Here is a 112,881-nt window from a genome sequence, read left to right as displayed (position 1 = left end):
TCGAGGCCCGCGTCGTCCGCTCGTTCACGACACCGGCACCGAGCAGTTGACCGCGGCGAACCGGCCGTTCGACACCTGCGCGTCACGGGGCTTGCCGTCGATGAGAATCCGGCACGAGACCTGGTCGGCGTCCGATTGCGCGACGACGCCGGTCGGCAGGGTCAGCCGCGGCGTGCGCAGCGAGGTCCGCCACGGCAGGGCGGCCGAGACGTCCTTGACGTTGCCCTGCGCGTCCAGATACGACAGCCGCACCGACGTCCCGTTCGGCCCGTCGATCTCGTAGTCGACGACCTTCTCCGTCGGGCGGCCGAGCATCGGGGATGGGCTCGAATGCCCGATCGCCAGGTCCGGTATTTCGCTCAGTCGCAACCGCCCGATGAATATCGCGGTCACACCCAGAACCAGGAATACGACGCCGTATATCCAGGCACTCTTCATGACTTCTCCGCTATCTGTTTCGTCGCCAGCGGTATATTGCCGTGACGCACGGTAACAGACACAATTGCGGTTAGGCAATATGGCATAACGCATAACGGTGGCAGAGCTTTGACCAGGCCGTTCGGCCTGAATCCGGGGAATCAGCGCTGCAAACTCAACCCACCGGGCAGGTGACCCTCGACACCAGCGGGCAGCGCGTCGACGGGTTGCTCGCCGGGTGCCGCGGCCTCCCGCCCGCCCGCGATGATGTCCGCGGGCAGGTGCAATCGCGCGACGATCCCGCTGACCGGCGACGCGTTCAACTCGACCTGGATGCCGAGGCGCCGCGCCAACCGCCCGACCACGTAGTGCCCGAGATAGCGGGTCGGGGCGACGACGAAGTCCTGCTCCCCGCGCAGCCGGGCGTTGGCCTCGGCCAGCCGGTCCGCGGACATGCCGATGCCGTGGTCGACGACCGCGAGCAGGTATCCGGTCGGCAGCATCCGGCCGTAGATCTCCACCTCGAGATCCGGCGGGGAGAAGGCGAGTCCGTTCTCGATCAGTTCGGCGAGCATGTGCGCGAGCGCGGTGACCACACCGCCGACGATCGCGACCTCATCGATTCGGTGCACGACCACGGGGTGATAGTCGTCCACCTCGGACAGGCCGGCCCGGATCACGTCGGAGAGCGGGATCGGCTCGGCCCAGCGCCGCGGGCTGGACTCGCCGACGAGCACCAGCAGGTTCTCCGCGTTGCGGCGCATGCGGGTGGCGAGGTGGTCGAGTTCGAACAGGTTGGCCAGGCCCTGCGGATCGAGTTCCGCGCGCTCGAACTCGCTGATCAGGCTGAGCTGGCGGCGAACCAGGTTCTGGTTGCGGCGCGCGAGGTTGCCCAGCGACTCGACGGTGTTGCGCCGGACCTGCGCCTGCTCCGAGGCCAACGTGAACGCGGTGCGCTGCACGCCGTCCAAAGCCGCTGCCAGAGCGGAGATCTCGGTACTCGCGCCGGCCGCGGCCCGAACCGGCTCGGGTGCGGGCGGCTGCGATTCGTCGGAGGCGTGCCAGGCCGCGATGATGCCGGGCAGTCGGCGATCCGCGACGTCGTCGGCGTCGTCGGCCAGCACGACGAGCGGACGCACGATCGCCCGCACGCTGACGAAAACCATTGTCACCTCGGCGATTACGGCGATCAGCGCCGCGAGCAGGACGCCGCCGAGGATGAACGCGGCATGCTTGCGCAACACCTCCGCACGCTGCCGCACGTCATCGCCGATCGCCTGCTGCACCCGGCGCTGCTCATCGATGACCGCCGTCATCTGCGCCCACCAGGTCACCGGATCCACCGAACGCACCAGCGGCCCGGCGTAGGACGCGATCGCGATCTGTTCCGATTCCGTTGCCTTGGTGGCATTTTCGCTGCGCAGCGCGGCATCGAGCAGGCGCTGCTGCCGGGCGGTGGCCTCGCGCGCGAACGCCGCGAGGGCGGCCGTCTTGGCGGCGCGGATCTCCTGGAACTGCCCGTACTCGTCGGCCCGGAACTCGTCGGCGGCGAAGACGCCGTTGAGGAAGCCGCGCTCCTTGGCGGTCTGCTCCTTCGTGTCCCCCAGCGCGTAGAGCGCGCGCAGGCCGTGCCGCACCTGCGCGTCCCGCGCCGAATCGAGGCCGAGCGTCAGCCGATTCAGCACGGTGATGCCGTCGGTATAGAACTTGAAGGCCACCTGCCTGCTGATCTGGCGGCCGTCGATCTGCCAGCGGATGGTCGTCAGGGTCGCGAATCTGTCCAGCGCCGTGTGCAATTCGGCCGCACCGGGCGTATCGCCGATACCCGTTTCGAGCGCGTTCAACGCCCGATCGGTATGCACCCGCTGATCGGCGACCGGGCGCTCCAGCCGGGCATCACCGCCGAGCAGACCGTTGCTCAGCCCGCGCTCGCGCTGCACCTCCTGCACCAGGTCCTGTACGGCCAGCGCCAGCGAAACCCCGTCCACGGTCTCACCGCTCTGCCGATACGACCCGACTTCGCGGACCACGATCACCCCGAGCAGCACGGATACCAGGACCAGGGAGAGAATCAGAATCCGGCTCAGCTGTCCCCGAATAGTGCGCGGCCGCACCATCCCGCCGCCCGCCCGCGCGGGTCCGACACCAAGCCCGGTAACGACTTCCGCCCTACCACCGAGAATTTCCGAACGCTGAGGCAAACGCACAACCTGCTCCTCTGATCGACACCGCGATCGCCCCACACCGAGCACACGGAAAGTCAGCAGCAGCCTCCGCCCACCCCCACTCCCTGTCAACGCAAAAACAGGACAAACAGGGCATCGGTTACATTTCTAAACACGCTGGTAATCAACCCTTTTCGAGATGTCGACAACCTCACAGCAGCGGATCGATGACTGTGAGGCCGCCTGCTCGACTGTGGCCGCCCACGCCGTCCGCGATGTGCCGATCCCCATTGAGCACCGGTTGCAGTCCGCCCACCGAGGAGCGATGCACGTGTATGTCGCCGACGACATATACACTGCTGAGGTGAATCCGCTGTACTCGATCGAGATCGAGCCAGAAGTGCGGGACTGGTTGGAGTTGCTGCCTGCGAAGCACTTCCTCAAAGTTGACGAATACGTAGGTCTGCTCGCCGAGCGTGCGACAACGCTGGGCGAACCATTCGCACGTCACCTAGGCGAAGGTGTCCGTGAGCTACGACCAACCCTCGATGGGGCCGCCACCAGGATCACCTACTGGTTTCGGTCCGATCGCACCATCGTGTTGCTCACGACATTCCGCAAGACCAAAGACCGGGAGGACGCTGAAGTGAAGCGGGCCATCCAAGCACGAATGGTGTGCGAGGCAGAGCATGGCCCCGCTCACGATGCATTCGTTCGCGTGATCGATAAGGGAGAGCTGTGATGACACACAGTCGATGGACTAGGCGAAATGATCGTGAACAGGTCGAATCCGAGGTCGTCACCGAGGTTCGGCAAGGTATCCGACTGGCGATGGCGTTGGCCGAAGCCGTCTACCTCCGCCGTACCGAGCTCGGGTTGACCCAGACCGAACTCGCGGACCGCGCGGGACTGACGCAGGCGAAGATCTCCCGGATCGAGGGGTCCGACGCAGTCCCCACTCTCCCGCTGCTCGCGAAACTCGCACGCGCGCTGGACGCTTCGCTGAACATCGCGATCGACGAGGATGACGCGCAGGTCAGTTTCACACCGCATACCAACGCGGCGTAGCCGCCTCGGACTAGGCGCAGCGTTGGCGTTCGAGGATGTAGTCGCAGGCTCGGGTCATGGTGTGGTGGCCGGCTTCGTCCAGGAGTTGCCAGGCGGCGGGGGAGGCGAGGTGGAGTTCGTCGCGGAGGTCGAGTTCGTAGAGGCGGGCCCAGATGTTGTGGACGACTTCGTGTTTGGATTCGGTTTCGGTGCGGATGCGCTGGGTGAGGGCCAGGGCTCGGTCGGTGTCGCCGAGCATGCGCTGGTAGGCGACGAGGCGCAGCTGCCAGCCGGTGGGGCCGAAGTGTTCGGGGAGGCCGGCGGCGGCCTGCTGGTAGTAGGCGTCGCCGGCGTGGTCGTCGCCCTGGTGGTGGCGGCACAGGGCCAGGGCGGAGGCGATGCGCGGATACAGGCGGCTGGTGGTGCCGCTGGAGGCGTCGAGGCTGCCGGTGAGGTAGCGATCGGCGAGCACGTAGTTGCGGTGGTGCAGGTAGAACGTGCCGGCCGCGAGCAGCAGCTGCGCTCGCGATTGCCCGGCGCCGGGATAGCGTTTGCCGCACACCTCGTCGAGGAGGCCGGAGTCGGCGTTCATGCCCGCGTAGTCGTTCAGTTCGCCGCGGTTCCAGAACTTCCAGGCCGTGCACACGAGTCGCAGATCGAGGCCGACGAAGAACTCGGCGGCGCGACGCTGCTCGGCGCCGGCCCGCTCGACCCGGCGCAGGCGCCGCATGGATTCGGCGAAACGGCCGAGCGTGTTCGCGTAGAAACCGCTGAAGACATCGTCCAGTGCGGCCCAGGTGCCGACCGTGGATCCACTGGTCAGCAGGTCTTCGGACCGCTCGAATCGGCCGGTCAACCAGCGGTTGTGCCGCAGCAGCAGCCGGGCCAGGTCGGCGAGGTCGCGATCGCCGACCACGCGCGCCCGCCGCGCGACCTGTTCGAGCAACCGATCCAGCGCCGCGTACTCGCGCCGCCGCAGCAGTTCGAACCGCACGTTCCGCAGGACGGTGGCGAATTCGACCGCGTTCGGATCCCGATCACCCGGCGCGACCAACGGCAGCGGAAACAACACGCCCGGTCGGTCGATCCGCCCGGTGAGTTCATCGAAGGCGTGACCCGTGTCCCCCATGCCGCTCCCCTCTCGCCCCGGTGCGATGCCGCTGCAGATGCGAAACGTGTTGGAACAATCAGCATCCCAGCAACCCCAGGCGCCGCGCGGCGCAATCCCCACATCGGCGTGCGTCGATCCGGCATAGGGTTCAGATATGACGAGCAACCCGTTCTTCGAGCGCAGCCCGCTGCCCTACCAGTTGCCCCCGTTCGCCGAGATCGACGAACAGCACTACGAGCCCGCGTTCGAACGCGGCATGGCCGAGCAACTGGCCGAGGTCGCCGCGATCACCGCCCTCGACGGCGAGCCGACGTTCGCCGACACCGTCGTCGCGCTGGAACGATCGGGCGCGTTGCTCACCCGGGTGTCGAATGTCTTCTTCAACATCGCGTCCTCGGATTCCAGCCCGGGCACCGACGCCATCGAGGCGCGGATGTCGCCGAAGCTGGCCGCGCACCGCGACGCCATCCACCTCGATCCCGCGCTGTTCGCCAGGATCGAGTCGCTGTATCGGCGCCGCGCCGAGCTGAACCTGGACGCCGAGGAGCTGCGGCTGATCGAGCAGTATCACCTCCGGTTCGTCCGGGCCGGCGCCGGGCTGGATGCCGAGGGCCAGGCCCGGTTGCGCGAGCTCAATACCGAGATCGCGGCGGCGACCACCGAGTTCGGGCAGCACAACGTGGCCGCCAGGAACGCCGCCACGGTCGTGCTGGACAGCGCGGACGAATTGGCCGGGCTCAGCCCCGCGGCGGTGACCGCCGCCGCCGAGAACGCCCGATCGATGGGGCGCGAAGGCGCGTGGGCATTGAGTTTGCAGAACGTCTCCAACCAGCCCGTTCTGGCCGAGCTGGCGGACCGCGACGTACGCCGTCGCGTGATGGAGGCCTCGCTGCGCCGCGGGTTCACCGCGGACATCGACAACGGCCACCTCGCCGTCCGGATCGCCGCCCTGCGCGCCGAACGCGCCGCGCTGCTCGGTTATTCGGACCACGCGGCCTACGCGGTCGCCGACCAGACCGCGCAGACCCCCGAGCGGGTGGGAGAGATGCTCGGCCGTCTGGTCCCGCCCGCCGTGGCCAACGCGCAACGCGAGGCAGCCGAGCTGGCCTCCGCGATGCAGGGCGAACTCCGCTCCTGGGACTGGCAGTTCTGGTCGCAGCGGGTGCGCGCCGAGCGCTTCTCGGTCGACGCCGACGCACTGCGCCCCTACTTCGAACTCGAGCGGGTCCTGCGCGACGGCGTGTTCTACGCCGCCGAACTGGTCTACGGCATCACCCTGCGCGAGCGTGACGACCTGGTCGGCTACCACCCCGAGGTCCGGGTCTTCGAGGTGTTCGACGCGGACGGCAGCGCGCTCGGCCTGTTCCTCGGCGACTTCTTCGCCCGCCCGTCCAAGCACGGCGGTGCCTGGATGAACGAACTGGTCGCGCAGTCCACGCTGCTGGGAACGCTTCCGGTGGTGGTGAACAACCTCAATATCGTGAAGCCGCCCGCCGGCGAACCGGCCCTGCTGACCTGGGACAACGTCCGGACACTCTTCCACGAGTTCGGCCACGCGCTGCACGGGCTGTTCTCCGACGTGCGCTTCCCGTTCTTCTCCGGCACCGAGGTGCCCCGCGACTTCGTCGAGTTCCCCTCGCAGGTCAACGAGATGTGGATGGCGCACCCGCAGGTGCTGGCAAATTACGCCCGCCACATCGACACCGGCGAGCAGATGCCCGCCGAGCTGGTCGAGCGGATGACCGCCGCCGAACGGTTCGGCGAGGGCTTCCGCACCGTCGAATACCTCGGCGCGGCACTGCTGGACTGGGCCTGGCACCGGGTTCCCGGAGCCGAAGCGCTGGCCGGCGTGGACGCCGAGGCGTTCGAGGAGGAGGCGCTGCGCAAGGCGGGTCTCGCGCTCGAGGCGATCCCGCCGCGCTACCGGACCGGCTACTTCGCGCACATCTTCGCGGGCGGATACGCCGCAGGCTACTACTCCTACATCTGGAGCGAGGTGCTGGACGCGGACACCGTCGACTGGTTCGACGACGGCGCCGCGTCGATCCGGGAGAAGGGCACGGTCTTCCGCCGCGAACTGCTCTCCCGCGGCGGCTCGGTGGACCCCCTGGCCGCCTTCGAATCCTTCCGCGGGCGGGCACCGGAGATCGAGCCGTTGCTCACCAGGCGCGGACTGATCGACTGACGCAGGTCAGGGAGGAATGCGGCGGCGCTCGACCTCGATCGACCACCGGGCGAATTCAATTGCGGCGTAGCCTGTTTGGAAACGCTCGACTCGGGAATCTCGCGAAAGACCCGGCCGGCCGGTTCCGGGAGTTCGATCCAGAGGAGTCATGCTCGTGTCACGAACCGCACTCGTCTTCGCCGCCGCTTCCGCCGCCGCGCTACTCGGAACACCCTCCGCCACAGCAGAGGCGGCGCCGACCGTCGGCGGCGGTTCCGGAATCCTGGTCGACTCGCGGGTCGGGTGCACCCTGACCACCATCGGCCGGGACAACGCCCAGCGGCTGGTCGGCTTGACCGCGGGCCACTGCGGAGCGCCCGGTGCCACCGTGGTGATGGAGGGCGATCCGGCCGGTGCGGAGGTGGGCCGGTTCGCCTACACCGACCACACCCTGGACTACGCGGTCATCGAATTCGACGAGCAGCGAGTGACTCCGGTGAATCATGTCGGCGGCACCACCATCACCGAGCTGGGCGGGCCCGCCCAGTTCCCGGCGATCGTGTGCAAGCGCGGCAGCACCAGCGGGACGAGTTGCGGCGTGGTCTGGGGCGATGTGCGCGCGACCGCCACCGAGACCTGGACCCAGATGTGCGTGATGAAGGGCGATTCCGGCGCACCGGTGGTGATCGGCAGCACCCTGGTCGGCATGGTGAACGCCTATCTCGGCGTCGGCTGCTTCGGACCGGAGGTCGGCACCAACATCAGCACGATCATGAACGACCTGAACGCGCGCGGCGAGATCGGCGCCGGGTACCGACCGCTGTGACGCCTAGGCGAGGAATCGCGCCATCTGCGGGACCGCCTCGACGACATGGTGGGCATAGATCCCCTCGCCGATCCCGACGAAGTACCAACACTGCGGTGTGCGAACGAGTTTGCCCATCGCCAGCCCGGTGTGCGGGCCGCCGCTCAGCACGTAGCGGGTGATCTCGACGCCGGAGGTGGTATCGAGCAGGCGGAAGTACGCGTTGTCGATCTGCGCGAAACTCTGCCCCGAGTACGAGGTCACGAGGAACATCACCGTCGTCACCTCCGGCGCCATCCGCGCCAGGTCGACGGTGATCACCTCGTTGTCGCCGGCGCCGTCACCCGTCGGGCTGTCTCCGCTGTGTGCGACCGATCCGTCGCGGGAGACCAGTTGTTCGTGGTAGACCGCGTCGAACAGGACCTCGCCGGCGAAAAGCAATGCCGCCGAGTTCAAGTCGATCCGGCTGCCGGGGGTGACGGTGCCGTCGACATCGACCCACAGGCTCTGGTCGGACGGATCCCAGCCCAGCGAGACCGCGACGTGCTCGGGCAGGGTGCCATCCGGATTCTGTAGCGGAAAGGACAACCGTGTCCCCTTTCTCAGGGGCGACCACGGTATCCAGCTACCGCAACGCCTATCGAACTCGAAACATGCTCGGGCTCAGCCTAGGTCGTGCCGACCAGTCCGCTACAGCCCGTCACCGGCCGCGTACCCCGCGCATCGCGGATTCAATCGTCCGCTTCGCCGCGAATTCAGAATCGTCGCGCGCCCGCGAACGGCATGGACGACAGCGGCGCCAGTTCGACGCCGGTGCTTTCGGTTCCGGCGTGGATGACGCTGCCGTTGCCCGCGTAGAGGCCGGAGTGGCCGCCGCCGTAGAACGAGACGAGGTCGCCGACGCGCAGTTCGCCCTGCGCCACCGGGGTGCCGACGGCGAGTTGTTCGCCACTGGTGCGCGGCACGTCGCGGCCCGCTCGCCGGTAGGCCCACTGCACCAATCCGGAGCAGTCGAAGACGTCGGGCCCGGCCGCGCCGGAGCCGTAGGGTGCGCCGAGTTTGGCGCGGGCGGCGTCGAACGCGCGCTCGCCGACCGAATTCCGCATATCGGAATTGTCCGGAATAGGGACGTCGCCGGGAATTTCTGCGCTTCCGCTGTCGGGCAGCCCGAGCGGGCGGGCCGGAGCCGGCGCGGCGGACAGCAGAAGGGAACTCGTCGCCGCGGTCGCGACGACCAGTATCGTCATGGCGCGGTAGATTGTGCCCAGCTCAGAGCGATGATGCCGAACCACATCGATGGATGTCATGCTGCGTTCCTCCGACCTCCGTCGGCCCGGTGCGAAACAGCTCACCGAACCTTGAATGGATTTCGAGAACACCGGGTGTTTGTGATTCCATCGGATCCGCAAGCCATGCTCCGACACATTCCACCGAACAGCAAGTGCGACACGCGACCTATAACGAAATAATCACTGAACGAATTTCTGTGCAATCACATGCAAATCTCTAGGCGATCTCTGCCGTAAGTCCTGGTAGACGGAATACTGTCGGCCATGGCAACCCCCGATTTCATCCGAACCATCCGGGCCGACGCGGGCAGGCAGCTGCTGTGGCTGCCGGGCGTGAGCGCCGTGGTCTTCGACGACGCGGGCAGGCTGCTCCTCGGCCGGCGCGCGGACAGCGGCAAGTGGGCGATCACCGCCGGGATGCCGGAGCCCGGGGAGCAGCCTGCGGCATGCGCGGTGCGAGAGGTGTTCGAGGAGACCGCCGTTCGCTGTGTCGCCGAGCGCATCGTGCTGGTCCGGGCGATGCCGGCGCACACCTACCCGAACGGTGACATCTGCCAGTTCATGGACATCACCCTGCGCTGCCGGGCGGTGGGCGGTTCGGCCCAGGTGAACGATGACGAATCGCTGGAGGTGGCCTGGTTCGAGCTGTCCGCGCTGCCGGCCCTGCCCGCGCACGATCTGCTGCGACTCGAGCGCGCGCGGTCCGATGAGCCGACCTGGTTCGAGCCCGCGCCCTGAGTGCCTGCGGGACCGGCGGTTACGGCTGCTCGCACGCCGTGACCGACCCGCGCGATCCCTGTCCCTTGATGGTGCAGGTGTTCTTCCCCGCGCTGCCGTCGACCAGATTGTTGTTGACGTCGATGGTGATCACGTCGTCGTCGTTGCCGCCGAAGATGCTGCCGTTGTTGGCGATCGCGGTGATGGTGTCCTTGCCGGAGCCGGCGTTGGGGTCGGCGCCGCTGGCGAAGTCGCTGCCGTCGCCGAGCACCACGGAATCGGCGGTGCCGACGGTGCCGACGTCGATCCTGTCGTCGCCGTTGCCGCCGATCACGGTGGCGGCGCGGGAGTTTCCGTCCTTGTTGAGCGAGACCGCCGACAGCACGTCGTTGCCGTCACCGCCGAAAACACTGGCACCGAGGTACATGTCGGCAGCCTTGATGGTGTCGTTGCCGTCGTCGCCCCACAGCGCGGCGCCCGAGCCGCCGAGCTTGCCGCCGGTGATGGTGTCGTCGCCGGGTCCGCCGTGCACCCAGCCGCCGGTCATCTCGTCCACCGTGATGGTGTCGCCGCCCGCGTCGGGGATCGGGGCGAAGGCATCGCCGTAGATGTCGGCCGCGCCGACGGTCCGATGGATCGCGATCGTGTCCTTGCCGCCGCCGCCGAACACGGCGTCGGGCGCGTCCGGCGCGGTGGCGCTCGGCGGGCGCTCGCCCTGGCTGACCGTGTCGATGGTGATGCTGTCGTCGCCCTCGTCGCCGGATACCCGGCCGCCGTGCGCGCCCGCGATGGTTTCCGGTTTGGCCGGGTCGGCCTGGAAGAGGTAGCCGAGGCTGCCGACCTTGATCACGTCGTTGCCCGGCCCGCCGACGACCGCGCCGTGTCGCCCGACGTTGCCGCCGGGCCCTTTCGGGATGGCCGCGTCGCAGGCGGCCGGACGGTCCTGCCCACCGACGGTGATCTCGTCATCGCCCGGCCCGCCGTCGAGGACGCCACCGTTGACGTCGTTGGCGCCGATTCCCTCCGCCGGACAGATGAACCGGCCGACGTTGCGCGCCGAGATCTTGTCCCGTCCCGCGCCGCCCCGCACGACCGCGCCCTCGAGCACGTCGCCTTCGATCACGATCGTGTCGTCGCCGTCCCCCGTATCGATGACCGACTTGTCGCCGAGATTGTCGGTGCAGGTGATGGTGTCGTTGCCCGGCGTCACCGCGCCCGTGCATCCCGCGGGCAATCCGTCCGCCCGCGCCGGACCGGCCGCCAGCACCATCCCCGCCAGCAACGCCGCGACTCCCAGCATCGAACGTGCACCGCGCGCTCGAACCACCACAGTTCATCCCTCCGTCTCACCGAAAACCGGTCCGGCTCACATCACCGCCATTCCGTATTCGGACCCGCGCGGTCGTCGGATCGGCCGTGCGTGCACTTCGGGTTTACGGGAAAGAGAAAGAGGGAGGCTGGACGTCAGTCCACCGGATCGGTCTCGTAGACCGGGATGCCCCTGGCATCCAGCATCTGAATGATGCCGACGAACTGATCGCGATCTCCGACGGCCTCCGGAACGTATTCGTTGATCTCGGCGTGGGTGATGTACTTCTGCTCGTGGCCGAGGGTGATCAGTTCCTTGATTCCAGCATGGGGCATACGGGGATCTCCAGGTCTCAGGTAGCCGTACTGCGGTCGGCCCAGGGACGCCAACGCTAGCAGCGCCGCGCGGCTGATCGCTGAAATATCGGCGGAATCTTAGGGTTTCGGCGATTGCGTGCCATCGCCGCCGATCGATCCGGGCCGTTCCGGCAACCTGCTGGTTCACGCGGCGGACACGGCACGAATTGTCCATTCAGGTCGCCGGCCGCCGGTCGGCGATTCGGTACGATTCCCCTGATCTCCGCTCGCCCTGCACCGAGGACATCGCGTTTCCAGTGTGAATTCTGAGAGCCAGAGTTTTTCGACTCGAGGGAGTATCAGTTGCGACGAGTTGGCGTGTTGCTGATCGTTATCGGAATCGGCGCGAGCTGGCCGACGGCCGGTGCGGAACCGCCGATACCGGCGCCGGCCCGTCAACTGCTGTATCCGGAGAGCAGTTTCTATCCGCGGATGATCCGCCTGGCACACAATGGCGCGGCCAACGGGACCATCGTGGCGAGCGTCAATACCCTGAACCAGACCGGCGCGATCGTGGCAAGCGTCGACGGCGGCAAGACCTTTCAGCCGCGCGGCACGATTATCGATTCGCTGTCGAAGCGGAGCAATCAGCTGTGCTGCTCGGCGCTGTTCGAATTGCCGACCGCGGTCGGCACCATGCCCGCAGGCACGCTGCTCTGGGCCGACACGGTGTTCTCCGATGTGCTCGATGTCGTACTGCGGCATGTCGAACAACGACTATGGGCCAGCCGGGATCAGGGCGCGCACTGGGAATTCGTGTCCAGCATCGCGACGTCGAACAGCCTGTTCAGCTTCACCGACTGGGGACCGCTCCTACCCAGCGCGTGGGAACCGAGCCTGTCGATGTCGGCGGACGGGCAACTCGTCGCCTTCTATTCCGACGAGACCGACAGCCGCGACCACAGCCAGAAATTGGTGCAGGTGCGCTCCCCCGACGGCGTGCACTGGGTGAACCAGACCGACACCGTGGTCAGCGACGTGCGATACGTCCGGCCGGGCATGGCCAATGCCATTCGGCTGCCGGACGGTTCGTACTTCCTGAGCTACGAGATCTGCAATACCGACAAGGTGCACCAGTGCCTGACCTATTTCCGGAGATCGACGGACGGCTGGAATTACGGCGATCCGCGCTTCCTCGGCACGATGGTGCGCACCGGCGCCGACGGCGGCTACACCCAGCACGCGCCCTATCCGGCCTGGAGTCCCGGCCCGGGGCCGAACGGCACCATCCTGCTGTCCGGTCAGATGGTGTCGAGCGTGGAAGGCACGGTGACGCCGAGTACCGGGCGGACCATCCTGGCCAACGACGCGCTCGGCGAGGGTAGTTGGTACGAGATGGCCGCGCCGATCGTCATCGACGGCGTCACCGACGCGCCCTGCAAGAACTATAGTTCCGCGCTGCTGCCCGCGCCGGACGGCACGTCGGTCATCGAGGCCGCGACCGATCTCGACCGCAACGGCGTGTGCCGCGCGTACTACGCGTCCGGCCCGCTGACCGGCCCACCCCCGCCGCCCGCACCCGCGGCGAAGTAGCGACCTACTTGGCGATGGTGAAGCTGGTGCCGCCCTGGGCAATCGGCCCGGGGTGCAGTTCGCCGTTCGTCGCGCCGATCGAATAGCTCACTGGCTTGAACGCCGACAGCGGTTTGCCGTCGACCAGCACATTGGTGAATACGACCGGGCTGAATCCCGGCAGGGCGCTGTTGAGCTGACCCTCGACGATGACCTCCGCGGTCTGCGCCGGTGCGTCGGATTGCGCGACAGTGGTCCGCGTCCAATTCTGCGTCACGTTCGCCACCGTCATCGTGTAGGCGTGCCCGTCGAAGGTGACCGAGGCCTGCATCTTGTCGCCGGGCGCCGAGGTCACGTCCGGATAGATCACCGGATTCGCCGGATAAGCCTCCCACAACGCCATCCGATAGGTCTGCTGCGCACACATCGCCGCACCCGGCGCCGACCCGGTGCCGACGGCCGCGCACGCGCCGGAGGCGGCCTGGCCCATGTCCTTGTTCACGCCCTCGGCGGCCCGGATCGCATTGCGGAACCACGCGGGATTGTTGGCCACCGTCGCGCTGGCCAGATTCACGATCGCCAGGCCGGGCAGCGAGGCCAGCGCGCCCGCCGCGCTCACGCAGATCGCCTCGGAGCCGGTCTGCATCAACGGCAAGGCCTGCTTGCCGTTGACCAGAGTCCCGTTCAGGCCGACCCACGGCACGACCCGCTGAATTACGCCGGTATCGGAGCAGGCGACCTCCGGCTCGACCCATTCCGCGGAAATACTCTTGAAATTGCCGGTGACCACGTAGCCCGCCCAGTTCGTGCCGCGAATGCGCGGCGGCGTCTCCGATTTCTCGCCCTGCGCCTCCGTTTTCGCGTTCGACGGCGCCTTCGGCGCCGGCGTTTCGCCGGCGATTGCCGAAGACGGTGAAACCAGCACTGCCACGATCGCCCCCACCACCGACGCGGCGAGACGGCTTCGAATTCGCGTCCGACCCGGGGTAGTCATCATGAACAGGGACAATAGCTGAAAAGCATCACTGTCGTGCAGTGCCGCGCGGCAGTGTTTTCGCAGGTGATGGCTGGTTTCAACGGAAGCCGGGCGGGGCTGACCTGCACCACTCCGAGATCATCCGACCCGGCGTGTCGCCGTGTCCCGTCCGCCCGTCCCCACCGCGACACGCCGGACGTACGCGCTTTCGTGACCGCGCCGGATTGCCGGCCCGCCAATTCCACCGCACGCATGACAATTGCGCATGAGCGCTTGTCCGCCCCGCGCGGATCCACCGGTTGTACCCGCGTGCGGCAACGTATTCATTTTGGCGGACACTCCGGAGCGGCTGCGCACCAATGGTCATTACTAGTGATTTGCTGAATTAGCACTACCGGCTTCGAGATTCACCCATGGATACGAAAGGACCGAATCGACGATGCGGTACTTCATTCCTACCCTAGCGGCAGCCGCCTGTGCCTTGTTCTGTTTCGCGGCTCCGGCGCACGCCGTCGCCACCGATTGCGCGGCCCCCGACGCGCCGCCGATTTGCGCGACGCCGTCCAGCGGCTGGAAAACCCAGCCCGCCGGTTCCGTGCTAACGATGCCGCGCGCCGCGGTCAAGGCGCTCGCGATGACGCTGGTGCCGCCGCACCATTTCTGGGCGTTCGACAACATCATCACCCGCGAGAGCGGTTGGAATGTCTTCGCGGTGAATCCGGAAAGCGGCGCCTACGGTCTCGGCCAAGCGCTGCCGCCGGAAAAGATGGCCACGCACGGCGCCGATTGGCCGTTCAATCCGGTCACGCAGATCCGCTGGACCTACGACTACATGAACAAGCGCTACGGCAGCCCGATCGGCGCCTGGGACTTCTGGCAGGCGCACCACTGGTACTGACCCGGTCAATCGTGTAACACCTGCTCGCGCAACGAGTTCAGGGCCTTGGACAGAATCCGCGAGACCTGCATCTGGGAGATGCCGAGACGCTCGGCGATCTGGGTCTGCCGCCTGCCCTCGAAGAACCGCATGAACACCACCTGGCGCTCGCGTTCGGGCAACCCGGCGATCAATTGCTCTACCGCCAGGGCATTCTCGATCGCCTGGTAGTCCGGGACCTCGACGTTGAGCGCGTCCAGCAGCGCGGCACCGGCGCCCGCGCCTTCGGCCGCCGCGTCGATCGAGGAGGTCCGATAGCTGTTGTGCGCGATCATCGCCTCGGTGACGTCGGCGAGATCGACACCGAGTTCGGCGGCGATCTCGCTCGCCCGCGGCATCCGGCCGAGCCGCTGGAACAGCACGTCGATCGCGCCCCCGACGCTGAGCTGAATGTCCTTGAGCCGCCGTGGCACTCGCACCGCCCAGGCGTAGTCGCGGAAGTGGCGGCGGACCTCGCCCATGATGGTCGGCACCGCGAACGCGACGAACGACGCGCCATAGGCGGGGTCATAACGGCCGACCGCGGCCACCAGGCCGACCCTGGCGGTCTGCAACAGGTCGTCGAAGTTCTCGCCGCGGCCGGCGTACCTGCGCGCGATGTGCTCGGCCAGCGGCAGGGCCCGGGTGATCAGGTCCAAGCGCAGCGCCGTCCGGCGCGGATCGTCCTCGGCCAGCGCCGCGAGCTCGGCGAACAACGGTTCCAGGGCGGCGTAGTTCTCGGTACCGCGATAGGTGCGGGGCGCTCGCGCGCGGGTGAGGGTCGACGTCTCGGTCACGGTGCTGCCTCGGATCCAGCTGAACTCGACGGTGGTCGCCGGACCCGCACAACCCGGTGTCGAACGAGTTCGGCCGTCGCGGCCGGGACCAGCGCTCGAATCGGCCGTTCTTTGAGTACACGCCGCCCAACGCCCCGTGTCAACAGTGTAGGTCTACGGCATCTATCTACGCTGGTCACACCGACCGAACGCCGTATAGGCCGTCATACGCGGGCGACCAGATCCACGACCGGATCGGGCAGCGCCCGCATCAACTGATAGGCGAGCCGCACCTCGAAACCCGAGGACACCAGTCCGCGATTGTGCGCGACGGCGGCGACCACCGACCTGGCGACGACGTCCGGATCGTGGCTGTAGCCGAACGCCTTGTCGATCCAGTCCTGCTCGGCGATCGCGCTGCCGCGCAACCGACTTCGGGTGTGGATGCCGGTGTTGATCACGCCGGGGCAGACCACGCTCACGCCGACCCGCTGCGCTGCCCAATCGGCGCGCAGGCAGCGCGACAGCATGATCACCGCCGACTTGGACGCGCAGTAGGTCGCCATCCGCCGGTTCGGCAAATAGCCTGCGCCGGAAGCGATATTGACCACGTGCCCGTGCCTGCGCGCGACCATGCCGGCGCCGAAGATGTGGCAGCAGTTGACGACTCCGTCGAGATTGATCGAGCGCAGCCAGGCCCAGTCGTCGAGGGTGGTCTCGAGGAACGGACCGCCCACGCCGACCCCGGCATTGTTGACCAGGATGTCCACCGGGCCGATTCGGTCGGCGAGTTCGGCGACCGCCGCGGGATCGGCCACATCGCAACGGTGGGCCGCGCCCCGGCAGGCGGTCGCCGTGTCCTGCGCGGCGGACTCGTCGATGTCGACCGCGACGACGCGGGCGCCGAGCGAGGCGTATCGGCGCGCGGTCGCCGCACCGATCCCCCGGCCGGCGCCGGTGATCACGACGACCGCCCCGCGCGGGTCGATCCGCCGGCTCATGACGGCGCCTGTGCGGAAGGTTCCGCGACCGGTATCTCCCTGCGCCTGGCGATCATTCGCAGTCCGTCGCGCGGCCGCAGGGTCAGCGTCGCCTCCGGCGCCACGGGATGGCCGGGCACCAGATCGAAGACGAACCGCTGGCTCAGGATCGCCGTGATCAGCACCGACTCCATCACCGCGAAACTCGAACCGATGCAGATGCGCTTGCCGCCGCCGAACGGCAGATACGCCGAGCGCGAGCGGTCACGCCCCGCGCCGGGCAGGAAGCGGGAAGGATCGAATTCCTCGGGGTTGGGCCACCAGCGCTCGTCGTGATGGATGTGGTGGGTCGGGATGATGACGGTGGTGCCTTTGCGAATGCGGTGGCCGTCGATCACGTCGTCCTCGATCGCCACCCGCGGAATCGCCCACGCCGGTGAGAAATAGCGCATCGCCTCCTGGAAACACGCTGCGGTCCACGGCAATCGGGGCAGATCCGCCGCCGTCGGCCGCCTACCCGCCAGCACGGTGTCCACTTCGGCGAGCAAACGCGTTCTGGCGTCCGGATTCAACGCGAGCAGATACCACATCCACGACAGCGCGTTCGCCGTCGTCTCGTGTCCGGCGAGCATGAAGGTCAGGGCCTCGTTGCGCACCCGCCGCACCGGCAGCCGACCCCCGTCGTCGGCGGCGTTCAGCAGATGGTTGAGCAGATCCGGGCTGTCCGTCGGATGCGCCCGCCGCTCGTTGACCAGGTCCCACACCTCCTGGTCCAGGATCCGCGCGACCCGCTGAATCCGCCGGAACGGTGGCGGCAGCGGAATCGGCGTCAGCGCCACCGCGGCGACGGCCCGCCAGACCCGCTTCGGCGGCGCGGCCACGATGAACAGGCGCTCGAGCCGCTCGGCGAAGCGCAGACCGTCGGTGACCAGGTGCGACATGCCCGCCGCGATGCGCCCGAACTGCTGGCCGAACAGGGCGTTGCCGACGACGTTCAGCGTGAGTTCGACCATCTCGCCGACCATGTCCACCTCGACCCGCCCGGCCTTGGCGTCGATTCCGGCGACGGTGGCCTCGATCGGCTCGATCATCAGATCGATCAGTCCGTGCAGGTGCCGCTTGGCGAACATCGGGGTGAGCATCGTGCGATGCCGCTGCCAGGATTCGTCTTCGTCGGTGAACAGGCTGACGCCGAGCAGCGCGCGCAGCAGCTCGTACTCGAACGACTTGTGATACTTGAGCCGGCCGGCGTGCAGCACGTGATCGACATACTCGGGATTGGTGAACGCGACGAAACGCCTTGTCCCGGCCCGGAATCGAAGGATGTCGTGCCCCTTCGTCCGGCCGACCATCCCGCCTTCGTAGTCCAGGCCGATGGTCAGCGCTTCGATGGTGGCGACCAGCGTGCTGGTGTGCCCGGCGGGTTTCGGCCGCGGGCCGGTGCGTGCGGATTCGGGGTCGTACGTGGTGGTTGCCATCGAGTCTCCTGTTCGAAGCAGACGACGAGCGAACCGAGGCTGAAACCCATTTGGTGTCGCATGACACCACTGTCCGCGCGTGCCACCAGTTTGTGGTCGGCCGCCGCGGTTGTCAATATGGAAATGTGGCACGAGCAGGTACCTGGGGCGGGCGCACCGCCGAGCAACGCCGCGCCGAACGGCGCGAGCGCATGGTCAGCGCGGCCATCGACCTCTGGCGCGAGCAGGGCTGGACCGGGGTGACGATGCGGGCCGTCTGCGCGAGCGCCTCGCTCAACGACCGCTACTTCTACGCGGAGTTCGGCGACCGCGACGGGCTGCTGGTCGCGGCCTGGGAGAACGTGCGCGACGACATGCTGTCCCGGCTCACCGTCGCGTTCGCCGAGAACATCGACCGGACACCGGGGGAGATCGCGCGCATCGCCGCCGAGGTGGTGGTCAGGCGCATGACCGAAGATCCTCAGTACGCGCGCATCCTGCTGATGCACCACGGCGGGAGCACGGCGCTCGAGCAGTGCCGCAGCGCGGCCCTGCAACTGACCGCGGGGCTGGTTGTCGCTGCGGCACAACCGTTTCTGCGGCCGGATGCCGATCAGGTCGGGCTGCGCATGGACGCCATCGTGGGCGTGGGCGGGTTCGTCGAGCTGATCAGCGCGTGGCAGGCCGGCGCCATCGACTGCGACGGTCAGGAGATCGTCGACCAAACCGTCCGGATAGCAACCACTTTCGGTGAACGCTATCTGGCCGCGCCCTGACGCCGCGCGCTCTACGCTGGATCAGTGCGCCGGCTACTCCCGCTCCTGCTGTTATCCCTTGCCGCCTGCGGCGCCGAACCGGCCGCCGCCCCGCCGCCGCCCGCGACGACCACCGCCGCCTACGTCCGCACGCCGCTGGACTGCGCCAAGCTGACGGTGACCGCGCTGAATCTCGAACCCGGCATCGGCTACATCTTCGGTACCCACGCCGAGTGGCTGCCCAAGGGGCAGTACGTCCGCATCCGAGTGGCAATCACCAACACCGACAACACCTTTCACACCACCCGCCCCACCGACTATCAGCTCGACGACGCCGCCGATCGCCCGCATCAGACCAGCGTCGACGCGATGGAGATCAAGCGCCAGCCGAACGAACTCAACCTCGGCGCCGGGAACCGGGTGGAAATGGACCTCTGGTACGACATTCCGGTGGACACCGCGCCGAAACTGCTCCGCGACACCACCTGCACCACCACCATCCCGCTCCCCTAGCCATCGAACGGGACACGACCGGGCAGAACAACGAGCAAGACGCACCGCCGGGTCCCGTTCGCGTCAGGGGGCGGCGATGCCGGACCAGAGATCGCAGTGGTGGGCCCGGGCGAGGTCGGTGGTGGTGCTCCGGTCCGGTTCGAGGACCAGTGCTTGGTCGCCGGTGTGGCGGGGCCAGTCGGGCAGGCCGCGCGAGTTCGGGTCACCGGTGCGGACGAACGCGGCCCAATAGCGAATCATCCGGTCGGACAGGTCCTTTTGCGCCGGAGACGCGGGCGGCGGGGTCTGGTCGAGGTCGAACAGGTAGGGCAGTTCGAAGGCGTGCGCGGCGCCGAGCGGGAACGGGAGCGGCTTCGGCAGCCCGAGAATGTCCAGCGGTGCGGCGTTCTCGTCGGCGAATTCGTAGGAGTAGACCGGAGCGGTGCGGACCAGCGATTTCGCCATGCCCGCCGCCGGGCAGACGAAGATGTGGTCGGTCATCACCGCCGCCAAGGCCAGCGACGGCTGCGGGTAGGCCGCCAGCGGGTATTGCGCCGCCACGGCATCGGCGTGCGGTCCGAACATCGAGAGCCGCTCGGGATACTGCTCAGCGGTAATCGGCTGCATGACCATGAAATTGGTGAACTCGTCGCGATTCGCGCCGATCAGCACCGGCACTTTCGCGGCCTTGCCGCCGCGGAAGGCGGCGATCGGATCCTCCGGCAGCAGGGGTTGGCCGAAGATCGGTCCGGGCAGGCCGACGCCGGCCTCACCGGTGTACTGCAACATCTTCTCGGTGAGCCGCGCGGCGGGCAGCGCGCGCAGGCACTGCGCGGCCGCGGCGTCGGTGCCCGGGCAGCCGAGCGCCGCCGCGTACTCCTCGCTCCGCGCGACCGCGGTCTGCCGATCGACCTGCAATTCGCACGGCCCGCTCTCCAGAATCGCGCCCTGGAACAGTCTTTCCGACCCGGGCGACACCAGGTGATCGCACACCGACATCGCGCCCGCGGACTCACCGGCGATAGTCACCTTGGCCGGATCGCCGCCGAACGCGGCGATATTGTCGTGCACCCAGCGCAGCGCGGCCTGCTGATCCAGCAGGCCGAAATTGCCGACCTGCCCGTCCGCGCGCGCGACCGCGGGATGCCCGAGGAACCCCAGGGCGCCCAGCCGATAGTTGATCGTCACCACCAGCAGATCGCCGGCCTGCACCAATCGCGAAGGGTTGTACGTGTTTCCGGCACCCGCGGCGAACGAACCGCCATGGATCCACACCATCACCGGGCGCCGCTGCGGGGCGGTGCCCTTCGGTGTCCACACGTTCAAGAACAGGCAGTCCTCGCTACCGGCCAGCCCGCCGGGCGCCCCCGATTGCAGGCACTGCTCCCCCGGCTTGGTCGCGTCCCGCTCCTGCGCCCAGGGCGTGGGCGCCACCGGCGGTTTCCACCGCAACTCCCCCGTCGGCGCGGCCGCGTACGGAATCCCGGAGAACGAGCGCGTATTTCCCGCCAGCTTCCCCCGCACCGGCCCCGCCTGCGTCCGCACCACCACCGGGTCGTTCGACGTCGTCCCGCCGTCGTCGCCGCAGGCCGTCACCACGCCGAACGCCGCTACCACCGCGACGAACAGCACCCCGACCCGCGATCCGCGTGCACGCCACCAGGACTTGTCGGACTTCATCGCGGAGCCTCTCTGTCTGGTGCAGGCGGTCAGCGCCCGTCCGGCGCCCCCTGGTCGGCGGGCTTCGCGCCGATGAGTTCGCTGAACGTCTGCACGACTTGGTCGTGGTATTCGCGGATCAGGGTCTCGATCGTGTCGGATTCGGGCAGTTCGATCTCGGTTTTCGACTCCCATAGTTCCAGGAGCCGACGGCAGAGGACGACATGACCGGCGGGTTCCACTGGATCGTAAAAGGCTTGGCCTGCTTCGGGAATGGAAATCAGCATCTCGCCGACCGTGTTGAACAGGCTCAGGTGGCCCGGCTTGCCGAGCGCGGCGAAGACACAGCGCAGCAGGTGCAGTTCGGCGGCCATGATGTCGGCCAGCTCGGATCTGTCGTCGCCGACCAGCAATTCGAGCCGGCCGAGGGCGTGCACGGCGCGCGACATGTCGTAGCGGCGGGGTTCGGCGGCGACCGCGTGCAGGGCCTGCATGACCAGCATGTGGTCGACGTCGATGATGTCGGCGAAGATCTTGGCGGCGCGGTCCGGCACCCGATGGGCGAAGCGGAACAGGAAACGCCAGGTGTCGATGCCGCCGTAGAGCTGGATGTCGCGCACCAGATAGCCGAGTCCGCGCCGCGCCTCGACGAAACCGAGCGCGGCGAGCCGGCCGAGGGCGCTGTTGGCGGTCGGCGTGCTGACGCCGAATTCGGCGGCCACCTGGCGCACCGACGGCAGCAGTTCACCGGGCTGGTAGCTGCCCGCCGCGACGCGATAGGCGAGCTGCTCGGTGATGTCGTCGACGACCGTCGGCGTTGCCGCCCGCGTGGCGGTCATCGTCGGATCGCTCACGCTCCCGACACGAGCCGACGGTCGGCGGAGACCGGCGCCTTCTCGTAGCGGTAGTCGTCGAGCGGGAACTTTCGGTTGCCGCGCCTGGCCTCGAAGAAGCCCGAGGGACGCAGATAGGTGCTGTCGCCCTGGGAATTCCGGTAGTAGGTGGGCACGTGCGCGTTGAGCTCGTTGAAGTAGAACCGCACCGCCTCGGCCCGCCGAAGGGTCCGCGCGTGGTAGGCGTCGTGCGCCTCCTGACGCACCTCCACCACGACCGCGTTGCGGCGCAGGCCCTCCTTGATCGCTCGCACGGCGTGGTCGGCGGTCATCTCGACGAAGGCGTGCCAGCCGCTGCCGGTCCACGAGTACGGGCCGACCAGGGTCCACCGGTTCGGCAGGCCCGGCACCGAAACGCTCTGGTAGGCCTGCATCCCGTGCTCGGTGTAGAACTTGCCGAGGTCGAATCCGTTGCGCCCCACGATGGTTCCCGGGCGGTAGGTCTCCGGATCGGAGAACACCTCGTACCCCGTCGCGAGCACGATCATGTCGAACCTGTGCTCGACGCCGTCGCGGGTCTCGATGCCGCGTGCGGTGATCTTCTCGATCGGTTCGGTGGTCAGGGTGACGTTGTCTCGGTTGAACGCCGCGAGGTATCCGTTGGACATGGTCGGGCGCTTGGCCACGACACCGAAGTTCGGTGCGAGCTGCTCCCGGGTGGCCGGGTCGTCGACGATCCGGTTCAGGTAGCGGCGATAGGCGGCGATGGTCCACCGGTCGAAGGCGGTCACGGTCGGGCGCACCACCCGCATCGGCGCGGCGACGGCGCCCCGCAACACCAGGTCGGCGACCACCAGCACACCACCGTGCACGACCGCCTGCAATCCGGGCACGCCCAGCAGGCGCTTGCCCAGCGGCGGCATGGCGAAGTCGGGCTTCGGCAGCGACCACACCGGAGTGCGCTGGAAGACACCGAGTTCGGCGACCTCGGGCGCGATGGACGGAATGATCTGCACCGCACTGGCGCCCGTGCCGATGATGCCGACCTTCTTGCCGGTGTGGTCGTAGTCGTGGTCCCAGTCGGACGGGCGCTGGATCTTGCCCTTGAACGACTTCCAGCCCGCGATGCCCGGATCCTCCCTCGGCCGGACGAACGCGCCGACCGCGCTGATCAGAAACCGCGTGGTGATGATCGTGCCGTCGGCGGTGTGCAGCTTCCAGTAGTTGCCGGTGTCGTCCCACTCCTCGCTCAGCACGTTCGTGCGGAACCGCAGGTGCGGGTAGAGCCCGAACTTGCGGGCCACGTCCATGTGGTACTGCTGCACCTCCGCACCGTAGGGGAACACCCGGCTCCACTCGGAATTGCGGGCGAACGAGTACTGGTAGGCGATGGCCGGAATGTCCACGCCCAGACCGGGATAGGTGTTCTCCTGCCAGCTGCCGCCGACCTCGTCGGCCCGCTCGATGAGGACGAAGTCGCGCACGCCCGCCTGCTTCAGTTTCACACCGGCCGCGAGTCCGCCCGGGCCGGCGCCGATTACCGCGACCTGATGATCGGGGGTGCTGATCTCGTCCGGCAGCGGAGTCGAAAGGTTCACGGTCGTCGTCTCTCTCATCGCTGGGTGGATTCGGTACGGAACGGGATCCGCTCGGCGAGGCGATCGATGCGCTCGAGCAATCCGTATTCGTCTATGGCGGTGTGGATATCGGGCTTGGCCACCGCGGTCATCACCGCCCGCACCGGGCCGGGGAACCAGCGGGCGAGCGGGTAGGAGATCCTGGCCTCGAGCCGAATGGGCTCGACCGCGACATTGCGGCGAATGGCGCGCACGATGAGTCGGCCCGCCTTGTCCGGGTGCATGCCGAGCAGCGCTTGGCCTTTGAGCATCGTCGTGCGCGTGGTCGAGGACCGCTGCTCGTCCAGCACGGCCGAAAGCCGCGCGGTGGCCGAGAGATTGGTGGCGATCAGACCGGGACAGATCGCGGTGACCCCGATCCGGTGCGTCGCCAGCTCGGCCCGCAGGCATTCGCTGAAGTGCTTCACCGCGTACTTGCCGATGCTGTAGGGCGCCGTGTACGGGGCCGCGGCGAACGCCGCCATGGACGCGACGTTGACCAGATGTCCGCCGCGGCCGCGCTCCACCATCTGCGCGCCGAAGACGCGGCAGCCGTGGATCATTGCCATCAGGTTGATATCGATGATGCGGCGCAGGTCCGCAGGCGGCACGTCGAGGAACGGCCCGCCGACCAGGATGCCCGCGTTGTTGACCACCACGTCGGGCACGCCGTAATCGGCGCGGACCCGCCTGCCGAATTCCTCCAACGCGGCGGTGTCGGCGACGTCGAGCCGATATGCCGCGGCCAGACCGCCGAGCCCGCGGATCTCCTCGACCGCGTCCTGCGCGGTGTCGAGATCGATATCGGCGACCAGGACTTCCGCGCCGACGGCCGCGAGCGCCTTGGCGGTTCCGCGCCCGATGCCGCTGCCCGCTCCGGTGACCACCGCGATGCCGGGATGGAAGGGTTTCATGTTCGTCCTCGATTCGATGGAAGGTCAGGCGGCGCTGGTGCGGCGGGCGAACCGGCGGCGGGCCGGAACACGGTGCACCGCACCGTGGATGGTTCGCTGGTTGAACGCGCCGATCTCGCCGATCGCCTGTCTGGCGTCCGGCAGCAGGTCGGCGGCGGCGTGGAAGACGTGAATCGCCCTGTCCCAGATCTGCATCGTGCAGGGCACGCCGACTTCGGCGCAGCGTCGCGCGAGCGCCTCGGCGTCGGGGAGCAGCACCTCGGTGGAACCGACCTGGATGAATACCGGTGGCAGGCCGGTGAAGTCGTGATTCACCGGGCTCAGCCGCGGATCGAGCGCACCGTCCACCCACATGCCCAGCCGGGCCGGAAGGGCCAGTGCGGCCGAGCTCAGCATCGGATCGAGCCGATCGTTGGGATGCGCGTCCCGGCGGGACCGGTCGTAGTCCGCCCACGGCGCGATCGCCACGATCGCGGCGGGCATGGGCAGGCCGCGCTCGCGCACCGTCAGCGCCAGGCCGAAAGTCAGTCCGCCACCGGCGGAATCGCCGGCGAAGATGACACGGTCGGCCGGAAAGCCCTGGGCGAGCAGCCATTCGTAGGACTCGACGCAGTCCTGGATGGTGTCGGCCAGACGCGCCTTCGGCAGTTGCCGGTAGTCGACGTTGAATACCGGCATGCCGCTGGCCCGGCCGATCCGCGCGACCAGGCGACGATGCGAGTTCAGGCCGCACGCCACCAGCCCACCGCCGTGGAAGTAGAGGATGGCGCTGTCCTTGACCTCCGTCGGACTCGGCGTGTCACGGTGCCATACCCACTCCGCCCGGAAGTGCTCGAAAAGCATGGACCGCGTACGGGTTCCGCGGGGCGGAAGCAGCGGTGCGGCCAGCGGATCGAGCAGATTGCTGACGTGGAAATTGCGCGCGTCGCGGAACGGGAACCCACGGCTCGCGAGGGCCACGATGGCGTTCATCCCCATCCGCAAGGTCGCGTAGGCCAGGGGGTGTGCGATACGCAGCGCGAGGCTCGCGCGGCGCGGCAGCTCGATGGTCACGGTCGGCGCCGGGGTCCGTGTCGTGGTCGGCATGTGCGTCTCCTTCTTCCCGGCGGCATTGCCGTTGTCTACGCCGTGTAACACAGTATAGATTGTCTGGGACAGTAGCACGCGGCAGCGCTCAGCGGAACCGAGGTAAGAGATGACCGACTTCGATGACAAACTGGTGATCGTGACCGGCGCGGGCAGTGGAATCGGGCGCGCGACCGCCGTGCGATTCGCGAAAGCCGGTGCGCGAGTGGTCGTCAGCGATGTCGACAAGGACACCGCCCACGCCACGGCCGAGACGATCGGCAGGCAGGCGCATCCCTACGTGGTCGACGTCTCAGACGATTCGGCCATGGCCGCCTTCGCCGCCGCGGTACACGAGGCGCACGGCGCCCCGTCCGTGCTGGTCAATAATGCCGGTTACACCACAGCCGGACCGTTCCTCGGACACAGCGCGGCGGACTGGGACCGGATCATGGGCGTGAACTTCTGGGGCGTGGTGCACGGCAGCCGCCTGTTCGGGCGGCAGATGCTGGACGCGGGTCGCGGCGGGCGAATTCTCACCGTGACCTCGCCGGCGGCGGTGCTGCCGATCCCGCTCAGCACCGCGTATTGCACGAGCAAGGCGGCCGCGCAGATGCTCACCGAATGCCTGCGCCTGGAGTTCGCCGGCACCGGCATCGGCGTCACCGCGGTGCTGCCCGGGTTCATCGACACCGGGTTCTACCCGAGCGCACGGATCGTCGGCCTCGACGAGGCGCAGGGCATTCGCGGCCGGAACATCTCGGTGCTCGCCGCCGGACTGGTGGCGCGCAGCCCGGAAACGGTGGCGCGCAATATCGTGCGCATCGCCGGACGCAACCCCGCGATCGCGCCCACCCCGTTCGAGGCGCGGATCGCCTGCGCCGCGGGCCGCGTCTCCCCGGCCGGCGCGCGCCTCGCCGCCCGGTTCATGGACATCGAGGGATTGCTCGGCACGGCCGAGCGATTCGTCCCCGACGCGCTGCTGCGCCGCCTCGACGCCGCGGCCGCCCGCGCGGTGGCGGCCCGCGGCTAGCGCGAAGCGCTGCCGGTGGACGGGCGGTGCCGCCACGCGTCGCAGACCGCCGGGTCGGCGTCGGGGCGGTCCGCGCCGTTGCGGGCGCAGCCCTTGGCGTTGTAACCGTCCCGGTCGAACCCGGACCGGTCATAGCCCCATCGGTCGTAGCCGAAGCGGTTGTACCCGGACCGGTCGTAGCCGAAGATGTCGAAGCCGTCCGCCCCGTAGCGATCATCGTCGAAGCCACCGCCGGGGCGATGGTGCGGACCGCCGTGCGGGCCGGTGTTGAGGGTGCCGTCGGGATTGGTGCAGCCGATATCGGTCGGGAGCCGGCACGGGACGGCGGAGGCCGCCGGGATGACCACCGCGGCCGGAGCCAGCGCCACCGTCGCGGCGACCGCGGCCCGTACCAAGGCCCGCCCGGCCCGGCCGGAAAGCACACTGTTCATCCATCGACCTCTTGTCCACCGGGAACGCGCACGTCGCGTTCGAATTCGCGAAAACCCTTCCCGCCGGAAGCTTTTCCGGTCGCGGCCGGGTTTCTAATGCATTGGCTTGCAGGAGTTTTCGGTTTGCCAGCCGTATCCGTCGAAAATATCCGAAACGAATCCGTTTCCGCCTCAGGGGAATCCCCCAATTCGTCATCCGTCGCTGGACGTACTCTTCCCGATGAATCGCACGGCCAGCACATCGTTCTACCCTCCGTCCGCCATTGCGACCGATCGGTCGGACTTATTGCGATAGGATGATCCACATGACGAACGGGCACCCTGCCGACGGGCGCCGAGCACGCGGTGACCGATCCAGAACGGCGGTCCTCGACGCGGTGGTCTCGATGGCCTCCGTCGCCGGACTCGGCGCACTGAGCATGGGGCAGGTCGCCGCCGAGGCGGGCGTGAGCAAGTCCGGCCTGTTCTCGCTCTGGCGGGACAAGGAGGAGCTGCAACTGGCGGCCATCGAACGCGCCCGCGCGCTGTGGACCGAACGGGTGGTCGCGCCCGCGCTCAGAGCCCCGGCCGGCGTGCCCCAGCTGTGGGCGCTGCACGAATCACGCCTGGCGTTCTACACCGATCTGGTGCTGCCGGGCGGCTGCTTCTTCGTCGCCATCCAGCACGAGTTCGACGACCAGCCCGGCGCGGTGCACGACCGGCTCGTCGCCCTGGCCACCGAGTGGGACGCGTTCGTCCACTCCATCATTCGCACCGCACTCGACACCGGGCAGCTGCGGCCGGACACCGATCCCGGCGTCCTCGCCTTCGAACTCGACGCCCTCGGCTACGCCGCGATCAGCCGCGCCAGGCTGCTCGCGCACGACGCCACGTTCGCCCAGGCACGAGCCGCCATGCTCGGCCGGCTGCGGGCCTACAGCACCGATCCGTCGATCCTGCCCGATTCCTGACACCGGAACTCCGACAGCCCGGCGTTCCTGCGGACACCCGGATAGCCGCCCGATCGATGCGCGCGGGCGAAGGCGTATGTTCGAGGGACAGTTTCCCTGCCGCGAACCGGCAGAAGGGTGGTGCGAGGGTGCAGGCCGAGCCAGCGAGACCCGCGGGTCGGGCTCCCACCATAGCGCCGGATTCGACCGGGCTGCATACGTTTTCGACCAGCAGACCACCGGGTCTGCGCTGCGTCGGTCAGGTCGACCTCGGCACGCACGACGCCTGGGAAACCGCACTCGCCGAACTGCCAACGGCCCCGGACATCCATTTGGAGTTGTCCGAGCTCACCTTCATCGACACGCACGGCGCCCTGATACTGGTGGAAGCCACGAATCAGGCGGCGAAGGGACGCAGGGTCGTGCTGCACAACCCGCCCGTGACGCTGGTCCGCATCCTGGAGCTGTTCTGGCCGTCGCTCCCGACAATCGAGGTAGACCGCGCATGACCGTCACCACCGCCGGATCACCCCCCGCCGATCCCTTCCTGCACCCGGCCCTGTTCTACAGCAATACCGAGGAGTACCTGGCGGGCACGGTCGGGTTCATCCGAAAGGGGCTGGCCAACGATGAACCGGTCGCGGTCGCGGTGCCCGGACCGAATCTGGATCTGATTCGCGACGAACTCGGCGCCGAGGCCGACGCGGTCCGGCTGATGGACATGACCGTCGAGGGACGCAATCCCGGTCGCATCATTCCGGGAGTGCTCCATGCCTTCGCCGACACCTGCCCGACCGGCCGGGTGCGGATCATCGGCGAACCGATCTGGGCCGGCCGGTCCGCGGCGGAGTATCCGGCGTGCGTCCAGCACGAGGCGCTGATCAATGCCGCGTTCGCCGGTCGCGCGGTCACCATCCTGTGCCCGTACGACACCGAACGCCTCGACCCGACCGTGCTGGTCGACGCGCACGCCACCCATCCGACGCTCATCGACAGCGACGGCGAACGGCCGAGCGACGCCTACGATCCCGACCGGATCGTCGCCTCGTACAACAAGCCGCTCGCGCCGCCGCCGGCGATCGCGCAGGTGATTCCGTTCGATGCCGGCTCACTCACCGAGGCGAGGCACCGGGCCGGCGGATTCGCCGCGCAGGCGGGCATGCTCGACGACCGCCGCATCGACCTGGAATTGGTCATCGCGGAAACCATCACCAATTCGGTGGTGCACGGCGGCGGCAGCGGAACACTGGCGCTGTGGATCGAGGGCAGGCAGCTGCGCGCGCAGGTCCGCGACGCCGGCCAGATCACCGATCCGCTCGCGGGCCGCCTACCCCCGAAACCGTTCCAATTCGGCGGCCGCGGACTGCTTTTGGTGAACCACCTCTGCGACCTGGTGCGCATCTACACCGGCGTGCACGGCACCACCATCCAGATGGATCTGCGCCTGGCCTGAGCGCCGAAGCCGGGCGTGGCGCGCGATGGGCGTGCTACGAAACAGCATGACCACGTTCGTAGATATCTCCGTCCCGCTGCGATCCGGCATCACCTCCGACCCGCCGGGACTGCGCCCGGAGATCGAATACCTGGACCACAAAGACACCGTGGCCGACATGCTCGCCATGTTCCCCGGCGCCGGACCCGAAGTGCTGCCCGACGGCGAAGGCTGGGCCCTGGAATGGATCCGGCTGACCACCCACTGTGGCACTCACCTGGACGCGCCGTACCACTACGCCTCCACCATGGACAACGGACAGCGCGCGATCACCATCGACGAGGTGCCGCTGGAATGGTGTTTCCAGCCCGGGGTGAAACTGGACTTCCGGCACCTACCCGACGGCTACGTCGCGACGCCCGACGACGTCGACGCCGAGCTGGCGCGGATCGGGCACACGCTCAGCCCGCTGGAGATCGTCATCATCAACACCGGCGCCGGCACCCGGTACGGCGAGGACGACTACCTCAGCCGCGGCTGCGGCATGGGCCGGGACGCGACATTGCACCTGCTCCGGCAGGGCATTCGGGTCACCGGCACCGACGCGTGGAGCTGGGACGCACCGTTCGGCTACACCGCGCGCCGGTTCGCCGAAACCGGGGACGGCTCGATCATCTGGGAGGGGCACAAGGCGGGGCGCGATATCGGCTACTGCCACCTGGAGAAACTGCACAACCTGGAAGCGCTGCCCGCCAACGGATTCCGGATCTCCTGCTTTCCACACAAGATCCACGCCGCGTCCGCGGGGTGGACCAGGGCGGTGGCGATCATCGAGGACTGACGCCGCGAAAGACCTTCCGGCACTGTCACTTACCGGTGAAGTTCGCCTTCCGTCGCTCGAGGAACGATTGGATACCCTCCGCGCCGTCGGCGGTCGCGAAGAGCTTGGTGACGTCGCCGACGAGGTGCTCGGCCGCGGCGGCGTTGCCTTCGTCGCGGGCGCGGTGCGCGGAGGCAAGGATGGTGCGCACGCCCAAAGGCGCCGAGTCCTCGGCGATTTCGGTGGCCAGCGCGCGGGCCGCGGCGAGCGCCGCCGCGGCGTCGGGGGCGATCTGCTGGATCAGGCCGATGCGGTGGGCCTCGGCGGCGTCGAACTCGGCGCCGGTGAGGACCCAGCGCATCGCGTTGCCCCAGCCCGCTTCCCGCCAGAACCGCAGTGTCGCACCGCCGAACGGATAGATGCCGCGCCGCACCTCCAGCTGACTGAACCGGGCGCCCTCGGCGGCGATCCGGATGTCGGCGGCCAGCAGCAGTTCGATGCCGAGCGTCATGCACCACCCCTGCGCCACGGCGATCACCGGCTTGGTCCAGTTGTAGTCCAACCGCCAAGGGTCCAGCCCGTCCTCCGGGTAGGCGATCGAGCCGGACGCCAAGGCGGGAGCGACGTCCGCCAAATCTAGGCCAGCGGTGAAGTGGTCGCCGTGGCCGAACAGAACGCCGGCGCGTAGGTCGTCGTCCTGCTCGAGCAGGGCGTAGGCACGGGACAGCTCGGCGAGCATCTCCAGGGTGAAGGCATTGCGCTTGTCCGGGCGATTCAGCCCGATGAGCAGGACATGTCCGTCGCGTTCGACGGTAACGGTGTCGGCCATGCGCTTCAGTCAACAAGACGGGTATGGATTATGCAATAGTCCATAATCAGTCGGATTCGACTCGGCTCTCCGCCATCAACCGCTCCAGCAGGCCCGCCGCGTACTCGATCCGCGCGTCCTCCAGTTCCGGCCTCGGGTAGGTGGAACGGAAGATCGCCTCGCCGTCGAACATGTGCACCACCGAGGTCGCCAGCAGCCGGGCCACGTCGGCAGGCAGGGCGGGGGTGAGCGCCGCGACCGCGACCCGCTCGACGTCGTCGAGCAACGCGGTGGCGACCGGGGCGAGCCTGGCCCGCAGCTCCGGCTCGGTGCGCGCGGCAACCAGCAGTTCGAACCAGACCGTGTTGGTCTCCTGCCGGATCTGGTTGCGGGCCCGATGCAGGATGTGGGTCATATTCAGTGGCTCATCGGTGTTCTCGCGGGCCCGGATGTTCTCGAACGCGAGCATGTGCCGACGGCCGACCTCCTCGGCGGCCGCCACCACCAGATCGATGCGCGAATCGAAGTGCCGGAAGATCCCGCCCTTGGACACCCCGGCGCGGCGGCTGATCTCGCCGAGCGAGGCATTGTGGTAACCGACCTCGGCGATGGCCTCGATGGTGGCCTCGACGAGCTTGCCGATGGTGGCGGCGCGGCGCTGAGCTTGGGTTCGGCGCGGTGGCGCGGTCACCGCACCTGGGACCGGAGGAAACGTCCGGTGCGGTCGGCGCCGAGGATCAGTGCGGGCGTGCCGTCGCCGAAGACGTACCGGCCGCCGATGAAGACGGCCGAGACCGCCCGGTCATTGCGATTCACCATGCGAGACAGGTTGTCATACTGCGCGACGGGGCTCTCGGCGTAGGCGTCCAGCGAGTCATCCAGGTGCGCGGGATCGATGATCACCAGGTCCGCGCGATCGCCCTCGCGCAAGTGGCCTGCGTCGATGCCGTACCAGTCGGCGAGCTCGCCGGTGAGCCGGTGCACCGCGCGCTCCAGCGAGATGAACGGCTGCCCGGACCGCTCCGCATCGTGCACCCGGCGCAGGAAGCGCAGCCCGAAGTTGTAGAACGCCATGTTCCGCAGGTGCGCGCCCGCGTCCGAAAAGCCGAGCTGCACTCCGGGATCCGCGCCGAGCCTGGTCAGGAACTTCGGCCGATGATTGGAAATCGTGGTGCGCCAGCGCAGTTTGGTGCCGTGTGCGACCACCAGATCGAGAAACGCGTCCACCGGATGGACGCCGCCGCGATCGATGCCGACCTGTCCGAACGTCTTGCCGATCACCGAATCATCCGGGCAGGCCACGATTTCGGCGTCGAAGAAGTCGCGGTGCCAGACGCGCAGCCCGAACTTGGTGTCGTAGTCCTTACGGAACTGCCGCCGATACGCCTCGTCCTGCATCAGGGCGTCGCGCTCGACCCGGTCGGCCAGATGCAGCGCCGCGGCGCCGGAGCCGAACTCCTCGAAGATCACCAGGTCGATGCCGTCGGCGTACACCTCGAACGGCACCGGCAGGTGCTGCCAGCGGAAGTCGCCGCCGAGCGCGTTCAGCACCCGCGCGATCGGGCCCATGAGGTAGACCAGCGCCGGGTTGGCCTTGATGTCGGCGGCCGAGAGCAGGGTGGTCTTCAGGCGCTTGCGGAAGATGCCCAGGCTGCTCAGCGTCATCGCGGCGATGCTGCGCACCGAGGCGATGTCCGGGCCCGCCTGCAACACCCGGCGCCGCCGACGCAGGATCGCGTTGAGGCGCCGCCGTTCTCTGGCCTTGGCATAGGTCGACGGCAGGGTGCGGGAGCGGCAGGTGTCGCCGTCGAGCTTGTCGAAAAGCAGTTGCTGCTGCGACATTCCGACGAAGCCCGCGTCGAGCGCCTCGGTCAGCGCCGTTTCCATCGCCGCCTGCTCGGCCGCGGTGGGCCGGACCTCCTTGCGGGTGGCGCGATCGAGCCCCATCTGCGCCGTGCGGATATCCGAATGTCCAAGCATGGCAGCGATATTCGGGCCGAGCGGCAGCGCCTCCAGCGCCGCGATGTATTCGCGCGCCGAGCGCCAGGTCTTGGCCTCCTCGATGGCCTCGATGACGTGCCTGCGCGGGATCGCCTCCACCCGGCCGAACAGGTCGCCGGCGTCGGTCGGGCCGACGTGCACGGTCGAGAGCGAGCACGAGCCGAGCAGCACCGTGGTGATGCCGTGGCGCACCGACTCGGCGAGCGCGGGCGTCTTCAGCACCTCGATGTCGTAGTGCGTATGGATGTCGACCATGCCGGGGACCACCCACTTGCCCGCGGCGTCGATGACGTTCGGGCAGCCGGTCTCGTCGAGCGGCTGTACCGATACCGCGACGACCCGATCGCCGCGCAGTCCGAGGTGGCGGATCGCGGACGCCGAACCGGTGCCGTCGAACCAGCGGCCGGCCTTGATGATCGTGTCGTAGCTCACTCATATATTGCAACCGATCGGTTGCTAACCGTCAAGGACGAGTTCTCACAACCTTCAGCGGACCGCGGCGAGGAATGATTTGCTGTCCCGTTACTCCTGGCTTGCTGATCGGCCATCAGTACCCGCCATCATTGTTCGATCAAAGGATACGAACTGGTCAATAGCATGATTCAGCCCAATTGTCCGAATAGTTGCTGAATATGATGAGCGGACGCAAATTCTCGGCGATATTCCTTGTTTCCCATACATCGAGAGGGAGGGGCCGATGCCCACACTCATCCCGGGACGGGCCGATCATCCGCTCGCCCTGCCGACCGAGACGGAGCTCGCCGAGGTGCGCGCCGTGGTCGACGCGGCCGGGTTGATCGCGCCGACAACGCGTTTCGTCTACGTCGGATTGGACGAGCCGGACAAGTACGAGATCTACCCGTGGTCCGGGACGTTGGATCGCCGGTTCCGGGTGCTGCTGCACGATATCGACCGCCCGAACGCCGTCGACGTGATCGTGTCGCTCGCCGGCCAAGCCGTGCTGTCCCAGCGCACGCTGGATGCGGTCGTGGACGGTCAGCTGCCCGTGCTCGACGAGGAGTTCGAGCTGGTCGAGGCGGTGTTGTCGGGCAATCCGGAATGGTCGGCCGCGCTGGCGGCCCGCGGGCTGGACGTCGCGGAGGTGCGGGTCGCGCCGCTGTCGGCAGGCGTGTTCGACTACGCGGGCGAAGACGGCCGCCGGATCCTGCGCGGCCTGGCCTTCCATCAACAGCACGAGAAAGACCATCCGTGGGCGCATCCGGTCGATGGTCTCGTCGCTTTCGTCGACGTCATGACCCGCGAGGTGTTGCGGGTGATCGACACCGGACCGGTCGAGGTACCGCAGGAGTCCGGGAACTTCGATGATCCGGCCGTCACCGGCCCGCCGCGCACCACGCAGAAGCCGATCGAGATCACGCAGCCGCAGGGGCCGAGCTTTACCGTGCACGGAAACCTGGTCGAGTGGGAAAAGTGGTCGGTGCGGGTCGGTTTCGATGCCCGCGAAGGACTTGTCCTGCACCAGATCGGTTTTCACGACGGCGGCCGGGTACGCCCGATCATCCATCGCGCGTCCATCGCGGAAATGGTGGTGCCCTATGCCGATCCGTCTCCGATTCGCTCCTGGCAGAACTACTTCGACACCGGCGAGTATCTCGTCGGCCGCTACGCCAACGCACTCGAACTCGGCTGCGATTGCCTCGGTGACATCACCTATTTCGACGCGGTCATCGCCGACGAGGCGGGCAATCCCCGCGTGCTGCACAACGCGATCTGTATGCATGAGGAGGACTTCGGCGTGCTGTGGAAGCACACCGACCTCTGGACCGGGTCGCGCGAGGCGCGCAGGCAACGCCGCCTGGTGATCTCGTTCTTCACCACGGTGGGCAATTACGACTACGGCTTCTTCTGGTACTTCTACCTCGACGGCACCATCGGCTTCGAGGTCAAGGCGACCGGAATCGTCTTCACCGCAGCGTATCCCGGCCCCGATCACCCGTTCTCCACACAGGTCGCGCCCGGCCTCGGCGCGCCCTACCACCAGCACCTGTTCAGCGCACGACTCGACATGATGGTCGACGGGCACCGCAACCGCGTCGAGGAGGTGGACAGCGCCCGCGTGCCGATCGGCCCGGACAACCCGCACGGCAACGCTTTCACCCGGCAACGGACCACGCTGGCCCGCGAGTCGGAAGCGCAGCGGCGCGCGGACAACCGCGTCGGCCGCGTCTGGCACATCAGCAACCCCGAGGTGCACAACCGACTTGGTCTACCCGTCTCGTACGTGCTGCATCCAGAAGGCAGGGAAACACTGCTCGCGGCTGACGAATCACCGATCGCCAAACGAGCCGCCTTCGCCACGAAGACCCTGTGGGTGACCCGCTTCGATCCGGCACAGCGTTACGCCGCAGGCGATTTCGTGAACCAGCACCCCGGCGGCGCAGGCCTCCCGGAGTACGTCGCCGACGATCGGCCACTCGACAACGAAGACCTGGTCGTCTGGCACACCTTCGGCCTCACCCACTTTCCGCGCCCGGAGGACTGGCCGATCATGCCGGTCGACTACACCGGCTTCGTCCTGAAGCCGGTCGGCTTCTTCGACCGCAATCCCACCCTCGATGTCCCCCGCACCGGCTCCGGCCACCACGACGCGTCGACCAGTTGCTGCCATGGAGCTCCCGATGACTGAATCATCCACTGCCGGTATCCGATTACGCGGCGCGATCGGGGTGACGGGGATCGTCTTCCTCGTCATCGCGGCCGCCGCACCACTCACCGCCGTCGGCGGCGCGTTGCCGCTCATGATCGGGCTGGGCGATGGAGCGGGCGCCCCGACCGCCTATCTCGTGGCCGCAGGCGTCCTGCTCGTGTTCAGCGTCGGATATGCCGCGATGAGTGGGCATTTGGACGAGGCGGGCGCGTTCTATGCCTACGTGCGCAGCGGACTCGGTATCCGAGCCGGGCTCGGCGCGGCCGGGCTGGCGTTGCTCACCTATACGGCGATCCAAGCCGGGATCTACGGGCTGGCGGCATCGACCGCCGAAGAACTCGTCGTGCATTACGGCGGACCCGACTTACCCTGGTACGTATACGCCTTCGCGCTGATGGCGGTCGTCGCGGTGCTCGGCTACCGCAATATCGAGCTCGGGGCGAAGGTGCTCGGCGCGCTGCTCGTGGTGGAGATCGGCATCATCGTCGCGCTGTCCGCCGCGGTGTTGATCCGAGGCGGAGCGCACGGCATCGACGCCGTGTCCTTCACGCCCGCGGCGTTTTTCGACGGGTCCCCCGGAGTGGCGTTGATGTTCGCGATCGCGTCGTTCATCGGCTTCGAGGCCACCGCGATCTATGCCGAGGAGACCCGCGACCCGCGCCGCACCATCCCGCGGGCCACCTACCTCGCGGTGCTCACGATCGGCCTGCTGTACGCGGTCGCCAGCTGGGCGGTGGTGCTGGCGTTCGGCAGCGACAACGTCGCGGCCGCCGCCGGCGACGATCCCGAAGCCTTGACCTTCACCGCCGCCCGTTCGTTCCTCGGCGAAGCCGCCGCCGACCTGATGTCGATCCTGCTGGTGACCAGCCTGTTCGCCGCCTTGCTCGCGTTCCACAACGCGATCTCCCGCTACGGCTACGCGCTGGCCCGCGACGGCATCGGCCACCCGGCCCTCGGCGACATTCACCTGCGCCACGGCTCGCCGCACAAAGCCTCGCTGGCCCAAACCCTGTCCGCGGCACTGCTCGTCGGCACGTTCGCCCTCGCCGGCGCCGATCCGATCCGTCAGCTGTTCACCTGGATGTCGGGGCTGGCCACCGTGGCCATCCTGGTGCTGATGCTGCTCACCAGCGTGGCCATCATCGCGTTCTTCCGCCGCACCGGTCTCGACCACCGCCGCTGGCACACGGTCATCGCACCGGCCCTCGGCACGGCCGGGCTATTTCTGATCACCGCCCTGGTCATCGACAACTTCACCACCCTGGTCGGCGGCTCGGCGATCGTCGCGGCCATCCTGCTGGCCGTCGTCGCGGCGACCTTCGCCCTCGGCGTCGCGCGCGCCCGCATCCGCCGGGCAACCGCCGCCGCCAGCTAACGATTCGGCGTGGCGTGCGCCCGAGTCGGTGGCGCACGGACCCGTCTCGGGACACACTTGACGGCGTGAATCGCATGCCATACGGCCCGATCGCCGACCACCGGGCGGGTCAGCGGTGACCGCCCTCGCTCGCGGCGAGAACCGGCCCGCGCCCGCCGACCGGATGACGGTCACCGTCACCTGCTCGGCCGGAGTCGACGTCTCCGCGCTGCTGCTCGGCGCGGACGGCCGCGTCCGGACCGACGCCGACTTCGTGTTCTTCAACCAGCCGGTCGGCCCCGGCGTCACCTACCGGCACGGCAGCGGCCGCGGCGACATGGTCGACGTGCAGACCAGCGCGCTTCCCGCCGATGTGGACAAGGTCGTGGTCACCGCCAGCCTCGACGGCAGCGGCCCGTCGACCTTCGCTGCCGCGGGCACCCTGCTCGCGACGATCGGATCCGATTCGGGGGCACTGACTTTCCCGATGGACGGGCTCACCACCGAAACCGCCGTGGTGTGCGTGGAGATCTATCGCCGCGGTGGCGCCTGGAAGGTGCGGGCCGTCGGGCAGGGTTACGACAACGGGCTGGCCGGTATCGCCACGGCATTCGGCGTGAACATCGACGACGAGCCCGCGGCGCCCGCACCGCCGCCGAATCCGCCTGCCGCCCCACCGGTTTCGGTGCCGAACTATCCGCCGCCGCCCGCGCCGAACTACCCGCCCCAGCAGGCGTACCAACCGCCGCCCGCCTACACACCGCCCGCGCCATCACCTCAGCAAGGAGCACTGCCGATGCAGAGCGATCTGTTCAACCCCAGCCACGCCGAAGTCAACGGCGTCGGCATCCAGAAGCAGGGCGGCAAGATGATCAAGGTCGCCGTCAACGGCGAGGTCATGGCCCGGGCCGGTTCGATGGTCGCCTACCAGGGCGACATGCAGTTCAAGGCGCTCGGCTCCGGCGGCATCGGCCGCGCGATCACCCAGCGGCTCACCGGCGAGGGCGTGCCGCTGATGAGCGTCTCCGGCCGCGGCGATCTGTTCCTCGCCGACAGCGCCGCCGACGTGCACATCATCGACCTCGACGGCAGCGACGGCCTCACCATCAACGGTTCCAACGTGCTCGCCTTCGACACCAGCCTGTCCTACCGGATCGCCAGGGTGCAGGGCGCGGCCGGCGTCGCCAGCAATGCCGGGTTGTTCAACTGCGTGTTCACCGGGCGCGGCCGGATCGCCATCACCACACACGGCTCGCCGGTGGTGTTGCAGGTCGATCAGCCGACCTACGCCGACCCGCAGGCCGCGGTGGCCTGGTCGTCGAGCCTGCAAACCGGGATCAAGCGCAACGACTCCTTCGGCCTCGGCCGGCTCATCGGCCGCAGCACCGGCGAGGGTCTCACGCTGGCCTTTTCCGGGCGCGGCTTCGTCATCGTGCAGCCCTCGGAGTTGCCGCCCGGCGGACTCATCGGCGGCACCGGCGGCGGCCAGCAGGCCGGGCAGAGCGGCGGCGCGCTGGGCGGCCTTTTCGGTTGACGCAACCGATCGGATTGTGAAACATCTGCGCGCCGCGATTGACCCGGCGCGCAAGGTCCGCGATGATCGCTACCACCTCGGATCCTCCAGTTTCTTGCGACGAGGTACTCCTATCACTCTGGCATTTCGGCACGCAGCGTGGCGGCAAGGCGAAGAGAGGCCTGAAATTTGATGAGCAGCAAGCGTTTTAGAAATTGGTCGGCAAGGTTCGCGGTACTCGCCGGAGTCGCGACCGCCGGATTCGCAATGACGGCAACCGCACAGGCCGAACCGCTATGGCCCGGCGGACCGGACATTCCCGGCGTGCCCGCGATCATTCAGCCCCCGCCGCCCGCCCCGGTGTACGCACCGTGCACCGCGCCGAAGACGCGCGCCTGCATGCGGCTCTCGACCAAGGAAATGTGGCTGATGGAGGACGGCAAGACCATCTATGGTCCGAAGCCGATCGAGATCGGCAGGCCGGGATATGAGTCGCATGTCGGTGTCTTCGACGTCGACTTCAAGCGCGAACATTTCTGGAGCACAATGCACAACGCGCCGATGGAATGGGCCGTCTTCTTCGACGGCGATATCGCCACCCACATCGGCCCGCTGGATTCGAACTCGCACGGCTGCATTCGGATGAACCCCGATGCCGCCGAGGCCACGTATCGCCATCTCGAACCGGGCGACATCGTGGAAGTCGTGGAATGAACGCCTGAACCCATATTCATCGCATAAACGGGATGCCCGCACGGGCATCCCGTTTTTGTTTGCCCACGTCGCGCAGACCACACCGATCCGGTCAGCGAACCGGAGGGTTCCGGCAAGGGCGACCGGCTCCCCAGAATTGCCGCCAGGGCTGCTGACGTAGCCGTGGGCGACGGAGGGTAGCGGGATGCCAGACGACTTCGGGCAGGGCAAGCAGGGTGCGGAACGGACCGATGCGGGCCAGCCGGGTAGTGGTGGACCGACGGCGCCGACGATCGCCCTGCCGAAGGGGGGCGGGGCGATCAAGGGCATCGGGGAGAAGTTCGCCGCGAATCCGGTGACCGGGACCGGGTCGTTGACCGTGCCGATCAGTGTCAGTCCCGGCCGGGGCGGGTTCGGGCCGCAGCTGGCGTTGGCGTACGACTCCGGGGCGGGCAACGGGCCGTTCGGGCTGGGGTGGAGTCTGGGGCTGCCCGCGATCACCCGCAAGACCGACAAGGGACTGCCGAGGTATGACGACTCCGGTGAGTCGGATGTGTTCATCCTGTCCGGGGCGGAGGATCTGGCGCCGGTTCTGGTTGAACAGCAAGGGAATTGGGTTCGCGAAGTACTTCCGGTCCGCACCGTCGGCGGGATCGGCTATCGCGTACAGCGGTACCGGCCGCGCGTCGAAGGGTTGTTCGCGCGCATCGAGCGGTGGACGAATCTTACCGATGCACGAGACATCAGCTGGCGGTCCATCTCCCGGGACAACGTCACGACCTGGTACGGACGTGACGCCCGGTCACGCATCGCCGACCCCGGGAATCCGGAGCACATCTTCAGCTGGTTGATCTGCCTCAGTTACGACGACAAGGGCAACGTCGTCAGTTACGAGTACAAAGCGGAGAACGCCGAGCTGGTCGCCGACACGGCCAACGAACTCCAGCGGGAACGCCGAGCCAACCGTTACCCCAAGCGAATTCGCTACGGAAACCACACGCCCTACTTCCCCACCCTCGACCCGGTGGCGGCCTGGCCCGCACCACCCGCCGACGATCAGTGGTACTTCGAGCTCGTCTTCGATTACGGCGAACACGATCTCGCGCGGCCGCTGCCCGCGGACGAACCCGGCTGGGGTAATCGGCCGGACCCGTTCTCGTCCTACCGATCCGGCTTCGAAGTGCGCACGCATCGACTCTGCCGACGCGCCTTGATGTTTCACCACTTTCCCGAAGAGGCCGGGGTCGGCGCGGACTGCCTGGTCCGTTCCACCGACTTCGGTTACGCCCACGACCTCGACCCGGCGAACGAGCGTAATCCGATCCACGCCGAGCTCACCTCGGTCACCCAGCGCGGATACCGGCGGACAGACAGCGGATACCGCAGCCGGGCATTGCCGCCCGTCGAATTCGGCTACCGCGAGGCGCGGATCCAGGGCGAGGTCCGCGAGCTCGACCGGGATAGCCTGGCCGGCTTGCCGATCGGTGTGGACGGCGCCGAATACCAGTGGGTCGACCTCGACGGTGACGGCGTCGCCGGCATTCTCACCGAGCAGGATGGCGGCTGGTTCTACAAGCGGAACCTGAGTCCGGCCGAGACAGCCGGCACCGCAGCCCGGCTCGCCGCACCCGAACTGGTCGCGCCGCTGCCCGCGGCCTCCCTGGCGGCCGGCGCCCGATTCGTCGACCTGGCCGGCGACGGGCAACCCGACGTCGTCCGGTTCGACGGGCCCGACCCGGGGTTCCACGAACGCGACGACGCGAGCTGGTCGCCCTTCGCGCCCTTCGACCACCTGCCCAACCACGACTGGCACGACCCGAACCTGCGCTTCGTCGATCTGGACGGCGACGGCCTCATCGATGTGCTGATCTCCGAACAGGACGCGTTCCTCTGGTATCCGTCGCTCGGCGAGGCCGGCTTCGGCCCGCAACAGCGCGTCGCCACCGGGCGCGACGAAAACCGCGGCCCGGCAGTCATCTTCGCCGACAGCGAGCAGACCGTCCAGCTCGCCGACATGAGCGGGGACGGCCTCACCGACCTGGTCCGAATCCGCAACGGCGAGGTCTGCTACTGGCCGAACCTCGGCTACGGGCACTTCGGCCGGAAGATCACCATGGACAACCCGCCATGGTTCGACCACCCCGATCAGTTCGACAGCCAGCGCGTCCTGATCGCCGACATCGATGGTTCCGGCACCACCGACATCATCTATCTGCACGCCGACGGAGTCCGCGTCTACCTCAACCACTCCGGCAACAGCTGGCGAAATCCGGTGTCCCTGCCGGTCTTTCCGCCGGTGGCCGAGCCGATTCGGGTGCAAACGCTCGACCTGCTCGGCAACGGCACCGCCTGCCTGGTGTGGTCCTCGCCGCTGGCCGGCGACGCACACTCCCCGCTGCGCTACCTCGACCTGATGGGCGGGCAGAAGCCGCACCTGCTCGTCACGGTCAAGAACAACCTCGGCGCCGAAACCGAGATCGGTTACACCCCGTCGACCACCTGCTACCTCGCCGACAAACTGGCCGGAAAGCCCTGGGCGACAAAGCTTCCCTTCCCGGTCCACGTCGTCGACCACGTCACCGTCCGCGACCGCTGGCGCAACACCACCTTCACCAGCACCTACAGCTACCACCACGGCTACTTCGACGGCCCCGAACGGGAGTTCCGTGGTTTCGGCCGGGTGGAGCAGATCGATACCGAGGACTACGGGACGTTCGGTGACGCGAACACCAACAGCCCGTACATAACTCAGGATCATCGGCTCCACCAGCCGCCGGTCAAGACGGTCACCTGGTTCCACACCGGTGCGCTGATCGATGGGCCTCGGACAGTGCATCAATTGGCGCGCGAGTACTTTCCCAACTGGTTCGAAGACCTCAAGCCCGGCACCCAGGTGCTCGGCACCTTCCGCGAGCGTGCGGTTCCCGAGCTGGATCTGGACGCGCGCGACCTGACCGCCGACGAGCTGCGCGAGGCGCTACGGGCTTGCCGCGGGACGCCGCTGCGCCAAGAGGTCTACGAATTGGACGCCGACGCACTGGCCAACGGGCAGCAGCGCCCGGTCCGGCTCTTCTCGGCGAGCTCCCGTGGCTGCCATCTCCACCTGGTGCAACCGCGGAAGAGCAACCGGCACGCGGTATTCCATGCGACGGAGAGCGAGGCGGTCACCTACCACTACGAACTCGACCTCCGCCCGGCGACCCTGGTGCCCGACCCGCGAATCGGCCACACGCTGAACCTGCGCGTCGACGAATACGGCAACGTTCGGCAAACGGTGACGGTCGGATACCCCCGCCGGCAGCCGGCGCCACTCGACGACCCGCTGCTGCCTGCCGGTGTCGGCGCCTTGGCCGCCGCCGTACAGGGCGGAATACACCTCGCCTACACCGAAACTCGCCATACCGGCGACGCGATCGCCGACCAGGATCGGTACCGGCTCCGGCTTCCCTGCGAGACGAGCACTTTCGAGTTGACCGGGATAGCGCCGAGTACCGACGGCTACTTCGGCCTAGATCAGCTGCGCGGACTCGACCTCAGCGACAACTACCCGAGCACCGGCACGCCCGTCGAAACGATTCCCTACCAGCAATTCCCGGACGGCACGCGGCCGCAGCGGCGGCTGATCGAGCACACCCGGTCGCTGTTCTTCGCGGACGCGCTGGACCGCCCGTTGCCGTTCGGCACACTGAACACCCAGGCATTGCCCTACGAGATCTACACGCTGGCCTTGACCGATGCCCTGCTGACCACCGTCTTCGGCGCCACGCTGACACCGGAGGCAACTGCCGCACTAGGCGATGTGGCGGTCAGCGGCTATCTGAGCGGTCGGATCCTCGAGCAGCGCCTGGGAACGGATACGGCGGGCCAGTATTGGCGCTGCTCGGGCATCGCCGGTTATCAGCCGGACGCTGCCCAGCACTTCTATCTGCCCGAGCGCTACACCGACCCGTTCGGCAATATCACTGTGCTGGAGTATGACTCGCGCGACCTGTTCCTTCGGTCGAGCACCGACCCCCTCGGAAACCGCACCGAGACCATCGCCTTCGACTTGCGCGTGCTGGCACCCAGCTCGGTCCAGGACATCAACGGCAACCGCTCTCAGCTGATGTTCGATGTCCTCGGCATGCCGACCGCGCTGGCACTGGCGGGCAAACAGGGCGAGGGCGACTCGCTGGCCGAATTCGCCGACGCCGCAACAGACCCGGAGCTGAACGAGCTGATCGCTTTCTTCGTGACCGACGACTACCGGACGGCGGCCGCACAGACGCTGCTCGGGAAGGCGACCACGCGAGACCTGTACTACCTCGGCGAGACCATCCAGAACGGCACCGTCGTCTGGGGCGCCCACCCGCCGTGCGCGGCCGGAATCATGCGGGAACACCACGCATCCGAGGCCCCCGCCGGGCCGGTGCAAGTGAACTTCGCGTACTCGGACGGCAGTGGTTCGGTACTCGTCAAGAAGGTCCAGGCCGAGCCCGAGTCGCCCGGCGAAGCGTTGCGCTGGGTGGCCAGTGGCAAGACGATCCTGAACAACAAGGGCAAGCCGGTCAAACAGTACGAGCCCTACTTCAGCCCGCCCCCGGTCGGTCACCGCTTCGAGGAACCGAGCGAAATCGGCGTCACACCGGTGCATTTCTACGATGCGCTCGGCCGCCGCGTGCGCACCGAAGCGCCCGACGGCAGCGTCGATCGAGTCGACTTCTCGCCGTGGCAGATCACGGCCCACGATCCCAACGACACCGTGCTCGATCCGGGCAATGCGTGGTACGCCCGGATGAGCGCGTCGGCCATAGCGGCCGAACGGCGCGCGGCGCAGCTGGCCGCCGCACACGCGGGCACTCCCACGCTGACCCTGCTCGACAGTCTCGAACGCGCGGTGCTGACGATCGCACACAATCGGACGGACGGCATCGACGAAAAGCAGGTCACCTTCACCAAACTCGACGCCGAGGGCAAGCCGCTGTGGATTCAGGACGCGCGCGGTAGCCGGGTGATGCAGTACGTCACGCCACCGCTGCCCGGCGGCATCCACCCGTTCGATGACCCGCAGAACCTCGCCCCCTACGGTGTCGCCCCCTGCTACGACGTCTCCGGCCTACCGCTGCTCCAGCACAGCATGGACGCGGGCGACCGCTGGCTGCTCAACGACGCCGCGGGCACACCGTGGTACGGCTGGAACAGTCGTGGGTTTCGGACGCGGACGACCTACGACGCCCTGCACCGTCAGGTCGGTGTATTCGTCCGCGCCAGCGGGGATTCGACGGCGAGCGGCCGGCCGCGCGATCCCGCCGGACCGCCGGAGGCCGAGGTGCTGGTCGAACTGAGCGTGTACGGCGAAGCCCATCCGGAAGCGGGTAACAATCTGCGCGGCAAGACCTTCCAGGTGTATGACGGGTCCGGTGCGACAACCACCGAGCGCTACGACTTCAAGGGAAATCCGCTCGCCACCGCGCGTCGCTTCGCCCGCGACTATCAGAACACTCCGGACTGGTCCGCGCTGGCGGACCTGACCGATCTGGACCGGATCGCCGCAGCGGCAGCGCCATTGCTCGAGACCGCGCCCCCGCTGACGACGCGGACACAGTACGACGCACTCAACCGCCCGACCACCGTGACCGCGCCGGATGCCAGCGTCTACCGCGCCACCTTCAACGAGGCCAACCTGCTCGAGCGCGTCGACGTGAACCTGCGCGGCGCTCCGACCCCGACGGCGTTCGTCACCGGGATCGACTACAACGCCAAAGGGCAGCGGCTGCGGATCGACTACGGGAACGGCGCGACCACCACATATACCTACGACCCCTTCGTCTTCCGTCTGGCGAAGCTGCGCACCACCCGCCCCGCCGACCCGGACACGACCGCCTCGCTGTTGTTCGAGAACGCGACCGTCGTTCAAGACATCGACTACGTCTACGATCCGGTCGGCAACATCACCCGCATCGAAGACTCGGCGCTGGCGACGACCGTGCAGGCCGGTGCCGGCAGTGATTACCTCTACGACGCGCTCTACCGGCTGGTCGGCGCCACCGGTCGCGAGCACAGCGGACAGACCGACTTCGCGCTGACGCCGAATGACAGCAATCGCCGCGACTTTCCCTTCGCCGGCGCCCGCATCCACCCGAATGACCTGCAGGGCCTGCGCGATTACGTCGAACGCTACCGCTACGACGCGGTCGGCAACGTCCTGCGGTTCGTCCACCACGCCGGCGGCAACATCGACCAGCCCGGCCAGACCCGGTGGCAGCGCCGCTACCAGTACGCGCTCGACAGCAACCGGCTGCTGGCCACCAGCCAGCCCGGCGACCAGGAGGAGCTGCCCGACTACGCCACCACCGGCGGTTACAGCGCCCGGTACGGCTACGACGCGCACGGCGAGATCACCTCGATGTCGCACCTGCCACTGATGCGCTGGAATCATCGCGGGCAACTCAGTGCCACAGCGCAACAGGTGGTAGCCGGCGGAACGCCCGAAACCACCTACTACGTCTACGATTCCACCGGCCAGCGGGTGCGGAAGATCACCGAGACATCGACCGGGGCGCTGAAGAATCAGCGAATGTATCTGGGCGGCTTCGAAATCTACCGCGAGCATCGCGGCGGTACCGTGACGCTGGAGCGCGAGACCCTGCACGTCATGGACGATCAGCACCGCGTCGCCGTGGTCGAGACCTCGACCACGGCGGACTCCGCCGAGCGCATCCGCTACCAGCTCGGCAACCATCTCGGCTCGGCCAGTGTGGAACTCGACGAAGCGGGCGCCCTGGTCAGTTTCGAGGAGTATCACCCCTACGGCAGCACCGCCTTCCAAACCGGTCGCAGCGCGGCCGAAGTCGGGCTGAAGCGCTACCGCTACACCGGCAAGGAACGCGACGACGAGACCGGCATGAATTACCACACCGCCCGCTACTATCTGCCGTGGCTCGGCCGGTGGGCCGGCGCGGATCCGGTCGGTGTCGAGGCGGGCGTCAATCTTTATGCGTACTCCCGGCTTTCGCCCGTACGCTTCATCGATCCGCACGGCACACAGGAACGGCCGGTCGATCCCGCGCAGCTCACCAGGGACCAGGTGGCCGATATCTGGACGAAATCGAAGAACCTCGACGACTTCCGATTCCGGCTCAACCTTGGGCCGGTGGACGACGCCACGCTCAACAGCTATCTGACGCAGAAGGGGATCCTGCCGCAGCCGGAAGTGGACAAATCCGCTCCGGCCGTCTGGCCGGCCGGCGGCCCGCCGGCCAGGATCGAGCGGGAGATCGTGGTGCGTCCGTTCGACAATCCCGTGGCCAAAACCCGGTTCAAGAAGTTCGCGACACCGGATGAAGCGGTCGAGTACGAGAATCGGGCACAGTCGGTCGAGCACTACAAGGCCAGCGTGGCGGCACTGGGCGGCATCGCCTCGATCGGGGCCGCGCGGGCCGCGAATCACGACGTCGGCGCGGTCGCGCTGGATACCAGGGCGACCGCCTGGGGTGCGCCCGTCGAGACGGCGCCGATTCCGGCGCCCAGCCCGGCCGGCCCGCCCGCGGGAGCCGCACCGGCGTCGCCCGCGGGTAGTCCGGCCGCACCCGCCGGACCGCCCGCACCCGCGCCGGCCGGACCGCCACCCGAGGAGTTCGCGGGCCTGGTCCAGCGGCTGCAAACGCAGGTGTCGCAAACCGTGGAGAGCCTGCGGCCATTCCAGGAATCCAGAACGGTGCCGTATTCATTGCAGGTCTCCGCGGCGACGGGACAGGTCGACGGGAAACCGGCAACGCTGATCACCCTGAGCAATCCCACCGCGCACGACCTGTTCGCGCGCGGCGTGCTGCAACTCCCGGCGGGAACGGCGTTGGGCCCGCGCCCGGTCCTCTGGAAATCGAAGCTGCCGATCGGTGCGCACGTCGAGCGGTCGGCCGTCGGCGGATTGGAGGAACAGGGAGCCCGCGGCGGCTTCGTGACCACGTCCGGCAACGCCTGCTTCGACTGCAGCAAGGCGTGGATGGAAGGGAAGTTCCCCACCTGGATTCATCTCAAATGGAGCGACTTTTCGGGGCAGTGGGATTAGCTGTCGGTCTCGCAATGCCCCACCGTTGCGCGCGTCCGCGCTCGGGCCGGATAGTTTTCGGTCATCCTGTGACGAGCAATCCGGGCGCGTCCCGGCCGGTACACGAGGAAGCGAGTCGATCGTGCGGGTGGTAGCCGAGGTTCTGGTCGGGTTGGTGGCGGCGGTGCACGTCTACATCGTGGTGATGGAGATGTTCCTGTGGACGACGCCGCGGGTGCGGGCGGCGTTCGGCAGCACGGTCGAATTCGCCGAGCAGACCAAGGTTCTGGCGGCGAATCAGGGGCTGTACAACGGGTTTCTGGCGGCCGGGTTGATCTGGGGGATCATCGCGTCGGATCCGGTCGGGTTCGCGGCGATGATCTTCTTCACCGCCTGCGTGGTGGTCGCGGGGATCTACGGTGCGGCCACGGCGAGCCGGCGCATCCTGTTCGTGCAGGCGTTGCCGGGTGCGGTGGCGCTGATCGCGGTGCTGGTGGCCGGCCGCCAGTAGCCGGCTACGGGACGCTGAGGTCCGTGCAACCGGGCGTCGGGTCGACGACCAGACAGCCGGCCGGGGGCCGGGTGGGCCGGTAGTCGGCCGCGACTCCGCCGGCCGCGATGGTCTCGGTGTAGGTGGCGACCGCCTTGGTGGCGTGGCGTTCCAGGCTGGGGTCGTCGCGCACGTTGACCGTGTAGAGGCCGAATCGCGGGCTGTAGCTGCCCCATTCGTAGTTGTCGGTGATGCTCCAGTAGTTGTAGCCGATGATGTTCATGCCGTCGGCCTTGGCGCGCTGCAACCAGTAGACGGTGTCGCGCAGATGGTCGCTGCGGTTGTAGTTGCCGGTCCCCGGCACATTGTCGTCGTCGGACATGGCGTTCTCGGTGGGCATGCCGTTCTCCACGACGAACAGCGGCTTACCCGGCGCCATGCGCGAATAGCGTTGAAGCGCATAGTAGATGCCCTCGGTCCGGATCGGCAGGTTCCACATGCCCGGTGCGCCGACGGCCGCGATGGACCGGACGGTGGCCGGCGGCATCGACATCGGCGGTTCGAAGGAGAAGTAGTAGTCGACGCCGATGTAGTCGAGCCGGTCCCGGATCTTGCCGAACAGCGGGCCGTTCACCTGATCGTCGATGCCGGCTACGTAGCCGATATTGCTGGTCACCTGGGCATCCGGCCGCTTCTGGTGGATGTAGTCGTAGATCCGGTTGTGCGCGTCGGCGATCTTGTCCTCCATCCGCGCCTGATCGGTCGCGTTGTTGCGTACCTCGTGCATGATGTAGGCGACCGGCTCGTTGATGGTGACCCACAACGGATTTCGCGCGGCGTATCGGTCGACGACCTTGCGCATGTTGGTCAGCCAGGCCTCCACCATCTCCGGGTTGTCCCACCCGGTATCCGGTGTGTCCGAATGCTTCCCATGGAACGCGCCGTCGTAGGCCCAGCCCGGGTACACCCAGTGGTCGAGCGTGAGCATCGGTCGCATGCCCGAACTGATGATCTTCGCGATCACCTTGTCGTAGAAGCGGAATCCGTCGGCGTCCCACTCCAGCCGGCTCTTGGGCTGCAGCCGCGCCCACTCGATGCCGATCCGGAACACCTTGACCCCCAGCGACTTCGCCAGGTCGATGTCACTGGCATACCGGTCGTAGAAGTCGATCGAGCTCTGGTACCTGTCGTACTCCGGATGGTGCTCGATGTAGCGCACCCAATTGCTGTCCGGCGCATCGTTGTCCGGCGAAACCCGGTTACGGGAACCCGAGTTGATCGAGCCCAGGTCGGGCGCGGCATCGGCAGGCGCGTGTCCCTCCGATTGGAAGCCGGACGCCGCCACACCCCAGAGGAACCCCGGCCCGAGTGCGCCGCCCGCCACCGGCTGCGGTGGAGCGGCCACACTCACACCGGGAACCAGCAGCGCGGCCATCGAAACCGCGAGCGCTCCCGCGGCACGCCGACTCCATGTGCGCATAAACCGAGAACTTAACCGACTAATTGCCGAACCCCCGGTAACCCCGGTCGTCCCGGCGAGTGCGTGGCCTGGCACGGGCACGTTCCCTCCCTGTTCAGTTGACGGATAGACGGTGTCCGATACGGGCGATCGCGGCGACCGGCGGCGCCCCGTAGCCCCCGTTGCTGGCCCTGCCCGCCGCCTCCTCGGCGGCCGCGGCCGCGTTGGCGACCGCGATGTCGTCCGGGGCGAAGGCGGCGGCCTTGGCGGCGACGAGCGCGGTCGCCGCCGCCTCCTGGACGGTGATCGCCGCGTCGGCGGTGGCCACGGTGTAGAAGGTGGCTTTGATGGCGTGGTTGGCGGCTACGTAGGCGTGCCACGCGGCGTCGCGAGTGGTGTTCGCGGCCGCGACCGCGCGCGCGGCGCCGTGGGCGCGCGCGACATGGTCGACCGCCTTCTCCCGGTTCACCGCGCGCTTGGCCGCGGCGCTGGCGCGACTCGCCGCGCTGCTCGCCCTGGCGCGCGCCTGGGCGAGCAGTTCCCTCGACGCGTCGAGCTCCAGCAGCGCGGTGGCCCGAGCACTGCCCGGCAGCAGCGGAATAACCTTGCCTACCACCGGAACCCGCCCATCTGGTCGAGTCGCTCCCCATCGTCGTCGGCGTCGAGCCAGTCCGCCCCTGCCGTCCCGGGTCCCCCGTCGGTCTTCCAGAACGCGAGGGAATCCGTTCCGGCGCAGTAGATGACGACCGCCAGCACGGACAGAGCGGCCAGTTCCTTCGACAGACGCGACACAGCGAACCCTCCTCGATCATCGATCGTGTGCCGGAGGAACTCCGGCGGATGCGGTTACCCAGGATGCGCGGGACGCGCATCTCCGTTCGCCCGAATGCGATTCGGAACCAACGGAAATGCGCGCGTGCCGCCTAGCCCAAAATGCCGAAGGTAAGAATCCCGACGAGGTTCTCCGTTACCGCGAGCACGCTGTTCACTAGACCGAAGAGACCACTCAACATGACTTGCTCCTGTGATTCGCCATTGACGGATCGGTGCCATTCGTCGAACGTGAGCACGAGCTGGATCGCCGAGGAAGGCTAGCGCACCTGCCCCCAAAAGGACAAAACACCTGCGCCAGGCCGCCGTTCACCGCGCAGACCCACCCGCTGGAGCATTGCCCCAGCTCACAGCACTATTAAAACTAGTTCGAAATTTCTTCCATCCGAACGTACCCGGGTTACGAAGACACTATCGACGCCTGCCACTGACGGTTCCCGACATGGTCAGCGTTGGACACCCACCCGGGCTGTTCCAGCCGCCTGGAGTTTTCGCCGCGCAGCACCACCGACATTTCAGACTCCGCGTCGGTTTACCGCACGAAGACTGACCAGACGGCTCGTCACCAGATGAAAAACGAAAGGGAGAACATGATTGCACCGCTCCTGACCGCCGTTGTCACCGCCCTCACCTCGGGACTCACCAGCGTCGTAACCGCGCTGCTCGGCGGCTGATTCGACACGGTCCGGGGTGGCGGCGAAGCCCACCCCGGACCGGTGTACGCCGGAGACTCTCCCGAGCAGAACCAGCCTCAGGCCATGCGAACCGATGTGAAGGTGGGGACGTTGCGTCGAATGCTGTTCTCCCGAACAGGTATTCGGAGACTAGGAACACTCGTCGCAGGTACGGCCTTCGCCATGAACGCGGGCGTCGGCGTGGGCGCGGCAACCCCCGCGACCGGCCAATCAGCGCGCTGCCCAGCGCTTTACGCCATCGGCGTGCCCGGCACCGGTGAATCCACCCCCGATGCCGACCCGTCCCTCGACCACGGCATGCTGTCGTCGATCTTCCTGCCCATGCTGGCCGCCGAACCGAACCGAACAGACCGCGCCTATGTTCCGTACGAGGCCGGCTTCGGCGGCGCCGTGCCAGGGGGCGCGGTCCCGTATTCGACCTCGGTGACCGGTGGCTTGCAGCAGTTGCGCGCGATGGCGCAGTCCGTCGTAGACCGGTGCGAGAACACGCGTTTGGCGGTCGTCGGGTACTCGCAGGGCGCACACATCGCCTCGCTGTTCGCCCAGGAGGTCGGCCGTGGCCAGTCGAGCGTGCCCGCCGACCGGGTGGCCGGCGTCGCCTTGCTCGCCGACCCCACCCGCTACCCCGGCGCATCGTTGTTCCCCGGCGCCGCAGGCAAACTCGCCCCCGACCCGCCGCCCGGCACCATCGCTGACGGGCTCGCCGGACTACAGGCCCAGCCCGCGCCCGCGCCGGGCGGTGGCATCGGGCCCCTGCGCGATCTCGCCCTCGACTTCGGCACGCTCACTGGTCGCGTCGCGTCTTTCTGCATCGACGGCGACCTAGCCTGCGATTCCCCGACGAACGCACCGATCCTGCACATGATCACCAACATCGCCGGCCAGGCCCTGCTCCCGCTCGACGATCCGCTGACCGCGCTGTCCTCGATCACCGACGCGCTGGCCGCCACCGTCAACAAGACCACCACCGACGTCGTCGACAAGGACCTGCACGGCCTCTCCCCCGGCAGCCTGGTCCTGTCCAGGGACAAGTCGCTCAGCCAGCGCCTCGCCGAGGCCTCCGATCCGCGTTCGCTGATCGACGATCCGACCGCGCAGTCGGCGATGCTGCGCCTGGCCACCATCACACTCAACACGCTGACCAGCATTGTCGGCGTGGTCCTGAGCCCAGAGGAGGTCTGCCAGATCGGGACCGTCGGCGCGAAGGATCCGCTCGCCGGGCTGGCCACCCTCGCCGCCAAGATGTTCGCCTCGATGCCGCGCCGCTCGTCCGCACCGCGGTTCACCCAGGTGCTCACCCAGGCGTTCGACGCGATCGGGGATCTGGTCAGCGACAACGCCCAACTCATCGACAGCCAGGTCTGGGCCAAGTATCAGGACGCGGTGACCCGGCACGGCGCCTACGCGGTCACCACGGTCGCCGCGGGACGGCCCTCGGTGCAGTTCGTCGCCGAGTGGTTCACCGCGCTGTCGCGTGCGCTACCCGCGCCCGCCGAGCCGAAAGCGGTCGGCCAGCCGGACAGTGTGCTGGCATCCATGCCCGGCCAGGAGGCCCAGGCTCCGGCCGCCGGCGGCGGCACCGCCGAAGCGCCGCCCGCACAGCACACTTCGCCGAAGGCCAAGGATTCGACGACCGAGGCAGGCATCCGGGTGGACCCGGCCGATCCGGCCCACGGTCGGATCCGAACGGAATCCGCCGCGGCGAAGGCCGAGCAACTCCACACCGGCCGTCGAGTCGTTTGGGCGCTGCTGCTGTCGGAAACCGTCGGGCTGCTCTATATCGGGCGACGGCGGATTCTCCGAACGGATTCGGACACAGACTTTCTCGGCTGAATCGACAACAGGCAGGTCCGTCGCTGATCGGTGCGATGCGCGGACCTGCCTGCCGCTGTTCGAATCGGTTTCGACTCAGTACGGCGTGGAGATCAACGGGCCGGCTTGGCCTTTGGCGTGCTCTGGGCGCCGGGCTGCGGTCCGAGGAAAAGATCGAGCCACTCGTCCGAGGTCTTGCCGAGCGGCCCCATTTCGGCGCCACCGTGCGGCGGGCGGAGGAAATCGCGCAATGCGGAATTGAGCGCCGCGGCGGCTTCCTTGTCGGCGGCGGTCGGCTCTTGGGGAGCCGCGTCCGCGCTCTTTTCCTTCTTGCCCTTCTTGTCCCCCTTCGGCGTGACGATGCCGAGCGGGTCGGTGTCGTGCGTGTCCGTCCCGGCGGCGTCTACCTGCTGCGACGGCGCCGTTTCGGTGGACGGGGACGGCGTGGCGCCGGCCGCGCCCGCGGCAACGGCGAGTGTCGCCGCGACGGCGAGCAGACCGGTCACCGCGACGGTCGCGGTTTTGTGAAACATGAGTAACCCCTTGTCGTATCGAAGGCGGTACATGGGGCCGACGACTTGACAGAGACGTGTCGGCACTACGGCATATTCGGATCCACGGCGGGTCTGGATCGGAGAATTCAGCGCGAATTTTCGCGGTGGCCGATGAATTGCCCGACGATGCGGGGGGAGGAACGAATATGTCCGGTGCCGAATACACGACCGATGAGGCCCGGGGATCTCCCGGACCTCATCGGACTGTGTACAGCGATAGTGAGCCGCAGGGGCGACCACGACTCACTCTGCGGAGCTGCCCCGAATCTCTCGGGACTCCACCAGGTTACATAGCCGATCGCTATCCCGTGGCGATTCCGGATGGAATGATCTGCTGACCGCGTAGCGCGGGGATAAACGCAATCTTGCATTCCGCAGAAAGTGACACGCCGACGTGCAGAATTCTCGGCGCACATCGGTAACGGGACGCCCGCCGATCCCGAATCACGGTTACCTCGCCGCTTTTCCGCGAGGCGGCACGAATGAGGACGGTCGGCGATGACAGGTAGTTCTGGTTCGAAAAGGGCACGACGCGCCGGCTGGGCGGTCGCGATAGCGCTTGCGGTGATCGCGCCGCTGGTCTCGACCCCGCCGCGGGCGAGCGCGGAGGCCGTGGTCGACCACATCACCAAGCGCACCGACCGCTGGGCGGAGGTCTACGTGCGGTCACCGGCGATGGGCCGCATCGTCCAGCTCGACGTCCTGCTTCCCGCGAACCAGGCCGCACCGCATCCCACCCTGTATCTGCTCGACGGCAACGGGTCGACCGAAACCCAGACGCTGAGCACCTGGACCATGCGTACCGACATCGTGAACTTCTTCTCCGACAAGGAAACCAACGTCGTGATGCCGGTCGGTGGCGGCGGCACCTTCTACACCGATTGGCTCGCGGACGACCGCAAGCTCGGGCACAACAAATGGGAAACCTTTCTGACCCAGGAACTTCCACCGTTGATCGATAATCTCCTGCACGGCAACGGAACCAACGCCATGGCGGGGGTATCGATGGGCGCGCAGGCCGCGACGACCCTGACCTTCCGCCACCCCGCCCTCTATCGCGCCCTCGCCGCCTACAGCGGCTGCCTCTACTCCAGCAACCTCGGCCAAGCCACGGTCCGGACGACGGTGGCCGACAAGGGCGGCAACGCCGACAACATGTGGGGCGGCCTCGCCAACCCCGAATGGCCCGCGCACGACCCGACCCGGCACACCGAAGCACTGCGCGGCAAACCCATCTACCTCTCCACCGGCAGCGGCGTCCCCGGCCCCTACGACCTCGCCTTCGACCCCAGCTACTCCTACCCCACCGACCTCACCCAGGCGATCGCCATCGAGCAGGTGGTGCACGACTGCACCCTCGTCTTCGACACCGACCTGCGCCTGCACAACATCCCGGCCACCATCCGCTACAGCCCGGTCGGCACCCACTCCTGGCCGTATTGGCAAGATGCCCTGCATGATTCGTGGCCGACATTGCGAGCCGGCCTGGGGATCTGAGCGGCGCTACGCCTCGTGCGGGGCGTGGCCGGCGAGGGCGTTGTAGGCGTCGCAGGCGGCGATCAGGGTTTCGCGGGTGCCGGCCTGGCGGGCGGGGTCGCTCGCGGTGACGCTGCGCCAGTCGACCCAGGCGGCGGCGAGCCGGTCCACCGCCTTGCCCAGGCCGTCGCGGTCCGGCGCCGCGTCGGCGATGCCGTCGATCAGGTATCGGCGGAGGGTGCGGGCCGCCCGTTCGATGCCGGGCGCGGTGACCCGGCGCACGCCGGGCGCGCTCTGCTCGATGGCGGCCCGGTGGCGGTGGATCCACTCGTCCACGGCGGCGAGCAGGCAGGCGGCGCGGAGGATCGAGGCGGCCGGATGTCGTTCCGGGACAACGTCATGCATCGCGTCCAGCAGTTCGCGGGCGGTCGGGAGGGCGGGCAGGGCGCGCGCTCCGGGGGACGGTCGACCGGCGGGCTCGGGCATTGTTCCGACTCCAATATTCGGCGTTCGGCAAACGAGCTGGTAGATAGAGAGTCGCAGGCGTGACGGTGGGCTGTCTTGGGCTGAACACCAAGGTCGGCCCCGTAACTTGTTCCGCTGCACAGCCATTCACCCGGCCCCGGCCGCCGCAGCTGCGGAACGCCGGGACCGGGTCCGGGCGGGCCGGTCACGGAGGGACATCGCAGGCAATCCCCGGCGACTCGACACCGACCGAGACCTGCGGCGTGTCGGCATGTACGGATAGCAATCCGCTCTGGATAATCCGAATGTGGCATCGGTACCGATGAGTCGCAGGTCCGCGCTGGCGCTGGCGGCAGGTTTGCCCCTCGGCCTGCTGGCAGCCCGGCATGCCGCGGCCGCCGGGTCGGCGGTGCGGTACACCATGACGGCGTTCACCAACGACAGCGAATCCGCGTTGTATGTCTACGAATCCGACGACGCGATCAACTTCCGTCCGCTGGTCGGCCCGTACCCGCACGGCAGTCCGGCCTATCGGCCGCCGGGCGGGCTGCTCCGCGACCCCAGCGTCTTCCGCCATGTCGACGGCGTCTACTACCTCACCTACACCACCGCGTGGGAGGGGCAGACGATCGGCTTCGCGAGCAGCGTCGACCGGATCACCTGGAATCACCTGTACGACTTCCCGATCCAGGTGGACGGCCTGAACGTGACCTCCAGCTGGGCGCCGGAATGGCTGGTCGACGCGCAGGGCCGGGTCCACGTCATCGTGTCGCTGTCCGATGGCTGCCGGTTCACGCCGCACCTGATGACCACGGTCGACCCGGCGCTCCCGTCGTCCTGGAGCCGGCTCACCCCGCTGGCCGGGCTCGGCCCGCCGCTCGGCTATCAGGCCCCGGTCGATCGCCCGACCTGCGACCGCTTCGGCTACGGCTACATCGACACCACCATCGTCCCGGTCAACGGCACCTACTACGCGTTCATCAAGAACGAAACCAGCAAATTCATCGAACTCGCCATCGCGCGCGATCCGCTCGGTCCGTATCTCTTCGACCCACTCGCGGATCCGAACAACTGGGGTGCTCCACGGGAAGGCCAATGCGTCATCCCCCTGCCCGGCGGCGGCTGGCGAATCTTCTTCGACGACTACGACGAAAACAATCCCAGGTATTTCTACAGCGACAGCCACGACAACTTCCGCAGCTGGACAACCCCGGCGGATCTACCCGAGCTGTCCGGCTTCGTCCGTCATTTCACCGTGCTGCCGGAAATCATTTAGCGGCGGCGGAATTCACCGGCGAGTCCTCGTCGGTCGACTGGTTCGATCTCCCGGTCGCCGCGTTCAACGTGGGCAGGTATCCCCGGGCGTGCCCGTCTTTGTCGGGGTGGAACGACTCGACCGGATCGCCGAGGTCGAGCTGATTGATCCATGGATCGCGCCCGCAGATCCCGTGTCCGGCGAAGCGGGAGCGCGGGTCGGCGAAGGTGAACCCGGCGGCCTGGGCGCGGGCGGCGATCACCCTGTCGAGTTCGTCGGCGCCGCGGTTGAGCGAGTCGCGTTTGTGCAGGCTGAAGCTCAGCGGACAGGGGTCGCGCTCGAAGAGCCTGGGGTAGCCCAGGACTACGACCTTGGCCTTCGGCGCCTTGGCCTTGATGTCCCGGTAGAGACCGTCGAGACGGCCGGGCAGCGTGCGGTTGACGTAGTCGATGCCCTTGTTCACCGCGGCGTCGCAACTGGCGTCACTGGCCGGGAATACGCACGAGCGCAGGATGTCGGAGAAACCGGCGTCGTTGCCGCCGGCGGTGAGGCTGACCAGACCGATCTTGTCGCTCAGCGCCGCCAGTTGCCCGCTGCGCACATCCTGGGTCGTCGCGCCGCTGCAGGCCTTGAAGACGAACGACCCGACCGTATGGGATGCCGCCCACAGTGCGGGATAAGCGGAATCGCTACGGCGGCAGGAGCCGCTGTCGGGGCGGTATACACCGATGCCGACCCCCGACGAATAGGAGTCGCCAAGAGCGACATAGTCGGTGGGTGCGGGAGCGGGTGCGGCAACGGCGACGGCGGCGGGCAGCAAGCCGGTCACGAGTGCGGCAAAGATCGTCTGCACAGCACGGGCGCGAATCATGATCTGCTCCAAGGGGAGATACAGCGGCGGCGCGAAAGTCGGCCGGCAACAATGCAACGATACGAACTCTTTCCGCTCTATCCGATCCTCTTTGCTCCCCAATTCTTGACATGCGGCGATACGCAACTGGGGAGTACCGCACCCGCGCCGCAATCAACCACCGCCGACGAATCCGATCCGGCCGGTCTGGCTTTCAGGATTCGCGGGCCGCGATCGCGGCTTGGATTCGGCGGAGGGTGCGCAGGCCCTTCTTCGCGGCGACGCTCACCATGCCGTCGAAAACCGTTGCGCCACGGTCGTCGGCCATCAGTCGTTCCAACGTCGGGACGGCGCGATCGTCGCCGGTGGAACCGAGCGCGACGGCCGCCCAGTAGCGCTGGTCGGGGTCGTCGCCGCCGGCCGCGGCGATCAGCCGCGGGAGGATGTCCGGCGCGAACTTGGCCAGGGCGCTGGCTATGTAGCCGATGCGGTAGTACCGGCGATGCTCGAGTTCGTGCCAGAGCGCCGCCAGTGCCGCGTCGCCGCCGATCATGCCGAGCGCCTCGGCGGCGCGTTCGCGCATTCCGCTGATCGAATCCCCCAGCAGCGGAGCGAGTTCCGGGACGACCGAGGCGTCGCCGAGCACGCCCAGTGCGATCACCGCTTCCTCGCGAGCCATCTCCTGCGGGTGGTCGAGCATGGCGACCAGGCCGGGCACCGCCTCGCGGAAGCCGAGCGCGGCGCAGCCCATCGCGGCCCACGCCTGGCAGTTGTACCGGGTGTCGGCCAGGGCGGCGAGCAGCGGTTCCTTCAGCGTGTCGTCGCCGAAGATCGCCGCCCGGTTCAACGCCCGGCTGTACAGCGAACGGTGGTAGTCGGGATAGTCACGGACCAGCGCGCACAGCACGCCCTTGGCGGATGCGTCGCCGTCGGCCGCCCGCGCGAACAGGAGCCGCAGATTCTCCTCGCGGGTATCGAGATCGCCGTCTTTGAGGAGTCGCGCATCAGCTGGGTTCACCGCCCAACGGTACCTGGTCACGACCTGCGCACCCGACCACGTTTGCGGTGGTCAGCGTAGGTGAACCCGGTGCTCTTACCGCCGAGGTAATCGACACGGTGCCCCGTGCTCTGCGAATGTCGTGCGGCATGCAACACGGCTACGCCCGCAGGAGGACAAGGTGACCACCGCAGACGCCACCCGAAGCACCGTCGACGCCTTTCTCACCGCCCGCGCCAACGGCGACACCGAGGCGCTGACCGCCCTGTTCGCCGACGAGGTCGACTGGTTGCTCGCCGAGAACCCGGTGGTGCCCTGGATCAGGCCGCGCCGCACCGCGGCGGAATGTGCGGCACAGTTCGACGAACTCATGGCTCACGTCGTTGCGGAGGATGCCCGCGCCAGTATCGATACCGTTCTGGTCGACGGCGCGGATGCCGTGCTCTTCGGGCACCTGTCCGGCACGGTGCGCGCGACCGGCAAGTCGTTCGACGGACCGTTCGCCCTGCGCCTGACCGTGGAGAACGGCCGCATCACCCGGCATCACCTGTACGAGAACAGCCTCTCCATCGCCGAGGCCTGCACTCGTTGATCGTGTCCGGCAACACGACCTCGAGCCGAAACCCTATGGCAGGCTTGGACGACGCGCCGAGCATCATCCTCGACCGGACCGCGCACCTACGAGAGGAGGCGTCGATGACGACCGTGAACACCGCGGCAGGGCGGCTCCGCGGTGACCACACCGCCGGGGTCGCCCGCTTCCGCGGAATCCCCTACGCCGCGGCTCCGGTCGGCGCACTCCGATTCGCGCCACCGGCCCCTGCCGAGCGCTGGGCGGGGACCAGGGACGCCACCGGCTACGGCCCGACCGCGCCCCAGCCTGCCTTGCACCCCGCGAACGCGAACCTGGCACCGCTGACCGGACCCGGGTGGGTCGTCGGTGACGGCGACTATCTCAACCTCAACGTCTGGACACCCGACCCCGGCACGAGCGGGCTGCCGGTGCTGGTCTACCTGCACGGCGGCGGCTTCATGATCGGCTCGGGCGCCGCGCCCGCCTTCGACGGCACCGCGTTCGCGCGCGACGGCGTCGTCCTGGTGACCGTCAACTACCGGCTCGGAGCGGAGGGCTTCCTCGCGCTGTCCGACGGGGCCACGAACCTCGGATTGCGCGATCAGCTCGCGGCGTTGCGGTGGGTGCGCGACAACATCGCCGCATTCGGCGGCGATCCGGACCACGTCACCGTCTTCGGCGAATCGGCCGGCGGCACCTCGGTCGCGATGCTGCTGCACTCCCCGCTCGCCGCCGGGCTGTTCCGGCGGGCGATCGTCGCGAGCGGACACGACGAGATGGCCCGCGGGCTCGCGCGCACCGAAGAACTCACCCGGGCGCTCGCCGCGCGGCTCGGAACCGACTCGGCGGCAACCGAATTCCGCGCATTCACCGCCGCGGATCTGCTGCGCGCACAGGCGGCGCTGTTTCGCAACGAACCGCGCCCGGACCTGCGCGACGGCAACGGTGTCGACCCCGGCCACCGGCGTGCGCTGTTCCTCCCCACCACGGGTGACGACGTGCTCCCCGACCCGGTCGGAGTGGCGAGCAGCCACGACGTCGACCTATTGATCGGTACCACACTCGAGGAGGCCAACCTCGGCCTCGGCGCCGAGCAGTTCGCCGCCTTCGAGGCGCCGGATGCCGTCGCCGAGCTGGCCGCCACCCATCCCGATGCCGAAGCGCTGCTGAAGCGGCACGGGCTCGACGACCCCGCGGTCACCCCCGCGCGCGCCCTCACGGCCGCCTACACCGATCTGCTATTCCGCGCACCGAGCCGCCGCACCGCGCGCCGCCACTCCGGCCCTACGTATGTCTACGAATTCGCTTGGCGGTCAACCCGATACGGTGCCGCGCACGCGCTCGACGTCCCCTTCGTCTTCGACACCACAGCGTCCTGCCGCGAGCTCCTCGGCGATACCGCCCCCGACACGCTCACCCGGGCGATGCATCGAGCCTGGCTCGACTTCGTCACCCACGGCGACCCCGGCTGGCCTGCCTACGACGATGCCAGGAAAGTCATGCGGTTCGATGCCGAGTCCCGTGTCTGTGTGGAGACCGATCCCGAGGACAGCGGACACTCCTGAATCGGCGTCTTCGCACGTCCCTGGCCGTGGCCCGGAATGCCGGGGTGAACCTCCGGGTCTTCCCGGATTCGCGGACCGCGCCGCGCGCCTACAGTCCGTGCATGAACCGAGATGGCTGAAGAACGTTGGGGAGACATGGGTTTCATCATGGGCCGTGATGGGCTCGCCGTAGCGGCGGCGCTGCTGTCGGCCGTCGTGGCGGGATGTACGTCGCCGGTGCACACAGCAGACGTGGCTAATCACTCGGCAGCGGTGACGATACGAAATGGTGACGTCACCCTCGGCGGCACGCTGACCATTCCCGACCAGAACGGTCCGTTTCCCGCGGTGGTTTTGATACCCGGCGGTGGAAAGCAGAATCGTGACGAACAGTTCGCCGGGCACAAGCCCTTTCTCGTGCTGGCCGACACGTTGACCAAGGCCGGTTACGCGGTCTTGCGGACAGATGACCGCGGCGTCGGCGCGACGACCGGGGACAAAGCGGACGCCACCTACGCAGACCTGGTGTCAGATATTCTCTCGCAGATTTCCTACCTGCGTGAACGACCGGATATCGATGGCACACGGATCGGACTGCTCGGACACAGTCAAGGCGGATCCTTGGCTCCGCTGGTTGCCGAAACAGCGCCGGACAAGGTGGCTTTCACCGTGCTCATGGCGGGACCGGCGCAGACCGGATGCGAGATCAACAGGCATCAGATGCGGGTGCAACTGCAGGCCGCCGGAACGACCTCCGCCGATCGCCTGGCGGCCGCCGACGATTCTGTCCGGACCGAATGCGACCTGCTTCGCGCCGGAAATCTCGACGAAGCGCGGCGGAATGCGCGAGCAGCGAACCAACAGCTTCCGACGGCCGAGCGGGCGCGCGACGAAGATATCGACGCGGCGATCAACCGGCAATACGCGGCCCTGGCGACTTACGACCCCGCGCCGGCATTGCGCTCGCTCAGGGTCCCCACCCTCGCACTGTTCGGAACCAAAGATGTACAGGTGGACGCAGCGGCCAACGAGCCACTGATGCGGAAACTGCTGGCGGACAACCCGAAGGCGACGGTGCACACCTTCGAAGGGGCGAATCATCTTATGCAACAGGCGGTAACCGGCCTGCCGGATGAATACGCGACCATCGAGACGACGATTGATCCGGCGGTACTCGACTACCTGAAAACCTGGCTGAACCGGGCGATGCGGAGCTGACTCGCGCCGGCTGCTCGATCATGACTTCCAGTCGACGAAACGGCTTGGCAGACAGTCGGATTCGACGGCAGCCGGAAGCTTCAGGTCGTGTGCCAGCGCGGCGAGGGCCAGCAACGACCACGCGATGCGCGGCGGCGCGGGTTCGAGCGCGGCGGCGAGCGACGCGGTGATGTCCTGCTTGGCGGAGAGCTGCTGGACGATCCGGATGCGCGGGGTCCATCGCGGGTCCGCCTGCGCCTCGGCCAGTCGTGCCAGCGCGGGCGGAAGCAGTTCGGCGACAGTGGTTTTCACGGTCTTGTTGCGCGGCCAGCGAGCGCGCTGGAGCAGCGCCGACAGCACGGTGGCATAGGCGCGGGGCACGCGCGTCGCGGCGGGATCGTCGGGCGTCCACAACTTCGGGTGGTACATCGTGGCGAACTGGCTGCGCAGGTAGAAGTCGCCCGGGCCGTTGCGGCAGATCAACGCCAGTTCGAAGGACTCGAGCCACTCGTGCACGGAGGGCGGCCCGAGGTCCTCGTCGCGCCCGGTCGTCACCGACATCCGCAGCAGCGGAAGGTCGCAGCGCGCCTGGTCCGAGGTGTGCCGCAACCGCGCCCCGAAAAATGCGCCGGTCGCGTTCGACAGGGTCAGCACGGCAGGGCGCGCGTGCGGATGCGCCATCGTCGGATCCTCGGCGGCCAGCTGCTCGAGGTAGTTCCACAGCGCGTCGATCAACGATGGCAGCCCCGCGGCGCCGACCCGATTCGCCGCTTGCGCAGCACGCTCGACGTCCTCGAACAGCGCGGTCAGCGCGACCCGGTCGGTGGGTGATGGGGATGCGGCACTCACCCGGCCCACAGTAGGTCAGTGACCCACCGCAGCCACAGCCCGGAATGTGCGGCCTTGACTGTGCCGCGGCGGCTGGGTGTCTGCTACCACCTGCCCATCCAGGAGACACGACAGCAGGAGGACACCATGACCACCGCAACCCATCCGGCGCGGACCGCCGTCCAGGCCCTGCATGCCGCGGTCCGGGCGCGCGACAAGGACGCCTGGCTGGCCAGGTTCGCCGCGGACGCCGTCGTCGAAGACCCGGTCGGCCCTTCGGATTTCGACCCCGCGGGCAAGGGCCACCGCGGCCTGGACGCCATCTCGGCGTTCTGGGACAACGCCATCGCGCACAACGAATCGATCGAGTTCCTGTTCGATGACTCCTTCGCCTGCGGGGACGAAGTCGCCTACACCGGGAGGGTCCGCAGCTACAACGGCGGCCAGGTGATCGATGCCGAGGGCGTGTTCGTCTACCGGGTCGATGCGGAGGGCAAGATCCTCGCCGTGCGCGCCTTCTGGGAGTTCGAGCGGACCATGCGGACCATGCGACCCGCCTGACCCGACCGACCGGGCGTTTCGCTCGTCACCGGCGGTGACGGAGACGCGGCCCGCCAGGTGATCGCTATCGTGACTACGAGGTCACCATTCAGTCGAACCCGGCTGGTCGACTCCAGAAAAGAGCGGCGGCGAATCATGGCGGAGGATTTGACCGTGTCTCGGGGGCTGGTGATACCCGCGTCCGAGTTGCGCGAGCGGTTCTCCCGGTCGTCCGGCCCGGGCGGGCAGCACGTCAACACCACCGACAGCCGGGTAGAGCTGTCCTTCGATCTCGCCAACTCGCCCTCGGTCCCGGAATGGCTGCGCACCCGGATGCTCGACCGCCTGGCCACCCGCCTGGTCAACGGGGTGCTGACCATTGCCGCCGCGGAGCAACGCGCCCAGCTACAGAATCGCGCCGCCGCCCGCGAACGCCTGGCCGCGCTCCTCCGCGAAGCCGCCACCGCCCCACCCCCCACTCGCCGCCCCACCAAACCCTCACGCGGAGCAAAGGAACGCCGCATCGCCGCAAAAAAGCGCCGCGCCACCACCAAACGCAACCGCCGCGCCTCCCCCGACGACTGACCGGACTACGCCGGGTCTGGGAGTGTGGGCCGGTAAGCAGATTCAGCCGACCCGGGCGAGTTCGCGGCAGAGACCGGATAGGCCGCCGGGATGTCGTGTTGGGCGGCGGCCTATCCGGTCCTGTTCAGGTGAATGATGGTGTTTACACTGGGGCGATTACGATCGTTGAATTGCCGTCCGTACCCGGCACGCCGGTGGTGGCGCACAGTTGCAGGTTGGTGATCGATGTGTAATCGCCGACGCCGCTGAAATGGTCGTTCGAGAACCAGGTACCGCCGGTGACGGTGCCGGTCCAGACGAAGGTTCGGGTACCGTCCTCGCGCGGCACGGTGGAGACGGTACCGGTCAAGGTGCTGGTGCCGTCCGGCTCGTCTTCTCGGACGTAATACCATTTGTCGTTTTCGACGACCCCTTGTGCGAGGACCTGCTGCGGTTGCGTCTGCAGGCAGCCGGTCACGGTAGTCACCTTGCCGCCGTACTTACCGCCCCAGGTACCGATGCTGGGCAGGGTCGTCGAGAAGCACGAGTAGGTGCCCGACCAGGTGATGGTGGTCTCCCGCGCGGTGTTCTGCAGCGGCGGATCGAAGGTGTAGTGGATCGGCCCGGCGCAGGTCGCATCGAGCGGCGAGGGCGCTGCGGAAGCGGTGCCGGACAAGGCAACCGTGAGCATGGTCGCTGCGGCAAGGATGACCGTTGACGCTACGGCACGTGACAGCCGCGCGCGCCGAACGGAACGGCCGGGCGGGGGTGTGGCGGTAGTACGCCAAGCAATTCGAATAGACATGGTCGAACTTCTTCGTTCTCTGGTGGGTAGACCCCGAAACCAAGATTTCCATCGCAATGTCGAGGCGACCATAGAGCCCGCCTGAATATCGAAATGAAAGGTTCCGATCCCTGAGGCATCGATAATTTCACGAACTATCACCGTGAATAGACATGACCCGACATACATTGTTCACCAGAAGTGGAGAATCTACCGTGTCTACACAGCCGGGCCGGCGAATGGGATTCCTTACTTCACCCATCGGTCTCAATTTATGGCCAACCCGAAATCCGGATTACTCATCCTACGCTCGAGATCATCAATGTCCATAGTTCACCATGTCGAAACGGGCATGAATCCATCTCGGGATCATCACTACCTGAGACGCCATGTGCACCACACCGCCGACCAAGACAAGATGCCAGGTACCCGTAGCGGCCCTCAGCAATCCAACCGGCGAACAACGAGTCCGGTCGCCATCAGGGTTAGGTGTCGAGTCACGCACATACCGACGCGCCGAGCGGTTCGATCGGTTTACGACGGCGGGATCGTCCGAAACGCCCTTGTTATGAGCGCGCCGCCGACGGTAAGCCCGGCCGGTCCGGACTGAGCCGTCGGCGAGCGCCAGGCGTTAACCGTTCATGCCGTGAGCCATAGGCACGGCGGCGGACGTCGGGTGGCCGCGCTGTCATGACCCGTTCCACCGAGCCAAGTCTTCATGAGCGGCAATTGCCGGCGGCATTCGGATTGCACTGAACCTTGACCTTATATTTTTCCGGTTGATCAGCCTTCGCCTTTGCGATACTTTCCGGAGTCAAGGCGAGTTTATTTCGAAGAATTTCGGTGAAGTTCTCCATGTCCCTATCGGCGTCCTCGCGTTCGTCTTGGTTCATATCCGCAAGATTTTTGTCGGCCTTCTGCTCAGCGTGCAATCTGGCGGCAACGGGGATGGCTTCCTCTATACCGTCCGGATCCTCACGCAAGATGAGGTCCATGTTCCTCTTGAACTTCTGGTCAAAGAACTCCGTCATGCCATCCTCGGTCTCGCGACCAGAATAGGATTTACCCTTGTTCTCTACGGCAATCATCTTCAGCAGTTTCGCGAAAGACCTCACGTCTTCGCATATCCGCTGACGCGAATACGGGTTGAATACCGTGGATCCATCATATCGGATACTGAAGTAGTGTGATGTTTCAATCGGATCTCGGTTGAACACGTCCGCCGCGGTCGAAAATATTCGAATATTCCCAGTGTCGTACGGCGCTTCATCTTGAATTTTCGGAAACTCCGCATACCACGGTGCACTTCGCTCGGTTTTACCACCACCTGCGCACATGAAAGCGGTGATAAACTGCGCCTGCGCCTGCTCTTGGGCTTCGGAGGCTTCGGAAGCGGAGGCGGGGCCCGCCGCGCCGCCGAGCATCAGTGACCCGGAAACTCCGATCAAGAAGGCCCGTCGCCAGGCCGTGCGATACAGCATTAGTTCCTCCTCGGTTGTCTGCGATGCATGGAGGTGGCGGCTGACACCGGGCTCGATGCGATTGTCACCTCATGTGACCCCTCAACACCGGGTATTCGACACGACGACCCGCGCGGATCGGGATCAGTTCAAGGAATTTCTCGATGAAAGCGATAGCCGTGTTCTCCACCAACCTGGCTGATGTCGATGCCGCAGGCTTCCAAGATCCTCGGCCCGACAGCAACCCGCCGGGCGGAGGTGACCGGGCCGAAGTGGCGGACCTCGCGCATCCATCAGACGTAGCGTTCGATCTCGCCCCGGTTCGTCGTCCTCGGCGGCGCGGTGAAGATTTTCCAGCCGCGGCGATGAGTTTTCCGGACCGCCCCCGTCCTTACTGGTGAACGCGCCACCAACCCGGCGCTACCGACCAGAAGGAACAAGAGATGACCGCCATCGCCGCCACCCAGACCACCGCCACCACCCGCCCCGGCAAGATCCGCAACCGCGTCCTGTGGACCTTGCAGATCGTGCTCGGCCTGTTCTTCATCATCGCCTCCGGCGGCCCGAAGCTCGTCATCCCGCAGACCCTGATGGAAAACAACGCCACCGCCTTCTCGATCCCGTTGGCGCTGCTGGTCTTCATCGGCCTCGCCGAGGTCGCCGGTGGCATCGGTCTCCTGGTGCCCCGCCTGACCGCGGCCGCCGCGATCGGCCTGGCGATCGTCACCTTCCTCGCCGCCGGCTTCAACGCCTTCTTGGCCGGCACCCCGGAATTGGCCCCGTTCCCGCTGGCCCTCACCGCCATCTTCGCCTGGATCGCCTACGAACGCCGGGCCTCGCTCACCACCCAGCGCACCCTGTTCGAGCGGTAACCCACCCTGACGCCCGGCTACCGGCGGCGCCCTGCCGCCGGTAGCCGCGTTGTGCGTTGCGGAGACGGTCCGGTCGGGGTTGGTCGGCTACTCAGCATTGGCGATTTACCGGGCAGCGAGCATCGCTGACCTGCGTTCGCGGCCGCGGGCGCGTCGTCGTGGAACGGCCGAACGGCGCTGTCCGGCGAAATTCGCGTACCGGGGGCGTGATGCTCGCCGGGGACGAGACCCGTCCAAACTGTGCGCGGTCTCGAATGCTATTCGGCTGTTCAGGCAGTTCGAAGGTCGTCCGCGCAGGTCCGCGGACCGGCTGGGCCCGTCGATGAATCTCGAGGAGACGACTGAATGCACATAGCAACGATCACCCGCGGGGCCGCGCTCGCGGTACTGGGGTTAGGCAGCACGCTCACCATTCTCATTGCCGGCGCTCCGGCCGGCGCGGTTCCGTCCGGCGATGCGGCACCGGCGGATCCGCCGTCGGCTTCCGCCGAGGAGATCAGCGACCAACCGGATTGGGTGATCGACCCCAAGGTGAAGACGATAGACGCCTTCAACAAAAGCAAATGGGGCAAGCTGAGCGGAAGAGTCGTGGCTGCCGCATGCAGCAACGCTAAAAACTTCTCTGACTCGGGAATATCGGAGTGGTGGGATACCTTCGATCTTTCACCGCTCACTTTCCGGCAGTCGCCCACCAAGGCGGCGATAGCTCTAGTCTTCAATCCCGACAGCAAATATGCACCGCCGGCGGGCTCCACCTCTGGCCCAGAACTCCAGCGGTACGCGCTGGACAAGTTCTGCAACGCGGACGAGGTGCGACGAGAATTCCTCGGTGCTTTGAAGAAGTTTTCCGAGCAATACGGCGGAAAGCTCAAGCCAGGCAAGGACACCGACTTCGCCCTTGTCCAGTTCGATATAAAGAAGACGCAGATGCAGGAAGCTCTGGTCATCGCAGAAGGCTTCCTGAAGAAGTCCGCCCCCGACGACGGACTGTAAACGAGGCAACCGGCCATCGCTCGACCGAGTTCGCCGCGGGCGGAGACACCGATACCGACGTGTTCGGTGGTGCGCGCGGCGAACCCGGCACCAGCCGGGTCAGCAGTCCGCCCACGACACCCGTTCGACGCCCCCGCACATAGAGGGGCTAGCCGCGCACGTCGGGGTTGTGGGGCTGCAACGTCACACATCTGCGTTACCTGGTCCATCGGTAAGGGAGCGAGCACTCCGGCTCTGGTAACCGGCAAACGCGGCGGCCGCGAAGTGCACCGGCGTGGCGCACATAGAGAGCGATCATTGCCGATTCTCGCCTCGCGGACGTGGAAATGCGCGGTCGTCCACCTGATTGCGATATGAGAAGTGCTGTCGTTCAGTCGATTTGGGCCGCCGGCGACACGCTCTGCGTGCGGCCGTCCCTGCGGCGCGGGCTCGGCGAAGAGCCCCTCGATCGCTGTCGGCAAGCCCGGCGTCATTCACGCTGACCGACCGGACAGTCCGGTAGCATCCGGCTCGCGTCGCAATTAAGTAGCCGGGTCGAGGTCCACGGAGAGGATCGGTCGGGGCATGGCAGAGATTGTGATCGGACGGCGTGCGCTGTTGAGCTCCGCGGTTGCCGCGGGAGCCTTGGCCACGGGAGCGTCGACCGTGGCGTGCGGGGTGCCCTCGGCGCGCACCGATTCCGCTCGGTCCATGGACCGGAGCGTGCAACTGGCCAGGGAGATGCTGCAGGTCGACGCGGACGGCAAGGATCTGAAGCTGGCCTATCTGCGGACGCTCATCGACACCGGCTTACCGAAAACCACTGCACCCAAACGGGTTCTGGTGATCGGCGCCGGACCGGCCGGGTTGACCGCCGCCACGCTGCTCGCCGAGGCCGGGCATCAGGTCACCGTGATCGAGGCCAACGGCAGCCGAACCGGCGGCCGGGTCAAGACCTTTCGCGGGGTGTTCAGCGATCCGGCTCTCTACGCCGAGGCCGGCGCGATGCGCCTGCCGAGCGCACATCCGATGGTGCTCGCCCTGGCCGACAAGCTGGGCCTGCGGCGACGGCAGTTCCACAACGCCGATGTGGCGCCGGAAGCCCGCTCCGCGCCGGTCACCCCGGTCGCCTATCGATCATTTACCGGCGAGCAGTGGACCAACGGGCCCGCCGCCGAGTTCGCGCCACCACCCGCGGCGGGACGCAGCTTGATCGACACGAACGGCACGATCGTCAGCCGCGCCGCCTACGCGGGAGATCCCATGGCGGTGCACCGCGGCTTCGGCATCGACCTCGCCACCCCGGCCCGCAGCGCGCTCGACCGCGCGCTGCACAAGGTCGGCGTCCCCGACGACTGGCCGCTCGAACGCCGGATTGACGGCTGGGCAAAGGTTTTCAACACCTACGAGGACTACTCCACCCATCGGTACCTGATGGAGCACGGCTGGAGCCTGTCGCATCTGGCCGCGGTGGGCACCCTGGAGAACCTGACCTCCCGGCTGCATTACGGCGTCATCTCCGCGATGGTCGACCACGCCCTGATCCGGCCCGATGCCAGCTACTGGGAACTCGAAGGCGGGACCGCGACACTGACCGACGCGCTGACCCGGAAACTCGGTTCCGCCGTGCATCAGGGCAAACGCATGACCCATATCGACCAGACCGAGCACGGCGTCAAGGTGTGGACGACCGCCGAAACCGGGAACGAACACACCGACGGCGCGCCGATCGACCCGATCGAAACGTTCGAGGGCGACTACGTCATCCTCGCGATCCCGTTGACCGCCACCCGTTTCTGCACCTTCGATCCCCCGCTCGCGTACCCGACCCGCCGGGCCATCACCGAACTGCACCACGACGCGGCCACCAAGGTATTGCTGGAGTTCAAGACCCGGTTCTGGGAGCAAGGCCCGACGGGCTTCCGCGGCGGCGGTTGTGTGTCGGACTGCCCCAACCGATTCACCTACTTCCCCTCGCATGTGCCCGAGGCCGAGGGTGGTGTCGTGCTGGCCAGCTACACCTGGTCCGACGACGCCATGCGCTGGGATTCGCTCACCGACAGCGAGCGCGTGCACTTCGCGCTCGCCGGGATGCGCCGCATGTTCGGTCCCCGCGTAGACGCCGAATTCACCGGCGTCGGCATTTCCCAGTCCTGGCAACGCGCCCGCTACGCCCTCGGCGAGGCCGTCATCCCCACCCCCGGCCAACTCCACGAACACCACGCCGCCACCCAAAACATCGAAGGCAGAATACATTTGGCCGGCGACCACACCAGCCTGAAACCGGCGTGGATCGAGGGCGCGCTGGAAAGCGGTGTGCGCACCGCCCTCGAGGTGCATCAACGCTGAGATATCTCGAACGTTGTACGACCCGATGTCCACCGACAGTTCGGTGTAGTCGATTGTCGCGCTTTGTCGTTCCCGACGAACGGCCGACCGCGGTCCGGCCCCCTCGGAGGCCAGAACGAGTTCGTGACGCAGGCTCGGAGGAAACCTGGAGCCGGCCTGGCGGGGTCACGTGCTGACAACTCAACTCGGGCTGCGTCGGCTCCGGTAGGCGCCGACGCTGGCTCGGTGTGCGCAGGTTCGGGTGCAGTACTGCTGGGAGCCGTTGCGCGAGAGGTCCACGAACGTTGCCCGGCAGGCGGGCCAAGCCGCGTGGATCGCCGAAAAGTTCTGGGTCTGGACCGACAATAACGGCCACCCCGAGGACGCGGTGTCGCGCCGTCCGGATTGTCGGTCTATCCGCGCGATATCACCCGCCCGTCGAGGCGGGAGGCCGAACTGCGGTTCACCGACCTGCGCTGGTTCGAGGAACTGCCGCACGGTGGCCACTTCGCCGCGCTCGAACAGCCGGAATCATTGGTCGAGCAGGTGCGCGGATTCTTCCGCCTCGTCCGCTGACTGTCCGTGCCACCCGATAGCAGAAGGCCCTACCCGTGTCTACGCCCAGGTCAGAGGACTGAGGATACGTAGCGGGCTGCTTCCGCCAGCACCGCCTGGTCGTAGGCGGCGTCCTTGGCCGGCTTGCTGGACATGATCGCCAGGACGATCGGGGGCGTGTTCGGGGGCCAGAGGACGGCGATGTCGTTGAGGGTGCCGTAGTCGCCGGTGCCGGTCTTGTCGGCTACGCGCCAGTCCTGCGGCACGCCGGCGCGGATGCGCTGGGTGCCGGTCAGGTTGCGTTCGAGCAGGTCGAGCAGGAGCGCGCGTTTGTCGGCGGGGAGGGCATCGCCGAGGACGAGTCGCTGGAAGTCGGTGGCGAGGGCGCGCGGAGTGGAGGTGTCGCGGGGGTCGCCGGGGGTCGCTTCGGTGATGAAGGGTTCGGTGCGGTCCATGCGGGTCACGGTGTCGCCGAGGGTGCGGAGGTAGGCGGTGAGTTCGGCGGGGCCGCCGAGGTCGCGTAGGAGCAGGTTGCCTGCGGTGCCGTCGCTGTAGCGGACGGCGGCGTCGAAGAGGGCGCCGATGGTCATGCCGGTGGCGACGTGGTCGCGGGTGATGGCGGAGCTCTTCATCAGGTCGGCGTCGGCGTAGGTGAGGACGGTGTCCAGGTGCGACAACGGGTTTCGGTGCAGGATCGCGGCGGTGGCCAGGGCTTTGAAGGTGGAGCAGAAGGCGAAGGGTTCGTCGGCACGGTGAGCGATGGTGCGGCCGGTGGCGGTGGCGAGGGCGAAGACACCGAGGCGGGCGTCGAATCGTCGTTCCAAATCCAAGAGTTGGTCGTGGCGCTCGGGAGCGACGGCGGGCGGCGCGGCCGGTGCGGATTCGGTCGCGCAGGCGGCCAACGGCAGCAGTAGGGCGCCCAGCATCGTGCGGCGGGTGATGATGTTCTGCGGCAGCGGCATTCGCCTCCCCATCCGTGATCGTCCAGTACTGCCATGGATACTGGAGACGCCGAGTTTTACGCAACTCGATTCGGCTTGGAGCGCGACGGAGACCCGCGTAGTCGCGACGCGGCGTCGAGGTTCGATGAATACACATCCCGGCTGGACCCAATCCGCTTGGCTCGGAACGATCTCCGATGAAGCACGGTGCGAGCCTGAACCTGCCGACTGCCGACAATCAAGCGTTACCGACAGTCGGACAGACGGGTGTTAGTGCGTCACGTCAAGCCGGGACTCAGTATCAATGCACCGGACAACTCTCTCCGGCAGACTAGTTGAGTTGGCAAGAAGTGCCGGTCAGTTCCCTATCCTTGATGACAGTTTTGGCGCAAAGCGCGGAGCCGGAGGACTTTCTCCTCCTGAGGTCTGCCCTCTTGCTGTACGCAACGAGGGTGTCCGTTGCTTCTCCCTTGCTGTTCACCTGCCCACTTGTCGCGGAACATCCCGAGGCTGTGAGCGTGCCGCCCTGAAATTTGGCGGTATCGCAGCTATAGGAGGTCTGGTCTGCCGCTTGGGCATCCGGTGCGGTCAATAGCCACGATCCGGCAGCCAACCCGAAAACGGTCACGAACGCTGCGAGTCGCCTAGAAGTGAAAGGCAATCCGTCCTCCTGCTCCTCGGGGCAAACCAGCCAATCCGACTCGCCTCCAATGACCTATTCGTTCCCGAACAGCCTTCGGATTGGGTCTTACCGCACGACTAAACGACCACCATCGGTGAAACCTCGGCGCTCTACGGAGCACGCGGTATCCGGACGACCTTGGCTACCTGCACCAACAGAGAACCCGGAGACCCCGCGAGCGATCGAATCACGTCTGCAGCCGCTACGGTGGCGGACGTGCATTTCACACAAAGGGGATCGGTGAAGCGCTACCTCAAACGCTACATCGCCGGCGAGCTCTACCAAATCATCACAGCGGAAGAGCCTTAGCTGACCACTTGACATCGATAGGAACATCTTTAGCGCGACCGGTTCCAACCCGCACACCTGCCCGTCGGATGAGCCACAACCCGGACTCACCCAACAGGCCAACCCCAAGACCTCTGCGGGGTCCTGACCTAAAGGGCGTCATTTATCAAGTGCTGATTTCGAGCCAGGCGGCGGTGTTGTCGTCAGTGGGTTGCCGAAAGATATCGTTCGTGCAGTATCTGTTTGAGGTCCAGTGCTGGCTGACCGCTGCCAGCGATGGGCGCACGGAGTGTGTCTTGGCTGGTACCGGCCGAAACGATCACGAGAGTTCGTTGTAGGGCTTCCAGGCTGGTGCCGATAACGACGGTTCCGAGGTCTGTGTCGTTGTGGGCGTGGAAGGTTTGATCGTCGACCAAGCCTAGTGTCGAGGGTGTGATGTGAAGCTCGGAGCGAGGGACCGCAGGTATGCGAGTGAGATATTTGGCTCCGGTGCGCTGCAGGATCGCAAGTTTGGCGATCTGGCGAAGGCCGGTGTCGGTGCAGTCGGTAAGGAAGTACTCGAGCACCTCCAGATCGTCTTCGGTGAAGTCGACGGTGCTCGAGACGCTATTCGGGTGAACTCGGTAAGCGTAAGTGGTATCGGGGGTTCGGGTGATGGGGATACCGGCCGTGGCGAAACGCAGCCACAGGTCCCAGTCTTCGGCGTACCGGATCCGCCGGTATCCGCCGACTCGGTGGTAGTCACGCATGCTGTACAGGCATCCGATACCCACGTAGTTGCCGATCAGTAGATGCATGAGCTGGTCGGGTGGGTCCGGGCAGAACTCAACGACCGGCTGGTGGCGACCCGATGAGTTCGGTTCCGTGTCGAACATTGCCAGACGGTGAGAGGCAATGAGCCCCGGCGAGCGTCGATAGGCGTCGGTCATGACCGCGATATGGTTGGGTAGGAACATGTCATCGACGTCGAGTTGGGCAATGAGTTCGGTGCCCACGGCGGCGATCGCGATCTGTCGAGCCTGCGATACTCCGACGTGGCGCGGAAGCCGAATTACTTCTATCGGAAGGATCGCTGCCCAGCGCATGGCGCGATCGTAGGAGTCGTCGTCGGAGCAATCGTCGACAACCACAATTTGTTCGGCAGGAACAGTCTGGGCAGCAAGCGAACCCAGGGCCTGGTCGATGAAGTCGCTGCCGTTGCGCACCGGAATGATCACGGCTGCACCGCTGTTTGCTCGACGAGCCCGCCGTGTGGTCCGGCGAGCGTCGTCTGTGGCGAGGTGCGGTTCCTGATCCACATGGGCTCGACCGGTGACGTGGCTTGTCGGGTCGAAGTCGAACTGGTCACGCATGTCGGGGTCTTCGCCGATGAGCAAGTTCTCCTGTGTAGCCACAGTCGGTACGCAGCACACCGCACGTCCGGAGAACCGTTCGGCGAAGTAGATGTCGATCGCGCGATGCTCGGTGATCCAACGCCGCATGCCCGCCTCATCAGCGGGAAGTTCGGCGAGCAGTCGCTCGAAGACAGGACCGTTGTAGGCGATGGCGTGGGTGGTCGTCATTCCCGCTGCGTCGGCCAGATGAGCACAACCATCGAGCGGCACAAGCGGATTCATCCAGCGGGGCGCGCAATGATGGAAACCACCCAGGTAGAACAGGTCCCATTGCCGAGAGCTGAGTTCGCGCAGGCTTCGCCGCAAAATCCAGGGTGTCCCGGTCAGGAAAACCGCGTCGTCTTCGAGGACCAGGACATTGCCCATACCGTCACGCGCAGCGGCGGCCAGGACGGCGCGATGGGAGAGAGCGCAGCCGACAGCGGGATCCCCGGGTGTGGCGATCGCCGGCAGGCGCAGCACCCGATCCTCGATGCCCAAGGCACGAAGCCGGTGTCGGATCCGGTCGAGGCGATCGGGGCGGTTGTCGAGGTTGAGGCAATAGATGGCGTCGAAGTAGCTGAAAGGGTTGTCGCGCTCGCTTTCCCACCGCTTCAGGGTCTTCTCGAACTGTTGTGGGCCTTGGTCGTGGCGGTAGTGCGCGATCACCTGTTCGGTCGGTAGTCCGAGTTCTTCCCAGCCGATCATGTGGTTACGGAACCGTTCCCAGGCCGAATACGCAGCGGCAGGCCGATCGGGTCGGTCGAAGCGATGGGTCCAGCGTAGGAACGGCAAACACAGCACCCGGCGTCCGGCGGCTCTGAATTTGGCGTGTATATACCCTTCTTCGCCGCCGTGGCCGGTAAAGCGCGGGTTGAATCCCAGCCAAACGGCTTTGCGGCAGGCAAACAAACCCATACCGTGCATACCGATTTCGAACGGCGGCGCGTCGGGATCGAGGCCACGCGGATCAGGCACCAGGCTGAAACGCCCGAACATACCCGCGGCCCACACCGGGTCACTGTGGGTGGCCACGCTGGTCATATCCTCATCCGCCAACGGCCCCTGCAGCAGGTCCCTACTGTCGGGGTTCGCGTCGCTGAACGCCAGCAGGCGAGCCAACGCTCCCGGTGCCAGCAACACATGGCAGTCGATGCACAGCACCCAGTCCGCGCGAGCTTCGCGGATCATTCGGTCCTTCACCGCTGCCGGACCCCGCAGCTCACCGGCGGGCAGGTATCGCATCTGCGGTATCTTGTCCGCCAGTTCTCGCAGGGCAGCCGACACTCTGCCGTCGGAGCCGTTGTCGGCGACCAGGATCTCGATCCGGTCACTCACCTCGGGGTGATACAGGCTCAACGCGGTCACGGTGAAGTACACCCCGTCGTAGTCATCGCGAGTCGCCATCCCCACCGTCAACGCCGGACGTCGAGACCGGCTATGAGTCGATGCTGCTTCGGACGCACTGCGATCGTCCGTGGTGGTCATGGCAGCCATCCGTGGAAACTGAAGTAGCCGTCGAGCAACTCCGTTCCGCGGCATGACACTTCGCTGATCTCGTGCCACGACGTCGCGGGGAAGAACACAATCGAGTCATGGCGTGGCGCGATTTCGCGGAAGGTGTCGGCGCAACCAGGTTGTCCGTCGATGACGGTCATGTCGAAGACCCGCAGCACGCCCCCGTCGAAAGCGCGAGGGCGCCGATACAACTGGTACACGAACGCCACCTCTCGGTCGGTCACCGCGTTGCCCCAGCCGGCGTCAGGGTGTGGCGGGCGGCATCCCGCTCTCAGCATCAGGAAGTTGTAGGCCGCGGCACCGTCGTGGCTGTCGAAACCCAGCATCGCGGCCGCCGTCGGCGCCAAACGCGCAACCACATCCTCCAGCACCGGAACCCGCAGTTGGTCGTGGGACGCACACCAGGTCAGGTCGACCGCTGCTTCGGCTGCAGCGGCCGACCACGCAGAACATGTCTGCGCCAGCAACTCATCGGCGGCCTGGGCACCGAGCACGTTATCGAACCGGCAGAAGCTGGCACCCAGCACCGGAGTCATCGATGGCACCACAAATCACCCGCCCACTCGAACCAACAAAACCTGGATCCCCTGCGGTACACCGCGTAATCGCTACTGCGGCGGATGGTATTTCAGCGAGATACCGCCTGCGCTAATTTCATTCTGGTAGCGGAGGGTGCCATTAGATTTCGACTCGTCATGGTCACCGGTACAATTTCGGCTCTTCGGATAAATAGTAACGCTGTACCGCGCGTTATCATCGTCGCCCGTGCTCGTGATTTCCACATATTTAGCGCTGGACGGCGCGGGAATGGCCTTACAACTCGTCAAGGGCTTGAATTTTACCGGTTCGCCCACCGGCATACGGTCGTCGTCTCGGAACTGAACCTCGATGGCGTCAGCACCGGCTTGAGGAACCTGGGCCTGAGTCACCGCAACCAGCGGGCCGAACACCACAGCACCACCACTAACCAACGTCGCCGCGCCCATCAACGCCGCAGCGCGGGAACAAAACTGTCCAGACGACTTCATCCAAGCCTCCCTGTCTCATCCACAACGCACCCCGAAGACACCCTGCCGTCGAGGTAGACCTGACCACACGACAGCCAAGCACCAGATAGTCATTCGACGCCGACGACATACCGGATGGCAACAATCTCGGCTAATACTCCGCACACCCCAGCCATGCCCGGCGCCGCGCGCGATACCTGGTCGACTGTCACGAATGGCCAGACAACCGCTTTATGGTCGGATCTAATTGGTTGGTGGACGCTGTTGCTCCTACGCATGACTGACACGTACCCAGCGCGCCGAGCGCAGAGATGTTTTGCGTCGTCGCTGGGCGGGCGTTCTTCACCTCGAGATCGCCTGCCGCGCAGGTGCCCTTTCCGCTGTTCGTGCACGGCGGGGTGGTTATTTCCCGGCCGCCCCGCCGACGTCTTCTACCGTCGACACCACGGCATTGCCGCCGAGCACGCGCTCGACGACACTGCATCACCACCGCGGGTTCGTTATTCGACTGTCTCGGTGGACATTCGCCGATCCAGGTACCAGAGGCGGTCGCGGCTCCACGGCAGGGACCGCCGGAAGCGATCCTGCTCGGGATGCGCGGCCAGGTAGTCACGCAGTTCCCGGCCGTAGCCGAGGCAGACCGCGACTCGATCGGCCACGATGGCGGCGTACAGCCCCAGGTATTCCTTCCCGTAGGCGTCCAGGACACACGCCATCGTGATCACCACGGCACCCGGCAGACCGACCACGAGCAGCGACGCCCCGGCGATGGCCCCGAACGCCAGGATCTGCGCGCCCACGAAGAACACGGTGGGCAGGTCGGCTTTGCTGGCGACCTTGCCACGAGCCGTCACGCCCACGGCTGCGATCATCACCACCGCTGTCACCGCTCCGGCCAATCCCGTCACGACCGAGGCTGGTCTGCGATACAGGCCCGTCAGCCGACGGGCGTACGACGGGCCGATCAGGTTCAGTCCCAGTCCCCAGGCGCACTGCACGCGCAGGTCACGAGGCGTCGGTTCGATCAAATCCTCGCTGTTCACCACGATCATCGCCCGCGGGCGGAACATCACACCCGTTCTCAACGCATCGCGCACCACCAGCGAATACTTCGCGCTGTCCACCCCGGCCGCGTGCGCGACCGTCGTCCACGCGGGTGTGAGCAGCGCGGCTTCGTCGGCTGTTGGTGTGCGCATCCGCGAAACGAGCCGCACCCTGGGCCGGTAGCGGGCGATCACGCACCAGATCAGCCAGATCACCGGGAGGATCCATTGCGGCCACCCCAACTTTCGGTCGAGCCACCCCAGCAGCAGTACCGTCACTACCACCAGCGGCAGGCTGACCAGCAATTGCGCCACGAATATCACGCTGCGTGGTCGCCGCAGCCACGACAGGTCCGCCAGCGCGGCAGCCTGTTCCCCTGTGCTCATCTGTCGATCATGCGGCGAACACGCCCGCGCGGCAATACTTTTCGCTGGCCAACTCTACGGTTCTCGGTTGGCCCGAATACTGGATCTCGAGCCGGAGACCCATTACACCTGAGCCCGATACAGGGTGGCGGCAACAAACTTAATGCTGCTACGCAGCGACCTGCTGTAAATGGTTGGGTGCGCAGCGCTGGTTCGCTGGCCCGGGTGAACGTCATTCAGACGCCGAGACCGCTTCCGCCGCAACAGATGACGAGAACTGTAAGGTGTCTCGAAAGCCTCAGCGATGCAAGCGACATCGGAGCCTCAGCCGGCGAACGGGACCAGTACCCAGGTTCGGTGCGAACACACGCACTGACCGATCGCCGGGCACCGGCCAGCCGGTCCAGGCTGTCGCCGTGCGGCAGTGCCCACCAACGAATCTGGACGATGGTCCAACGCGCACCCAGCGGCAATTGCGGATATTGGAGAGGTCAGGTCGTCAGTCGTCCGAGGCGACGACGAGTGTCATGACGCGGCTGGACCGGTCGATGGCGACGATCTCGTGAAAGCCATTGCCAGCTCCGACAACCCAGCCCCAGTCGTGTTCGGCATCTTGGCCCAGACTGGGAAGTTGGAACACTGCACTGTCTGCCAGCACCGGGTAGAGCCACCGGTTCAACTCCTCTTGAACGGCGGCAGATACGGCGCCGCCGGCCCGGTCTGCCCACTGCTGTAGTGAGAGTTGAGCGGTTCGCGGGCTGAGCTGGTTGAAGCTGTCGGCAGAAATGCGGTCGAGCCGGTAGCGCCCGTGCAGGCTGGGCGAGCCTTGGTCGTCGGGACCTCCACCGGCGTAGCTGTCGCGATATTGCGGGTGGCAGACCAGTGCGGCGAGCAGGTCGGTGTCGGGCCGATCGGCCGTGATCCGGAACGCCTTCAGGCTTACCCAGTGATATGTGCCGGAATCCAGATGAATCATCCGCTCGTGATCGAATGCGATCGGGTCGTCCATAGTGTGAGCGTGCCACGGGGCCACCCCTGGACCGAGGACCGACTCCAGTCCACCGGAGCCGGCGACCGAGCGCCCACGATGAGTGCGTTCGGTGCGACGCGACGACACGCGCTGTAACCGATGTGCTTGCTCAGCGGCAGCCAGTTGCCTCCGATAATCGTGCGGTGTCCTACTACGGCATCCACGACTACCAACCACGCTGGCTCACAGGACGCGCCACCATCGAATCCGTTCACGGCCAGCGGCTGAGCGGTCTCGTCGGCAGGCCGCTGTCCAAATCCTGGCTGGTCTGGGACCAAACCAACGACGAGTGGTTCGCCGACTGCCCGGTACTGCTGGACTTCGACGGAGAACAGGTCGAGATCACTCACCAGAAATTCGACGAACTGTCCATCACCTGGAACAGCATCGATCCCCATCGGCAGCGTTCCTGGTCAGACCCCGAAGACCCCGATCCAGAGATCCACGCCTTCCACCTGTCCTGGCGATCCGACGCCGTTCACGCGCTGACCGCACTCGAGGGCCAGCCGCTGCTCGCTGTCGACCTGCTCGAATGGACAAGCCGGCGAGCCGATCTCGCCGCAGGCATGACCGCGGTCAGCTTCACATTCGCAGATAACCGAGTGACGATCAGCAACGGACTCGACGAGAACGCCCTCGAATTCGGTACCCCACCGGCCGACTATCGCCGATATCCACTCCACGACTGACGGCCAGCCGGGCTGGCCGGTTCGGTCAGCGCCATTCGGCAATATCGGATGTTCTGCGCGGCAGTCGATCTCGCCGCGCAGAACGCCCGCCCCGCGGCATGGGAGTGCGAAGCGATGGGCGAGCCTAGCGGTGGAATCTTGTGGTCTCGCAGAGTTTCGCGCGGGGGATCCTGGTGTGGTTGACCGGAGCCGCTGTGTCGGCATAGCCGAAGGACACTCCGAAAAGCACCTTGCCATCGGTGATTTCGAGTTGGTCACGGATCGTGTTTCCGTAGAAGCCGAGCAGGCCCTGTGGGCAGCTGGCGATTCCGTAAGCAGTCATGGCCAGCAGTAGGGTCTGTCCGTACATGCCGATATCGGCGGCCATCCGCTGGTCGGCCGTGGGTGGGGCGAAGATCAGCGCGACGTGTGGCGCGCCGTAGAAGCGCAGGCTTTCCGCGTTGTGCGCCTCGCGCGCTGGGTGATCGTCACGGGCGATGCCGAGAGCTGCGTAGACCGTTTCGCCGAAGTGCTTGCGGCGTCGGCGATGTAGGTCGGTATAGAGATCGTCCCGGTAGGGGAAGTCCACGGACAGGTGCTGCTGTGCGTGCGCAACCAGTAATGCCTCGCTCAGTCGGTCGCGTGCCGGACCGCTGACCACTTCAACGGTCCATGGCTGGGTGTTGGAATTCGACGGCGCCGCACCGGCCAGCGAGAACACGGCCCGCATCGTTGGCTCCGCGACCGGATCCGCGTGGAAGGACCGCACGGCGCGGCGGCCGCGGATCAACTCTTCCGCGTAGTGGGACAGATGGTTTCGCATGGTCGCGTTCTGATCCATCACAGCCTCCGTTTCGGTCGAACTACTCAAGTAGTCGCAATCGTTTACATAACGCGGCGAGGCTACCACGCGACAACTGGTTAAGTACACGGTTGTGTATGCTTTGCTAATGAGTGAGCGGCAGGAGGTTCGGCGTCGCCGGGGCCGAGGAGGGCGCGAACGCATCCTTGCCGCGGCGACCGCACTGTTCGAGGCGCAGGGCATCGCCGCGACGAGCATGGAACAGGTCGCGGCCGCCGCACCTGTCTCCAAACGCACGCTGTATCAACACTTCCCGACCAAGGACGAACTGGCCGTCGGCTATCTGCGTCACCTCGCCGAATCCGGTCGCACCATCAGCGCCGCCCTGGACCGCGACGACCTGCCGCCCCGGGACCGCCTCCTGGCCCTGTTCACCCTCCCGGCCGAGGTCGACACCCCGATCCGCGGCTGTCCCTTCATCGACGCCGCCGCCGAATTCCCCGACCCCCACAGTCCAGCCCACCGCTACGCGGCCGCCCAAAAGCGCCGGATGGTCACCCACCTCACCGAACTACTGGCATCCCTCGGCGCCGCCGACCCACGAACCCTCGGCGAACAACTCGCCCTCCTCGCCGACGGCGCCGCCAGCCGCGCGATGGTCCTCAACGACACCGGTTGTTGCGACTATGCACGAGAAGCCGCACGGATACTGCTGGACGCCGCCATACCCGCCGAGACCGGGACATCACCACACTGAACCCCACACCAAGGCGCGATCCTCCTGGAAACTCGGAAGGACCGAACTCGACACCGCATAATCGGCATTTCCGCGCGTTGGGAAGCCGTGTCACTCAACGGATTCGGACGGCCGACCAACGCGCACCTAGCGGCAACAGAGTGCGTGGTAGGACGCGACCTGGCAGGCGTGTGCACTGAAGCCGGCGGGCCGAGGCAGCGGGCTTATTTGCGTCGGCGGGGCTCGAAGTCCAGTCCAGGCACGACGCCGTGCCTGGAGGGCAAGACGGACAAGGTCCTAACAGAATCTCCTCGGACTCGATGGGTGCTCGACGCACACTGCGGCGCGGTCAGGGGCGGGTGGTGAGGGCGGGCCAGAGGGTGGTGGTGAGCTGTTCGGGCAGGCTGGCGCGCGCAGCGGCGGCGCCGCCGCGCGGGAACGCGCCGAAGACCATGGTGGCGATGGTGCGGGTGTCGATATCGGCGCGGACCGCGCCGCGCTCGATGAGTTGGTGCAGGACGTGTTCGATCTGGGTGACGCGGGGTTCGACGGCGCGGGTCACGACGTGGGCGAGGAGTTCAGGCACGCGTTCGGCTTCGCTGATGAACCCGCCCTGCCCGAAATCGGCCGCGCCGCAACAAAAACGGCAGGCAACCTGACTTGGCTCGAGATCGCTGATCTTGGGTAGGGTGCTGGCTGTTGAGCTGTGGTTTCGTCGTGTGAACGGCGAAATCTGCGCACTAAGCCGGCCGGTTCTAGGGGGCTGCCCATCGCTTCCCGGTCACGGCTTCAGCGACAAGCCGGGGTTGTTCGTCGACGAGGTCCGGTCATTCTTCCGGCTGGTCCACTGATGGTCACCCGTTCTCGGTAAGCGGCTGGCTAAAGATCAACAAGTGCCCATCGGGTGTCCGTACGTTGAAGTCGCGCATCCCGTAGGGCCGGTCAGCCAGTGGCTCGACGATGTCGGCGCCGCGGGCGCGCAGCTCGTCGTGGCAGGAATCGACGTCGTCGACGATAACCGTCACCCTGGCCGGGCCGGCGCTGCTTTCGGCGTATAGGTGGAACTCGGCGGTGTCGCGGATCACGGCCGCGTAGCTAGGTGGGGTCTCCCAGGTGAATATGGTGTCGAATCCGAGCACGTCCGTGAAGTACGACCGCGCTGCCTGCACATCTCGGCACGGCAGCACGGGAACCGCCACCCGCATGACCATTCCATCACCTTAGCTGACCTTGGCTCGAGATCGCTGATCTTGGGTAGGGTGCTGACTGTTAGCGGTTCCTCGGCGGTAAGGGGAAGCTCTGCACGTTCACGGTAGGGCCTGCAGAGGCGGGCCGTGCGGTGAACGGAATTCCGTACCGATCGTAAGATGTGTTGCGCCACAAGATCACATTCCAAATGCGCGCCTCAGCGAGAATGCTCGCTCATCGGCAGGAGAGTGCGTCTCACCGCGGCACGACCTTATAAGCGGCAATACCGGATGTTCTGCGCGGCAGTCGATCTCGCCGCGCAGAACGCCCGCCCAGCAGCATATGCGGACATGACGTCCGCCCGATCGTTGTGCCATGGTTGCCTTCTGGTGGTGGCGATGCCGGTGATGACCACGGCGGGTATCGCAGCGTTTGTCGATCGGGCGTTCATGAGGGACGTGATTTTCGAACGATTATGTACTGCAACTGATTTCACCTGCCGCTCTGGATACGGTGACTATCGGGCCAGCGTTCCGGCCGGATCCGAGCCAGGCCGACGGACGACCCTGCCGGTAATCGGTATCCCGTCGCCGGTGTCGCGGGGCGACTGCGGGCGGTTGATCGATTGTCGCTGGGCTGCGACAGAAACGAAGGAGTGTGGCGGATATCGGTGGTTCTCGTGCGCGAAGTCCTGACAGCATCGGACGATGCATGCCTTTTCGGTGTCGCCTACACCGCAGGCGACTTGGATGCCTGATGTGCTGTCAGGGCAAGCACGAGCCTTCTGGGGAGCGAGTGCATCAGGGCTGCGGTGATGGCGTTGGTGCGGCCGGACACGACGGTCGGGCGACCGGTGCGCAACGCGCGGAAAGCGGTGTCGACGACCTGTTCGGGGGTCTGGAAGCGGACACCTTGCTCGGAGGAGCCCGAGGTCTGGTAGAACTCGCTCCTGGTAGGGCCTGGTGACAGGCACAGCACTCGCAGGCGGCTGTCGTGGGCCTCGGCCCACAGAGCCTCGGTGAAGGACACCACGAAGGCTTTCGCCGCCGCGTACACCGCCATTCCGGGCATGGGCGCATAGGCGGTCAGACTGGCGACATTGATCAGCAGGCCCGCTTCGGCCTCGAGCAGGTCGGGCCAGAAGGCCTTCGTCACGTCGGTCAGGGCGGCGACATCGAGGGCAATTTGGCGGGCCACGTCGTCCCCGCTGGTCTGCGCGAACCTCGCGGTACGTCCGTAGCCCGCGCAGTTCACCAGTGCGTCGGCGACGATGCCGCGTTCCGTCAGCCGGCGCCGCAGCGTCTCGCCCGGCCGGGGCTCGGTGAGGTCGGCAGCAATGGGCGTCACCGTCACCGCGTGGCGGGCACGCAGCTCCGCGGCGAGGCTCTCGAGCCGTTCCAGGCGCCGGGCGACCAGCACGACATCGTCTCCCTGCTGCCCGAAGCGGCGGGCGAACTCGGCCCCGATGCCCGAGCTCGCTCCGGTGATGACCACAGTCCTCGGCATGACACTCTCCGTAGGTTGACAGCTGTTAAGTTCGCTTTCGTAGGCTACGTTGACACCTGTCAACCAGCAAGGTGAACAATGCGGGGAAGGAGGTGGACCGACGTCGGCGCAGCAGATAAAAGCGGCCGCCACCTGCGTCAGGATCTGATCGAAGCTGCCTCGGCATTGCTCAGGGAACCACGCCCCGCTCCGATCCCGTCCCTACGAGCCGTCGCCCGGGTCTGTGGTGTCTCGGCGACCGCTGTCTACCTGCACTTCGACTCGGGTACAGCGCTGTTCGAAGCCGTCCTCGAGCGAAGCTTCGCCGAGGCCCGGACCGAGGTCGACGCGGCGGTGGCCGCCGCCGCGGGGCCGCGTGCTCGGCTGGACTCGTTCGCCCGCACGTATGTCGACTGGGCGTTGACCAATCCGGGCCCTTACCAGCTACTCTTCGAAAGCGTCGACTGGCTCAAGGAGACCGATACGGTCCGCACCTGGATGGAGCACCGCACCGCCACCATGGCAGAGGATCTGCGGACCGCCAACCCTGCCATCGACGAGGCGGAAGCCCTGGAACGGGCCGAACAGCTGTGGACCGCTCTGCACGGGATCATTTCCGGTCGGTGCCGCCAAGGACGGCACGTCTGGCACCGCAGCGTCGCCGACGAGGTCGCCGGCATGGTGACGGTCTTCGCTGACATCAACCGCGGTTGATCGGAGGTCGTGGGACTGTGTGCGATCGGGTTCTCGCTCGATCTCGGCTGGTGATGCGATGATCTGCGAAGGCGTCATGTCTGGGCGTCGGCGACCGTCGTCCTCCGTCCAGGGCGGCGCTGCCCAGGCCGGTCGCGCCGATCTTGCCCTCGTCCCGCAGCGCGGTCAGCACCGCGAGGTGGTCGTCCAGGTCGACCACCTGGTCACCCTCGGCCCGCAGGCCCGGCCTGGTGTCCAGTCGGCGCAGGTTCACCATCGGCCACGCAAAACATGGGTCACGGCCGGACTGCACCGGGCTCACGAGCGGGCAGACCACGCAGCAACGTGTCGAGGAACAGGTCGAATCTCGGTGCGTCAGCACCGAGGTGGAGGGGATTCTCGGTTGCCGCCAACCAACCGACGACGGAGGTCATGAAGATCTGCCAGCTGTGCTCGGCCATCTCGGCGGTGACGCCAGACCGGCGGAAAGCGGCGCCGACCTCGTCCTTGAGCCGGTCGATGGAGCGCGCGTTGTGCTTGTGTGGCCGGAACAGGTGCGTGGCATACCCGGGCAGGGCAAGGAATTCGTCGTGCATCGCCCACGCGAGCCGGATAAGTCGGTCTCGCCAGTCCGAGTCTCCCGTGCCGGCGCGCAACAGGATTCGCTCGACGACGACCTCGCTGACGAGATCGAACATCTCGTCGCGGTTCTTGACCCACCGGTAGAGCGCGCTGTGGCCGACGCCGAGGCTCGCCGCGAGTTCGCGCATGGTCAGCGTGTTGACGTTCTCGGCCAGCGACACCGCTTCGACGATCTTGTCCCGACTGATTTGGGCAGGGCGTCCGGGACGTCGTCGCTCGGCCACTTCGTCGGTCATGAATCAGACGATAGCCAGGACGCGGCGCCGTCGTGCGTTGCCCCGTGTGACAGAGCCGACAACAGCACCTCGGATCCTAGTTAGTGACCAATGGTCACTAACTGGCTAAGCTGGATCGTGTTCGACGGATCGGCCGTCGCCGAGACAGCGGGAGACACGATGAGAGCAGCACTCGAGGAGACGACTGGCATCCATGGCACGGTCGCGCCGGCCTTCGAGGCGGTGCGCGACCAGTTCGCCGCGCTGCTGGCCGCGGAGGGCAGCGAACTGGACGTCCAAGTGGCGGCCTACCACCGCGGCGAGAAGGTGGTCGACCTGTGGGCCGGACCGGATACGAAGGCCGACTCAATCATGGGGATCTATTCGGCGAGCAAGGGAGTCTCCCACCTGGTGGTGGCACTGCTGGTCCAGGACGGCGTGTTGGACCTGGACCAGAAAGTCAGCCATTACTGGCCTCAGTTCGCGGTCGAGGGCAAGCAGGACCTTCTCGTGCGCGAACTACTCGGCCACCAGGCCGGTTTGGTCGGCGCCACACACGGTTTCACCATGGAAGAACTCGCCGACGACCAACTCGTCGCCGAACGGCTCGGCGCGCAGCGTCCCTTCTGGCGACCGGGCCGAGCAACCGGATACCACGCGCTGGTGATGGCGGCGCTGAGCGGAGAGCTCGTCCGGCGCGCCACCGGCCGCACCGTCCAGGAACACTTCGCCGAGCGACTCCAGGCTCCGCTGAAGCTCGACCTGCACCTGGGCCTGCCCGCGGATCAGGACGACCGGTTCCTCAGCGCGCAACCGATGACGGCGACCCCGGAACGCCTGCGCGAACTTGCCGCGACCACAACGGCCCCGGCCAGTCTCAGCGGCATCGCCTTCAACCGCCACCACCCGCGCAACCGGGAGGTGTGGGAACTGCCCAACCTTCCGTTCGTCCGCTCCCGCGGGACGGCCTCGTTCGGGGGCATCGGCACCGCCCGCGGCCTGGCCAAGCTGTACTCGGCGCTAGTGTCGCCGGTCGACGGCGGCGAGCCGCTGTTCGAATCCGCCACCGCATCATCGTTCGGCCAGATACAGTCCAACGGTTCCGATTTGGTCCTGCGGCAGCCCAAGGCTTGGGCGGTCGGATTCCACGCGTCATCGCAGACCTACCCGGTCCTCGGTGCCGGCGCGTTCGGCCACAGCGGAGCCGGCGGGCAGCAGGCGTTGGTCGACCCACGCAACGAGCTGTCCTACGCCTTCCTGCGCCGGCGCTTCCTGATCCCCGACCAAGCCGATGCCGACCATCTGCGTCTGCTGACCGCGCTGGTCACCGCCGCGCGACGGGCTTGATCACTGGTGCGACAACACCTCAATCGGGTTCGCCGATACTCTCGTCATCGAAGGACGCCTCGCCCACGTCACGGGTGATCTCGACCATGCGCGAGCCACCGCGGACAGGCAATCACGATCCTTCCACCCGGTTGAACCTACCGTGGGTGACCCTCTGACGTCTCAGCTTTCACTACCGCCAGAGACTGGACCTTCTCGGAGTCGTCAACGCAGCGAAAAGCGACCTGAACAGCATCGACGCCGACCGAGAGTCGAGACCCCAGCGCCTTCGTGCGCGCCAACTCCAAACCTCCTGCTGCGGAAGCCAACTGGCGGAGATCACCCACCATTCAGTCAGCAGAGGGAGCGGAATCTCAAAATTCGTGGCAGTTGCCGACTGATTGACCTGGCCTCTTCCGGCTTTTCTCACACCGTGGCGGGCGCTGCCAGTCTCAATTCGGTGGCATTTCTTCATGCTCGACCGTGGTCACGACACCCCGCTGCGAACCGCGCCACATCGCTGGCCGACCAACCTCCGCTGGGCAATTCGCTCGATAAGCGGCAGTTGAGTGCGTTCATCGACTGGTGTCGCGACCTTGGGATCGCGCGCTCCGCGGCATGAGCGTGCACTCGGGGCGTTATGTTCAGTTCTCCGGCTGGGGCGGGCTGAAGTCGCCGGAGCGCCACACGACGTCGAGTACCACATTCCGGAATCGCCAGCCCCGCGTTGTTCGAACCGTTGTGCCACTGAGGGTCCCGCCTGCCACGAACAGGTTGTCGGTCCCATCTTGTCTGCTGCCGGGCGTTGGAAGGACGACATGGGTGACGTGGGTGTTGGCGCGAAACTTTGCCTGTGTGAGGTCGAGATCAGTGAGTACGTTGGTGAAGATGTGCTGTGTGCGCCCGAAAGGTGCCATCACTTGGTCGTGGAAATGGTCCAGATCCACGATGCCGCGATGATCGCCGGGCGGCATTTCGACGTGCGCGTCTTCGGTGAACAGCGCGGGCAGAGCGGTGGTGAAGGTCCGCTCGTCGAAGACCTTGGCGTAGTGGTTGATCAGCTCGGCGATCTTCGCGTGGTCAATCCATCGACGGATCTCACTGGACTCGACGTTCTCGGTCGTATGGGCCATCTGTACTCCGCTCCATGTCCGGGGACAGCCGAAATTCAACGGTTCACTAGCGGTCGATACCCGACGATAGCGATATCACCACCGAGAGCGTGGGACCTCGGCTTCTCGGACATGCCCAGCCTCGCCGATGTATTCGGCGAGGTCATGAATGGCTGACTGGATCGCGCTGCATTCGGCATGAGCGGATAAGACGACGGCCCCGAGATGTCCCGGGGCCGTTGATCTTCGGCCAGGCCTCGCAGCCACCGCCGACCGAGCGATCAGCGGCATTATCGTGCGTTCGATGTGGGGCGAACCCGCGCTCCCGATCGGCCCGGCCTGACGAAACCACGGCTTGGAGGCCGCTGCGCGGCCCGGACGCGTCGGTCAGAGGAGAGCGCCGCCGGAGACCTCGATGCGCTGGGCGGTCATCCAGCGCAGGCCCCGCGACACCAGCGTGGCGATGGCGTCGCCGATCTCCTCGGGTTCGCCGACGCGGCCCAGGGCGGTCTGCCTGCCCAGCCCCTGGCGCATCTGGGCGTCATCGCGCATGGCACCGCCGTTGAAGTCGGTGGCGGTCGGCCCCGGGGCGATGGAGTTGACCCGGATGCCGCAGGGGCCGAGTTCTGCGGCCAGAGTACGGCTCAGGGCTTCGACCGCGGCCTTCGACGCGGAGTAGACCGAGGTCGCGGGACTGGTATGACGAGTCAACGACGATGAGACATTGATGACGTGGGCATCCTGTGCCAGCAGCGGCACCAGCGACTGGATGAGGAAGAACGTGCCCCGCACGTTCGTGTCGAACACCGTATCGAAGTCGTCGGCCGTGACAGCTTGCAGCGGGCCGAAGACACCCACCCCCGCGTTGTTGACCACGATATCGAGCCGCGAAGCCTCCCAGCGCTCGAGCAATCCGCTCAGCTCGGAAGTGAAGGCTCCGAACGAGGTGACGTCGCTGATATCGAGATGAGCGACAGCCGCAGTCCCGCCCGCGGCATGCACCTGCCGCGCCGTCTCCTCGGCCCCGGCCGCATCACCGCGATGGGTGACCACGACCCGCACCCCGCGCGCCGCCAGGGCAAGAGCCGTACTCCTCCCCAGGCCACGGTTCGCGCCGGTCACCAAAGCGATCCTGTCGACTGTCATCGGTTGCTCCCTCATCGCACGGCACCCACAGAGACGGCAGGCGCCGTAATCAGATGCGAGTCACTCGACTCGCCTTTTCATCGCAGCGTAGGCATGCCGAAGAAGGCGAGTCAAGTGACTCGCCTCGGAGCTGGGGCATACTGCACGCATGGCAGCAGAGCTCTCCCCCCATCACCGCCGCCTCGCGCAGCAAAAGCGAGAGGCGATCATCTCCGCAGCCACGGACCTCTTCCTGAACCGCGGATACGACGGCACTTCTCTGGCCCGCATTGCCGAAGAGGCGGCAGTCTCCAAGTCCACCCTTTTCAAGCAATTCCCCACCAAGGCAGCACTTTTCGAGGCCATCGTCACCGAGTCCTGGCAGCGCGACGCCGGAGGAACTGTCGCCCGGCCCGAGACCGGAGACCTGCGTTCCGGCCTTACCTCCATCGGCCACCGCTACGCCGACCTGATGAGCCGCCCCGGCATGACAGCCCTGTTCCGCATCGTCATCGCCGAGCTGCCCCGCTTCCCCGAACTGGGACGGATGCAGTTCCACCTCGGCAAGCTGCCCTACTTCACCTCGGTCCAGCACTACCTCGAGTCCGAACACGAGGCCGGCAACGCCGACGTCCCGGACGCCGAGAGCGCCGCCAACCAATTCCTCGGAATGATCGCCAACTACGTCCTGTGGCCCCGCATGCTGCTGACCGACTGGAACCCCGCAACCTCCGACATCCACAACGCCGTCGAGCAAGCTGTAGAAACCATGCTCGCCCGCTACACCACCGGTCGACCAGCCTGATCCGAACCCGGAATCCGCACGCCCGCACCGGGTGTCCCGAGCCGTCTACCGGTAGTCACAGTCTCCCGATGACATATGCGTATTCAGCAGATCAGCCCGTTCGCCCGGTCGAGATCCGCTCAGCCCGTTGATTTTTCAGTCCCGGCCACGTGGCCGCTTCGAACCGCCCCGGTCGCGGCAGAACAGGATGTTCGAGTCGATCACTGATTCAGTCGAGCGCGACCAATATGCATTCGTCCAGGTCGGCTGCAAGTCGATATAAACGGGCGTACTGGGCCAGCAGATCGAGAAGGTAGTCGAGATCCCACGGACACTTGTAGACACCTGACGCTTCCATCGCATCCACGTCGAAGTGTCGCCAATCTCCAACGTCCAGGCTGTTTTCCACGTACTGAGCCACCGTCCGCGCGGTGGCCGGTCGGACAAACCGCAGTGCGATCCCTTGCCCGCCAGTCGCACCTGAGGCGAATGGCTCGGCTCCGAATACCGTGTTCTCGGCCAACCCGTCGTCAATGCGTCCCTCACCGGCACGGCGGTTCGGTGCGAGTAGCCAATAGGCAGCGTCCCAAGCTCGGGTGGAAAAGGTCCGGTCCAGGATGCCGGGTCGCTCTCTCACGATCTGACGTGCGACCGGTGCCAGTTCGAGCCAGATCGGGTCATCCCAGTAGGGCGTTTTCGCGACATCGTCGGTTGCCAGGCTGGCGAAAAACTGGATAGCGCCTTCGGCGGCTTCACGATCCCGCATCGCACGTTCCAGTAGCGGTTCGTACGGAATTGCCCGGTACCGGGCGTCGATACCCATGGCGCGATCATAGTTTCCGGCTATTGAATCGCCCGGTATCCACAATCGTGTAATCGGCAATATGGTGCGTTGGGCCGCCCGCGGATCGGTACGGCTGAGAGAACGTCGTAGCCGCCGCACTGCGGCTGATCGATGAGCAGCTCGCCACCCTCACTGCCGCAAGCAAATCCGACGGCGGCGTCACCAGCCCATCTGTCCACGTGCGATCAGCAGGTCTTGCATATCGGCCGAATCCCGAAGAAAGTAGGGATCGTGACCCACGACGACGAGTTGCCGCCCACCGTGGTGATGGCACGAATGCTGGATGGATTCTTGCTGTCTCAGGCGTTGTTCGTGCTCGCGGAAGCCGGCATCGCAACGATTCTGGATGAGGAGGGACCGCAGACAGTCGCGGACTTGGCCGAACGGACCGGGTCCGACCCCGACGCGCTGGCTCGGCTGATCCGCACCCTCACGCCGCACGGGGTGTTCCGGATGGCAGGCGACAGGGTGGCTGTCACACCGCTCGGGGCGACCTTGTCCGAGAAGCATCCCCACTCGTTGTACGGCATAGCCGTGGGCGGGATGCACCTGCACTATCGGGCGGTCGGCGAACTCGCACACACCTTGCGGACCGGCGAACCCGCCGCTCGAAAGTATTTCGGCACACAGTATTTCGACTACCTCGCCACCAAGCCGGAGCTGGCCGAGCTCTTCGGGCGGGCGATGACGGTGTTCGCCAACACGCTGCGGGCCGACATGTTCGACGGCTACCGGTTGCCGCCCGGCGATACGATCGCCGATCTCGGCGGCGCCGACGGCACCGTGCTCGTGGAGTTACTTCGCCGGCACCCTCACCGCGATCGCAGAGGTATCGTCTTCGACCTGCCGGGTGCCGTCGAAACCGCACCCGCGATACTCGCCGCCGCGGGAATGGCAGACCGCGTCGAAGTGGTCACCGGAAACTTCTTCGATGACGTACCGCACGCGGACATCTACCTGCTGAGCTGGATTCTCCACGATTGGAACGACGCCGCCGCCGCGAAAATCGTGCAGACCATCGCCGCTTCGGCTTCGGCGGGCGCACGACTGCTCATCGCCGAGTTGGTCGTGCCCACCACTGACGCTCCGCACCCGTCGAAGGATATGGACCTCGTGATGCTGAGCCTGCTCGGCGGCAAGGAACGCACCGAGAACGAGTATCGAACACTGCTGAACGACAACGGTTTCGACCTCGACCGAGTCGTTCCCACTCCGAGTCCCATCGTGATCCTCGAAGCGACCAAGCGGTGATGAGGCTACCGAGCGACTGATTGCACTGTCCCAGCGGCAAATTCGACAATCCGATCGGTCTTCGAGTACCGGGTCCGGCAAAGCGCAGACCAGAGCATCACAAGTCGGTGGCAAGCCGATCCAGCAAGCCGCACTGCGCTGAGATCGGCAGTACTGCACGTTGGAAGCCCTTGTCACCCAACCAATCTGGGTGTTCGACCAACGCGCGGTATGCGGCTACTCAACACCGGTTCGACCAGACGATCGTGGAGGGTCATATGCGTGTGCTGTGTCCGGTATGCGGCAGATGCGGACGTTCGCGAACCGCGCGTCGCAATGATGGTGGGTTGGGACCTCCGGGCGGAGTTTGGTCTGTGCGTGCCGGTTGGTGATCTCGGCTATGAGCGTTCTGGAGCGTCGATGCTCGGTGGGGCAGGGTGGTTGATCTGCTCGCCGAGGATGTCGCCGTGACCGGCGTGACGTGCGAAGTCCTCGATCGCAAGCAGATAGATGAAACGGAGGCTGACGTCCCCGACACGGGGGTGCGTCTTGATGTCATCGAGGTCGAATCGGGCGGCGATCGCGCGGGAACGTTCACTGGCGCTCTCGAATTCGGCGATCACCTCGTCCAGGGTCTCGTTGTCATCGACAACGAAGCTAGCGTCGCCCGGCGTCGTGCCACCGTCGCATTGGCTCTCAGGTATGCCGCCCAGGACGTGCTGGAACCAGATCCGTTCAGCGACCGCGGCGTGCTTGAGCAATCCGATTGGTGTAGTCAGCGACGAGGCGGCGGCGGGCATCGTGTTCGGACAGCACGCGCACCGTGTTGATCAGTTCGGCTCGGTTGCGGTCGAGCATGTACTCGAGCAGACGGCGTTCCGCGCCGGTGGTGATTCGTGGTATCGACCATGTCATTGCTGGCTCTATTCTTTCGGTTCGGACCTGCTTGCCGTACTGGCGTTTTCGGAGTCGGTACCGCTTGCGATGCGACGGGCGTGTGATCGACAACTGGTGTCGTACTCGGCGGCGGCCTGCGGTGGGCCGGGTGATTCCCTCGCGGTGGATGGCCGGACACGCACGGGGCTTGTGTCCGGAGGTCGGTGGACTGTGGCACCGACTGTACGAATGGCTCGCTGAATGAGCGGTTACGGCCTTTAGCCGCGAGAGTTGCGCATTGCGGGCGACGATACGTCGCGAGTTTGTGGCATCGTGCGCAGGCGTTGCGTAGACATTACTCCTGATGGGGCGTGGCCACCTAGAGCGCGAAGGCGCTCTGGTCAACACCCTGGCGACCGTGCCCGTATCCGCTTCTGCAACTGGACCGGCCATCGGGGGCCTGCGCGGTCACAAACTGTGCTGTCGAGGTGAAATCGACCGCCTGGGGCCGATCTTTGACCGCTCAGGCTGGTTCCACCCAGCAGATCAACGCTCGCAAATCGGCATTTCAGTGCGTCGGATCGGACCGGGATCGGCACCGCCCGTTGAGCTTCCGTGGTGTTGCACTGCACGGTTCAGTCAGAACTGATATGCGGCATGTCAGGGCGTTCGTGTGGACGACGACCTACTACCAGATGAGTACGCCTCCGCCTACGCCCAGCGCTCGACCGGCGGCGATCTCGATATTCGCCAAACGGTCCAAGATTCCACGTGCGCGGCGCGCGAAGAAGGCTTCGTGGGGATCCCGTGGAACGACCTCTACCAACCACTCGCGGACCATTCGGCACTCTCGCAGGAGTGCCGGGATCTCTTCGGGCATGACGATGAGATCCGCGCGCGGCCTGGTGGTATCGGCCAGAACGGGTAAGAACCGGGCATCGAGCGAACGTATAGCCTCCGAGCCCCACACCTCAGTACGCCAACTCTCGAAGCCCGCAGAGTCGCTGACGCCCTCAGGTGTATCGAGCACCCGGCCGACGATGTCGCGACTGCCTTCCTCGCTAGGCAGGAACGTGTAGACATTCAGGCTCACCGGTACACGTAATCACGCCGCGAGAAAGAACCCGATTAGGCCCGCACCGTGGCCCTTCAGAACAACGCGCTCCGCGACGCTATCGGTCGTTCGCGAGATCGGCTGCGGCCGACGGCTACGGCACTCCTGATCGCCCGGAATGCGGCAATACAGTGCGTTTTTGGCCCACCAGCGCTTACCGGTGAGTGAACATTACCGGCGACCAGCGGCTCGTCGCCGGGGCGATCATTCCTGTGACATCGCAACGGCCCGGTCCGCAGCTTTCTGATCCGTGGCCGCCGCAGAGAGGTGCGATATCCCATCCGGAATGGTGTGCAGCAACGAAGGTACCTCCGTGGGATTTGTCACTCGAGTTCAGGAGGTATCCATGCACGTACCGGGACGTCGCGGTTCGGCCGGTATCGCCACAGTAGCGGCGGCCCTGGCCTGTATCGGCCTGGGTATGGCTCCGTCGGCCTCGGCCGAGAATGATGCGGCGTACTTCAAAGGCCGCGTCGATGTCTGCAAAACGAACGGCTACGACGCCGTCGCGGGCTGGACCGGCGGCAGGAACGGCCACCCCGTGGACACCATCGAGTACCAGTGGGACAACGCCAACGGCTACACCTACGCCGGGCAGATCTACAAAGCGGGCAATTGTTTGAGGCTCGGCGAACCGCAGAAGGCCAAGAAGGGAGTGTTCCGTCGCGTCACCGAGTCCTATGGCGATGACGGACACAACGACGGATACTCCGGTGCCAGGCAATACGTGCGTGGTGGCGAGTTTCAGCGGGTGGACGCCTGGTAGGGAGCTAGTGGCTGATCACTGAGGGGCTTCGGCGTTGGCGGCACGCGGATCCTTTAAGCACCGGACGCGGTCGTCAGCGCCGGGGTCCTCAGCGTCACCCCGAGACGTGGCACGAATCGAGCGGTTAACACACACTCGCCCACCGCAGACGCCGGCCCCGGCGGGCGACAACTCCAGCTTGTTCCAAACGTGCCATCACGTAATCGGCATTACAGGATGTTCTGTGCGGCAGCCGATCTCGCCGCGCAGAACGCCCGCCCAGCGGCATATCAGTGTGTTCCGCATGCTCACCACGGTGTCGACGACCCGTTGGACTTGGCACGTGTCCCCATCCAGCTGGCGTGCAGCATCGAATACCCGTCGTGCGGTCAGCTGACCGGCTGGTCACCGCGCTGAGACTGGGGCTGCATCCTCGCTGTTCAAGCGCGAACCCGCGTCCCAGTCAACGCCTACCCAAGGAGTCGATGTTGCCCAGGATCCGCGCGAAGTTCGTTCTGCTGGCGGTCGTGGCCGTGGCCTCCAGCTTCGTCTTCCCGCAATCGGCTAGCGCCGCTGCGGGGAAGACGATCAAGAACACAAGTTGGGGACAGTGCCTCGAAGCTGGGGATCTGGACGACAGTCGCGTGAACATATTGGACTGCAAGACCAATGAACCCCTCCAGCACTGGACCGTCGCGGGGAAAGCGATCAAGAACGTGGCCAGGGAGGAGTGTCTCGCGGCCGTGACCGCGGGCGAGGACGTGGTGATGTCGGAGTGCAGGGCCGGCGAGCCGGCTCAGCAATGGGCCGTCACGGGAAAATCGTTCAAGAACGTGCATGTCGGGCAGTGCCTCGCATCCAACGGCCCGAGCCGCTATGTGCGCACGGAGCCGTGTACCGACGAAGTGAATCAGCAGTGGACTATCTCCAGTTGAATCGCTGGACTCGACGCGCCGCGTCAGTGACGAATGTGCTGACGTGGCCTGGAAGTGATCGAGGTCGTGGCATGCGGGCCGGGAACGTCTTCGGTAACCAGTGGTAACGGTGACGCGCGCGTGGTGGGAACCGGTAGGCATACCTGGCGCGTCCAACCTTGGAACGTGATCGGTCCGGTCGTTCGGCTCGGGGGATGAGATGTCGTCCCGGCCACCTCCGCTGTGCCCGCTTCGCTCAGCGCGCACAGCGGCATGGGCGCGCGTCCGCTGATCTGTCTGACGATCCTCGGGGCAGGAGGAACTTTGCCCTGGGTTCGCTGTCGGGGAACTGCTGATACGCCTTGCGCTGTACGCGCGGTAGGTAGCGGCAATGGGTTCATCCTTCGGTGAGTCAGCATGTGAGACACGGCGGGCGGTGACGCCGGACAATCGGGCTGCTGTTGATCAGTGCTCGTGCCCGGCAGTGAGTGTGTCCCCGTATAGCTTGGCGACCCGGAGTCTGATCACGAGCCGGTTGTCCTCGACCATGTTCTCGAGAAAGGTCGGGGCGTCGTCGGGGTTGTCGAATTCGGGGAACATGGCGAGCATCTCGCGGCCCGTTGCATCGCCGGGAACCGTACTGACTGGGGAAATCTCTACAGTGCCCTCGGCCACCGCGAAGCTGAGATGGTCCGAGCTACTCACGTAGAGCGCGGCGCGTGGATCTCGGGTGAGGTGGCGGACTTTGATACGCCCGGCGGTCGAGCCGATCGAAATCACGCCTGCGCCCGAATTCCATTGGTAGGCAACGGTGGACAGATGCGGATGCCCGTCGCGTTTGATGGTTGCCAGCGCTCCCATCCGATTCTCGGCGAGAAAACGCACCAGCCGCTCGGTCGACAGTCGGGTCGGAGCCGCTCCCCGCCCCGGTTCATACATCGATTCCTTAACGTCGGACATGGCGACCCTTCCGTTGTCATGGTGCACTATTTGTTACTGAGTGCATGATCTGTCACGGTGGTGGCGGGCGGAAGGAGGCACTTTTATGTTCCAGGGTTACAGCGATGTTCCGGTGCAGGCAGACGCGGTCGCCGAGGTCGATTCGTCGCTCGATCACGCGTGTTCGGTGCTGGAAGTCCTCAATCGGGTCAGCGGTAAATGGGCCATCGGCGTCCTGCTATTGACCACTCGGCGACCGATGCGTTTCACCGAACTCGAACGCGAAATCGACGGTGTCAGTAGGCGAATGCTCACCCTGACCCTGCGCAACCTCGAACGCGACGGCCTGCTGACCCGTACAGTCTATCCAGTGGTGCCCCCCAAGACCGAATACGAAGCCACACCGATGGCCCGAGATCTCTATCAGACCCTTTTGGCGCTGACCGGATGGGCCGACCGCCACCGGAACACGATCGCCGCTGCCCGCAGAACTTACGACGGGCAGGCCACACCATCGACCGAATCAGCATGATCTGCTGGACATCCCCTGCAGCTGTTCCGCGAATGCGGCACGACCCCCGCGACTTCAACCCTCGTCGGCTACTTGACACTGGTGCCAGGACTTGATCCCGGCCAGGATCGGGTCCAGGCGCCCGGTGAGAAGCTCCCTAATCGGCTGCCCATCCGTGTCATTACTGGCGGAGAAGCGTTCTCGACCTCTGCCTGCCGGATTGCCTGCTCGTCGACTTCACGGAGGCTGTTGGGGTGAGGTACCGGTCGAGTGATGTCAGACGGGCACTTTCGTTTCGGTCGGGGAGAACAGGATCTGCAGGTCCTGTATCACGAGGTAGCCCGGTTCTGCATCGACGGGGATGTCGAATACGATCTGTTGCCTGACGGACTCACCGGGGTCCAGGCTCCCCCAGTAGTCCGGTGCCGTGCCCGCACCCAGGCGGAAGGTAGCCTCCGAATCCTCCTCGAAGACGCGCCCTTGGGTGTCCAACAGGCGTTTCGAGCCGAAGAGCCCTTGCCGTTCGCCGCCGATATTGGTGATCGTCACCGTCACCACCTCGAACGTTCCGTCGGCTCTGCGCCATCCTCTGCCGGTGTCGATGCGCGAGCCGATGTTCTTCACTTCGGCGACCGTGTATTCGAATTTGTTGTCGCGCACCGGTGTTCCCGCCGTTGCGGTAGCGGGGGCGAGGGCGGCAGTAGCGGCGATTGCCGGGAACAACGCGAATCTCGAAGCGAACGTGATCATCGTTGGAGTTTCCCCTATACAAGGTGTCAGATGTTGGACCAGGCTCGATAAAGACACCCCCGTTGATGTCCCGATGATCGGATCATGACGTTCTGTGGTGGCAGAAATTCGGTCTTTGCGTACGTTCCGCAGATCACGTCCCGAAATACACTGCTGGACAACTGATCACGAGGAAATGATGCAGGTGTCCTCTCGACGGATGCCTACACGAGTTCCTCGTGATCAATCGACCAGCAACCGAGCCGAGGGCGGCCGGACCAAACGTCCGCATCGCGGCAATACAGTTCGTTTGCCGACGGACATCCGAGTCGGATTCGAGCCGATCGGCGAGCAACGGGGTGGGTCGACTCCCTTCCTCCGATGCCTGCACAGTCCGGACCGGTCTGTTCCCCCGCGTCGCGCACCAGTTCGCTGTGCTGAGAAGATCTCCCGTGCCGGGGATCACGTCGGGAGAAGGGACATGCGCATGCGAGGAACAACCCTTATCGTGTCGGCACTGATGGTCGTCACGTGCGGACTCACCGCGGTTGCCAGCACCGCGGGAGCGGTGGACGACAAAGCGACGTGCGCGGCCTTCAACGGGGCCTGGACCGATTTGAACAACCGGCTCGGAGCACTCGGCGGCGCGGGCTCGTTCTCCGAGCTGCGGAAGATCTATCTCGAAACCGCGGGGGACCTGCGCGTCGTGGCAGACAACGCTGACCCGGGCACGCTGAAAGACGCGCTGAATACTGCTGCGGCACACCTGAGTCGGCTCGAGACCGCGACGAACCTCGACGATTTCGACAGGGTGATGGGGGATCCCGCTCTCACCGCAGCCTTGGACGTGGCAGGCACGCCCTGCGGTCTGTGATCTCGCCCGGCGGCGCGTGCGTCGATTCGCCACGACAGCCGCTCAGGCCAACCAGCCGGGCACTCGTCGGCGAAGCGCGTGTTCGGGGTCGTGCGATAGTCGGCAGTTGAGTGCGTTCGCCGCGGTGCCGGCCGGAGCCCGTCGGCTGAGCGCTCGGCGGCATGGCCGGATGTTCTGCGCCTCAGTCGATCTCGCTGCGCGGAACGCGCGCAGCGGCAGAAGAGGACGTTGGCGCGACGTTAGCCGCACACCTCAGGCCAGGCGCAGCACCCTGTTCTCGAGCGTGTCGATCCAGTCCAGCCCGGGTTGGTTAGCGGCACACCATCCACACAGGGCGTGACCTTCTCAGCTCGCACGATAGGAAGGATGCCGAAAAGCAACCATGGGCGTGGGCGGGGGAAGCGGAACTCGATGTCGAACTGGATCGTGTTGTAGCCGGTACGAAGCTCGTCAAGTAGGACGTCCCTCGGCGGTCCATGCACCGAGCAGCGGAGTCCAGTCGCCTTCGGGGTCCAGGTGTTGTTGGTGCCGGCAACACCGTCCTCCGGATCATGCGCGCAGTCGCGGGCGTGCGCGGAAGCGATCCGTCCTCTTCGCCGACGCTACCGGCGCCAACGACAAGGAGGGCGCTTCTCCCCCGAGTGCGAAGTGCGAGGTGCACGAGATCCGCAAGACATCTCTGAGACGGGCGTGAAATGGATATGAGATGGACGATTCATACCGTCGCTCGCATGAAGAATTCGATTATCGGCCGCCTGTTGGTGTCGGCCGCTGTTGTCGCAACCCTCGCCGGAGCTGCGGGCACCGCCCACGCGGATGGCCTCTGGTTCTACGTCGGGGACTATCCAGGAGGCGGCTCGCCCGCAGACATAATGTGCCAACTGACAAGCGTTGCAGCGCAATGTTTTCCCAACGAACCCACGTACGCGGTACCGGGCGAGAAGCCCAGGACCTGCCTCGCGTTCCCGACTCTGACGCTCGCACGATCGGGCCCCGCGGTCTCCGGCTGGACGTGCCAGGCAAGGGTTGGCTCGGCCGACGCTGTGAAATGGGAGCTGGGGCACTCGGAGCAAGTCGGACTGTTCCGTTGCTCTGCCTCCGGCACCGCCGCAGCTCCCGGCGTCGTCTGCCTGCGATACGACGGCAGTGGCAACGGTTTCGAGGTCTCTCGCACCGCCTATCAGCTCCGCGACGGTGCCTGAGCGATGCGGCAGCACAGGAGAATTTCGATCATCGGCCGCTTCGTTGTGCCGGCCGCCGCTGTCGCCGTGACCCTTACCGGAGCCGCGGGCACCGCACACGCGGAAGACCTTTGGGTTTACATCGGTAACTACGACAGTGGAAGCGGGACGGCAGATGTCGTATGCCGCATGGCAGCCACCGCGGTGCAGTGCTTTCCCGTCGAACCCACCTATACGATGCCCGGCGGACAGCCGTCGACCTGCTCGGGGTACCGGCCCGCGCTGACGCTCGCGGGATCGGGGCCGGCAACCGCGAGGTGGACGTGCGCGGGAAATATCGGCTCCCCCAATGCCGTCCGCTGGGAGCCGGGGCATTCGGAGCAGTTCGGGCGTCTTCGTTGCGCGGTCTTCGGCCTGGCCGAGGCACCCGGGGTGTCTTGCACGCGATACGACGGTAGTGGTGCTGGATTCGACGTCAGCCGCACCTCGTACCAACTCCGAGATGGTCAGTGATCTCGCATACGACATCCGATCATCGCCGACTCGTGCCGGCGGCCGCAACGCTCACCACCATCGCCGGAGCCGCAGGCGCCGCCCCACTCCGAATGATGGCGGACACAACCACCGAGGTGAGCTAGCGATCCAGGAGCGGTTAAGAGCCCGCACGATAGTCGGCAGGCAATACCGGATGTTCTGCGCGGCAGTCGATCTCGCCGCGCAGAGCGCCCGCCCAGCGGCAGTCGCGGACGGTCGACTCCACGACGTGGGCGGTTACCGATCGAATTGCCAGTCCGCCAAGCGAGCGTGGACCGGAATCAAATTGATGACCAGGTCCCACGGGACTCGGGTATCGGAGTCGAAAGCTTGGTAGACAAAGATTTTCGATTGCGAAGAAGCCGATTCGACAGCTACTCGCGGCTGTGGAACGGGCACCTGCAAGTTCCGGCTCTGCCCACGTGCATGCGGCGTGGGCCCGATGGGTGCGTTCAGTAGCACGGCTTCGGCAACCGACTCGTTGTCGACAACTCAGGCGCGGCGAAGCGCGAGGACCGGGATGGTCCGGACGCCACGCGTCTTGTCTTCGTATTCACCGAAGCCGGGTATGCGGCGGACCTGTTCGGCGTAGACGCGGTCCCGTTCCGCGCCGGTGATCTCGGTGACGGTGACGGGGTAGGTCTCGGCGCCGCGCTCGACGTCGGCGCTCCCGGCCGCCACGAGGTTGTGGTACCAGGCCGGACTCTCCGGTGCGCCGGCCTTGGACCCGAAGATGTAGACCAGGTCCGCGTCCTTCTCGTCGGGCAGGTAGACCAGCGGAGTCACCAGTTCCCGCCCGCTCTTGCGCCCGCGATGATGCAGCACCAGCAACGGCATACCCTCGAACCGCCCACCGACCCGGCCCTCGTTCGCGCGAAACTCCTCGATGACCTTCGGATTCGTCCTACTCCAGTCGCTCATGCCGATCCATCCTCCTCGTTGCTCGGCGAAACGGGCGTCTCGGGGTAGTTGATGATGACCCACACTGCATCGCAGCAGGCGCACCGTCGAAGAGATAATCGTCCGCAGGCCATCCCCTTCGGGCAAACGCAGTGAATTCGGGTGCGCCCGCAGGCGTCGTCTTCGGTTCGGGCGCAGGGGTTTTCGCGCAGGACGCCGCGGTGGCGACCACGCCCGCGACGGTCATCGGCAGCATTGTTCGCCATTTCATCGAGCCTCTTCGGCTGCGGGTTAGTGACGATGCCGACGTCATTTCCTTCCTGGTCTATAGCATCCATTCAGCAAATGGGTCGCGTCCAATGTTTTCGGCGACAGCGGAGATATGGTTTTTTCTATGGACCTCACGCCGAGGCTATTGGAGCAATACATCGCCGTCGCCGAGGAACTGCATTTCGGCCGCGCCGCCCAGCGCTTGACGATGAGCCAGCCGCCACTGTCGCAGGCCATCGCCCGGCTCGAACGCGGACTTGGCGTCGCGTTGCTGGATCGCAGTCACCGAAGGGTGCGGCTCACCGCGGCGGGCGCGGCCTTCGCCCGGGACGCCACCCGGATGCTTGCCGCCCAGCGGGCCGCCATCGACCGGGCCCGGCGCATCGGCCACGGGCTCGACGGCGACCTGCGCATCGGCTCGGGCACGCTGCTGTCGTTCCGCTACTTTCCCGACCTGTTGGCCGCCGCCGCCGAGTGCCTGCCCGATCTGCGCCTGCACACCCGCCAAGACTCCTCGGCGGCGGCCCTGCTCGACCTCGTCGACGCCGGCGTCCTCGATGTCGCGTTCGTCATCGCCCCGGTCGAGGCCCCGGCGGGTGTCGAGGTGACCACGATCCACAGCGAGTACCTGTGCGCCGCGCTCCCGCACACCCACCCGCTGGCCGCCTCGTCCGCCCTCTCGCTGGCCGACCTGCGCGACGAACGGTTCGTGCTGCCCGGCGAACAGGTCCACGAGCTCGGCCACCACATCCAATCCGCCTGCCGTAGAGCCGGATTCACTCCCCGCGATTACGCTCGCTCCGACAATGCCATCGGCTTGCTCAGCTATGTCGCCGCTGGGCTGTGCGTCAGCCTGATACCGCCGACGCCCTACCCCGGCGTGACCTACGTGCCCCTCGACGACCCTCCCCCCGCTGCCGAGATCACCATCCTCGCGGCGCATCGCCCCAACCCCGACCCTGCCGTCCAACAGATACTCGCCCTCGTACGCACCCCGCACTGACCATCACCCCGACGATCTGCCAGATCGACTATCCGGCGTCCGATGTTTCGCCGTCCGGGGTTCGGCGCGAGCTCGGACGGCCTCACCACGCAATGGCGGCCCTTGCCCGGTCCGGCCGCGGCACGGCTTCTCGGCGGTAGCTGTGCACTGCCTCGGCGGGCCCAGGAGCGGTCAATATGGGAAACCATATCTTTCAGGTGGGAAACAGTATTGGACGCGAACTATTTGCTGGGTGGATGCTTCAGGGGTCGGCAAGAGAATGGAGCGACGTAAGAACTTGCCGGTGATTCTCGGTCGCCCCGCCCGTGTGTGGGGCCAACGCCGAAGGGAGAGCGAGATGTCCACTGCACCATCCCTACGAGCGGTGTTCGTCCGCAAGCTGGGACTCGGGATTGCCGCGGTGATGCTGGGACTAACCACAGCCGCGGTGAGCGCACCGGCTCCGGCCGGCGCCGCGCCGATGCTGCCGCAGGAGGATTCGTTCTATCAGCCGCCGCCGGGTTTCGAGACAAGCGCACCCGGTGCGGTGCTGGCCTCGCGGCCGGTCGCGTTGAACTTCCCGGTCGCGGCCCAGGCCTGGCAGTTGCTGTATCGCACCACCGATCTCAACAACCAGCCCGACGTCACGGTCACCACGGTCATCCTGCCCGACAACCCGGCACCGGATCGGCCGCTGCTGTCGGTGCAGATGTATCACGATGCCGCAGGCGTGGATTGCGCACCGTCCTACCGGTATCAGGCCGGTGCCATACCCGAACCTTCCGCGATGTCACAGATCCCGCAGATGACCGATGCGCTCGCGCGCGGCTGGGCGGTGTCGGTGCCCGACTTCCAAGGCCGCTTCGGGCATTTCGTCGCGGCCACCGAACCCGGGTACATGATCCTCGACGGCGTGCGCGCCGCCGAACAATTCGCCCCGCTCGGGCTGTCCCCGCAAACCCGGGTCGGCATGTACGGCTATTCCGGCGGCGGGCTGGTCACCGGCTGGGCCGCCCAGGTACAGCCCACCTACGCACCGGAACTGGCCATTGCTGGAGCCGGCTACGCCGCCCCCGCGACCGACGCCGCCTCGGTCGTCCAAGCCAACAACGCCGGACCGCTGTCGGGAATCCCCACCAACGCCATCGCCTCGTTGTATGGGATCTACCCGGAGTTCGCGGACATGTTGCGCCCGTACCTGAAGCCAGGGGCCGAGGCCGTTCTCGCCCATAACCGCGGCCACTGCCTCACCGAATCCTTGGCCGAGAACTCACACCGCGACGTGAGTGAGTACCTGACCCAGCCGATCGACCAGGTCATTGCCACACCCGAGATCGCGGCCTTCCTGTCCAGGCTGTCGCTGCGTGCAGCCGCACTCACGATCCCGATGTTCATCTACCAGGCCGACGGCGACGCTGCGATCCCCCCGACCGTGACCGATGCCTACGTCGAAAAGCTCTGCGCCGCAGGAACACCCATCACCTACCAGAAACAACGCGGCGGTGACCACATCTCCACCGGTCTGCTCGCCATCGGCCCCGCCTACGACTGGCTCCAGCAACGCTTCCCCGCCAACGCCCCTACACCCACCGGATGTGACACCCAGCCGATCGACGCGCCACTACCGAGGTGAACCGGCGCGACCTATAGCGTCGTCTGCGCGGGCCTGCGTTCGAAAGCTGTTCTGTACCAACAGAACTGAACGGCCGAACCATGCCCGCGCAGCGGCGGCGGAAGCCGTTCGAGGTGCCGAGTCTCGGGGATATGGGTGCTCAGAGTTTCAGCACGGCCGGGCTGCCGGGATCGACGGGGATCGGGACTGCCGGGCCGTTGCCGAACAGAACGAACACCGCGGGTTCGGTGGCGTCCGTCAGGGCGCCGTCGTAGTGGGGTGTGCCGGCCTTGCGCAAGGCGTACTGGCCGGCGGTCATGGGGATGGTCGCGGCGAGATCGATCCGGGTGCCCGCGCCGACGGTCCATGTTCCCGACACCATGATCGAGTGCCGATCGAACAGGTAGGAGTGCGGGGCGCTCATCCACCCCGGATGCCAGCGGGCGTAACAGACGTAGAAGCCGGGTCGCAGGAACGACCCGATGATCGGCGCGACCTCGAAACTGCCCGGCGGCGCGGTCGGCGGCACCTGCCACTCGACCTCATCGACATCGACGATCGTCGTCCCCGGGCCCGGGGACCGGCCCGCGACCACAGGGTCGGCACTGAACGGCACACCGAGCTCGGGCGGGGGCTGCGCCCCTGCCCTCGACGAGGCGCCGAGGATCGGCAGCAACAGCGAAAGCGCGGGCACTGTCAACGCTTCCCTGCGTGATCGGTTGAAACCAGGAGAATCGCTCCCGCGATCACCACGCTCGCGCATCAGTAAACCTCCGACAAGTGATGGCCACCTGAGCCCCACCTTCTCGGTGGCGCGCGGCTGTACACGAAAACCGGCGGAACTTTCCGCTCGCACATTACCGACCGACTCGCGTTTATCGTGTGCACACATGAGCTGATGAAGGTGAGTCCCAGAACGAACACCCTCGGTCGGAAGTGCCGCATAACGACGACCGGTGCAGTGATCCTTTCATCCACATGCCGTGCTGGTCAGGTGTCGAGGTGGCTGCGTTGTGCGTTCTGGTCGAGAATGATCAAGATTTCCGCGGGCCCGCGGTCGCTGCGGAGGGCATGCGGTGTCATCGTCGAGAACGACGCGGCTTGTCCGGCCTCGACGCGGATGACGCGCTGGCCGAGGTAGAGGACGACGGTGCCCGACAACACCGTGAACCAGTCGCGGCCGGGGTGCACACCGAGATCCTCGGGCGTGACACCGCCCGCCTGATCGGTGATACGCAGCTTGGCCACAGTCAGCCCGTTCGGTCCGTCGTCGTTGGTGAGCAGCCAGGTGGTCAATCCGCGGCGTTCGTCGCGGTTGGGTCGGATGACGACATCGGAGTCGTCGGGCGACTCGACGAGCTCGTCGAGCGATTTGCCGAGCGCCGCGGCGATCGCGGTGAGCTGATCCAAACTCAGACGCCGATGACCGGTTTCGATCCGGCTCAACTGCGACGCACTGATGCCCGCGCGTTCAGCGAGGTTGTCCAACGACCAGCCGCGGGCTTTGCGCAAGGACCGAATCCGCATCCTGACGACGGTGTCCAAGGTCGATTCTTGCTCCATTGGCAAGAGTGTATGAGATTCCAGCAACCACTGCCTACGGTCGAGACATGACCACACGCCACGACACGCACGCCCCCGACGACCATCGACACACCGATGGTGCCGACCCCACGATGGTGCGTCTGCTGGAGCTCGACGCGCGAGTCCTCGCTCCTCACCTCACGGAGCTGACCGGGTGGCTCGCCGATCTCCTCGCGCCCGCGCCGGCCCGAATCCTCGATCTGGGCAGCGGTCCCGGCACCGGCAGCTTCGCTTTGGCCCGCCGATTCCCTGCCGCTGCAGTCACCGCCGCCGACCTGTCCGCGCAGATGCTGCATCGTCTGCGGGAGCAGGCGAACGCCCACGGCCTCGCCGACCGGATCGACACCGTCCACACCGACCTCGACCAGCCCTGGCCCCGGACCATGAACGGCCCCTACGACCTGGTGTGGGCCGCGTCCTACCTGCACCACGCCGCCGACCCGGCGCGCACGCTCACACAGGCATTCGAGCGCCTGCGCCCGGGCGGTCTGCTCGCCGTCACCGAAATGGACTTCTTCCCCCGCCTGCTACCCGAAGACTCCGGCCTGGGCAGGCCCGGCCTGCAAACGCGCCTGCACGCCGCCACCAACACCCAGCCACCCCACGACTGGACCGCAGCGCTCACCAACGCGGGCTTCACCCTCGAGCAGCACCGCCGCGTCGACCTCCGACTCGACCGAGCCGACACAGGACCGGCCCTCAACGACTACGCCCGAACCTTTCTCACAGTGCTGCGCTCCCACGCCGAATCCATCCTGTCCGACGACGACCTGACCGCACTGGACGCTTTGCTCGACGACGACGGACCAGACGGCCTCACGCATCGCACCGACCTGAACATGCAAACCACCCGCATCATCTGGATCGCCCGCCGCCCCTGAAACAGCTGGTCCACAACCGCATCGAGGGCCCGCCACCGTACGCTCGGAACGCGCGCTCCGCGGCATGTCAACCGCTTCAGAATGTGCATGCCGCGAAGTTCGGGAGCTCGAAGACTCTCGCGTTCAAGCGGGCGTCTCGCCGCAGGATCGGTCTCGAACTACGAACTGTCCCAACCGATAACGACGGTCGAACCGTGGAAGACACACCGTGTCAACCGAATCCGATTGCCGCCACACACCAGTCCGCGGTCTGCCAAGGGCGCCAGGTCCCTCGGACGTTCAGGTCTACCTGCCCGGCACCTCGTATCCGAACTAGCCCGCCCACTGCGGATTGCGCGTCCAGAGCGGCTATGCCACAACGCTACTCGGTGCCGAACGCGGCACGGGCGGGGCAGCTCAACTCCGAGCCCGCTGTTCGGTTCGCAGCTGCGCGATTGCGGTGGGCACTGCGCCCGACCACCATTGGGGATCGGCGGTGTCGTCGGTGGTCCGGCCGTCGCGGTGCACGTAGTGCCGCACGTCGCGCCCGGGGTCCGCGAATTCGCCGGACAGCGCCCGTTCGAGCCATTCCGCGCCGAAGCGGAATACCTCGGCCGCGACTCCGCCGAGCGGATGGAACTCCCCCTCGTAGACGCGAATCTCTTTGGGCGCGCGCAGGATTTCGTAGTTGGCGAGGGCCTGCTCGAGCGAGGTCAACTCGTCGAATTCACCGATGCCGTACAGCACCGGGCAGGTGATGTCGCCGACGAGATCGCCCAGCGGCATGCGGGCCGTGAGCTCCTGGTCGAACGCCGCCTCGTCGGTATAGCCGGACATGTACATGTAGTTGTGCTTGAAGGTCGGCTGGGCACGCTCGTAGATGGTGTGGAAGTCGCCGGTGGGCGCCTCGAAGGCGGCCAGCGCCGCCAGCCGCGGATCCGTGGCGGCCGCGCGCGATCCCCAGTAGCCGCTCATGCTGATGCCGAACATGCCGATCCGCTGCGGATCCACTTCGGGCAGTTCGGCCAGGTAGTCGAGGTAACGACCTATCGCGCGTTCGTAGTTCGTGAGATCCACGGTCAGTCCGTTGGCCCGGGTCTCGCCCTGTCCTGGGCCTTCGATGGACAATGCGACCACGCCTCGTGCGTTGTAGTACCGCTCGGCGGCGTAGAGGTAGTCCTCTTTGATCATGTCCATGCCTGGACCCAGTATCACCGCAGGCGCGTTGCGCACCGGGCCCGCCGGCAGGTGCAGCAATGCGAAGATCTGCGCGCCTTCGAAGTCGAGTGCCACGCGCCGGACAAGTCCGCCGCGTAACTCGCTCAGCCGCTCGACGCAGTGGTTGGTGCGTTCCCGGAAGGCGAGTTTGCGTGGGTCGGTGGCGTCGAATATCGAGTACTGCGCCCGGCCCCACATCACTGCGGCGCGCAGGTAGAGATCGGCGGCGGTGCGCGCGAAGCCGTTTCGCTCGTGATGGGCGGCGCGCTGCTCGGCTTGGGCGGCCACCGTAGCCCAGGCCTTCGGCAGCATCGCCCCGCTCTGCACCAGGTCGAAGACCTTGTCGAAGTCGGTGTGGTCGTGGCCGAGCTGTTCCATGGTGCCCTTGGCCTGCGGATGCAGGGCATCGAATCCACCCAGGGCCAGGGCGATGTCCAGTGCCCAGCTCTGGCCTGCGGAGCGTGTTGTCATGTCGGGATCCTCTCGGGTTTAACTAAGTACTTATTCATTAAGTACTTAGGTTATGCTCGTGTCAACCCCGAATCCACGACAGGAGACATATCGTGCCCGAACCGTCCGGTCCGGACCGCGCGGCCGCGCTGGACCAACTCGCGCGCGTGACTTACCGGCTCAGCGCGGCGGACTCCCGGCTGCGCGGGCGTGCGACCAGGTCACCGGAGGCGCTGTCGCTCACGCACGCTCGCGCTTTGCGCGTGCTTGCCGAGCACGGTCCGCGCACCATCAGCCAACTGGCCGCCGGTACCGAAACCACCGGCGCCGCAACGACTCAACTGATCAACGGCCTCGTCGCCGCAGGCTACGTCACTCGGGAACGAGTCTCGGGTGACAAGCGCTCGGTGCTGGTCGCACTCACCGACACCGGACGCGCTCGCAGCCGCGAACGCATGGCAGCGATGTCCACCGCCCTGCAAGCGGAACTCGCGGACCAGGACGTCGCAGCGCTGCTGTCGGCCACCGCGGTCCTCGACCGATTGATCGCGGTCCTCGACCGACTGTGAGAAGGCCTGGACTGGTAGAGGATCTTCGCAGGCCATCGTGACCGCGCGGGCCGCGGCAAAAGTGCGTTGCGTTTGCACGGTGACGGGTTCAGTTCATGTGCTTGTCGAGCCATTCGATCAGCTGCTCGGGGTGTTCGGGGAAGTAGGTGTAGCCCGACCATCGGGCGGTGCTGTCCTCGATCCAGAACAGCTTCTTGTCCCCGGTGGGGATGGCGTCGAAGATCGCCTGCACGTCTTCGGGCCTGGTCAGTACGTCGTCGCGCACCTGGATGATGAAGGTGGGCACGTGGCAGTTCTTGGCGTACTCGATCGGCGACACCTGATCGAAGGTGAAGCTGGTGATCAGCTGGAACTCCCGGTCCATGACCTCTATCTGATCCGCGATCCCCATGCCGGCGAGGGCTTGCTCGGCCATCACTCGCAGCGAGACCGGTTGCGGGTTGACCAGGCAGCGGACGTCGGCGAACAACTCCAGGTACCTGGTCATCGCGACGTAGGTGGCGTTGCCACCCATGCAGCGGCTGAGCAGGCCCAGCGTCATTCCGCGGGTGTCGGCGCGGGACTTGACATAGTGCAGTGATCCGGCCACGTCCCGGGATTCGAACTGGCCCCAGGTGAAGATGCCACCGTTGGCGGCGCCGCTCTGGCCGTGATTGCGCGCGTCGTAGGTCAAGATGTTGTAGCCGGCGTCGTGCAGGTGCATGTACTCCGGCAGAAAGTTGACCTCGAAGTCATTGCCGCCGGGGACCATCTGCTTCCACGGGTCCAGGTGCGAGGGGAAGCCGTAGCGGCTCATGGGCAACGGATGATTGGCCACGATCAGCTTGTCCGAGCCCGGGGCCGGAATCCACCACGCCTCGAGCGGGGTGCCGTCCAGGGAGGGGAACGTGACGCTCTCATACGCCATCCCGTACTCATCCGGCGTGCGCAGGATCGGCACCCGGACCGGGTGGGTGAACATTCCTCCGACCAGGCCCTCGATCATCTCTGAAGTATCCGCCATGACATTTCCCCTTCGTTTCCCGATTTCACGGTGAGACCATCCGGAATTTCCGTCACGCAAATAAGAACCGAGCGCTCGACAAGAATTAGTCGGCGACACGTGCGGGGACAAGGCACTAGTGAAAAGTGTACTGACAGGACACCCCTGCACCGGAAGTGCGCCATTACGCTGGAAACTGTGGACAATGCCGCCGAGATCCGGGAATTCCTGACCTCCCGCCGCGCCAACATCAGCCCGCAACAGGCGGGCCTGCCCGCCAACGGCCACCGGCGGGTGCCGGGATTGCGCCGGACCGAGGTCGCCCAGCTGGCCGGAATCAGCGTCGAGTACTACGCCCGACTGGAACGCGGCAACCTGGCCGGAGTATCAGGCCAGGTCCTCGACGCCCTCGCCAGGGCGCTGCGGCTGACCGAGGACGACCGCGCCCACCTCGACGATCTGGCCCGCATCGCCGGTCCAGGCCGCCGCCGACGCCCCGCCAACGCCACCGTGCGGCCGAACGTGCAGCGTCTCCTGGACTCCATGGCCTGTCCGGCGTTCGTCGTGAACGGCTGCGGTGACGTCCTGGCAAGCAATCCCCTCGGCCGCGCCCTGTACGCCCCCATGATCGAAGCCGCCCGAGGCGCCACCCCCAACCACGGGCGGTTCCGGTTCCTCGACCACCGCTCCCGCCAGTTCTGGGTCGACTGGGACGGCGCCGCTGACGCCATCGTCGCCCTGCTGCACGCCCAAGCGGGCCGCGACCCCTACAACAAGGACCTCACTGACCTTATCGGTGAACTCTCCACTCGCAGTGAGGAATTCCGCACCCGCTGGGCCCGCCACGACGTCCTGCGGCACCACCAAGGCAGCAAACCCATCCACCACCCCATCGTCGGCACCCTCCACCTCACCTTCGAATCCCTCGACCTGCCCGCCGACGACCTCATCCTCATCGCCTACAACACCGAACCCGGCAGCGACTCCGAAGACGCCCTCCGGCTCCTCGCCAGCTGGGTCACCGACCACGACCCACAACCAGCCGAGCACCCCCGCGTGTGAGTCGAACTCGGCCGGCGGTGCCGAATGCGGCGATAGCGCCGACCATCCTCAACTCGGCTACCGGCATTGGGAAACAGTCTCCATCGAACTGGCCAACGCCGTGCTCGGAGTGCCCGAGGACGGTCGGATTCGATGAGACGGAACATCTATGCACGGGGATGGGCTCGCTACCGCTAGGATTCGCAGCGCGTTTCCCCTATCGATGGCAGGACCAGCGAGGAGGACTCCGGGTGGTCGGCGAGAACGGCAACAAACTGTTCCATCGGCAGCGATTTGAGCATCAGCATGTCCGGTTGTCCGCCAAGGCCCCATGGGTGCGGTGGCTCGAGCTGATCGGCTCCCTCGGCGCGGCCGTGGCCGTCACCGGCGCAGGGGTTGCCGTGATCGACATGCCGTCCGCTGCGGCCGCGCCCGGTCAATGTCGCTACACGGCGACCACCACCGAACAGGGCGCCAAGGACGTCGGAAACCCGCCTGCCCGACCCGCCGACATCGGCACAGTCAAGGCGACACTGAAGATAGGGGTCGGCAACCGGGACAGAGACGACATCTCGTTGGACCTGGATGGCAACAGTGCCCCTTGCACGGTCAATTCATTCACCTATCTGGCGGGCAAGGACTTCTACGACAACACACAGTGCCACCGGCTCACTACCGGCGCGCTCAAGGTGCTCCAGTGCGGTGACCCGACCGGTACCGGGACCGGCGGCCCGTCCTATACATTCGGCGAGGAGAACCTGCCGAAAGCCGACCCCGGCAAGGAGACCGCCACATACCCCAAAGGCACAGTGGCCATGGCGAATGCGGGCGCCGGCACCAATGGCAGCCAGTTCTTCCTGGTGTATGGCGACTCCGAACTTCCACCGGCCTACACGGTATTCGGGAAGATCACCTCGGGGATGGACCTGCTCGAACAGATCGCCCGGGCGGGTACGGACCAGGCGAACGGCGAGGGCGACGGCGCACCTACGACGGCGGTGACAATTCAGGACGTCACGATCGCGCGAAAATAGGGTCGGTACTCGACTCCGGCCGGCTTGGACGGACGTGCCGGAAGAAGCTCGGCATGCCTGTCGAGGAAAGGTTGCGCAGGCAATCACCGGGCATTCCGGCTCCTCGGCCGTTCGAGACCGCACTTGGGTTGAACGACTCCTCATCTGTGTGCGTCGGAAGCCTTGGCAGCCAACGAATTCGGCTGACCGGCCAACGCGCGGTACGCGCCGACCTCGGTGCGCCCTAGGCCGGAAGCTTGGGCGGTGGTAGGCGGTCGGTTGGGCCGAGAGAGTAGTCCCCCGTCGAACGAGGCTGTCTTTCCGAATAGACAGCGCTGGCGGGCAAGTGGCGGATGCGCGGCCCGCCAGACGGCGGTGAGCGCGAGATCTACTGTGCAGCAGCAACTCTCGTTCGGTATTCGCGTACCATCGTCGTCGACCGATGTGCCTGCCATCCAGGTTCGCTGTACAGTTCCGGCGTGCTGTCTTGTCTTTCCTGCGGAATGGAGCAGCGGTGAGCACCCACCAACCCACCGAACCGGGCCAGGCGACCGACGACGATCGCGTGGTTCCTACCCCGATTCCCGCGCTGATTGCCGTGCTGATCCGCATGGAAGAGGACAAGGGCGCGGCTTTGACCGAGGCCGAGCTGCTCGACGCACGCGACAACGCCGCCGCCATGATGATGCCACTGTCGATGCAGCGAGAGTTGAATCAGTCACGGGGATATCGCGACATCGACCCGGACAACCTCTGGTCGGAATGGTGCGCCTACAAATCCGGCCAGGACCCCTTCACCCTCACCGACGATCAACCCTGACCCCGCCCCACCCTCCGATCCGACAACGCGGTTGCACACCAAGGACGTGTTTCGGCCGTAGGTTACGAAAGCGCTGTCATCGGCAATCGGTGCGTTCGGTCGGACCCCGATCGGCAGTCTTCGACGACCGTCCGGGACCCGACCGCTCGTATCCTTCGGTCAAGATCCGTGTGCGGGTGTGCAACCTTGCGCGGAATCGCTGACTCCATCGAATTTTTGAGCCCAGCCCCAGTTCTCGCTGTAATCGTCTGCGAAGATCTTCCGGTAACTGCACGTGCCGTCGGCTGCATGACTGAGGGCATAGACAGTAGTGCCGAGTTGTGATTCGAACGAGTAAGCATGCCGCTGCACAGCGGCGGGCGCCTCCTGGTAGCCGGGCGGAGAATAAGACCACTTCGTACCCTGGTGATTGGGTTCGGACCAGAAGGTCACCTTCTGGTCCGTAGCGTGGGCGGTGGGGGCAACTGACGCGGCAGCGAGGGCGAGGGCGACTACAGCCGAGCCGGTGATGCGGTGACGCATGCGTGTACTCCTCTCGGTCCGAAACGGTCCATATCCGTGCGGTTGACGGGCGACGTAGCGGGCCCGGCGGCTACGAACGCCGCAGTGCCGACCTCAATGCTCCGCATGACCGCAGTCGACATCGAGGCCGATCCGATCTCCGATGTGCGAGAACGTATCCCGGGCGCCAGCAATAGCGACAAACCGCTAATGGCCGATCGCGTCGAAGGCCGGACCGACCCAGGAGCCTACATCACCAGGCCGTTTCCATCCCCGTCGGATTGGCGCAACCGGGTTCGTCGTCAATGGATTGGGTGCGTTCGTCTTCCAGTCGTGCCGCGTTCGCCTGGACGAAAGTGGATATGGCATCGAATCGGGAGTCGGCGTGGACCTCGCGCATGGCCTCGTCGAGCTGGGATTGCA

General features: G+C 66.5%; 107 protein-coding genes (1 of these 107 cut by a window edge). 50 read left to right on the top strand and 57 right to left on the bottom strand.

What is annotated here, in order from left to right; all coding sequences use genetic code 11:
• Positions 1 to 24 precede the first annotated feature (24 nt).
• On the bottom strand, positions 25 to 438 hold the full coding sequence (locus ACFQ9K_RS01650; protein WP_378721005.1) for an MmpS family transport accessory protein: 414 nt from the start codon (positions 436 to 438) through the stop codon (positions 25 to 27).
• A 140-nt stretch (positions 439 to 578) separates the two neighbouring features.
• A complete protein-coding gene (locus tag ACFQ9K_RS01645) occupies positions 579 to 2,534 on the bottom strand; it encodes a nitrate- and nitrite sensing domain-containing protein (protein WP_378721004.1) in 1,956 nt (651 codons plus the stop codon).
• A 247-nt stretch (positions 2,535 to 2,781) separates the two neighbouring features.
• Between ACFQ9K_RS01645 and ACFQ9K_RS01640 the strand changes: the two genes are divergently transcribed.
• Together ACFQ9K_RS01640 and ACFQ9K_RS01635 are read left to right on the top strand one after the other, a co-directional pair.
• Positions 2,782 to 3,324: a type II toxin-antitoxin system RelE/ParE family toxin gene (locus ACFQ9K_RS01640; protein ID WP_378721003.1), complete on the top strand. Its 543-nt coding sequence runs from the start codon at positions 2,782 to 2,784 to the stop codon at positions 3,322 to 3,324.
• Positions 3,325 to 3,413: 89 nt separating this feature from the next.
• A complete protein-coding gene (locus ACFQ9K_RS01635; protein ID WP_378720998.1) occupies positions 3,414 to 3,650 on the top strand; it encodes a helix-turn-helix domain-containing protein in 237 nt (78 codons plus the stop codon).
• Between the two features lie 10 nt (positions 3,651 to 3,660).
• Here the strand turns inward: ACFQ9K_RS01635 and ACFQ9K_RS01630 are convergent, their stop codons facing one another.
• Entirely contained in the window at positions 3,661 to 4,758 is a 1,098-nt protein-coding gene (locus tag ACFQ9K_RS01630; protein ID WP_378720997.1) for a hypothetical protein, read from the bottom strand.
• 136 nt (positions 4,759 to 4,894) lie between these two features.
• Between ACFQ9K_RS01630 and ACFQ9K_RS01625 the strand changes: the two genes are divergently transcribed.
• The gene (locus ACFQ9K_RS01625) at positions 4,895 to 6,925 is read left to right on the top strand and encodes a M3 family metallopeptidase (RefSeq protein WP_378982664.1); all 2,031 of its coding nucleotides are present in this window, start codon (positions 4,895 to 4,897) and stop codon (positions 6,923 to 6,925) included.
• A 148-nt stretch (positions 6,926 to 7,073) separates the two neighbouring features.
• Complete coding sequence (locus ACFQ9K_RS01620; RefSeq protein ID WP_378726279.1) at positions 7,074 to 7,730, top strand: serine protease; 657 nt, start codon at positions 7,074 to 7,076, stop codon at positions 7,728 to 7,730.
• A gap of 3 nt (positions 7,731 to 7,733) precedes the next feature.
• On the opposite strand, the gene ACFQ9K_RS01615 is transcribed toward ACFQ9K_RS01620, so the two are convergent.
• A complete protein-coding gene (locus ACFQ9K_RS01615) occupies positions 7,734 to 8,315 on the bottom strand; it encodes a TerD family protein (protein WP_378726285.1) in 582 nt (193 codons plus the stop codon).
• A 149-nt stretch (positions 8,316 to 8,464) separates the two neighbouring features.
• On the bottom strand, positions 8,465 to 8,956 hold the full coding sequence (locus tag ACFQ9K_RS01610) for a C40 family peptidase (protein ID WP_378726283.1): 492 nt from the start codon (positions 8,954 to 8,956) through the stop codon (positions 8,465 to 8,467).
• Positions 8,957 to 9,262: 306 nt separating this feature from the next.
• On the opposite strand from ACFQ9K_RS01610, the gene ACFQ9K_RS01605 reads away from it, so the two are divergent.
• A complete protein-coding gene (locus ACFQ9K_RS01605) occupies positions 9,263 to 9,736 on the top strand; it encodes an NUDIX domain-containing protein (RefSeq protein WP_378726277.1) in 474 nt (157 codons plus the stop codon).
• A 19-nt stretch (positions 9,737 to 9,755) separates the two neighbouring features.
• Here ACFQ9K_RS01605 and ACFQ9K_RS01600 read toward each other — a convergent pair whose 3' ends face one another.
• Together ACFQ9K_RS01600 and ACFQ9K_RS01595 are read right to left on the bottom strand one after the other, a co-directional pair.
• The gene (locus ACFQ9K_RS01600; RefSeq protein WP_378726275.1) at positions 9,756 to 11,015 is read right to left on the bottom strand and encodes a hypothetical protein; all 1,260 of its coding nucleotides are present in this window, start codon (positions 11,013 to 11,015) and stop codon (positions 9,756 to 9,758) included.
• Between the two features lie 164 nt (positions 11,016 to 11,179).
• Positions 11,180 to 11,359, bottom strand: a complete 180-nt coding sequence (locus ACFQ9K_RS01595) for an RNA polymerase sigma factor region1.1 domain-containing protein (RefSeq protein ID WP_150403419.1) — start codon at positions 11,357 to 11,359, stop codon at positions 11,180 to 11,182.
• Positions 11,360 to 11,698: 339 nt separating this feature from the next.
• Here ACFQ9K_RS01595 and ACFQ9K_RS01590 point away from each other — a divergent pair, with 339 nt between their 5' ends.
• The gene (locus ACFQ9K_RS01590; RefSeq protein WP_378726273.1) at positions 11,699 to 12,913 is read left to right on the top strand and encodes a hypothetical protein; all 1,215 of its coding nucleotides are present in this window, start codon (positions 11,699 to 11,701) and stop codon (positions 12,911 to 12,913) included.
• Positions 12,914 to 12,917: 4 nt separating this feature from the next.
• On the opposite strand, the gene ACFQ9K_RS01585 is transcribed toward ACFQ9K_RS01590, so the two are convergent.
• Positions 12,918 to 13,823, bottom strand: coding sequence for a G1 family glutamic endopeptidase (locus ACFQ9K_RS01585; protein WP_378982660.1), 906 nt, complete (start codon positions 13,821 to 13,823; stop codon positions 12,918 to 12,920).
• Positions 13,824 to 14,472: 649 nt separating this feature from the next.
• Between ACFQ9K_RS01585 and ACFQ9K_RS01580 the strand changes: the two genes are divergently transcribed.
• On the top strand, positions 14,473 to 14,766 hold the full coding sequence (locus ACFQ9K_RS01580; RefSeq protein ID WP_378725166.1) for a transglycosylase SLT domain-containing protein: 294 nt from the start codon (positions 14,473 to 14,475) through the stop codon (positions 14,764 to 14,766).
• Between the two features lie 5 nt (positions 14,767 to 14,771).
• Here ACFQ9K_RS01580 and ACFQ9K_RS01575 read toward each other — a convergent pair whose 3' ends face one another.
• From ACFQ9K_RS01575 to ACFQ9K_RS01565, 3 genes are all read right to left on the bottom strand, one after another.
• The gene (locus tag ACFQ9K_RS01575) at positions 14,772 to 15,581 is read right to left on the bottom strand and encodes a SigB/SigF/SigG family RNA polymerase sigma factor (RefSeq protein ID WP_378725168.1); all 810 of its coding nucleotides are present in this window, start codon (positions 15,579 to 15,581) and stop codon (positions 14,772 to 14,774) included.
• A gap of 203 nt (positions 15,582 to 15,784) precedes the next feature.
• Positions 15,785 to 16,561 carry an SDR family NAD(P)-dependent oxidoreductase gene (locus ACFQ9K_RS01570; protein WP_378725170.1) on the bottom strand — a complete coding sequence of 259 codons (777 nt, stop codon included), beginning with the start codon at positions 16,559 to 16,561 and terminating at the stop codon, positions 15,785 to 15,787.
• Positions 16,558 to 18,018, bottom strand: coding sequence for a cytochrome P450 (locus ACFQ9K_RS01565; RefSeq protein ID WP_378725172.1), 1,461 nt, complete (start codon positions 18,016 to 18,018; stop codon positions 16,558 to 16,560). The genes ACFQ9K_RS01570 and ACFQ9K_RS01565 overlap by 4 nt, the downstream gene beginning before the upstream one ends.
• 125 nt (positions 18,019 to 18,143) lie before the next feature.
• On the opposite strand from ACFQ9K_RS01565, the gene ACFQ9K_RS01560 reads away from it, so the two are divergent.
• Both ACFQ9K_RS01560 and ACFQ9K_RS01555 read left to right on the top strand, forming a co-directional pair.
• Positions 18,144 to 18,773 carry a TetR/AcrR family transcriptional regulator gene (locus ACFQ9K_RS01560; RefSeq protein ID WP_378725174.1) on the top strand — a complete coding sequence of 210 codons (630 nt, stop codon included), beginning with the start codon at positions 18,144 to 18,146 and terminating at the stop codon, positions 18,771 to 18,773.
• Positions 18,774 to 18,797: 24 nt separating this feature from the next.
• Positions 18,798 to 19,265, top strand: coding sequence for a DUF4352 domain-containing protein (locus ACFQ9K_RS01555; protein WP_378725176.1), 468 nt, complete (start codon positions 18,798 to 18,800; stop codon positions 19,263 to 19,265).
• A gap of 63 nt (positions 19,266 to 19,328) precedes the next feature.
• Here ACFQ9K_RS01555 and ACFQ9K_RS01550 read toward each other — a convergent pair whose 3' ends face one another.
• From ACFQ9K_RS01550 to ACFQ9K_RS01530, 5 genes are read right to left on the bottom strand one after another with little or no spacing between them, the layout of a single operon-like run.
• Positions 19,329 to 20,924, bottom strand: coding sequence for a carboxylesterase/lipase family protein (locus ACFQ9K_RS01550; RefSeq protein ID WP_378725178.1), 1,596 nt, complete (start codon positions 20,922 to 20,924; stop codon positions 19,329 to 19,331).
• A 29-nt stretch (positions 20,925 to 20,953) separates the two neighbouring features.
• Positions 20,954 to 21,757, bottom strand: coding sequence for a GntR family transcriptional regulator (locus ACFQ9K_RS01545; protein WP_378725180.1), 804 nt, complete (start codon positions 21,755 to 21,757; stop codon positions 20,954 to 20,956).
• Entirely contained in the window at positions 21,754 to 23,352 is a 1,599-nt protein-coding gene (locus ACFQ9K_RS01540; RefSeq protein ID WP_378725182.1) for a flavin-containing monooxygenase, read from the bottom strand. The genes ACFQ9K_RS01545 and ACFQ9K_RS01540 overlap by 4 nt, the downstream gene beginning before the upstream one ends.
• Positions 23,349 to 24,266: an SDR family NAD(P)-dependent oxidoreductase gene (locus tag ACFQ9K_RS01535; RefSeq protein ID WP_378725184.1), complete on the bottom strand. Its 918-nt coding sequence runs from the start codon at positions 24,264 to 24,266 to the stop codon at positions 23,349 to 23,351. The genes ACFQ9K_RS01540 and ACFQ9K_RS01535 overlap by 4 nt, the downstream gene beginning before the upstream one ends.
• A 24-nt stretch (positions 24,267 to 24,290) precedes the next feature.
• Positions 24,291 to 25,352 (bottom strand): alpha/beta hydrolase, encoded by a 1,062-nt coding sequence (locus tag ACFQ9K_RS01530; protein ID WP_378725186.1) that lies wholly within the window; start codon positions 25,350 to 25,352, stop codon positions 24,291 to 24,293.
• 109 nt (positions 25,353 to 25,461) lie between these two features.
• On the opposite strand from ACFQ9K_RS01530, the gene ACFQ9K_RS01525 reads away from it, so the two are divergent.
• A complete protein-coding gene (locus ACFQ9K_RS01525) occupies positions 25,462 to 26,364 on the top strand; it encodes an SDR family NAD(P)-dependent oxidoreductase (RefSeq protein ID WP_378725189.1) in 903 nt (300 codons plus the stop codon).
• On the opposite strand, the gene ACFQ9K_RS01520 is transcribed toward ACFQ9K_RS01525, so the two are convergent.
• The gene (locus tag ACFQ9K_RS01520; RefSeq protein WP_378720200.1) at positions 26,361 to 26,795 is read right to left on the bottom strand and encodes a hypothetical protein; all 435 of its coding nucleotides are present in this window, start codon (positions 26,793 to 26,795) and stop codon (positions 26,361 to 26,363) included. The two genes, ACFQ9K_RS01525 and ACFQ9K_RS01520, sit on opposite strands and share 4 nt — an antisense overlap.
• Positions 26,796 to 27,100: 305 nt before the next feature.
• Between ACFQ9K_RS01520 and ACFQ9K_RS01515 the strand changes: the two genes are divergently transcribed.
• From ACFQ9K_RS01515 to ACFQ9K_RS01500, 4 genes are all read left to right on the top strand, one after another.
• A complete protein-coding gene (locus ACFQ9K_RS01515; RefSeq protein ID WP_378720202.1) occupies positions 27,101 to 27,745 on the top strand; it encodes a TetR/AcrR family transcriptional regulator in 645 nt (214 codons plus the stop codon).
• 128 nt (positions 27,746 to 27,873) lie between these two features.
• Complete coding sequence (locus tag ACFQ9K_RS01510; protein ID WP_378720203.1) at positions 27,874 to 28,233, top strand: STAS domain-containing protein; 360 nt, start codon at positions 27,874 to 27,876, stop codon at positions 28,231 to 28,233.
• Positions 28,230 to 29,177, top strand: coding sequence for an anti-sigma factor RsbA family regulatory protein (locus ACFQ9K_RS01505; RefSeq protein WP_378720204.1), 948 nt, complete (start codon positions 28,230 to 28,232; stop codon positions 29,175 to 29,177). Before ACFQ9K_RS01510 ends, ACFQ9K_RS01505 begins: the two co-directional genes overlap by 4 nt.
• Positions 29,178 to 29,223: 46 nt before the next feature.
• A complete protein-coding gene (locus ACFQ9K_RS01500) occupies positions 29,224 to 29,997 on the top strand; it encodes a cyclase family protein (RefSeq protein ID WP_378720205.1) in 774 nt (257 codons plus the stop codon).
• A gap of 25 nt (positions 29,998 to 30,022) precedes the next feature.
• Here the strand turns inward: ACFQ9K_RS01500 and ACFQ9K_RS01495 are convergent, their stop codons facing one another.
• The 3 genes from ACFQ9K_RS01495 to ACFQ9K_RS01485 are packed head-to-tail and all read right to left on the bottom strand — an operon-like array spanning position 30,023 to position 33,217.
• A complete protein-coding gene (locus ACFQ9K_RS01495; RefSeq protein ID WP_378720206.1) occupies positions 30,023 to 30,805 on the bottom strand; it encodes a crotonase/enoyl-CoA hydratase family protein in 783 nt (260 codons plus the stop codon).
• 46 nt (positions 30,806 to 30,851) lie between these two features.
• Positions 30,852 to 31,475, bottom strand: coding sequence for a TetR/AcrR family transcriptional regulator (locus ACFQ9K_RS01490; protein WP_378720207.1), 624 nt, complete (start codon positions 31,473 to 31,475; stop codon positions 30,852 to 30,854).
• Entirely contained in the window at positions 31,472 to 33,217 is a 1,746-nt protein-coding gene (locus ACFQ9K_RS01485) for an amidohydrolase family protein (protein WP_378720208.1), read from the bottom strand. The genes ACFQ9K_RS01490 and ACFQ9K_RS01485 overlap by 4 nt, the downstream gene beginning before the upstream one ends.
• Positions 33,218 to 33,482: 265 nt before the next feature.
• Between ACFQ9K_RS01485 and ACFQ9K_RS01480 the strand changes: the two genes are divergently transcribed.
• The 6 genes from ACFQ9K_RS01480 (at position 33,483) to ACFQ9K_RS01455 (ending at position 47,550) form a co-directional block, all read left to right on the top strand.
• Positions 33,483 to 35,432, top strand: a complete 1,950-nt coding sequence (locus ACFQ9K_RS01480) for a primary-amine oxidase (protein WP_378720209.1) — start codon at positions 33,483 to 33,485, stop codon at positions 35,430 to 35,432.
• The gene (locus ACFQ9K_RS01475; protein ID WP_378720210.1) at positions 35,425 to 36,828 is read left to right on the top strand and encodes an APC family permease; all 1,404 of its coding nucleotides are present in this window, start codon (positions 35,425 to 35,427) and stop codon (positions 36,826 to 36,828) included. The genes ACFQ9K_RS01480 and ACFQ9K_RS01475 overlap by 8 nt, the downstream gene beginning before the upstream one ends.
• Positions 36,829 to 36,943: 115 nt before the next feature.
• Entirely contained in the window at positions 36,944 to 38,341 is a 1,398-nt protein-coding gene (locus ACFQ9K_RS01470; protein WP_378720212.1) for an AIM24 family protein, read from the top strand.
• Positions 38,342 to 38,512: 171 nt separating this feature from the next.
• Positions 38,513 to 39,034 carry a L,D-transpeptidase gene (locus ACFQ9K_RS01465; protein WP_378720213.1) on the top strand — a complete coding sequence of 174 codons (522 nt, stop codon included), beginning with the start codon at positions 38,513 to 38,515 and terminating at the stop codon, positions 39,032 to 39,034.
• Between the two features lie 184 nt (positions 39,035 to 39,218).
• A complete protein-coding gene (locus tag ACFQ9K_RS01460) occupies positions 39,219 to 47,060 on the top strand; it encodes a SpvB/TcaC N-terminal domain-containing protein (RefSeq protein WP_378720214.1) in 7,842 nt (2,613 codons plus the stop codon).
• A 121-nt stretch (positions 47,061 to 47,181) separates the two neighbouring features.
• Positions 47,182 to 47,550, top strand: a complete 369-nt coding sequence (locus ACFQ9K_RS01455) for a DUF1304 domain-containing protein (RefSeq protein WP_378720215.1) — start codon at positions 47,182 to 47,184, stop codon at positions 47,548 to 47,550.
• A 4-nt stretch (positions 47,551 to 47,554) separates the two neighbouring features.
• Here the strand turns inward: ACFQ9K_RS01455 and ACFQ9K_RS01450 are convergent, their stop codons facing one another.
• From ACFQ9K_RS01450 to ACFQ9K_RS01440, 3 genes are all read right to left on the bottom strand, one after another.
• On the bottom strand, positions 47,555 to 49,009 hold the full coding sequence (locus tag ACFQ9K_RS01450) for a family 1 glycosylhydrolase (RefSeq protein ID WP_378720216.1): 1,455 nt from the start codon (positions 49,007 to 49,009) through the stop codon (positions 47,555 to 47,557).
• A gap of 94 nt (positions 49,010 to 49,103) precedes the next feature.
• Entirely contained in the window at positions 49,104 to 49,604 is a 501-nt protein-coding gene (locus tag ACFQ9K_RS01445) for a hypothetical protein (RefSeq protein ID WP_378720217.1), read from the bottom strand.
• Positions 49,598 to 49,780: a hypothetical protein gene (locus tag ACFQ9K_RS01440; RefSeq protein WP_378720218.1), complete on the bottom strand. Its 183-nt coding sequence runs from the start codon at positions 49,778 to 49,780 to the stop codon at positions 49,598 to 49,600. Before ACFQ9K_RS01440 ends, ACFQ9K_RS01445 begins: the two co-directional genes overlap by 7 nt.
• An 896-nt stretch (positions 49,781 to 50,676) precedes the next feature.
• Between ACFQ9K_RS01440 and ACFQ9K_RS01435 the strand changes: the two genes are divergently transcribed.
• Positions 50,677 to 52,347, top strand: a complete 1,671-nt coding sequence (locus ACFQ9K_RS01435; protein ID WP_378720220.1) for a cutinase family protein — start codon at positions 50,677 to 50,679, stop codon at positions 52,345 to 52,347.
• Between the two features lie 92 nt (positions 52,348 to 52,439).
• On the opposite strand, the gene ACFQ9K_RS01430 is transcribed toward ACFQ9K_RS01435, so the two are convergent.
• Entirely contained in the window at positions 52,440 to 52,859 is a 420-nt protein-coding gene (locus ACFQ9K_RS01430; protein ID WP_378720221.1) for a hypothetical protein, read from the bottom strand.
• Between the two features lie 519 nt (positions 52,860 to 53,378).
• Here ACFQ9K_RS01430 and ACFQ9K_RS01425 point away from each other — a divergent pair.
• Positions 53,379 to 54,377 carry an alpha/beta hydrolase gene (locus ACFQ9K_RS01425; RefSeq protein WP_378720222.1) on the top strand — a complete coding sequence of 333 codons (999 nt, stop codon included), beginning with the start codon at positions 53,379 to 53,381 and terminating at the stop codon, positions 54,375 to 54,377.
• Between the two features lie 6 nt (positions 54,378 to 54,383).
• On the opposite strand, the gene ACFQ9K_RS01420 is transcribed toward ACFQ9K_RS01425, so the two are convergent.
• Positions 54,384 to 54,842, bottom strand: coding sequence for a hypothetical protein (locus tag ACFQ9K_RS01420; RefSeq protein ID WP_378720223.1), 459 nt, complete (start codon positions 54,840 to 54,842; stop codon positions 54,384 to 54,386).
• A 301-nt stretch (positions 54,843 to 55,143) separates the two neighbouring features.
• Between ACFQ9K_RS01420 and ACFQ9K_RS01415 the strand changes: the two genes are divergently transcribed.
• On the top strand, positions 55,144 to 56,097 hold the full coding sequence (locus tag ACFQ9K_RS01415) for a glycoside hydrolase (RefSeq protein WP_378720224.1): 954 nt from the start codon (positions 55,144 to 55,146) through the stop codon (positions 56,095 to 56,097).
• On the opposite strand, the gene ACFQ9K_RS01410 is transcribed toward ACFQ9K_RS01415, so the two are convergent.
• Together ACFQ9K_RS01410 and ACFQ9K_RS01405 are read right to left on the bottom strand one after the other, a co-directional pair.
• Positions 56,090 to 56,947, bottom strand: coding sequence for an SGNH/GDSL hydrolase family protein (locus tag ACFQ9K_RS01410; RefSeq protein ID WP_378720225.1), 858 nt, complete (start codon positions 56,945 to 56,947; stop codon positions 56,090 to 56,092). The genes ACFQ9K_RS01415 and ACFQ9K_RS01410 overlap by 8 nt on opposite strands.
• 193 nt (positions 56,948 to 57,140) lie before the next feature.
• Entirely contained in the window at positions 57,141 to 57,944 is an 804-nt protein-coding gene (locus tag ACFQ9K_RS01405; RefSeq protein WP_378720226.1) for a HEAT repeat domain-containing protein, read from the bottom strand.
• A gap of 160 nt (positions 57,945 to 58,104) precedes the next feature.
• Between ACFQ9K_RS01405 and ACFQ9K_RS01400 the strand changes: the two genes are divergently transcribed.
• The 3 genes from ACFQ9K_RS01400 (at position 58,105) to ACFQ9K_RS01390 (ending at position 61,259) form a co-directional block, all read left to right on the top strand.
• Positions 58,105 to 58,515, top strand: a complete 411-nt coding sequence (locus ACFQ9K_RS01400; RefSeq protein ID WP_378720227.1) for a nuclear transport factor 2 family protein — start codon at positions 58,105 to 58,107, stop codon at positions 58,513 to 58,515.
• 104 nt (positions 58,516 to 58,619) lie between these two features.
• Positions 58,620 to 60,062, top strand: a complete 1,443-nt coding sequence (locus tag ACFQ9K_RS01395; RefSeq protein WP_378720229.1) for a carboxylesterase/lipase family protein — start codon at positions 58,620 to 58,622, stop codon at positions 60,060 to 60,062.
• Positions 60,063 to 60,173: 111 nt separating this feature from the next.
• Positions 60,174 to 61,259, top strand: coding sequence for an alpha/beta hydrolase family protein (locus ACFQ9K_RS01390; protein ID WP_378720230.1), 1,086 nt, complete (start codon positions 60,174 to 60,176; stop codon positions 61,257 to 61,259).
• Between the two features lie 18 nt (positions 61,260 to 61,277).
• On the opposite strand, the gene ACFQ9K_RS01385 is transcribed toward ACFQ9K_RS01390, so the two are convergent.
• Positions 61,278 to 62,087, bottom strand: a complete 810-nt coding sequence (locus ACFQ9K_RS01385; protein WP_378720231.1) for a hypothetical protein — start codon at positions 62,085 to 62,087, stop codon at positions 61,278 to 61,280.
• 126 nt (positions 62,088 to 62,213) lie between these two features.
• Between ACFQ9K_RS01385 and ACFQ9K_RS01380 the strand changes: the two genes are divergently transcribed.
• Both ACFQ9K_RS01380 and arfB read left to right on the top strand, forming a co-directional pair.
• Positions 62,214 to 62,627: a nuclear transport factor 2 family protein gene (locus ACFQ9K_RS01380; RefSeq protein ID WP_378720232.1), complete on the top strand. Its 414-nt coding sequence runs from the start codon at positions 62,214 to 62,216 to the stop codon at positions 62,625 to 62,627.
• A gap of 135 nt (positions 62,628 to 62,762) precedes the next feature.
• A complete protein-coding gene (gene arfB / locus ACFQ9K_RS01375; RefSeq protein ID WP_378720233.1) occupies positions 62,763 to 63,191 on the top strand; it encodes an alternative ribosome rescue aminoacyl-tRNA hydrolase ArfB in 429 nt (142 codons plus the stop codon).
• A 142-nt stretch (positions 63,192 to 63,333) separates the two neighbouring features.
• Here arfB and ACFQ9K_RS01370 read toward each other — a convergent pair whose 3' ends face one another.
• Positions 63,334 to 63,861, bottom strand: a complete 528-nt coding sequence (locus ACFQ9K_RS01370) for a hypothetical protein (protein ID WP_378720234.1) — start codon at positions 63,859 to 63,861, stop codon at positions 63,334 to 63,336.
• Positions 63,862 to 64,670: 809 nt separating this feature from the next.
• Positions 64,671 to 65,435 carry a hypothetical protein gene (locus tag ACFQ9K_RS01365; protein WP_378720235.1) on the bottom strand — a complete coding sequence of 255 codons (765 nt, stop codon included), beginning with the start codon at positions 65,433 to 65,435 and terminating at the stop codon, positions 64,671 to 64,673.
• Positions 65,436 to 65,578: 143 nt separating this feature from the next.
• Here ACFQ9K_RS01365 and ACFQ9K_RS01360 point away from each other — a divergent pair, with 143 nt between their 5' ends.
• The 4 genes from ACFQ9K_RS01360 (at position 65,579) to ACFQ9K_RS01345 (ending at position 69,607) form a co-directional block, all read left to right on the top strand.
• A complete protein-coding gene (locus tag ACFQ9K_RS01360; protein WP_378720236.1) occupies positions 65,579 to 65,815 on the top strand; it encodes a hypothetical protein in 237 nt (78 codons plus the stop codon).
• Positions 65,816 to 65,857: 42 nt separating this feature from the next.
• Entirely contained in the window at positions 65,858 to 66,286 is a 429-nt protein-coding gene (locus ACFQ9K_RS01355; RefSeq protein ID WP_378982655.1) for a DoxX family protein, read from the top strand.
• 345 nt (positions 66,287 to 66,631) lie between these two features.
• Positions 66,632 to 67,279, top strand: a complete 648-nt coding sequence (locus tag ACFQ9K_RS01350; protein WP_378717142.1) for a hypothetical protein — start codon at positions 66,632 to 66,634, stop codon at positions 67,277 to 67,279.
• 564 nt (positions 67,280 to 67,843) lie between these two features.
• A complete protein-coding gene (locus ACFQ9K_RS01345) occupies positions 67,844 to 69,607 on the top strand; it encodes an FAD-dependent oxidoreductase (protein ID WP_378717144.1) in 1,764 nt (587 codons plus the stop codon).
• Positions 69,608 to 69,787: 180 nt separating this feature from the next.
• Here ACFQ9K_RS01345 and ACFQ9K_RS01340 read toward each other — a convergent pair whose 3' ends face one another.
• Entirely contained in the window at positions 69,788 to 69,886 is a 99-nt protein-coding gene (locus ACFQ9K_RS01340; protein ID WP_378717236.1) for a CGNR zinc finger domain-containing protein, read from the bottom strand.
• Between the two features lie 105 nt (positions 69,887 to 69,991).
• Between ACFQ9K_RS01340 and ACFQ9K_RS01335 the strand changes: the two genes are divergently transcribed.
• Complete coding sequence (locus tag ACFQ9K_RS01335; protein WP_378717146.1) at positions 69,992 to 70,162, top strand: hypothetical protein; 171 nt, start codon at positions 69,992 to 69,994, stop codon at positions 70,160 to 70,162.
• 50 nt (positions 70,163 to 70,212) lie between these two features.
• On the opposite strand, the gene bla is transcribed toward ACFQ9K_RS01335, so the two are convergent.
• The 6 genes from bla to ACFQ9K_RS01305 all read right to left on the bottom strand — a co-directional run bounded on the left by bla (position 70,213) and on the right by ACFQ9K_RS01305 (position 78,368).
• Positions 70,213 to 71,103, bottom strand: a complete 891-nt coding sequence (gene bla / locus ACFQ9K_RS01330; protein ID WP_378717147.1) for a class A beta-lactamase — start codon at positions 71,101 to 71,103, stop codon at positions 70,213 to 70,215.
• Positions 71,104 to 72,255: 1,152 nt separating this feature from the next.
• Positions 72,256 to 74,913, bottom strand: coding sequence for a glycosyltransferase (locus ACFQ9K_RS01325; protein WP_378717148.1), 2,658 nt, complete (start codon positions 74,911 to 74,913; stop codon positions 72,256 to 72,258).
• Positions 74,910 to 75,479: a 2OG-Fe(II) oxygenase gene (locus ACFQ9K_RS01320; protein ID WP_378717150.1), complete on the bottom strand. Its 570-nt coding sequence runs from the start codon at positions 75,477 to 75,479 to the stop codon at positions 74,910 to 74,912. Before ACFQ9K_RS01320 ends, ACFQ9K_RS01325 begins: the two co-directional genes overlap by 4 nt.
• A 72-nt stretch (positions 75,480 to 75,551) precedes the next feature.
• Entirely contained in the window at positions 75,552 to 75,971 is a 420-nt protein-coding gene (locus tag ACFQ9K_RS01315; protein WP_378717152.1) for a hypothetical protein, read from the bottom strand.
• A gap of 479 nt (positions 75,972 to 76,450) precedes the next feature.
• A complete protein-coding gene (locus ACFQ9K_RS01310; protein ID WP_378717154.1) occupies positions 76,451 to 77,380 on the bottom strand; it encodes a hypothetical protein in 930 nt (309 codons plus the stop codon).
• Between the two features lie 478 nt (positions 77,381 to 77,858).
• Positions 77,859 to 78,368: a hypothetical protein gene (locus ACFQ9K_RS01305; RefSeq protein WP_378717155.1), complete on the bottom strand. Its 510-nt coding sequence runs from the start codon at positions 78,366 to 78,368 to the stop codon at positions 77,859 to 77,861.
• A 164-nt stretch (positions 78,369 to 78,532) separates the two neighbouring features.
• On the opposite strand from ACFQ9K_RS01305, the gene ACFQ9K_RS01300 reads away from it, so the two are divergent.
• Positions 78,533 to 79,078, top strand: coding sequence for a hypothetical protein (locus ACFQ9K_RS01300; protein ID WP_378717157.1), 546 nt, complete (start codon positions 78,533 to 78,535; stop codon positions 79,076 to 79,078).
• A 124-nt stretch (positions 79,079 to 79,202) separates the two neighbouring features.
• Here the strand turns inward: ACFQ9K_RS01300 and ACFQ9K_RS01295 are convergent, their stop codons facing one another.
• Entirely contained in the window at positions 79,203 to 79,898 is a 696-nt protein-coding gene (locus ACFQ9K_RS01295) for a nitroreductase (RefSeq protein ID WP_378717158.1), read from the bottom strand.
• A gap of 109 nt (positions 79,899 to 80,007) precedes the next feature.
• Here ACFQ9K_RS01295 and ACFQ9K_RS01290 point away from each other — a divergent pair, with 109 nt between their 5' ends.
• Complete coding sequence (locus ACFQ9K_RS01290) at positions 80,008 to 80,616, top strand: TetR family transcriptional regulator (RefSeq protein ID WP_378717161.1); 609 nt, start codon at positions 80,008 to 80,010, stop codon at positions 80,614 to 80,616.
• 328 nt (positions 80,617 to 80,944) lie between these two features.
• Here the strand turns inward: ACFQ9K_RS01290 and ACFQ9K_RS01285 are convergent, their stop codons facing one another.
• The 3 genes from ACFQ9K_RS01285 to ACFQ9K_RS01275 form a co-directional block, all read right to left on the bottom strand.
• Positions 80,945 to 81,199 carry a TetR/AcrR family transcriptional regulator C-terminal ligand-binding domain-containing protein gene (locus ACFQ9K_RS01285; protein ID WP_378982783.1) on the bottom strand — a complete coding sequence of 85 codons (255 nt, stop codon included), beginning with the start codon at positions 81,197 to 81,199 and terminating at the stop codon, positions 80,945 to 80,947.
• A 250-nt stretch (positions 81,200 to 81,449) separates the two neighbouring features.
• Positions 81,450 to 81,806 carry a bleomycin resistance protein gene (locus tag ACFQ9K_RS01280; RefSeq protein ID WP_378717163.1) on the bottom strand — a complete coding sequence of 119 codons (357 nt, stop codon included), beginning with the start codon at positions 81,804 to 81,806 and terminating at the stop codon, positions 81,450 to 81,452.
• A 706-nt stretch (positions 81,807 to 82,512) separates the two neighbouring features.
• Complete coding sequence (locus tag ACFQ9K_RS01275) at positions 82,513 to 83,289, bottom strand: SDR family NAD(P)-dependent oxidoreductase (RefSeq protein WP_378717164.1); 777 nt, start codon at positions 83,287 to 83,289, stop codon at positions 82,513 to 82,515.
• Between the two features lie 78 nt (positions 83,290 to 83,367).
• Between ACFQ9K_RS01275 and ACFQ9K_RS01270 the strand changes: the two genes are divergently transcribed.
• Entirely contained in the window at positions 83,368 to 83,982 is a 615-nt protein-coding gene (locus ACFQ9K_RS01270) for a TetR/AcrR family transcriptional regulator (RefSeq protein WP_378717166.1), read from the top strand.
• On the opposite strand, the gene ACFQ9K_RS01265 is transcribed toward ACFQ9K_RS01270, so the two are convergent.
• Together ACFQ9K_RS01265 and ACFQ9K_RS01260 are read right to left on the bottom strand one after the other, a co-directional pair.
• Entirely contained in the window at positions 83,969 to 84,235 is a 267-nt protein-coding gene (locus ACFQ9K_RS01265; RefSeq protein ID WP_378982652.1) for a hypothetical protein, read from the bottom strand. The two genes, ACFQ9K_RS01270 and ACFQ9K_RS01265, sit on opposite strands and share 14 nt — an antisense overlap.
• A 22-nt stretch (positions 84,236 to 84,257) precedes the next feature.
• Positions 84,258 to 84,839 carry a TetR/AcrR family transcriptional regulator gene (locus ACFQ9K_RS01260; RefSeq protein ID WP_378717169.1) on the bottom strand — a complete coding sequence of 194 codons (582 nt, stop codon included), beginning with the start codon at positions 84,837 to 84,839 and terminating at the stop codon, positions 84,258 to 84,260.
• Between the two features lie 159 nt (positions 84,840 to 84,998).
• Here ACFQ9K_RS01260 and ACFQ9K_RS01255 point away from each other — a divergent pair, with 159 nt between their 5' ends.
• Positions 84,999 to 86,165 (top strand): serine hydrolase domain-containing protein, encoded by a 1,167-nt coding sequence (locus ACFQ9K_RS01255; protein ID WP_378717171.1) that lies wholly within the window; start codon positions 84,999 to 85,001, stop codon positions 86,163 to 86,165.
• 623 nt (positions 86,166 to 86,788) lie between these two features.
• On the opposite strand, the gene ACFQ9K_RS01250 is transcribed toward ACFQ9K_RS01255, so the two are convergent.
• Both ACFQ9K_RS01250 and ACFQ9K_RS01245 read right to left on the bottom strand, forming a co-directional pair.
• The gene (locus tag ACFQ9K_RS01250) at positions 86,789 to 87,277 is read right to left on the bottom strand and encodes a nuclear transport factor 2 family protein (protein ID WP_378717172.1); all 489 of its coding nucleotides are present in this window, start codon (positions 87,275 to 87,277) and stop codon (positions 86,789 to 86,791) included.
• 366 nt (positions 87,278 to 87,643) lie between these two features.
• A complete protein-coding gene (locus ACFQ9K_RS01245; protein WP_378717173.1) occupies positions 87,644 to 88,402 on the bottom strand; it encodes an SDR family NAD(P)-dependent oxidoreductase in 759 nt (252 codons plus the stop codon).
• Between the two features lie 148 nt (positions 88,403 to 88,550).
• Between ACFQ9K_RS01245 and ACFQ9K_RS01240 the strand changes: the two genes are divergently transcribed.
• Positions 88,551 to 89,186, top strand: a complete 636-nt coding sequence (locus tag ACFQ9K_RS01240; protein WP_378717175.1) for a TetR/AcrR family transcriptional regulator — start codon at positions 88,551 to 88,553, stop codon at positions 89,184 to 89,186.
• Between the two features lie 208 nt (positions 89,187 to 89,394).
• On the opposite strand, the gene ACFQ9K_RS01235 is transcribed toward ACFQ9K_RS01240, so the two are convergent.
• Entirely contained in the window at positions 89,395 to 89,988 is a 594-nt protein-coding gene (locus tag ACFQ9K_RS01235) for a hypothetical protein (protein ID WP_378717176.1), read from the bottom strand.
• A 252-nt stretch (positions 89,989 to 90,240) separates the two neighbouring features.
• On the opposite strand from ACFQ9K_RS01235, the gene ACFQ9K_RS01230 reads away from it, so the two are divergent.
• Positions 90,241 to 91,260, top strand: coding sequence for a methyltransferase (locus ACFQ9K_RS01230; RefSeq protein ID WP_378717178.1), 1,020 nt, complete (start codon positions 90,241 to 90,243; stop codon positions 91,258 to 91,260).
• 377 nt (positions 91,261 to 91,637) lie between these two features.
• Here ACFQ9K_RS01230 and ACFQ9K_RS01225 read toward each other — a convergent pair whose 3' ends face one another.
• From ACFQ9K_RS01225 to ACFQ9K_RS01215, 3 genes are all read right to left on the bottom strand, one after another.
• On the bottom strand, positions 91,638 to 92,000 hold the full coding sequence (locus tag ACFQ9K_RS01225) for a DUF664 domain-containing protein (RefSeq protein WP_378717179.1): 363 nt from the start codon (positions 91,998 to 92,000) through the stop codon (positions 91,638 to 91,640).
• Positions 91,975 to 92,154 (bottom strand): hypothetical protein, encoded by a 180-nt coding sequence (locus tag ACFQ9K_RS01220; RefSeq protein WP_378717180.1) that lies wholly within the window; start codon positions 92,152 to 92,154, stop codon positions 91,975 to 91,977. The genes ACFQ9K_RS01225 and ACFQ9K_RS01220 overlap by 26 nt, the downstream gene beginning before the upstream one ends.
• A gap of 649 nt (positions 92,155 to 92,803) precedes the next feature.
• Complete coding sequence (locus ACFQ9K_RS01215) at positions 92,804 to 93,208, bottom strand: hypothetical protein (RefSeq protein WP_378717181.1); 405 nt, start codon at positions 93,206 to 93,208, stop codon at positions 92,804 to 92,806.
• A 367-nt stretch (positions 93,209 to 93,575) separates the two neighbouring features.
• Here ACFQ9K_RS01215 and ACFQ9K_RS01210 point away from each other — a divergent pair, with 367 nt between their 5' ends.
• Positions 93,576 to 93,995 (top strand): hypothetical protein, encoded by a 420-nt coding sequence (locus ACFQ9K_RS01210; protein WP_378717183.1) that lies wholly within the window; start codon positions 93,576 to 93,578, stop codon positions 93,993 to 93,995.
• 464 nt (positions 93,996 to 94,459) lie between these two features.
• Positions 94,460 to 94,909 carry a ricin-type beta-trefoil lectin domain protein gene (locus ACFQ9K_RS01205; RefSeq protein ID WP_378717184.1) on the top strand — a complete coding sequence of 150 codons (450 nt, stop codon included), beginning with the start codon at positions 94,460 to 94,462 and terminating at the stop codon, positions 94,907 to 94,909.
• A 444-nt stretch (positions 94,910 to 95,353) separates the two neighbouring features.
• Here the strand turns inward: ACFQ9K_RS01205 and ACFQ9K_RS01200 are convergent, their stop codons facing one another.
• Positions 95,354 to 95,848: a TIGR03618 family F420-dependent PPOX class oxidoreductase gene (locus ACFQ9K_RS01200; protein WP_378717185.1), complete on the bottom strand. Its 495-nt coding sequence runs from the start codon at positions 95,846 to 95,848 to the stop codon at positions 95,354 to 95,356.
• A gap of 112 nt (positions 95,849 to 95,960) precedes the next feature.
• Here ACFQ9K_RS01200 and ACFQ9K_RS01195 point away from each other — a divergent pair, with 112 nt between their 5' ends.
• Positions 95,961 to 96,359, top strand: a complete 399-nt coding sequence (locus tag ACFQ9K_RS01195; RefSeq protein ID WP_378982649.1) for a winged helix-turn-helix transcriptional regulator — start codon at positions 95,961 to 95,963, stop codon at positions 96,357 to 96,359.
• 255 nt (positions 96,360 to 96,614) lie between these two features.
• On the opposite strand, the gene ACFQ9K_RS01190 is transcribed toward ACFQ9K_RS01195, so the two are convergent.
• Positions 96,615 to 97,088: a DUF4352 domain-containing protein gene (locus ACFQ9K_RS01190; RefSeq protein WP_378717187.1), complete on the bottom strand. Its 474-nt coding sequence runs from the start codon at positions 97,086 to 97,088 to the stop codon at positions 96,615 to 96,617.
• A gap of 487 nt (positions 97,089 to 97,575) precedes the next feature.
• Between ACFQ9K_RS01190 and ACFQ9K_RS01185 the strand changes: the two genes are divergently transcribed.
• The gene (locus tag ACFQ9K_RS01185; protein WP_378717188.1) at positions 97,576 to 97,941 is read left to right on the top strand and encodes a hypothetical protein; all 366 of its coding nucleotides are present in this window, start codon (positions 97,576 to 97,578) and stop codon (positions 97,939 to 97,941) included.
• Between the two features lie 2,207 nt (positions 97,942 to 100,148).
• On the opposite strand, the gene ACFQ9K_RS01180 is transcribed toward ACFQ9K_RS01185, so the two are convergent.
• Entirely contained in the window at positions 100,149 to 100,577 is a 429-nt protein-coding gene (locus tag ACFQ9K_RS01180) for a nitroreductase/quinone reductase family protein (RefSeq protein WP_378717189.1), read from the bottom strand.
• A gap of 373 nt (positions 100,578 to 100,950) precedes the next feature.
• On the opposite strand from ACFQ9K_RS01180, the gene ACFQ9K_RS01175 reads away from it, so the two are divergent.
• Entirely contained in the window at positions 100,951 to 101,829 is an 879-nt protein-coding gene (locus tag ACFQ9K_RS01175) for a LysR substrate-binding domain-containing protein (RefSeq protein WP_378717191.1), read from the top strand.
• 337 nt (positions 101,830 to 102,166) lie between these two features.
• Complete coding sequence (locus ACFQ9K_RS01170) at positions 102,167 to 103,441, top strand: lipase family protein (RefSeq protein WP_378717192.1); 1,275 nt, start codon at positions 102,167 to 102,169, stop codon at positions 103,439 to 103,441.
• 139 nt (positions 103,442 to 103,580) lie between these two features.
• On the opposite strand, the gene ACFQ9K_RS01165 is transcribed toward ACFQ9K_RS01170, so the two are convergent.
• Complete coding sequence (locus tag ACFQ9K_RS01165; RefSeq protein WP_378717193.1) at positions 103,581 to 104,114, bottom strand: hypothetical protein; 534 nt, start codon at positions 104,112 to 104,114, stop codon at positions 103,581 to 103,583.
• A gap of 296 nt (positions 104,115 to 104,410) precedes the next feature.
• Positions 104,411 to 104,983 (bottom strand): helix-turn-helix domain-containing protein, encoded by a 573-nt coding sequence (locus tag ACFQ9K_RS01160; protein WP_378717195.1) that lies wholly within the window; start codon positions 104,981 to 104,983, stop codon positions 104,411 to 104,413.
• A gap of 47 nt (positions 104,984 to 105,030) precedes the next feature.
• Between ACFQ9K_RS01160 and ACFQ9K_RS01155 the strand changes: the two genes are divergently transcribed.
• The gene (locus ACFQ9K_RS01155; protein WP_378717196.1) at positions 105,031 to 105,885 is read left to right on the top strand and encodes a class I SAM-dependent methyltransferase; all 855 of its coding nucleotides are present in this window, start codon (positions 105,031 to 105,033) and stop codon (positions 105,883 to 105,885) included.
• 396 nt (positions 105,886 to 106,281) lie between these two features.
• Here ACFQ9K_RS01155 and ACFQ9K_RS01150 read toward each other — a convergent pair whose 3' ends face one another.
• Positions 106,282 to 107,553 carry an alpha/beta hydrolase gene (locus ACFQ9K_RS01150; RefSeq protein WP_378717198.1) on the bottom strand — a complete coding sequence of 424 codons (1,272 nt, stop codon included), beginning with the start codon at positions 107,551 to 107,553 and terminating at the stop codon, positions 106,282 to 106,284.
• 92 nt (positions 107,554 to 107,645) lie between these two features.
• Here ACFQ9K_RS01150 and ACFQ9K_RS01145 point away from each other — a divergent pair, with 92 nt between their 5' ends.
• Complete coding sequence (locus ACFQ9K_RS01145) at positions 107,646 to 108,101, top strand: MarR family winged helix-turn-helix transcriptional regulator (RefSeq protein ID WP_378717200.1); 456 nt, start codon at positions 107,646 to 107,648, stop codon at positions 108,099 to 108,101.
• Positions 108,102 to 108,189: 88 nt separating this feature from the next.
• Here ACFQ9K_RS01145 and ACFQ9K_RS01140 read toward each other — a convergent pair whose 3' ends face one another.
• Complete coding sequence (locus ACFQ9K_RS01140; RefSeq protein ID WP_378717201.1) at positions 108,190 to 109,104, bottom strand: alpha/beta hydrolase family protein; 915 nt, start codon at positions 109,102 to 109,104, stop codon at positions 108,190 to 108,192.
• Positions 109,105 to 109,272: 168 nt separating this feature from the next.
• Between ACFQ9K_RS01140 and ACFQ9K_RS01135 the strand changes: the two genes are divergently transcribed.
• From ACFQ9K_RS01135 to ACFQ9K_RS01125, 3 genes are all read left to right on the top strand, one after another.
• Complete coding sequence (locus tag ACFQ9K_RS01135) at positions 109,273 to 110,145, top strand: helix-turn-helix transcriptional regulator (protein WP_378717239.1); 873 nt, start codon at positions 109,273 to 109,275, stop codon at positions 110,143 to 110,145.
• Positions 110,146 to 110,375: 230 nt separating this feature from the next.
• On the top strand, positions 110,376 to 111,158 hold the full coding sequence (locus tag ACFQ9K_RS01130) for a peptidylprolyl isomerase (RefSeq protein WP_378717202.1): 783 nt from the start codon (positions 110,376 to 110,378) through the stop codon (positions 111,156 to 111,158).
• 493 nt (positions 111,159 to 111,651) lie between these two features.
• Positions 111,652 to 111,957 (top strand): hypothetical protein, encoded by a 306-nt coding sequence (locus ACFQ9K_RS01125; protein WP_378717203.1) that lies wholly within the window; start codon positions 111,652 to 111,654, stop codon positions 111,955 to 111,957.
• A gap of 754 nt (positions 111,958 to 112,711) precedes the next feature.
• Here the strand turns inward: ACFQ9K_RS01125 and ACFQ9K_RS01120 are convergent.
• On the bottom strand, positions 112,712 to 112,881 hold the 3' portion of the coding sequence (locus tag ACFQ9K_RS01120) for a hypothetical protein (protein WP_378717204.1). Its footprint extends 196 nt past the window's final position; 170 of the gene's 366 nt are visible here — the last part of the coding sequence; its start codon lies off the right edge, out of view — the gene reads right to left on this strand; its stop codon occupies positions 112,712 to 112,714.

The organism is Nocardia sp. NPDC056564 (genome assembly GCF_042793755.1).
Classification (GTDB): Bacteria; Actinomycetota; Actinomycetes; order Mycobacteriales; family Mycobacteriaceae; genus Nocardia.
This window is presented reverse-complemented; position numbering and strand designations above follow the sequence as displayed.

Excerpts from the sequence above, each read along its gene's own strand:
- ACFQ9K_RS01650 (WP_378721005.1), bottom strand. The coding sequence starts at position 438 with ATGAAGAGTGCCTGGATATACGGCGTCGTATTCCTGGTTCTGGGTGTG.
- ACFQ9K_RS01645 (WP_378721004.1), bottom strand. The coding sequence starts at position 2,534 with ATGGTGCGGCCGCGCACTATTCGGGGACAGCTGAGCCGGATTCTGATT.
- ACFQ9K_RS01640 (WP_378721003.1), top strand. The coding sequence starts at position 2,782 with ATGTCGACAACCTCACAGCAGCGGATCGATGACTGTGAGGCCGCCTGC.
- ACFQ9K_RS01635 (WP_378720998.1), top strand. The coding sequence starts at position 3,414 with ATGGCGTTGGCCGAAGCCGTCTACCTCCGCCGTACCGAGCTCGGGTTG.
- ACFQ9K_RS01630 (WP_378720997.1), bottom strand. The coding sequence starts at position 4,758 with ATGGGGGACACGGGTCACGCCTTCGATGAACTCACCGGGCGGATCGAC.
- ACFQ9K_RS01625 (WP_378982664.1), top strand. The coding sequence starts at position 4,895 with ATGACGAGCAACCCGTTCTTCGAGCGCAGCCCGCTGCCCTACCAGTTG.
- ACFQ9K_RS01620 (WP_378726279.1), top strand. The coding sequence starts at position 7,074 with ATGCTCGTGTCACGAACCGCACTCGTCTTCGCCGCCGCTTCCGCCGCC.
- ACFQ9K_RS01610 (WP_378726283.1), bottom strand. The coding sequence starts at position 8,956 with ATGACGATACTGGTCGTCGCGACCGCGGCGACGAGTTCCCTTCTGCTG.
- ACFQ9K_RS01605 (WP_378726277.1), top strand. The coding sequence starts at position 9,263 with ATGGCAACCCCCGATTTCATCCGAACCATCCGGGCCGACGCGGGCAGG.
- ACFQ9K_RS01600 (WP_378726275.1), bottom strand. The coding sequence starts at position 11,015 with ATGCTGGGAGTCGCGGCGTTGCTGGCGGGGATGGTGCTGGCGGCCGGT.
- ACFQ9K_RS01595 (WP_150403419.1), bottom strand. The coding sequence starts at position 11,359 with ATGCCCCATGCTGGAATCAAGGAACTGATCACCCTCGGCCACGAGCAG.
- ACFQ9K_RS01580 (WP_378725166.1), top strand. The coding sequence starts at position 14,473 with ATGCCGCGCGCCGCGGTCAAGGCGCTCGCGATGACGCTGGTGCCGCCG.
- ACFQ9K_RS01570 (WP_378725170.1), bottom strand. The coding sequence starts at position 16,561 with ATGAGCCGGCGGATCGACCCGCGCGGGGCGGTCGTCGTGATCACCGGC.
- ACFQ9K_RS01565 (WP_378725172.1), bottom strand. The coding sequence starts at position 18,018 with ATGGCAACCACCACGTACGACCCCGAATCCGCACGCACCGGCCCGCGG.
- ACFQ9K_RS01550 (WP_378725178.1), bottom strand. The coding sequence starts at position 20,924 with ATGAAGTCCGACAAGTCCTGGTGGCGTGCACGCGGATCGCGGGTCGGG.
- ACFQ9K_RS01540 (WP_378725182.1), bottom strand. The coding sequence starts at position 23,352 with ATGAGAGAGACGACGACCGTGAACCTTTCGACTCCGCTGCCGGACGAG.
- ACFQ9K_RS01535 (WP_378725184.1), bottom strand. The coding sequence starts at position 24,266 with ATGAAACCCTTCCATCCCGGCATCGCGGTGGTCACCGGAGCGGGCAGC.
- ACFQ9K_RS01530 (WP_378725186.1), bottom strand. The coding sequence starts at position 25,352 with ATGCCGACCACGACACGGACCCCGGCGCCGACCGTGACCATCGAGCTG.
- ACFQ9K_RS01525 (WP_378725189.1), top strand. The coding sequence starts at position 25,462 with ATGACCGACTTCGATGACAAACTGGTGATCGTGACCGGCGCGGGCAGT.
- ACFQ9K_RS01520 (WP_378720200.1), bottom strand. The coding sequence starts at position 26,795 with ATGAACAGTGTGCTTTCCGGCCGGGCCGGGCGGGCCTTGGTACGGGCC.
- ACFQ9K_RS01515 (WP_378720202.1), top strand. The coding sequence starts at position 27,101 with ATGACGAACGGGCACCCTGCCGACGGGCGCCGAGCACGCGGTGACCGA.
- ACFQ9K_RS01505 (WP_378720204.1), top strand. The coding sequence starts at position 28,230 with ATGACCGTCACCACCGCCGGATCACCCCCCGCCGATCCCTTCCTGCAC.
- ACFQ9K_RS01500 (WP_378720205.1), top strand. The coding sequence starts at position 29,224 with ATGACCACGTTCGTAGATATCTCCGTCCCGCTGCGATCCGGCATCACC.
- ACFQ9K_RS01495 (WP_378720206.1), bottom strand. The coding sequence starts at position 30,805 with ATGGCCGACACCGTTACCGTCGAACGCGACGGACATGTCCTGCTCATC.
- ACFQ9K_RS01480 (WP_378720209.1), top strand. The coding sequence starts at position 33,483 with ATGCCCACACTCATCCCGGGACGGGCCGATCATCCGCTCGCCCTGCCG.
- ACFQ9K_RS01475 (WP_378720210.1), top strand. The coding sequence starts at position 35,425 with ATGACTGAATCATCCACTGCCGGTATCCGATTACGCGGCGCGATCGGG.
- ACFQ9K_RS01465 (WP_378720213.1), top strand. The coding sequence starts at position 38,513 with ATGAGCAGCAAGCGTTTTAGAAATTGGTCGGCAAGGTTCGCGGTACTC.
- ACFQ9K_RS01460 (WP_378720214.1), top strand. The coding sequence starts at position 39,219 with ATGCCAGACGACTTCGGGCAGGGCAAGCAGGGTGCGGAACGGACCGAT.
- ACFQ9K_RS01450 (WP_378720216.1), bottom strand. The coding sequence starts at position 49,009 with ATGCGCACATGGAGTCGGCGTGCCGCGGGAGCGCTCGCGGTTTCGATG.
- ACFQ9K_RS01435 (WP_378720220.1), top strand. The coding sequence starts at position 50,677 with ATGAACGCGGGCGTCGGCGTGGGCGCGGCAACCCCCGCGACCGGCCAA.
- ACFQ9K_RS01430 (WP_378720221.1), bottom strand. The coding sequence starts at position 52,859 with ATGTTTCACAAAACCGCGACCGTCGCGGTGACCGGTCTGCTCGCCGTC.
- ACFQ9K_RS01425 (WP_378720222.1), top strand. The coding sequence starts at position 53,379 with ATGACAGGTAGTTCTGGTTCGAAAAGGGCACGACGCGCCGGCTGGGCG.
- ACFQ9K_RS01420 (WP_378720223.1), bottom strand. The coding sequence starts at position 54,842 with ATGCCCGAGCCCGCCGGTCGACCGTCCCCCGGAGCGCGCGCCCTGCCC.
- ACFQ9K_RS01415 (WP_378720224.1), top strand. The coding sequence starts at position 55,144 with ATGAGTCGCAGGTCCGCGCTGGCGCTGGCGGCAGGTTTGCCCCTCGGC.
- ACFQ9K_RS01410 (WP_378720225.1), bottom strand. The coding sequence starts at position 56,947 with ATGATTCGCGCCCGTGCTGTGCAGACGATCTTTGCCGCACTCGTGACC.
- ACFQ9K_RS01395 (WP_378720229.1), top strand. The coding sequence starts at position 58,620 with ATGACGACCGTGAACACCGCGGCAGGGCGGCTCCGCGGTGACCACACC.
- ACFQ9K_RS01390 (WP_378720230.1), top strand. The coding sequence starts at position 60,174 with ATGGCTGAAGAACGTTGGGGAGACATGGGTTTCATCATGGGCCGTGAT.
- ACFQ9K_RS01380 (WP_378720232.1), top strand. The coding sequence starts at position 62,214 with ATGACCACCGCAACCCATCCGGCGCGGACCGCCGTCCAGGCCCTGCAT.
- arfB (WP_378720233.1), top strand. The coding sequence starts at position 62,763 with ATGGCGGAGGATTTGACCGTGTCTCGGGGGCTGGTGATACCCGCGTCC.
- ACFQ9K_RS01370 (WP_378720234.1), bottom strand. The coding sequence starts at position 63,861 with ATGCTCACGGTTGCCTTGTCCGGCACCGCTTCCGCAGCGCCCTCGCCG.
- ACFQ9K_RS01365 (WP_378720235.1), bottom strand. The coding sequence starts at position 65,435 with ATGCTGTATCGCACGGCCTGGCGACGGGCCTTCTTGATCGGAGTTTCC.
- ACFQ9K_RS01360 (WP_378720236.1), top strand. The coding sequence starts at position 65,579 with ATGAAAGCGATAGCCGTGTTCTCCACCAACCTGGCTGATGTCGATGCC.
- ACFQ9K_RS01355 (WP_378982655.1), top strand. The coding sequence starts at position 65,858 with ATGACCGCCATCGCCGCCACCCAGACCACCGCCACCACCCGCCCCGGC.
- ACFQ9K_RS01350 (WP_378717142.1), top strand. The coding sequence starts at position 66,632 with ATGCACATAGCAACGATCACCCGCGGGGCCGCGCTCGCGGTACTGGGG.
- ACFQ9K_RS01345 (WP_378717144.1), top strand. The coding sequence starts at position 67,844 with ATGGCAGAGATTGTGATCGGACGGCGTGCGCTGTTGAGCTCCGCGGTT.
- bla (WP_378717147.1), bottom strand. The coding sequence starts at position 71,103 with ATGCCGCTGCCGCAGAACATCATCACCCGCCGCACGATGCTGGGCGCC.
- ACFQ9K_RS01325 (WP_378717148.1), bottom strand. The coding sequence starts at position 74,913 with ATGACCACCACGGACGATCGCAGTGCGTCCGAAGCAGCATCGACTCAT.
- ACFQ9K_RS01320 (WP_378717150.1), bottom strand. The coding sequence starts at position 75,479 with ATGACTCCGGTGCTGGGTGCCAGCTTCTGCCGGTTCGATAACGTGCTC.
- ACFQ9K_RS01315 (WP_378717152.1), bottom strand. The coding sequence starts at position 75,971 with ATGAAGTCGTCTGGACAGTTTTGTTCCCGCGCTGCGGCGTTGATGGGC.
- ACFQ9K_RS01310 (WP_378717154.1), bottom strand. The coding sequence starts at position 77,380 with ATGAGCACAGGGGAACAGGCTGCCGCGCTGGCGGACCTGTCGTGGCTG.
- ACFQ9K_RS01305 (WP_378717155.1), bottom strand. The coding sequence starts at position 78,368 with ATGGACGACCCGATCGCATTCGATCACGAGCGGATGATTCATCTGGAT.
- ACFQ9K_RS01295 (WP_378717158.1), bottom strand. The coding sequence starts at position 79,898 with ATGGATCAGAACGCGACCATGCGAAACCATCTGTCCCACTACGCGGAA.
- ACFQ9K_RS01290 (WP_378717161.1), top strand. The coding sequence starts at position 80,008 with ATGAGTGAGCGGCAGGAGGTTCGGCGTCGCCGGGGCCGAGGAGGGCGC.
- ACFQ9K_RS01280 (WP_378717163.1), bottom strand. The coding sequence starts at position 81,806 with ATGGTCATGCGGGTGGCGGTTCCCGTGCTGCCGTGCCGAGATGTGCAG.
- ACFQ9K_RS01275 (WP_378717164.1), bottom strand. The coding sequence starts at position 83,289 with ATGCCGAGGACTGTGGTCATCACCGGAGCGAGCTCGGGCATCGGGGCC.
- ACFQ9K_RS01270 (WP_378717166.1), top strand. The coding sequence starts at position 83,368 with ATGCGGGGAAGGAGGTGGACCGACGTCGGCGCAGCAGATAAAAGCGGC.
- ACFQ9K_RS01260 (WP_378717169.1), bottom strand. The coding sequence starts at position 84,839 with ATGACCGACGAAGTGGCCGAGCGACGACGTCCCGGACGCCCTGCCCAA.
- ACFQ9K_RS01255 (WP_378717171.1), top strand. The coding sequence starts at position 84,999 with ATGAGAGCAGCACTCGAGGAGACGACTGGCATCCATGGCACGGTCGCG.
- ACFQ9K_RS01250 (WP_378717172.1), bottom strand. The coding sequence starts at position 87,277 with ATGGCCCATACGACCGAGAACGTCGAGTCCAGTGAGATCCGTCGATGG.
- ACFQ9K_RS01245 (WP_378717173.1), bottom strand. The coding sequence starts at position 88,402 with ATGACAGTCGACAGGATCGCTTTGGTGACCGGCGCGAACCGTGGCCTG.
- ACFQ9K_RS01240 (WP_378717175.1), top strand. The coding sequence starts at position 88,551 with ATGGCAGCAGAGCTCTCCCCCCATCACCGCCGCCTCGCGCAGCAAAAG.
- ACFQ9K_RS01235 (WP_378717176.1), bottom strand. The coding sequence starts at position 89,988 with ATGGGTATCGACGCCCGGTACCGGGCAATTCCGTACGAACCGCTACTG.
- ACFQ9K_RS01220 (WP_378717180.1), bottom strand. The coding sequence starts at position 92,154 with ATGACATGGTCGATACCACGAATCACCACCGGCGCGGAACGCCGTCTG.
- ACFQ9K_RS01210 (WP_378717183.1), top strand. The coding sequence starts at position 93,576 with ATGCACGTACCGGGACGTCGCGGTTCGGCCGGTATCGCCACAGTAGCG.
- ACFQ9K_RS01205 (WP_378717184.1), top strand. The coding sequence starts at position 94,460 with ATGTTGCCCAGGATCCGCGCGAAGTTCGTTCTGCTGGCGGTCGTGGCC.
- ACFQ9K_RS01200 (WP_378717185.1), bottom strand. The coding sequence starts at position 95,848 with ATGTCCGACGTTAAGGAATCGATGTATGAACCGGGGCGGGGAGCGGCT.
- ACFQ9K_RS01190 (WP_378717187.1), bottom strand. The coding sequence starts at position 97,088 with ATGATCACGTTCGCTTCGAGATTCGCGTTGTTCCCGGCAATCGCCGCT.
- ACFQ9K_RS01180 (WP_378717189.1), bottom strand. The coding sequence starts at position 100,577 with ATGAGCGACTGGAGTAGGACGAATCCGAAGGTCATCGAGGAGTTTCGC.
- ACFQ9K_RS01175 (WP_378717191.1), top strand. The coding sequence starts at position 100,951 with ATGGACCTCACGCCGAGGCTATTGGAGCAATACATCGCCGTCGCCGAG.
- ACFQ9K_RS01170 (WP_378717192.1), top strand. The coding sequence starts at position 102,167 with ATGTCCACTGCACCATCCCTACGAGCGGTGTTCGTCCGCAAGCTGGGA.
- ACFQ9K_RS01160 (WP_378717195.1), bottom strand. The coding sequence starts at position 104,983 with ATGGAGCAAGAATCGACCTTGGACACCGTCGTCAGGATGCGGATTCGG.
- ACFQ9K_RS01155 (WP_378717196.1), top strand. The coding sequence starts at position 105,031 with ATGACCACACGCCACGACACGCACGCCCCCGACGACCATCGACACACC.
- ACFQ9K_RS01150 (WP_378717198.1), bottom strand. The coding sequence starts at position 107,553 with ATGACAACACGCTCCGCAGGCCAGAGCTGGGCACTGGACATCGCCCTG.
- ACFQ9K_RS01140 (WP_378717201.1), bottom strand. The coding sequence starts at position 109,104 with ATGGCGGATACTTCAGAGATGATCGAGGGCCTGGTCGGAGGAATGTTC.